This is a genomic window from Nitrospinota bacterium, from assembly GCA_016217735.1.
In the GTDB taxonomy this organism is placed as follows: domain Bacteria; phylum Nitrospinota_A; class UBA7883; order JACRGQ01; family JACRGQ01; genus JACRGQ01.
In genome coordinates, this window is the sequence record JACRGQ010000013.1 from 1 (window position 1) to 84,134 (window position 84,134).

81 protein-coding genes and 1 pseudogene are annotated in these 84,134 nt (G+C 58.5%); 39 read left to right on the forward strand and 43 right to left on the reverse strand.

All coding sequences use genetic code 11. The features are described 5' to 3' along the window. Positions 1 to 253 precede the first annotated feature (253 nt). The 7 genes from HZA03_01810 to HZA03_01840 all read left to right on the forward strand — a co-directional run bounded on the left by HZA03_01810 (position 254) and on the right by HZA03_01840 (position 8,789). The gene (locus HZA03_01810; protein ID MBI5636685.1) at positions 254 to 1,249 is read left to right on the forward strand and encodes an NAD-dependent epimerase/dehydratase family protein; all 996 of its coding nucleotides are present in this window, start codon (positions 254 to 256) and stop codon (positions 1,247 to 1,249) included. Positions 1,250 to 1,302: 53 nt separating this feature from the next. Beyond that, on the forward strand, positions 1,303 to 2,286 hold the full coding sequence (galE, locus tag HZA03_01815) for a UDP-glucose 4-epimerase GalE (GenBank protein ID MBI5636686.1): 984 nt from the start codon (positions 1,303 to 1,305) through the stop codon (positions 2,284 to 2,286). 341 nt (positions 2,287 to 2,627) lie between these two features. After that, positions 2,628 to 4,157: a hypothetical protein gene (locus tag HZA03_01820; GenBank protein ID MBI5636687.1), complete on the forward strand. Its 1,530-nt coding sequence runs from the start codon at positions 2,628 to 2,630 to the stop codon at positions 4,155 to 4,157. A gap of 637 nt (positions 4,158 to 4,794) precedes the next feature. Further along, entirely contained in the window at positions 4,795 to 5,220 is a 426-nt protein-coding gene (locus HZA03_01825) for a hypothetical protein (protein ID MBI5636688.1), read from the forward strand. 14 nt (positions 5,221 to 5,234) lie between these two features. Then, entirely contained in the window at positions 5,235 to 7,061 is a 1,827-nt protein-coding gene (locus HZA03_01830; protein MBI5636689.1) for an APC family permease, read from the forward strand. Between the two features lie 120 nt (positions 7,062 to 7,181). Then, entirely contained in the window at positions 7,182 to 8,243 is a 1,062-nt protein-coding gene (locus HZA03_01835; protein ID MBI5636690.1) for a hypothetical protein, read from the forward strand. Positions 8,244 to 8,333: 90 nt separating this feature from the next. Continuing rightward, entirely contained in the window at positions 8,334 to 8,789 is a 456-nt protein-coding gene (locus HZA03_01840) for a hemerythrin family protein (protein ID MBI5636691.1), read from the forward strand. Between the two features lie 182 nt (positions 8,790 to 8,971). Here HZA03_01840 and HZA03_01845 read toward each other — a convergent pair whose 3' ends face one another. The 5 genes from HZA03_01845 to HZA03_01865 all read right to left on the reverse strand — a co-directional run bounded on the left by HZA03_01845 (position 8,972) and on the right by HZA03_01865 (position 14,104). Continuing rightward, complete coding sequence (locus HZA03_01845; GenBank protein MBI5636692.1) at positions 8,972 to 9,448, reverse strand: DinB family protein; 477 nt, start codon at positions 9,446 to 9,448, stop codon at positions 8,972 to 8,974. A 35-nt stretch (positions 9,449 to 9,483) separates the two neighbouring features. Next, entirely contained in the window at positions 9,484 to 10,533 is a 1,050-nt protein-coding gene (locus HZA03_01850) for a glycosyltransferase family 4 protein (GenBank protein ID MBI5636693.1), read from the reverse strand. 49 nt (positions 10,534 to 10,582) lie between these two features. Next, complete coding sequence (gene dnaN, locus HZA03_01855; GenBank protein ID MBI5636694.1) at positions 10,583 to 11,677, reverse strand: DNA polymerase III subunit beta; 1,095 nt, start codon at positions 11,675 to 11,677, stop codon at positions 10,583 to 10,585. Between the two features lie 157 nt (positions 11,678 to 11,834). Then, positions 11,835 to 12,914 carry a phosphatidylserine/phosphatidylglycerophosphate/cardiolipin synthase family protein gene (locus tag HZA03_01860; GenBank protein MBI5636695.1) on the reverse strand — a complete coding sequence of 360 codons (1,080 nt, stop codon included), beginning with the start codon at positions 12,912 to 12,914 and terminating at the stop codon, positions 11,835 to 11,837. A gap of 272 nt (positions 12,915 to 13,186) precedes the next feature. Next, the gene (locus tag HZA03_01865) at positions 13,187 to 14,104 is read right to left on the reverse strand and encodes a hypothetical protein (GenBank protein ID MBI5636696.1); all 918 of its coding nucleotides are present in this window, start codon (positions 14,102 to 14,104) and stop codon (positions 13,187 to 13,189) included. On the opposite strand from HZA03_01865, the gene HZA03_01870 reads away from it, so the two are divergent. Further along, positions 14,027 to 14,443, forward strand: a complete 417-nt coding sequence (locus HZA03_01870; protein MBI5636697.1) for a nucleotidyltransferase domain-containing protein — start codon at positions 14,027 to 14,029, stop codon at positions 14,441 to 14,443. The genes HZA03_01865 and HZA03_01870 overlap by 78 nt on opposite strands. A 24-nt stretch (positions 14,444 to 14,467) precedes the next feature. Here HZA03_01870 and HZA03_01875 read toward each other — a convergent pair whose 3' ends face one another. Next, entirely contained in the window at positions 14,468 to 14,842 is a 375-nt protein-coding gene (locus tag HZA03_01875) for a hypothetical protein (GenBank protein ID MBI5636698.1), read from the reverse strand. A gap of 220 nt (positions 14,843 to 15,062) precedes the next feature. Between HZA03_01875 and HZA03_01880 the strand changes: the two genes are divergently transcribed. The 11 genes from HZA03_01880 (at position 15,063) to HZA03_01930 (ending at position 25,825) form a co-directional block, all read left to right on the forward strand. Then, positions 15,063 to 15,233, forward strand: coding sequence for a hypothetical protein (locus HZA03_01880; GenBank protein MBI5636699.1), 171 nt, complete (start codon positions 15,063 to 15,065; stop codon positions 15,231 to 15,233). 106 nt (positions 15,234 to 15,339) lie between these two features. Further along, on the forward strand, positions 15,340 to 16,251 hold the full coding sequence (locus HZA03_01885) for an ATP-binding cassette domain-containing protein (GenBank protein MBI5636700.1): 912 nt from the start codon (positions 15,340 to 15,342) through the stop codon (positions 16,249 to 16,251). Between the two features lie 4 nt (positions 16,252 to 16,255). Then, complete coding sequence (locus HZA03_01890; protein MBI5636701.1) at positions 16,256 to 17,023, forward strand: ABC transporter permease; 768 nt, start codon at positions 16,256 to 16,258, stop codon at positions 17,021 to 17,023. Beyond that, entirely contained in the window at positions 17,023 to 17,463 is a 441-nt protein-coding gene (locus HZA03_01895; GenBank protein ID MBI5636702.1) for a DUF420 domain-containing protein, read from the forward strand. The genes HZA03_01890 and HZA03_01895 overlap by 1 nt, the downstream gene beginning before the upstream one ends. Positions 17,464 to 17,476: 13 nt before the next feature. Beyond that, positions 17,477 to 18,808, forward strand: coding sequence for a tRNA (N6-isopentenyl adenosine(37)-C2)-methylthiotransferase MiaB (gene miaB / locus HZA03_01900; protein ID MBI5636703.1), 1,332 nt, complete (start codon positions 17,477 to 17,479; stop codon positions 18,806 to 18,808). Positions 18,809 to 18,814: 6 nt separating this feature from the next. Continuing rightward, positions 18,815 to 19,321 (forward strand): bifunctional nuclease family protein, encoded by a 507-nt coding sequence (locus HZA03_01905; protein MBI5636704.1) that lies wholly within the window; start codon positions 18,815 to 18,817, stop codon positions 19,319 to 19,321. Positions 19,322 to 19,367: 46 nt separating this feature from the next. After that, positions 19,368 to 19,718, forward strand: coding sequence for a hypothetical protein (locus tag HZA03_01910; GenBank protein MBI5636705.1), 351 nt, complete (start codon positions 19,368 to 19,370; stop codon positions 19,716 to 19,718). 28 nt (positions 19,719 to 19,746) lie between these two features. Further along, complete coding sequence (dnaE, locus tag HZA03_01915; protein MBI5636706.1) at positions 19,747 to 23,223, forward strand: DNA polymerase III subunit alpha; 3,477 nt, start codon at positions 19,747 to 19,749, stop codon at positions 23,221 to 23,223. Positions 23,224 to 23,383: 160 nt separating this feature from the next. After that, positions 23,384 to 23,815 (forward strand): hypothetical protein, encoded by a 432-nt coding sequence (locus HZA03_01920; GenBank protein ID MBI5636707.1) that lies wholly within the window; start codon positions 23,384 to 23,386, stop codon positions 23,813 to 23,815. Then, positions 23,799 to 24,656 (forward strand): serine/threonine protein kinase, encoded by an 858-nt coding sequence (locus HZA03_01925; GenBank protein ID MBI5636708.1) that lies wholly within the window; start codon positions 23,799 to 23,801, stop codon positions 24,654 to 24,656. Before HZA03_01920 ends, HZA03_01925 begins: the two co-directional genes overlap by 17 nt. Further along, positions 24,653 to 25,825 (forward strand): hypothetical protein, encoded by a 1,173-nt coding sequence (locus tag HZA03_01930; GenBank protein MBI5636709.1) that lies wholly within the window; start codon positions 24,653 to 24,655, stop codon positions 25,823 to 25,825. Before HZA03_01925 ends, HZA03_01930 begins: the two co-directional genes overlap by 4 nt. Before the next feature lie 50 nt (positions 25,826 to 25,875). Here the strand turns inward: HZA03_01930 and HZA03_01935 are convergent, their stop codons facing one another. The 8 genes from HZA03_01935 to HZA03_01970 form a co-directional block, all read right to left on the reverse strand. After that, complete coding sequence (locus tag HZA03_01935; GenBank protein MBI5636710.1) at positions 25,876 to 26,100, reverse strand: helix-turn-helix transcriptional regulator; 225 nt, start codon at positions 26,098 to 26,100, stop codon at positions 25,876 to 25,878. Positions 26,101 to 26,146: 46 nt separating this feature from the next. Beyond that, on the reverse strand, positions 26,147 to 26,425 hold the full coding sequence (locus HZA03_01940; GenBank protein ID MBI5636711.1) for a type II toxin-antitoxin system mRNA interferase toxin, RelE/StbE family: 279 nt from the start codon (positions 26,423 to 26,425) through the stop codon (positions 26,147 to 26,149). A gap of 273 nt (positions 26,426 to 26,698) precedes the next feature. Beyond that, positions 26,699 to 28,240: a DHA2 family efflux MFS transporter permease subunit gene (locus HZA03_01945; protein MBI5636712.1), complete on the reverse strand. Its 1,542-nt coding sequence runs from the start codon at positions 28,238 to 28,240 to the stop codon at positions 26,699 to 26,701. Then, complete coding sequence (locus HZA03_01950) at positions 28,237 to 29,406, reverse strand: efflux RND transporter periplasmic adaptor subunit (protein MBI5636713.1); 1,170 nt, start codon at positions 29,404 to 29,406, stop codon at positions 28,237 to 28,239. The genes HZA03_01945 and HZA03_01950 overlap by 4 nt, the downstream gene beginning before the upstream one ends. 40 nt (positions 29,407 to 29,446) lie before the next feature. Beyond that, positions 29,447 to 30,214 (reverse strand): hypothetical protein, encoded by a 768-nt coding sequence (locus HZA03_01955; GenBank protein ID MBI5636714.1) that lies wholly within the window; start codon positions 30,212 to 30,214, stop codon positions 29,447 to 29,449. A gap of 96 nt (positions 30,215 to 30,310) precedes the next feature. Further along, complete coding sequence (locus HZA03_01960) at positions 30,311 to 32,065, reverse strand: type II/IV secretion system protein (protein MBI5636715.1); 1,755 nt, start codon at positions 32,063 to 32,065, stop codon at positions 30,311 to 30,313. Between the two features lie 145 nt (positions 32,066 to 32,210). Further along, positions 32,211 to 32,879, reverse strand: coding sequence for a hypothetical protein (locus HZA03_01965; protein ID MBI5636716.1), 669 nt, complete (start codon positions 32,877 to 32,879; stop codon positions 32,211 to 32,213). Positions 32,880 to 32,886: 7 nt separating this feature from the next. Continuing rightward, complete coding sequence (locus HZA03_01970; protein MBI5636717.1) at positions 32,887 to 33,261, reverse strand: hypothetical protein; 375 nt, start codon at positions 33,259 to 33,261, stop codon at positions 32,887 to 32,889. A gap of 103 nt (positions 33,262 to 33,364) precedes the next feature. Here HZA03_01970 and HZA03_01975 point away from each other — a divergent pair, with 103 nt between their 5' ends. The 7 genes from HZA03_01975 to HZA03_02005 all read left to right on the forward strand — a co-directional run bounded on the left by HZA03_01975 (position 33,365) and on the right by HZA03_02005 (position 41,070). Further along, complete coding sequence (locus HZA03_01975) at positions 33,365 to 35,800, forward strand: DUF3536 domain-containing protein (GenBank protein ID MBI5636718.1); 2,436 nt, start codon at positions 33,365 to 33,367, stop codon at positions 35,798 to 35,800. A gap of 109 nt (positions 35,801 to 35,909) precedes the next feature. Continuing rightward, positions 35,910 to 37,034 carry a hydrogenase small subunit gene (locus HZA03_01980; protein ID MBI5636719.1) on the forward strand — a complete coding sequence of 375 codons (1,125 nt, stop codon included), beginning with the start codon at positions 35,910 to 35,912 and terminating at the stop codon, positions 37,032 to 37,034. Then, positions 37,035 to 38,693 carry a nickel-dependent hydrogenase large subunit gene (locus HZA03_01985; GenBank protein ID MBI5636720.1) on the forward strand — a complete coding sequence of 553 codons (1,659 nt, stop codon included), beginning with the start codon at positions 37,035 to 37,037 and terminating at the stop codon, positions 38,691 to 38,693. Between the two features lie 25 nt (positions 38,694 to 38,718). Then, a complete protein-coding gene (gene cybH, locus HZA03_01990) occupies positions 38,719 to 39,417 on the forward strand; it encodes a Ni/Fe-hydrogenase, b-type cytochrome subunit (protein ID MBI5636721.1) in 699 nt (232 codons plus the stop codon). Then, a complete protein-coding gene (locus HZA03_01995) occupies positions 39,407 to 39,922 on the forward strand; it encodes a HyaD/HybD family hydrogenase maturation endopeptidase (protein ID MBI5636722.1) in 516 nt (171 codons plus the stop codon). Before cybH ends, HZA03_01995 begins: the two co-directional genes overlap by 11 nt. A gap of 24 nt (positions 39,923 to 39,946) precedes the next feature. Beyond that, the gene (locus HZA03_02000; protein ID MBI5636723.1) at positions 39,947 to 40,144 is read left to right on the forward strand and encodes a hypothetical protein; all 198 of its coding nucleotides are present in this window, start codon (positions 39,947 to 39,949) and stop codon (positions 40,142 to 40,144) included. Further along, positions 40,144 to 41,070 (forward strand): ATP-dependent Clp protease proteolytic subunit, encoded by a 927-nt coding sequence (locus tag HZA03_02005; GenBank protein ID MBI5636724.1) that lies wholly within the window; start codon positions 40,144 to 40,146, stop codon positions 41,068 to 41,070. The genes HZA03_02000 and HZA03_02005 overlap by 1 nt, the downstream gene beginning before the upstream one ends. Positions 41,071 to 41,089: 19 nt before the next feature. On the opposite strand, the gene HZA03_02010 is transcribed toward HZA03_02005, so the two are convergent. From HZA03_02010 to HZA03_02025, 4 genes are all read right to left on the reverse strand, one after another. Continuing rightward, positions 41,090 to 41,494 carry an acyl-CoA thioesterase gene (locus HZA03_02010; GenBank protein MBI5636725.1) on the reverse strand — a complete coding sequence of 135 codons (405 nt, stop codon included), beginning with the start codon at positions 41,492 to 41,494 and terminating at the stop codon, positions 41,090 to 41,092. A gap of 70 nt (positions 41,495 to 41,564) precedes the next feature. Continuing rightward, positions 41,565 to 42,416 carry a 2-oxoacid ferredoxin oxidoreductase gene (locus HZA03_02015; GenBank protein ID MBI5636726.1) on the reverse strand — a complete coding sequence of 284 codons (852 nt, stop codon included), beginning with the start codon at positions 42,414 to 42,416 and terminating at the stop codon, positions 41,565 to 41,567. Continuing rightward, complete coding sequence (locus HZA03_02020; protein ID MBI5636727.1) at positions 42,388 to 44,121, reverse strand: 2-oxoacid:acceptor oxidoreductase subunit alpha; 1,734 nt, start codon at positions 44,119 to 44,121, stop codon at positions 42,388 to 42,390. The genes HZA03_02015 and HZA03_02020 overlap by 29 nt, the downstream gene beginning before the upstream one ends. A gap of 88 nt (positions 44,122 to 44,209) precedes the next feature. After that, complete coding sequence (locus tag HZA03_02025; protein MBI5636728.1) at positions 44,210 to 44,812, reverse strand: superoxide dismutase; 603 nt, start codon at positions 44,810 to 44,812, stop codon at positions 44,210 to 44,212. A gap of 370 nt (positions 44,813 to 45,182) precedes the next feature. On the opposite strand from HZA03_02025, the gene HZA03_02030 reads away from it, so the two are divergent. After that, the gene (locus tag HZA03_02030) at positions 45,183 to 45,716 is read left to right on the forward strand and encodes a hypothetical protein (protein ID MBI5636729.1); all 534 of its coding nucleotides are present in this window, start codon (positions 45,183 to 45,185) and stop codon (positions 45,714 to 45,716) included. 130 nt (positions 45,717 to 45,846) lie between these two features. Here the strand turns inward: HZA03_02030 and htpX are convergent, their stop codons facing one another. The 6 genes from htpX to HZA03_02060 all read right to left on the reverse strand — a co-directional run bounded on the left by htpX (position 45,847) and on the right by HZA03_02060 (position 50,667). Continuing rightward, positions 45,847 to 46,704: a zinc metalloprotease HtpX gene (htpX, locus tag HZA03_02035; GenBank protein MBI5636730.1), complete on the reverse strand. Its 858-nt coding sequence runs from the start codon at positions 46,702 to 46,704 to the stop codon at positions 45,847 to 45,849. A 266-nt stretch (positions 46,705 to 46,970) separates the two neighbouring features. Continuing rightward, positions 46,971 to 47,318 (reverse strand): cupin domain-containing protein, encoded by a 348-nt coding sequence (locus HZA03_02040; GenBank protein ID MBI5636731.1) that lies wholly within the window; start codon positions 47,316 to 47,318, stop codon positions 46,971 to 46,973. Positions 47,319 to 47,427: 109 nt separating this feature from the next. After that, the gene (locus HZA03_02045; GenBank protein MBI5636732.1) at positions 47,428 to 48,309 is read right to left on the reverse strand and encodes an OmpA family protein; all 882 of its coding nucleotides are present in this window, start codon (positions 48,307 to 48,309) and stop codon (positions 47,428 to 47,430) included. A gap of 3 nt (positions 48,310 to 48,312) precedes the next feature. Next, the gene (gene motA, locus HZA03_02050) at positions 48,313 to 49,170 is read right to left on the reverse strand and encodes a flagellar motor stator protein MotA (GenBank protein ID MBI5636733.1); all 858 of its coding nucleotides are present in this window, start codon (positions 49,168 to 49,170) and stop codon (positions 48,313 to 48,315) included. Continuing rightward, a complete protein-coding gene (locus HZA03_02055; protein ID MBI5636734.1) occupies positions 49,171 to 49,764 on the reverse strand; it encodes a PilZ domain-containing protein in 594 nt (197 codons plus the stop codon). It abuts the gene before it with no gap. A gap of 129 nt (positions 49,765 to 49,893) precedes the next feature. Beyond that, positions 49,894 to 50,667, reverse strand: a complete 774-nt coding sequence (locus HZA03_02060; GenBank protein ID MBI5636735.1) for a polyprenol monophosphomannose synthase — start codon at positions 50,665 to 50,667, stop codon at positions 49,894 to 49,896. 153 nt (positions 50,668 to 50,820) lie between these two features. Here HZA03_02060 and HZA03_02065 point away from each other — a divergent pair, with 153 nt between their 5' ends. Together HZA03_02065 and HZA03_02070 are read left to right on the forward strand one after the other, a co-directional pair. Further along, on the forward strand, positions 50,821 to 51,111 hold the full coding sequence (locus HZA03_02065; protein MBI5636736.1) for a nucleotidyltransferase family protein: 291 nt from the start codon (positions 50,821 to 50,823) through the stop codon (positions 51,109 to 51,111). Then, positions 51,108 to 51,440 (forward strand): DUF86 domain-containing protein, encoded by a 333-nt coding sequence (locus HZA03_02070; protein ID MBI5636737.1) that lies wholly within the window; start codon positions 51,108 to 51,110, stop codon positions 51,438 to 51,440. Before HZA03_02065 ends, HZA03_02070 begins: the two co-directional genes overlap by 4 nt. On the opposite strand, the gene HZA03_02075 is transcribed toward HZA03_02070, so the two are convergent. The 7 genes from HZA03_02075 to HZA03_02105 all read right to left on the reverse strand — a co-directional run bounded on the left by HZA03_02075 (position 51,435) and on the right by HZA03_02105 (position 57,200). Then, positions 51,435 to 52,019 (reverse strand): hypothetical protein, encoded by a 585-nt coding sequence (locus HZA03_02075; protein ID MBI5636738.1) that lies wholly within the window; start codon positions 52,017 to 52,019, stop codon positions 51,435 to 51,437. The genes HZA03_02070 and HZA03_02075 overlap by 6 nt on opposite strands. 95 nt (positions 52,020 to 52,114) lie before the next feature. Beyond that, positions 52,115 to 52,840 carry an SDR family oxidoreductase gene (locus HZA03_02080; protein ID MBI5636739.1) on the reverse strand — a complete coding sequence of 242 codons (726 nt, stop codon included), beginning with the start codon at positions 52,838 to 52,840 and terminating at the stop codon, positions 52,115 to 52,117. A gap of 106 nt (positions 52,841 to 52,946) precedes the next feature. Then, a complete protein-coding gene (locus HZA03_02085) occupies positions 52,947 to 54,026 on the reverse strand; it encodes a glycosyltransferase family 4 protein (protein ID MBI5636740.1) in 1,080 nt (359 codons plus the stop codon). A 14-nt stretch (positions 54,027 to 54,040) separates the two neighbouring features. Next, the gene (locus HZA03_02090; protein ID MBI5636741.1) at positions 54,041 to 54,604 is read right to left on the reverse strand and encodes a TlpA family protein disulfide reductase; all 564 of its coding nucleotides are present in this window, start codon (positions 54,602 to 54,604) and stop codon (positions 54,041 to 54,043) included. Continuing rightward, entirely contained in the window at positions 54,601 to 54,828 is a 228-nt protein-coding gene (locus tag HZA03_02095) for a NifU family protein (protein MBI5636742.1), read from the reverse strand. Before HZA03_02095 ends, HZA03_02090 begins: the two co-directional genes overlap by 4 nt. Positions 54,829 to 55,042: 214 nt before the next feature. Next, a complete protein-coding gene (locus HZA03_02100) occupies positions 55,043 to 56,323 on the reverse strand; it encodes a class I SAM-dependent RNA methyltransferase (protein ID MBI5636743.1) in 1,281 nt (426 codons plus the stop codon). 40 nt (positions 56,324 to 56,363) lie between these two features. Continuing rightward, positions 56,364 to 57,200: a pirin family protein gene (locus HZA03_02105; protein ID MBI5636744.1), complete on the reverse strand. Its 837-nt coding sequence runs from the start codon at positions 57,198 to 57,200 to the stop codon at positions 56,364 to 56,366. 202 nt (positions 57,201 to 57,402) lie between these two features. Between HZA03_02105 and thiC the strand changes: the two genes are divergently transcribed. The 4 genes from thiC to HZA03_02125 all read left to right on the forward strand — a co-directional run bounded on the left by thiC (position 57,403) and on the right by HZA03_02125 (position 62,556). After that, positions 57,403 to 58,710: a phosphomethylpyrimidine synthase ThiC gene (gene thiC / locus HZA03_02110; protein MBI5636745.1), complete on the forward strand. Its 1,308-nt coding sequence runs from the start codon at positions 57,403 to 57,405 to the stop codon at positions 58,708 to 58,710. Between the two features lie 188 nt (positions 58,711 to 58,898). Further along, a complete protein-coding gene (locus HZA03_02115; GenBank protein ID MBI5636746.1) occupies positions 58,899 to 59,618 on the forward strand; it encodes a 16S rRNA (uracil(1498)-N(3))-methyltransferase in 720 nt (239 codons plus the stop codon). A 6-nt stretch (positions 59,619 to 59,624) separates the two neighbouring features. Further along, the gene (locus HZA03_02120) at positions 59,625 to 60,827 is read left to right on the forward strand and encodes a pyridoxal phosphate-dependent aminotransferase (protein ID MBI5636747.1); all 1,203 of its coding nucleotides are present in this window, start codon (positions 59,625 to 59,627) and stop codon (positions 60,825 to 60,827) included. Positions 60,828 to 60,837: 10 nt separating this feature from the next. Next, positions 60,838 to 62,556: a M3 family oligoendopeptidase gene (locus tag HZA03_02125; GenBank protein ID MBI5636748.1), complete on the forward strand. Its 1,719-nt coding sequence runs from the start codon at positions 60,838 to 60,840 to the stop codon at positions 62,554 to 62,556. 171 nt (positions 62,557 to 62,727) lie between these two features. Here the strand turns inward: HZA03_02125 and HZA03_02130 are convergent, their stop codons facing one another. The 10 genes from HZA03_02130 to HZA03_02175 form a co-directional block, all read right to left on the reverse strand. Next, positions 62,728 to 62,970 (reverse strand): (2Fe-2S)-binding protein, encoded by a 243-nt coding sequence (locus HZA03_02130; GenBank protein MBI5636749.1) that lies wholly within the window; start codon positions 62,968 to 62,970, stop codon positions 62,728 to 62,730. A gap of 45 nt (positions 62,971 to 63,015) precedes the next feature. Next, positions 63,016 to 63,834, reverse strand: a complete 819-nt coding sequence (locus tag HZA03_02135; GenBank protein ID MBI5636750.1) for an SPFH domain-containing protein — start codon at positions 63,832 to 63,834, stop codon at positions 63,016 to 63,018. An 88-nt stretch (positions 63,835 to 63,922) separates the two neighbouring features. Continuing rightward, positions 63,923 to 65,716 carry a lipid A export permease/ATP-binding protein MsbA gene (msbA, locus tag HZA03_02140; protein ID MBI5636751.1) on the reverse strand — a complete coding sequence of 598 codons (1,794 nt, stop codon included), beginning with the start codon at positions 65,714 to 65,716 and terminating at the stop codon, positions 63,923 to 63,925. Continuing rightward, positions 65,713 to 66,729, reverse strand: a complete 1,017-nt coding sequence (locus HZA03_02145) for a glycosyltransferase family 9 protein (protein MBI5636752.1) — start codon at positions 66,727 to 66,729, stop codon at positions 65,713 to 65,715. Before HZA03_02145 ends, msbA begins: the two co-directional genes overlap by 4 nt. Before the next feature lie 104 nt (positions 66,730 to 66,833). After that, positions 66,834 to 67,394 carry a hypothetical protein gene (locus tag HZA03_02150; protein ID MBI5636753.1) on the reverse strand — a complete coding sequence of 187 codons (561 nt, stop codon included), beginning with the start codon at positions 67,392 to 67,394 and terminating at the stop codon, positions 66,834 to 66,836. A 176-nt stretch (positions 67,395 to 67,570) separates the two neighbouring features. Next, complete coding sequence (locus tag HZA03_02155) at positions 67,571 to 69,118, reverse strand: SPASM domain-containing protein (GenBank protein MBI5636754.1); 1,548 nt, start codon at positions 69,116 to 69,118, stop codon at positions 67,571 to 67,573. After that, complete coding sequence (locus tag HZA03_02160; GenBank protein MBI5636755.1) at positions 69,115 to 70,491, reverse strand: glycosyltransferase; 1,377 nt, start codon at positions 70,489 to 70,491, stop codon at positions 69,115 to 69,117. Before HZA03_02160 ends, HZA03_02155 begins: the two co-directional genes overlap by 4 nt. A 2-nt stretch (positions 70,492 to 70,493) precedes the next feature. Beyond that, on the reverse strand, positions 70,494 to 73,148 hold the full coding sequence (locus tag HZA03_02165; GenBank protein ID MBI5636756.1) for a methyltransferase domain-containing protein: 2,655 nt from the start codon (positions 73,146 to 73,148) through the stop codon (positions 70,494 to 70,496). Positions 73,149 to 73,405: 257 nt separating this feature from the next. Next, the gene (locus HZA03_02170; GenBank protein MBI5636757.1) at positions 73,406 to 75,046 is read right to left on the reverse strand and encodes a glycosyltransferase family 4 protein; all 1,641 of its coding nucleotides are present in this window, start codon (positions 75,044 to 75,046) and stop codon (positions 73,406 to 73,408) included. After that, positions 75,047 to 77,374 carry a hypothetical protein gene (locus HZA03_02175; GenBank protein MBI5636758.1) on the reverse strand — a complete coding sequence of 776 codons (2,328 nt, stop codon included), beginning with the start codon at positions 77,372 to 77,374 and terminating at the stop codon, positions 75,047 to 75,049. A 110-nt stretch (positions 77,375 to 77,484) separates the two neighbouring features. On the opposite strand from HZA03_02175, the gene HZA03_02180 reads away from it, so the two are divergent. Both HZA03_02180 and HZA03_02185 read left to right on the forward strand, forming a co-directional pair. Continuing rightward, positions 77,485 to 77,787: a hypothetical protein gene (locus HZA03_02180; GenBank protein MBI5636759.1), complete on the forward strand. Its 303-nt coding sequence runs from the start codon at positions 77,485 to 77,487 to the stop codon at positions 77,785 to 77,787. Continuing rightward, positions 77,781 to 78,104, forward strand: a complete 324-nt coding sequence (locus HZA03_02185; GenBank protein MBI5636760.1) for an XRE family transcriptional regulator — start codon at positions 77,781 to 77,783, stop codon at positions 78,102 to 78,104. Before HZA03_02180 ends, HZA03_02185 begins: the two co-directional genes overlap by 7 nt. Here the strand turns inward: HZA03_02185 and HZA03_02190 are convergent. Beyond that, positions 78,085 to 78,966 (reverse strand): PhzF family phenazine biosynthesis protein, encoded by an 882-nt coding sequence (locus HZA03_02190; protein ID MBI5636761.1) that lies wholly within the window; start codon positions 78,964 to 78,966, stop codon positions 78,085 to 78,087. The two genes, HZA03_02185 and HZA03_02190, sit on opposite strands and share 20 nt — an antisense overlap. 344 nt (positions 78,967 to 79,310) lie before the next feature. Here HZA03_02190 and HZA03_02195 point away from each other — a divergent pair. The 4 genes and pseudogenes from HZA03_02195 (at position 79,311) to HZA03_02210 (ending at position 83,943) form a co-directional block, all read left to right on the forward strand. Continuing rightward, positions 79,311 to 79,650, forward strand: a pseudogene (locus tag HZA03_02195) (DUF4258 domain-containing protein). Beyond that, positions 79,650 to 79,871: a YgiT-type zinc finger protein gene (locus HZA03_02200; GenBank protein ID MBI5636762.1), complete on the forward strand. Its 222-nt coding sequence runs from the start codon at positions 79,650 to 79,652 to the stop codon at positions 79,869 to 79,871. Before HZA03_02195 ends, HZA03_02200 begins: the two are co-directional and overlap by 1 nt. A 405-nt stretch (positions 79,872 to 80,276) precedes the next feature. Continuing rightward, entirely contained in the window at positions 80,277 to 83,171 is a 2,895-nt protein-coding gene (locus tag HZA03_02205) for an N-6 DNA methylase (GenBank protein MBI5636763.1), read from the forward strand. A gap of 82 nt (positions 83,172 to 83,253) precedes the next feature. Next, positions 83,254 to 83,943, forward strand: a complete 690-nt coding sequence (locus HZA03_02210) for a hypothetical protein (protein ID MBI5636764.1) — start codon at positions 83,254 to 83,256, stop codon at positions 83,941 to 83,943. A gap of 71 nt (positions 83,944 to 84,014) precedes the next feature. On the opposite strand, the gene HZA03_02215 is transcribed toward HZA03_02210, so the two are convergent. Beyond that, on the reverse strand, positions 84,015 to 84,134 hold a 120-nt coding region (locus HZA03_02215; GenBank protein MBI5636765.1), incomplete at its 5' end, for an IS110 family transposase.

Below are 84,134 nucleotides of genomic sequence, written 5' to 3' on the forward strand. Positions count from 1 at the left end.
GACGCTTTGCGGGGGCTGGCCGAACAACTGGCGGACGACCACGCCGGGCGCAAGCAAATGTCCGCGCGCGGGTGTGCGTTGGCCCGGCGCATGTTTTCTCCCGCTGCGGCGGTCAAGCAGATTGTTGCGGCCCTTTCCGGTACTGTCTAAGCAGTGCGCATAAGCCCCGCCTCGCCTGCCTTTTGAATGACAAAAGGCGCGCGCCATCTGCTTTTCCGTTGTATCGAGGGGCGGATGGTTTACAATGTGCGGCATGAAACCGGACACGATAAACGTTTATATTTCGGGATCTGGCGGTTTTTTGGGGTCGGTTCTAAAAACGGCCGCCCCTACGGGAATGCGCATTATCCCCATCCCAACCAACGATCTCTTGAGCGAAGATGTCCCATTGCGTTTTGAGCCCGGCTCGGTGGTGCTGCATCTGGGCGCGCGTGTACACGTTATGCATGAAACCGCCGCAAATCCGCTGGAAGAATTCAGAACAGCAAACGTGCGCGCCACCACGCGGCTGGCAAAGGCCGCCATCGAGAGCGGTGTTGCAACCTTTATTTTCGCCAGTTCCGTGTTTGTATTTGGCCGAGGCCGTTTCAGCAAAGGCATCATTCCTGACGACTCACCGCCATTCCCCGGAGATGCTTACGGCCAAAGCAAATGGGAAGCGGAGCAGGCATTAGCCGCCCTTTTTTCTTCACAGTGGGGGTCAAGGTGCGTGATCCTTCGGCTTCCCATGGTTTATGGGCCGGGGAACAAGGGGAACATGCTGCTGTTGCTGAAAATGGCCTCTAAGGGAATACCGATGCCGTTGGGCGCGGCCCGCGGTAAACGGAGCATGCTTTATTCGGGCAACTTTACGGATGCAATCTTTGCCGTCATCCGGGCACCCCATATGAAGCCGCCGACGGTGCGCACCTATTTCCTGAACGATGGCGCGGATCTCACCAGCGCCGAGCTCTATGCCGCCATTAGCCGCTGCTACTCCGGGAAACAAGGCATATTTTTCTTTCCCCGGTGGCTGTTGGATTCGATTGCGCTCATCTTCGCCGCTGTCGGCCGGATAACGGGATGGCGGATGATGCTTACCCCCGAAACCGTTTCACGGCTTTTTGACGAATACCGCTTTTCCGCCCAACAGTTCATGAACGATTATGGTTGGCGGCCCCCTTTCACTCCTGAAGAAGGGATACGGCAAACCGTTGCATGGCACAAAACCGGAAAAGGCGGAAATCCAAAAAATGGATTATGCGCTTGAATGCATGGCATGGCCCCGCCATGCCAACTGTGTAATCGGTTATCATGCATAGAATGAAGACGATACTTGTTGCTGGTGGTGCCGGATATATCGGTTCGTTCACGGTCCACAGCCTTTTGGAAGCGGGATACCAGCCGGTTGTGCTGGACAACCTTTCCACCGGAAAGCGGGAGGCGGTTCCGCCCGGGGTGCCGCTTCACGAAGGGGATATCGCCGACCACCAGTTGCTCGATGCCGTTTTTCGCCGCTATCAGATCGGCGCCGTCATGCATTTTGCCGCCAAAATAAAAGTGGGGGAATCGGTGGAGCGCCCCGACCTTTATTACACCAACAACCTCGCAAAGTCACTCACTCTGCTGGATGCGATGCGCGCCCACGGCTGCAGCCGGTTTATTTTCTCCTCCACGGCCGCGGTATACGGCGAACCGCAATACCTGCCGGTGGACGAAAAGCACCCGGTCAATCCGATCAACCCTTACGGCAGGTCAAAGCTGATGCTCGAAACCGTTTTACGGGATTACAGCGCGGCCTTTCCGTTCAAGGCGATTGTCCTGCGCTACTTTAACGCGGCGGGGGCGGATCCCGCCGGCCGCGGCGGCGAATCCCAGGAGGTAAAACAGAACCTCATTCCAATCGTCCTCAACAATCTTGAAAAAGGGATTACCACCGATGTGTTCGGCGGGGATTGGGAAACGCCGGACGGCACGCCAATACGCGATTATGTTCATGTAGCCGATATTGCGGCGGGACATTTGCTGGCGCTGAAAGCCATTATGGCCGATACGGCAAAGCCGTTTGATGTTTTCAATCTCGGCGCGGGCGTTGGCTCCAGCGTGAAAGATGCGTTTGCCATTCTCGCTGAAGTGGCGGGAAAACCCGTTCCCCACCGTATCGTGGGACGTCGCGCGGGCGACCCCGGCAGCCTTGTCGCCTCAAACGAAAAGGCAGCCATGGAATTAGGCTGGAAACCGAAATACTCGGACTTGAAAACGATTATTTCCACGGCCTGCCAATGGCACTTCAACCGGAAATTCTGACCCCATCCGCCTAAATAAGCGGCAACCACGATTAACGATGAGTTCGGTTTTATCCTCTGTCACGCATCATGAACGGGAATACATCCATAACGCGGCTGATAAGCAGTGTTTATGGATGCAGGACAATGTTACGCGATGGGGGGCGGGCGGAATGCCGGGATCAAGTAATGCATTGAATAATAAAACGATGGAAATAATTTGATGTCGGTGTTACATTTAACCCTAATGATAAATTTGAATATTCCGATATATCTGGTTGAAGTGATACGCGGAATTGATCCGGAGTTTATGGCGTCCATTATCGGCGGCAACTTTCATATCGGTAATCAGGTGGAGTTGAAATGAAAAGAGACAGAGGGTTTAGCGCTCCTGAAGAAATTGATATTCTCTCCTACCTTATGAAGCTGAAACAATACTGGCGGAGCTTTCTGCTGGCATTCGTTGTGGGTGTTTGCGGCGGCTATTATTATCTTCTAAAGACTCTTCCGTTACCCTCAACGCAGGCTGTTCTGGAAATAGGTTTTCCTGAGATCAACAGCGGTAAATACCCGAATGGCCGGCGGTTTGATAAAAATGATTTGGTATCCAACAATATTGTTCGCAAGGCGGCTGATGCCATTCCCGAATTGGGGCAAAATGGCCGCTGGTCTTCCGAATCCCTTTCCAGCGCGCTTTCCGTGTCCGAGGTTTATCCCTTGGACATTCAACTCGCGATTGCGGCGCTTTCCAAGCCTAAGCTGTCTCCGCAGGAGGTGGTTTCCAATTACGAGAAAATCAACGGCTATTTTCCTTCGAAGTTCACGATTTCTTTTCAGCCGTTGCCGTTAATGCCCATGTCCCTCCAGAAAAAGTTCGTGGAAGAACTCGTCAGGCAATATTCCACGTTTGTTTTGGAATCCTGCCTTCCGCTTGCCGCGCAGTACAACCCAAAAGGGGTGATGCCAACCGAAACGGACAATGTGGCCACATACAGCTATATAACGGCGGTTCTGGACGAAATCGACGATCAGGCCGCCGCCAGCCATGCAAAGAAAACATCCAGCACCGTTAACGCCGGCAATCCCGAAAGCGCTAAACAGCAAAACCGCTCTATCGGTAACGATGAGGAGTTTGCGCTGTTATCCCAAGCGTCTAATTCGATAACACGGCAAAAGCTCAAGATGGAGATGGCGTCCATTGAACACCTTATTTTTAATGAAAAAACGGTGCCCAACGTCGATGAATACCGGAACAAATTGGCAAACGATATTTCATTGCTCTCCAGTACTATAGACATAAAGAAAAAACAGGCTGAGTACAAGATGAACTTGGCGCGCATCCCGAACGAAAGCGCCCCGAAGACGAGCGCGAATTTATCCGATAACAGCCCTCAGGGCGTCGATAAAACGGTTATGGGGATGCTCCTCAGCTATAACTCCCAGTATTATTCATTGATAAACGAAACGAACGCCATTTTCGACGACATCTCCAGGATGGAAGGCAAGCTGATAAAACTGAAAGAGCGCCTGAAATTGCTTGATACCGTCGGTCCCGTGCCAGGCGGCACCTATGAGGCGCGCAACAAGGCTTTGGGCGAGCATATCAAATTGGCGCAAAGCCATCTCGCGGCCTTTATCAATGAGCTTGCCGACAATACGAAAGCCGCTTATGCCGGGCATCGCCCGCCGGTCGCCAATTCCGCTATTTTTAGCGTGATGGCAAGCATATCCCTGCTCAAGGCCATTTTGGCGGGGTGTGCCGCAGTATTGTTCTTGGCGGTTTTCCGCCTGCTGAAAATCGTAGTCAGCGAAGCGGAAGCGCAGCGGCGGCGGGCCGCCTTTCCGGCGCCGCAGGAAATCGGCGGCGCTGGACAGGTTAACATCAAGAAATAGGGCCGGTCCCGGTATCCAAACGGCCACCCGAAGAAGAGTTGCTCTTCGCATGGCGCTGGGGTAGTGTAAACGGGATGTACCGGTCATCATGGGGATGCGCGGCCTTCGCGCCCGGCGCGGCGAACCGCGGCTTTTGAAAATGTCCCGCATTGCCCGTTTCGCCGTTGCCGCGCTGTTTTTTATGGCGGTTTCCGCGTTTTTTGTTCCAGCCGCCCACGCCACCTTCGGCCACGCCCGAAAAACCGGCCAGCCCTGTATCGCCTGCCATACCGATCCCAATGGCGGCGAGCTGAACGTCACCGGCTTTTCGTTCAAAGCCAACGGGCATCAGTGGCCCGTCGCCCCCGCGCCGCCGCTGTTGCCGATGGGAAACGCCCTGCGCGCGGTCATCGGCTTTTTGCATGTGACGGCGGCTTTTTTCTGGTTTGGCACCATCCTGTATGTGCATATCATTCTCCGTCCCCGCTACGCCGAGAAGGGGCTTCCCCCCGCTGAGGTGCGGTTGGGGGCTGTGTCGATGGCGGTGGTGGGCCTCTCCGGACTGTTGCTCACTCTTGCGCGGGTGAACGGCTGGCACACATTTATCGATGGCCGGTGGGGCATGCTGCTCGGTGTGAAGATTTTCATCTATCTGCTGATGATCGGCACCGCCCTTTTTGTGGTCAAGGTTGTGGGGCCGAAGCTGAAGGAGGGGCTGCTTGAAGCGGAGCATCCGCCGGACGGCGTTTTTGCCCCCGATGTTTTGGCGGCCTTCGACGGCACGGAGGAACGCCCCGCGTTTATCGCGTATCACGGCAAAGTGTACGATGTGAGCAATCTCTTCCGCTGGAAGGATGGCAAGCATTTCCGCCATCAGGCGGGAATGGACCTCACCGCCGCGCTGGCAAAAGCCCCCCACGGGGCGGAAAAGCTGGCCGGCCTGCCGGTGTCCGGCGCTTACGATGAAACGCGCACTCCCCCAAAAACCGCGCCGCAAAAGGCATTTTACTTCTTGGCGTACATGAACCTTGCGCTGGTCTTTGTGGTGCTGTTGGTCATCGCCTTCTGGCGGTGGTGGGCATAAATTAAGGAGAGCCGATGTCCTGGAAAACGATTCTTATTGGGCAACCGCTCGATTCCGCGCGTGAAAAACACGAGCGGCTTGGCGCCGCGATGGGGTTGGCGGTTTTTTCGTCCGATGCGCTGTCGTCGGTCGCATACGCCACCGAGGAGATGCTGTTGCCGCTCGTTCTGGGGGGGATAGCCCTTACCCGCTTTTCGCTGCCGGTCGCGCTGGCCATCGCCCTGCTGATCGCGGTGGTGGCGGTCTCGTATATGCAGACCATTCGGGCCTATCCTATGGGCGGCGGCGCCTTCATCGTGGCGCAGGAAAATCTGGGGGAGGGCTTCGGCCTCACGGCGGGGGCGGCGTTGATGATCGACTATGTGATGACGGTGACGGTTTCCATTTCCGCCGGTGTGGCGGCCATAACCTCGGCTTTTCCGGGACTTTTTCCGTACACCGTGGAGATATGCCTTGCCGCGCTGGCGCTCATCGCCGTGGTGAACCTGCGCGGCGTGCGGGAATCGGGATTTCTTTTTTCCTTCCCTGTGTTTTTCTTTATCGGCTCGCTTGGCCTGTTGATCGTTTTCGGCCTGTTCCATAATGTTTCCGGCGAACTGGCGCCGGAGGCCGCGGTCTCCCCCGCGCTGGAGGCCCTGCCGCTGCTGCTCATCCTGCGCGCATTTTCCTCCGGCTGCACGGCCCTCACCGGCATAGAGGCGGTGGCCAACGGCGTGCGTTCGTTCAAGCAACCCGAAGCGAAGAACGCCTCGCTCACGCTTGTTTGGATGGCCGCGCTGCTGGCGTTCTTTTTCATCGGCATCACCTACCTCGTGCATCAGGCCGAAATATTGCCGAAACCCGAAGTGACCGTGCTGTCCCAGCTTGCGGCAAGGGTGTTCGGCGGCGGGGTGATGTTTTACGCGCTCCAGTTCGCCACCTTCATGATTTTGGTGCTGGCGGCGAACACCGCCTTCGCCGGTTTCCCAAGCCTCAGCTCCATCATGGCGCGGGACTACTACCTGCCGCGCCAGTTGATGAGCCAGGGGGACCGGCTGGTCTTTTCCAACGGCATCCTGCTGCTGTCGCTGTTCGCCGGGGCGTTGATCGTCCTCTTTCATGGCCGGACCCATGCCATGATCCCGCTTTATACCGTGGGGGTATTCGTGGCGTTCACGCTTTCGCAGGCCGGCATGGTGGTTCACTGGATGCGGAAGCGCGGGCGCGGCTGGCGGTGGGCGGCGGCGTTGAACGGCGTCGGAGCGGCGATCACGGGGGTGGTATTGGCGGTGGTCGCTTCGACCAAATTCATGCATGGCGCGTGGCTCGTGCTGATCGCCATTCCGGTGCATATCTACTTGATGCTTTCCATCAAGAAACATTACCTCCGCGTCGCCTCCCAGCTGGTGCTGGAGGAGAGCGAGGCGGCGGTGGCCCAAAACAATGGCGATACCCAGTACGGCCACCACTCGGTCATCATCCCGGTCAGCGGCATGAACCGCCCGGTGCTGAACGCCATCCGCTACGCCCGCGCGATATCCAACGATGTGGTGGCGGTTTATGTGCGCCTTGACGAGCGGCAGACATCGATGACGCGGGAAGGGTGGAGTAAATACGGCATGGGCGTGCCGATACTCGTGCTCGATTCGCCGTATCGCTCGGTGATTGAGCCGCTGCTGGATTATATCGACGAGGTGCGGAAGGTCTACAAGGATGGCGTGATAACGGTGATCCTGCCGGAATTCGTGCCGTCGCGGTGGTGGGAGCACCTGCTGCACAACCATACGGCGTTCCTTATCAAGACGCGGCTGCTCTTCAGGTCGGGCGTGGTCTCCACCAGCGTGCCGTTGCACCTGAAATGAGCCGCGGGCCGGCCAATGCCGGCTGGTATCGATGGAGGGGGCGGTTATGAAAACCGGCGCGCCGGCGCGCCCCTTCTTTTCTCCTTGCGCCGCAACGCGCTTTCCCGTGTAATACCCACGATGGAACGGTTTAATCCGCTCAATGTGCTGGTCTCGTTCCCCTACGGGGTGGCGGTATTCGCCCAGAATCTCGAGCCGGTGTTCATGAACCCCGCCTTCCGCGAAACCTTTGGCGTGCCGGCCGGCGGCACGCCCGCCGCGCCGGAGCTTTTCGCCAGCCGGGCGCCGGAGGTGACCATCCATATCGAACGGCTGTTCCGGGAGGGAATGAGCTATCTCAACCACGATTTTGCGCTGATGGGCGAGGCCGAAAAGCGGACCATCGCCCTTGCCGTCCACACCATCGACTACGGGCAATCCGCCACCGGCGCATGCGTGGTGGCGCAGGACACGCCGGGCAAAAAGGAACTGCACAGCGAGTTCGAGAAGGAAGAAAAGATGGCGATGCTCTCCATGATCACCGCCGGGCTGGCCCACGAGATCAAGAACCCCCTGAGCGGCATCCGCGGCGCGGCGCAGCTCATCGGCAAGGAGCACGGCGCGCTGGCCGAATACTGCTCGCTCATCATTAACGAAACCGACCGGATCAACAGCCTCGTGACCGAGCTGATGGACATGGGGCGCGGGCGGAAGCTGACGATGGAAACGACCAACATCCACCGGCTGCTCGACGACGTTATTCTGCTGCAACAGGCGGTTTTCAAGCGAAAAAAAATCGATCTTGTGCGCGACTACGATCCCTCGTTGCCGCCCATAAACATCGATCCCGGCAGAATAACGCAGACCATCCTCAATCTCGTGAAAAACGCGGTGGAAGCGACCAGCGGCGGCGGTGTCATGCGGATACGCACCCGCACGGCGCTCGACCCGACCGCAACCATCAACCCCCGCCAGAAGAAGGGGATGATGATGGCGGTGGAGATCGTCGACAGCGGCAAGGGAATATCCCCGGAAGCGGCGAAGAACCTTTTTACCCCGTTCAACACCACCAAAACGCACGGCACCGGGCTGGGGCTGGTGCTCTCGCTGAAAATCGCGCGCGACCATGGCGGGGCGCTGACCCTGCACAATAACCCCGGCGGGCGGGGCGCCACCGCCCGGCTTCTCCTCCCCCTCGGCTGAGGCTCGCGCATTCTCCCTTTACCCCCGAAGGGGAAATGCGATAAAGTGTATTAACGAAATGACAACCACGAAGGAACGGGGTAATACGTGATGGATCCGCGCAGCGCCGCGATGATGCCGAAGCTGGAGTGGGACGAGATTTTTTCCACCGGCATCGAGCGGTTCGACAGCCAGCACAAGGTGCTGTTCGGCTTTTTGAACGTCCTGCGCGCCAACGCGCTGGGCAAGAGGGATAAAGAGGTTGTCAACGAGGTGACCGATTCCCTGCTGACCTACACCATGACCCACTTCCTGGAAGAGGAAATCACGCTCTGCCGGCTGGAATATCCCGGATACGCCGATCACAAAGCCGAGCACGACCAGTTCCTGATAGCGGCGCGCGACCTCTATATCCGCTTCAAGGCCGGGAAAAGCGAAAGCAGGATCATCGCCGCCGAGATCATCACGGTGGTTTCAGAGTGGCTGCAAGGGCATATCCTGGTGAAGGACAAGGCGTACGGCGAGTTTCTGCTCCAAAAAGGCTTCACGCCCGACATGGTGAAATAACCGCCGCGAAGAATCTCTCCCGCTTGTCATCTGAGTGAAACGAAGAATCCCTTTCAGCGTTAACCACGAATAACGCGAAGGACACGAATAAATAAGGAGTGGGAAGAGGGAAGGAAATACATTTTCACCCCCTTCTTTTACTTTCCATTCGTGACATTCGTGGTTGATGCCATTCCCGGCGCTTATTTCTTCTTCAGCTCTTTCGTGAGCCACAGCTCCTCGATGCGGTACATATGCACGTTGTCGTGCAGCAGCAGATGGCGCGCCATGATGTACGGGGTGTAATTATCATATTCAGGATGTTTCGCCTTCTTGTGCCACTCCTTTTTCGCCAGTTGCCGCAGCATTCCGACGAACTTCTTCCGCTCCGCCGCGAACTTTTTCAGCGATTCCTTCAGGTCGAGTTTCAACAATTCATCCGGCGGCGTCGATGTGCCGGGGAAGTACGGCACGAACTCCGGGGTTTCCTCCGTCATGAAGCGGCGGAGCCGTCCGTTTATCATCACTTGCACCTTCCACAGGTGGACGGCGTGCTCGTGGATGCACCACTTGCCCGCGATGCGGTGTTCCTTCAGCAGCTCGGCCGGCACTGATGCCACCAGTTCGCGCAGCAGCGCTGGGGAGCATTCAAGGCCGTTCAGGACTTTTTTGATCTCCATCGTGCCACCTCAAAATATGGGAATCAAAGGGGCCATTAACGGCCGGGGGGAAACATCGGGCGGCGCTTTTCCACGAGGAAATAGGCGAGGCTTAATACGGCCACCGCCGCGGCAAAGCAGGCCAAGAGCCAACCCCTGTTGAAAAATGCCGCAGTTGCCAATGCGATTAAAACAATATTTACCGTGGCGGTCAGGCCCGAAACCGTGGCGTGGCTGAATCCCGCCTGTTGCAACCGCTGGTACGCGTGGCTCCGGTGTCCGGCATACCACCGTTCCCCCGCCGCGGCCCTGCGCAACAGCGTGGCGGTGGCATCGAACCAGAAGACGCCGTAGAGGATTACCCAGAGCAGCAGCGGCACATTAAAGAACCGCTCCCCCAGCAGGGCGAGCGCCGCGATGAAAAAACCGAGGAAGTACGAGCCGGCGTCTCCCATGAATATCCTGGCTTTGGAGAGGTTCCAAACCAGAAAGCCGGTAACGGCGGTGGCCGCCCAAAATGCCGCCGCGCCATACATGGCGCCGCCGCCGGCGGCAAGGAAAAAACCGCCGGCGGCCAGCACCATCATCGCCTCCACCGAGGCGATGCCGTCGACCCCATCCATGAAATTAAAAAGGTTTATGGACCAGACGATCCACAGGACGGCGAAGATGCCACCGGCGATCCCCACGTCCAGATGCCAGGGGCCCATCTGTATTGCCGGATAGCCGCCGATCCCCTGGAGGAACAGCAGCGCCGCCGCGATCTGGAGGACGAAGCGCATGGTGGCGGGCAGCGTGAGGAGGTCGTCGGCAAAACCGATGGCGGCGGCAAACAGGGCCGGGGGAAGCAGCGTCAGCGCCACACCGGACGGGATAAGGCCGCCGCCCGCGAGAGCCGCCATCAGCGCGGCCCACACCGCCACGAAGACGATGCCCCCGCCGCGCGGCGTGGAAACGGTGTGCGAACTGCGGTCGTTCGGAATATCCATCAGGACTGATTTTGCAACCGCGTTGCGGCGGTAAAGCCCCGTTCCGGCCAATGTCAGCAGGAAACAGAGCGCCGCGATGGCGGCGGGGAAAAAACCGGGTGACGGGCTGGCGGACATAGGCGGATTTACAACGCTCCACGCCCGGTCATGCCATCCGCCCGCCGGATCAGATGCGCATCGGCATGATGATGGAGAGATAATCGTCGTCGTCCGTCGGCTTCACCAGCACGGCGTCGAGCTGCCCCTCCATCCTGAATATCACGTTCTCGCTGGCGACATGCGCCAGCGTATCGATCACATAGGCGCTGTTGAGGCCGATGCGCAGCGGCTCGGCCTTGTATTCCACCTCTATCTCTTCGTGCGCTTCGCCCACGTCCGAGACTTCGCAGAAAATCTCCAGCTTCCCTTTTTTGAAGCTGAAGTTCACCAGCCGGGATTTTTCGTCCGCCACGGTCGCCACGCGCTTGATCGCCTGGCGGGCCTTTTCGATGTTGATGACCGCCTCTTTGGTGTTTTTCCGGGGAATGACCTGCTCGTAGTTCGGGAACGCCCCCTCCACCTCGCGGGTGAAGAAAACAAGCCCGCCCTTTTTGAAGAAGACGCGGTTGTCGGACCGCACGATCTGCAGGGCGCCTTCCTCCTCGTCCAGCAGCTTCACGATTTCCATGACCGCTTTGCGGGCGATGATGACGGCGGTGGTATCCTTCACCGGCAGTTCGACCGCGCGGTTGACGTAGGAGAGGCGGTGGCCGTCGGTGGCCACCACGCGGACGGCGTTCGGGAACAGCTCCAGGTGAATGCCGTTGAGCGTCATCCGGCTTTCGTTTTGGCTGACGGCGTAGACCGTCTTTTTCAGCATGTCCTTGAACATCTCCGTGTCGAGGGAGATGAGCTTGTCCATCGGGAGCTTCGGTTCTTCGGGGAATTCATCGGCGTCGATGGTGGCGAGCTTGAAGGCCGACTTGCCGCAGGTGACTTCGCAGCGGCCGGGGCCGGCAAAGCGGAAGGTCACATCCTCGTCGGGAAGCTGACGGACGATATCGAACAGGCGGCGTCCCTGCAAGGCGACGGCTCCCGGCTCGGCGATGGCGGCGATGTATGAGCCTTTGAGGCCGATGTCGAAATCGGTGGCGAACGCCTCGATCCCCTCTTTGGTGGTTCTGAAAAGAACGTGGCTCAAAATCTGGTTTTTGGGGCTTAGGAAACCTTGCACTCTCTGTAAACAGCGCAGCAGTTCGCTCTGCTTGATCCTGAATTCCATCCTTATGGCACCTTTCCCTGAGAGAGTTGTTCGCCCTTGCGTTTCAACCGAATGCGATTATATGTATGTAAGCCTATGAAAATTAGCATAGATATGTTTCTATGTCAATAACTATGCGGAAAAGCGTATTTTTCGCCAAGGGGGGGCGTAATCCAAGCTACAGCCAGCGCCTGAACAGCAAAAACAGCTTGGAGGCGATGGCCTGAAACCAAGGCGTCTCCTTAAGCGATTCCACCGTCACGGCTTTAGAGCTGTCAAAGCCGCGTAGCAGTTCCGCTTCCAGCAGGCGGCGGTTTTCCGGATGGGTGACGACGACATCCGCCTCCAGATCGTGCAGCAGCGAGCGGTAGTTCAGGTTGGTCGATCCCAGGCTTGCCCAATCGTCTATCACCTGCACTTTGGCGTGATAGAAGGAGGGGAGGTACTCGTAAATCTTCACCCCCGCGTTCAGCAGGCCCAGAAAATAGGTCGAGGCGAGCCACGGCATGAAAAACACGTCGGAGTTTTTGGGCACCATGATCCGCACGTCCACCCCGCGCCGCGCCGCATCGCACAGCGCGCGCACCAGGCCCAGCCGCGGCACGAAGTAGGCGCTGGCCAGCCATATCCGCTGCGTGGCGTTGCGCGATTGCTGAAGCAGGAGTTTGTAATTCCGCCGCCGTTTCAGCAGCGTGTCGTTCAGGCGTATCCATTTTCCCTTTTGGTACGGCATCCGCCGGCGAAGCGCGGACGGCCGCGCAAGCTGCCTCCAGCGGGCGGCCCCCAGCCAGCATTTTGCAAAAGCCTGATCGAGGAGCGCGATCCATTTCCCCTCCACGCGGATGCCGTAATCCGTCCAATCGTTGTGCGCGATGTTCATGCTTCCCACATACGCCGTGCGCGAATCGAAGACCCAGCTCTTCCGGTGATTGCGCCGGTTGAGGCTGCGCGCGAACGCGAAAACGCTCCACCAGCGCACCGGATGGTACACCTTTACGCCGACCGCCGTGCCGCTGAACCGGGCCGTCAACCCTTCCGCCGTTTGGAGGCAGCCGACGCCGTCCAGCAACACCCGCACCGCCACGCCCCGTTCCGCCGCCCGGCGCAGCTCTTCCGCGATGCGGTTGCCGAGTTCGTCCATCTCGAAGATGTACGCCTCAACGTCGATGGTTTTTTCGGCCAGCGGTATCTCGCGGATGATGTCGGCGTAAAAGTCGCGGCTGCTGAAATAGATTTTTTCCGAATCCCAATGCGCCATCACCGCATTCTATCCCGGATTACTCCCCGCGTCGCCGTTCCCTTCCCGGTGGGTACACAATTGGGGAGGCGCGGAAAGATTTTTCACTCCGCGCCGGATATGGCCTATAGGCCACATTGTGTACATCATGCCGCAAGGCATGAGCCCTCCATTGGCGCCAATGCGCCAACGTACCCATTAAAATGGGTACCCACCGGGAACGGCTTAGGTGGGTATGGACTTCGTTTGGCGTATCGGCGTGCGCCGCCGGTATCGGGCGTTTGGCGCGGGCCTTACTTCCAGACTGCGGTGATCGGGAAGGATTTTGCGTCCTCGCGCCCCATATCCCCCAGTTGAAAATTGTCTTCCACCGTGCGGAGCAGGTTGTAGTGGTCATAGACCGTGTCATCCGTCGTTCCCGCCCGGATCATGGAGCCGAGGAAAACGGTATAGACCGGGCTGTTGCCGGTTTTGCTTTCATCGAACGTCACCACCACCAGCGTCTTTGCCAACTCCGGCCGGGCGAGAAGCGGCTCCAAAAAACCTTTCAGCCAATTCGACGCATACGCTATGGAGGTGTCGTGTCCGTCGTTATCCATGTTGGGCACGAACAGCGAATAGCTGGGCAGGGGAAAAGGCAGGTTCGAGGCATCGGCTACATGTTGCAAGCAGCGCGGCCCGCGCGTGATGGGAGTGTAGGAGAGGAACGGGGCGTGTTTCCGCCCGTAGCGGCCCCGGTAGTCGCCAGTGAAGCAATTCGCCGGACCGCCCGGATAGTCTTCGGCGAATTGAGCCCAGCCAAGGCCCTTTGCCTCCAGGAGGTCGGCGATGGAGGAGACGTCCAGATTTTTTTGTGCGTTGCTGGTCGCGCCGAACGTCGATCCGCCCGTCAACGCAAGATAGTTTGGATAGGAGGGATGCCCCACGCCGTGATAGTTGGCGAGGTATGCGCCCCGCCGCGCCAACTCCTTCATGTAGGGGTCTTGCAGGACGTCCGCGGCGTCCTGATTTTCAAGAATAATGATAAACACCTGGTCGAATTTGCGGCCACCGGGCCAATCAGCCGCGGCTTGGGCCGGAGTGGCGCTCGATGATTGTCCGGCGTTGGCCGCGCCGTTCGCCGGTTTGCCGGCATGGCTTTGGGGCGCGGCGGTCAAAAGCGCGGCCACGAACGCCGCGCCGAAGAGCGAAGCGGAAACGGTTTTATTCATAGATGCCCTCCACGCCGTCCAGAATCGTGGAAGGGGGATGAAAAGTCAAACCGGTTGCGAGCACCGCGCAGGTTTCCGTTTTATATAATTTCTCTAAAGCCCGAATTTCAATATAGTTTAGTCGTGGATGCGCTGGTTGAAAGAGTAACGAACAGGATTGCCGAGGCGATACACCCGGATAAAATTATCCTGTTCGGCTCCCGCGCCAATGGCACGGCCACCGAGGAAAGTGACATCGACCTTGTGGTGGTCTATTCGGGGCCGAAAACCACGCGGGAAGTTCACCGCCTGTTCTTGCGGCGTGATTTCAGGCGTGCTGGAGCTTGCCTTTCGGCTTAAATGCGGTCTTGCCTATCGAGCCTTTTAAACCGCGATTTCCAGGCTGATGCGCGTATAGCCCACTTGGGGCGCCGCTTCCCGTCGTCCTTTCTTTGCCCGATGCATTTCAACAAGGCCGAGGTTTTCCAGCAAGGAAACGTCCGTCATCACGTTTTTCATATTTCGCCCGGAAAACCGCGAAAGCTCCTGCAAACTCTTCGGCTGTTTTTCCCGGATAAGATGGAGCAGTTCCAGGCGTTTCGGCGTTAACGCCTTGCGAAAACCGGCAAGGCTTTCAAAGTAAACCCCTTTTTCGGATTTCACCTTTTCGCCCCGCTCGGCCGCCTCACCGGCTTTCACGAAATCATCCAGCGCCGCTTTCGCGCCCTTGATCCCGATGCGCACCTTCTTCACTTTCATAAAAGCCCCTTTTTGTACTTCTCGATGTCCTTATAAAAATCGTCCGCCAGTTTACGAAGCCCTTTGAATTCGTCCCGCGCTTTCACTAATGGTATATTATGCCACCAATACAATCAATTCAAGTCATCTATGTACCGCGATATTGTCAATCATGGTTAGAAGCCGTCCCGCGCGAAAAGCTGTCGATATTTTGGGGAATAGTGTTAAAATCCTATTCTTTATGAGTGCGAAAGGCTTAAACGGCGATTGCATATTTGGAGGATTTATGGCGGATAACGAACAGTCAGGAAAGCCGGGCTCGGGCAAGTGGATATTTGCCGCCATTCTCATCGCGATAGCCATTTTCATTGGCGTCAGCGTTGGCTACAAGATCATCACACGGGGTCCGTGATTTCCCGAAAACAATAGACTAAAACACCGGAGAGAGCATCATGAAGGCGGTAGAGACCCATTCCCTGCGCCACACCTATCCCGCCCGCAGCGATGCAAAAGCGGGGATGGCGCTCAAGGGGATTGATTTTTCAGTCGATCCGGGGGATATCTTCGGCTTTCTGGGGCCGAACGGTTCCGGCAAGACGACCCTCTTTAAAATCTTTTCCACCCTCATCGAGCCGTCCGAAGGCTCCGTTTTTATCTTCGGCCACGATGCGGTGAAGGGCGTGGACGAGGCCCGCAAGATGATGGGGGTTGTTTTTCAGCACCCGAGCCTCGACAAAATGTTGACCGTCGAGGAAAACCTGACCTTTCACGGCCACTTGTACGGACTCTCCGGCGCTCCGCTGAAAAAGCGGGTGGAGGAAATGATGGATCGCTTCGGGCTTACCCCGCGGCGCGGCGAATCCGTCCAGCACCTTTCCGGCGGCTACCGGCGGCGCGTGGAACTTGCCAAGGGGCTGATTCACAGTCCCACGCTGCTCATCCTGGACGAGCCGTCCACCGGGCTGGACCCGGCGGCGCGGCGCGAGTTCTGGGAAACCATTACCGCGCTCAAAAAGAAAAACGGGATGACCGTGCTGGTGACAACCCACCTCGGCGAAGAGGGGGATCGGTGCGACCGGCTGGCTATCATGTACGAAGGCGAGGTCATCGCCGCCGGCACGCCCGACCAATTGAAGGCCGGCATCGGCGGCGACGTGGTAACAATCCACAGCGCCGAGCCGGATATGCTGCTCGATACGCTTGATGCCAAATTCGGCGTCCGTCCGGTGCTGCTGGACGGCGTTATACGGATGGAACTGCCGCGCGGGCACGAAATGATCCCAAAAATAGTGGAGGCGTTCCCCGGCAAGATCACCGCCATCAGCGTGGGCAAGCCGACGCTGGAAGACGTATTCGTCCACAAAACCGGCCGGATGCTCTGGCTGGAAGGGGAGGGGACCGCCGCCCCGAAGGAGGCCAAAGGTGAATAATCTGATGCTCGCGGTATGGTCGCTGTGGCGGCGCGAGATGATCCGTTTCTACCGCGACCGGAGCCGCGTTATCGGCGGGCTGGTGCCCCCCGTTATTTTCTGGTTTTTCATCGGCAGCGGCCTTTCCGGCAGCTTCAGCGTGGGGAGCGGCGAGACGGTTCTCAACTACCGCCAGTATTTTTTCCCCGGCACACTGGTGCTGATTTTCCTTTTCACCGCCGTGTTTTCCACCATTTCCATCATCGAAGACCGGCGCGAGGGATTCTTGCAGTCGGTGCTGGTGGCGCCGGTGCCGCGGCTGGCAATCGTGCTGGGCAAGCTGTTCGGCAGCGCTTCGCTCGCCTTTCTGCAGGGGATGCCGTTCCTTATCGCCGCGCCGTTCATTGGACTTAACCTTACCGCCTCGTCGCTCCTCATCTCGCTCTTTATCCTGTTCGGCGTGGCTTTTTCGCTGGCGGGCGTCGGCTTCCTCATCGCGTGGCGGCTGGACAGCACACAGGGGTTCCACGCCATCATGAACATGGGGCTAATCCCGCTCTGGCTGCTTTCCGGCGCGCTCTTCCCGATCCACAACATTCCCGGTTGGCTCTCCACGGTGGTGCGCCTGAATCCGCTCACCTATTGCATCGCGGCGCTGCAGCACGAGCTGTTCGTTCCCGGGGCGATACCCGATCTCCCTCCGCTCTGGTTCTGCGTGTCGGTCATCGCCGCTTTTTCATCGGCCACCCTTTTTGCGGCCGTATTCATCACCCGCAGGGGAAGGGATCGATAATGGATAACGGCATTATTCACCTGTTGCCGCATTTTCAGGCGTTCTGCAACAGCGCGTCCACCGCGTTGCTGCTCTGCGGCGGTTATTTCATCGCTAAAAAGAAGGATAAAGAAACCCACAAGAAATGCATGGCGGGGGCGTTTCTCGCCTCGACGCTGTTTCTTGTTTCCTACCTCACGTATCACTCCGTCGCCGGCGGCTTGAAGTTCGGCGGCCAGGGAACCGTGCGCGGCATTTATTTCTTTATTCTCGGCACACACACCATCTTGGCGGCGGTCGCGCTGCCGATGATACTGGTGACGTTTTACCGGGCGCTGAAAGAGAACTTCGAGAAGCACAAGAAAATAGCTCCCTGGACGCTTGGGGTTTGGCTGTATGTTTCCGTCACCGGCGTGGTGATTTACGTGATGCTCTATCACCTCTATCCGGGAACCCGTTAGCGGTAATCCGGCGATGCGGGAAAATGGCGGGCGCTACCATCTGCTCACCTTCGGGTGCCAGATGAACAAATACGATTCGGAAAAAATCGAGGGGCTGCTCGCCCGCGAAGGGTTGACCGCCACGGCCAACCCGGAAGAAGCCGACCTCATTCTGCTCAACACCTGCTCCATCCGCGACAAGGCGGAGCACAAGGTTTTTTCGAAGCTCGGCATTTTGAGCGCCGCAAAGCGGCCGGATCAGCTTATCGCGCTTGGCGGCTGCATGGCATCCCTCCGCAAGGAGGATATTTTCCGCCGCGCCCCGATGGTCGACATGGTCTTCGGGCCGGACGCCATCGAGCGGCTGCCGCAGATGATAGGCGATTTCCGGGCCACCCGCGCGCGGCAGATCGATGTCGCCTTCAACGATACCGCCACATGGGACCGTCCGGAAGACGGCGCGGTGCGTGAAAGCGCCACGGTGGCGTGGGTCGGCATCATGAAGGGGTGCGATAACCGCTGCACTTATTGCGTGGTGCCGGATACCCGCGGGCCGGAGGTGAGCCGTCCGGCCGGTTCCATCCTTGCTGAGGTCAAAGGGCTGGCCGCCAAGGGGTATAAGGGGATCAATCTGCTGGGGCAGAATGTGAACAGCTACGGCAAAGGGCTGCCGTCATCCGCCGGTTTTCCCGGCCTGCTCCGGATGGTGAACAAGGTGGAGGGGGTGGAGCGGATACGATTCATGACCTCCCATCCGAAAGACCTCAACGACGGGCTTATCGCCGCGATGATGGAATGCAAAAAGGTCTCTCCTTCGTTCCACCTGCCGTTGCAGGCGGGGAGCGACCGCATCCTCGGCCTGATGCGCCGCGGCTATACCGCCGCCGAATATATGGAAAAAATCCGCCGTCTGAAAAATGCGGCGCCGCACATCACCATCTCCGCCGACATCATGATCGGTTTTCCCGGCGAAACGGAAGCGGAGTTTTTGGATACCATCCGGGTGATGGAGGAGGTGGCGTTCGACTCGCTTTTCCTCTTCAACTATTCGCCGCGCCCCGGCACTCCCTCCGCCGAATGCACGGATATGGTGCCGCGCGCCGTCTCGCGGGAGCGTTTTGACCGGGCGATGCTGCTGCAAAGAAAAATCGTCGCGCAAAAGAACATGTTATTGGTGGGCACGACGCAGCAGGTGCTTTGCGAAGGGGCGGCCGAACGGCCGGGCGCGGTCTATGGACGGACGCCGGGGAACCATCTGGTCGTTTTCGAGGGGGAGCCGTTGCTGGCGGGGCGGACATTGCCGGTAACAATCACCTCTTTTTCGGGGTACAATTTGTCTGGTACATTGGCGCAGGGAGGATTGTAGAAGGCGATGGACAAGGACGGCACACGCATTGAAATGAAGGTCGAGGGACTCACGCTCGACCCGGTGACCAATATGCCGATCATCATCCTCAAGGATATCGAGGGGCGGCGCACGCTCCCCATCTGGGTCGGCATTTTCGAGGCGAACGCCATCGCCCTCGAAATGGAGAAGATCAACACGCCGCGTCCCATGACGCACGACCTCATCCGGAACATCCTCGACGGCATCGACGCCAAGGTGAAATACGTCTGCGTGAACGACCTGCGCGATAACACCTTTTACGCCGAAATAGGCCTGATCCTGCACGGTATGGACGTGAAGATCGATTCCCGCCCGTCCGACGCGATAGCCGTGGCGCTGCGGATGAAAGCGCCGATCATGGTGGCGCTGAAAGTGGTGGAGGAGGCCCGCAGCTTCGATGTGCGGCCCGAAAACCAGATAGGCGAAAACGATCAGTGGAAGGGATGGCTGGACAACATCAAGCCGTCCGATTTTGGCAACATCGACCAGTAGCGTCGGCGGCCCGCCGCATGATAACCGGTGTAAAAGGATGGCGGGAGTGAAAACGTTATTAGCCATTGCCGTTGCTCTGTCTTGCATTGGGGGGGATGCGGCGGCCGGCGTGATGGCGCAATGCGTCGACGACGCATCCCGTTTTTGCTCGAATGTGAAACAGAAAAATGTGTATACCTGTTTGCGAAAACATGCGTCCCAGCTCTCCTTCGGCTGTGCTGATGCGATGGGGCAGGGGGCCGGCGGTCCATCCGGCGCTTCCTGTCAAAATGATGCGTTGCGGCTCTGCAAATCCGGCAAACTGAATAAGGGGACACGGCGGTGCCTTGAGCGGAATTTCGACCAACTCACCCCCAATTGCCAGGCCTATTTTTACCATCTGGGATGGGTTCGCTGAATCGGATGGTTTCGGGAAGGGTTGAACTTTGAAACACGAGGACTTCGTACACCTCCACCTGCACAGCGAATACTCGCTGCTGGACGGGGCGATACGCTTCGACAACCTCCTTAAAAAAGCCGAGGAGTTCAAGATGCCCGCCGTGGCCGTCACCGACCACGGCAACCTCTTCGGGGCCATCGAGTTTTACCAAAAAGGGATGAAAAGCCCCGTCAAGCCGATCGTCGGCTGTGAAATCTACATCACCGGCGGCAGCCGGCACGACCGCGGCGGCGTGGCGGGGGGCGACGGTGAAAACGATCCCAACACCTATCACCTCATTCTGCTCATCCAAAACCTCAAGGGTTACCGCAACCTCTGCAAGATAGCCTCCGCCGCCTACACGGAAGGGTTCTACTACAAGCCGCGCATCGACAAGGAGTACCTGGCGCAACACAACGAGGGGCTGATCGCCCTCACCGCCTGCATTAAAGGCGAAGTGCCGCGCAAGATACTCAAAGGGGACGACGCCGCCACGGAAAAGGCGCTCGGCTTTTACAAAGACGTTTTCGGCGACCGGCTTTATCTGGAACTGCAAAACCACGGCATCCCCGAACAGCGCAAGGTGAACACCGCGCTCATCGAGATGTCGAAAAAGCACAGCCTGAAGCTGGTGGCCACCAACGACTGCCACTACATGGAGCAGAGCCACTGGGAGGCGCACGACGCCATGCTCTGCATCGGCACCGGCAAGATGATCAGCGATACCAACCGGATGCGCTACAGCGCCCACGAGTTCTACTTCAAATCGCCCGACGAGATGCGGATGCTTTTCAAGGAAGTGCCGGAGGCGATCACCAACACCCGCGAAGTGGCCGACCGTTGCAACCTCGATCTCAAGCTGGGGGAATATCACCTGCCGGCCTATACCGTCCCCTCCGAGGAACCGCCGCAGCAGTTCATGGAAAGTCTCGTGGACCACAACCTCACCCTGCGGCTGGAGGAAAGCCGTAAGCGGGGGGACGTCATCGGCGAAGAACAGGAAAAAGAGTACCGCGAACGGATGCGGATGGAGCTGGCGGTCATCAAGAAAATGAACTTCGCCGGCTACTTCCTCATCGTCTGGGATTTCGTGAACTACGCGAAGACCCAGAACATCCCCGTCGGGCCCGGCCGCGGTTCCGCCGCCGGCTCGCTGGTGGCCTGGACGCTTGGCATCACCGACCTCGACCCCATCAAGTACGGCCTTCTCTTTGAACGGTTCCTGAATCCCGACCGCATATCGATGCCGGATATCGATATCGACTTCTGCATGAACCGGCGGGGCGAGGTGATCAAATACGTCACCGACAAATACGGCGCGAAAAACGTGGGGCAGATCATCACCTTCGGCACCATGAAGGCCCGCGCCGTCATCCGCGATGTGGGGCGCGTGATGGGCGTCCCCTACGGCGAGGTGGACGGCATCGCCAAGCTGGTGCCGGAAGAGCTGAAAATGACGCTCGCCAAGGCCATCGAGATGGAGCCGAAGCTGGCCGACATGGAAAAGAAAGACCCGCAGGTGAAAAAGCTGCTGGAGATCGCCAAGGTGCTGGAAGGCATCTCGCGCCACGCCAGCGTACACGCCGCGGGCGTGGTTATCGCGCCGGGCGATCTCACCGACTTTGTCCCGCTTTACAAAACGAACAAGGACGAAGTGGTGACCCAGTTCACCATGAAATATATCGAGGAACTGGGGCTGCTCAAGATGGACTTTCTCGGCCTGCGCACGCTCACCGTCATCGATTGGACGGTGAAAAGCATACGGAAGGGCAAGGCCGCCGCGTTCGATATCAGAGCGATACCGATGGATGACCCGGCGACGTTTAAACTGCTGCAGGATGCGCGCACGCTGGGGGTCTTCCAGCTCGAATCGAGCGGCATGCGCGACCTGATGCGCAAGCTCAAGCCCGAGCACTTCACCGACATTATCGCGCTTGTCGCCCTTTTCCGTCCCGGCCCGCTCAACTCCGGCATGGCCGACAGCTTTATCCACCGCAGGCACGGCACCGAGAAGGTGGAGAACATCGTGCCGCAACTGGGCGAAATACTGAAAGAAACCCACGGCGTCATGGTTTATCAGGAACAGGTCATGAAGATCGCCAACGAACTGGCCGGCTTCACCATGGCGCAGGCCGATACGCTGCGCAAGGCAATGGGGAAAAAAGACGCCAAAACGATGGAGAAGCTGCGCCACGATTTCGTGGATGGGTGCAAGAAAAACAAAATCGCCGAGGAGAAGGCCGCCACCATCTTCGGGCAGATACAGGAATTCGCCGAATACGCCTTCAATAAATCCCATTCCGCGGCCTACGCGCTGGTGAGCTATCAGACCGCGTACCTCAAGACGAACTACCCCGAGGAGTACATGGCCTCGCTGCTCACCTCCGAACGGGACAGCACCGACAAAGTGGTGCTCTACCTCAACGAGTGCCGCGATCTCGGCATACCGGTACTCCCGCCCGACATCAATGAATCGGAGGTGGACTTCGGCGCGCTCGCGGGAAAAATCGTTTTCGGCCTGGCCGCCGTGAAGGGGGTCGGCGTCGGCGCCGTATCCGAGATCATCCGCGCGCGGCAGGAGGGAGCGCCGTTCGCGTCGCTTACCGAGTTCGCCCGGCGCATCGACGGCAAGCAGGTGAACCGGCGCGTGTTCGAGGCGCTCATCAAGTGCGGCGCGTTCGACCGGCTGAACAAAAACCGCGCCGCGCTTTTCGATTCGCTGGACAGCGTGACGGCGGAGGCCGCCAAAGACCGCGAAGAGACCCAGATGGGACAATCCAACATGTTCGCCGCCATCGAGACCGCCGCCGACCGCGAGAAGCGGCTCATCAGGGATTTGCCGGACTGGCCGCAGGCCGAACGGTTGCAGCACGAAAAAGAGGCGCTCGGCTTTTATATAACCGGCCATCCGATGGAGCGCTACCTGCAAGACCAGAAGCGGCTTGCCACCCATCAGGCGGGACAGTTGGCCGACACCGTCAATAAACAGGAAGTGCGGTTATGCGGCGTGGTGAGCGCCCTGCGCACCCAATTGACCAAGAAAAAAGAGAAGATGGCCTACGTTACGCTGGAAGACATGAGCGGCAGCGCGACCATGCTCGTCTGGCCCAATACGCTGGCCGAGACGTTCCAGTACCTCGAATCGAACGAGGCGCTTTTCATCAAGGGGAAAATCGACCGTGACGAGAACGATGTCAAGGTCATCGCGGACGAGATCATGCCGATAAAGGCCGCCAAGGAAAAATTCACCAATGCCATCCACCTTAATCTGCAAGTGGTGGGGTTGGAAGACACCGTGCTGAATGACCTCAAGCAGCTCGCCGCGCGCCACCGGGGGAACAGCAAGCTGGTGCTGCACTTCACCTTTCCGGATAGGAAACGGATGCAGGTGAACGCCTCCGACCGTTACAAGGTCGCAGCCAACGAATCGCTGCTGGCGGAATTTGAAAAGATCCTCGGCCCCTCCTCCGTCTACTGCTCCTAACCCGCCCGCTCCCGTGCTCGTCCCCGTTCTTGTCCTTGTCCTTGTCCCCGCTCCCCCTTCTTCTCTTTATTTCCCGATGCAATATTTGACAACATCTTTCTAATTAACGCATAATTAATCAGTAACATTATTTGTTGCTAGGCTTGGAAGGGGAAGATTGATGTTTCAAACGGAAGTCAAGTTAGTTGACGTGTTTATTTCCTGCTTTCAGTCATGTTCTTCACTGAGGGCGACTCACAATATAGTCCGGGAGTTTGACTATGTTTCAGGGCGAACGGATATTTTATCTCTAAATACAGAAAATGAAATAATCGCATTTGAGGCTAAGTTGACCAATTGGCGGAAAGCAATTCATCAAGCTTGGCGGAATACCAGCTTTGCCAATCAGGTGTATGTTGTGTTGCCTCGCACACGTTCTAGTGGTGCAATGAAAAACAAAGCTGAGTTTGATGAGCGTGGTGTGGGACTCTGTGTGGTTGATGATGGTGGTGGTGTGGAGGTTGTCATACCTTGTTCACGCAACAAACCATTAATTCCGTGGCTTAACCGCAAAGCGATGGACGCACTGGTTGGTAATGCCTGTTTCCACTAACACCCCCGCCCAATTAGCAAAAAGTATTTGCGCCGATAAAGGCCTGACTTTCATTGGCGAGAAGGGGACGGGTGCTTTTAAGAATACGTTTCTCGTAAAAAAAAATAATGATGAGCTGGCATTAAAGCTCATCATTCGCGGTGCAGATAATGCACGAATTGAACGTGAAATTGCGGCACTGAAGGTGTGTAATCACCCTAACATCTGTCGTTTGTTAGAAACGGGCATGATTAATGACGGTATGAAGCCAGTAATCTATCTGATTGAGGAGTTTCTGCCAGGAGGAACGCTAACGGATCATCTCTCAAACGGCTGTCTCCAACCGCCTGAAATTATTCAACTCGCGATTAGCCTCACTGAAGCTATTGCGCATTTAGCTGGACACCGTATTACTCACCGCGATATAAAGCCTGATAACATTATGTTTCGCGCTGATGGGATGCCGGTGCTTGTCGACCTCGGGATTGCTAGGCATCTTGAAGCAAGCTCTCTAACCATGACATTTCTTATGCATGGGCCAGGCACACCTCTTTATGCTCCACCTGAGCAACTGTTGAATGACAAGCCCTTGATTGACTGGCGAAGCGATCAGTTTTCATTAGGCGTTACCCTGTCCTATGCCGCATTTGGCAGGCACCCTTTTGCCGAGAATGACTCTTTAGAGCGTACCGTGGAGCGTGTTGCCAACCGATTATCATCCTCGGCTGATTTTAAAAAATTAGCACAAGTGCATGGGCTTGATGCATTAATAAAAATGGTCGAACCTTGGCCTGTGAAACGTTTTGCACGGCCGGAAATATTGATGCAGGCATGGCGCGATAGCGGAGGGGGGAGGACATGAGCACTTACCATCAGATGGGGCACAACTCAGAGGGTATGATCGTTGAGCCACAGTTGGGGCAATTTGCGGGCGCAATTCTTAGCCCGGTAAATTATTCGCTCGATAATACGGTTGCACAATGCGCTAGATTTCGAGACGTCAAGGCGGACATCGATATAATATTCGACCCACAGCTTTACGTTCCCTCTGCTGACCGCGGTAAACTTCAGTATTGGCCTCATAAGCCCAACGATATTGATACTGCCGATCAGAGTTCTCTTGAATGGTGGAGAGTTGCAATAGCCAAGATCATTGATGTCTGCAAATTCTTCAAGCCCGCTGGGTTGTGTAGCCCGGCTTTTTTACCCAGAACTTTTGATGATGTGTACTACAATTTGCTTGTTGATATAGGTGATGTTACATCGCAACAAATAGATGCTGATGAAGAGCTTAAATTAGGAACTCGTTCCTTTCTTACGGCACTGGTCAATTTAAATGACCTAGGAAGGAGTCAACGCTACTTGCAAGTCGGTTCAATTCTTTCGCGTTACAAAGGAGGGGATATTTATCTCGTATTTGTTGATGAAGAAATTCCCCGCAACGAACGATCCGACTCAGGTGCCCTTGAAGGTGCGGCGCGACTGATACGGGTGTTAACTCAATCCGGGTTCCGCGTTACTGTTGGGTTTACTTCCTCAGAAATGGTGCTGTGGAAAGCTGCTGGTGCAACAAATGTTGCGACCGGAAAATATTTTAATCTGCGCCGTTTTACAAGGGAGCGCTGGGAGGACGAAGAATCAAGTGGCGGCAGAAATATCGGCTACTGGTTTGAACCCGCACTACTGGCATTTCTCAGAGAAGCCGACATACGCCGTTATAGGCAGGAATTTGCGATTGACCCGTCTCATGCTGCAAACCCATTTAGCAATTCAATTATTGGAAAATTAGATGCTGCCGAGCGGGAAGCGTGGGTAGCGGATTCATGGCGGCAATTCTTGCATTGGTTTGCCCATTGCGAGACCGTCATTGGAAATGATTTTGCTAAATGTTCCGAGATGGTTTCGAATGCCGCTGACACATGGCATGCTGTAAAAGGTGCCAAGCTGATATTTGAAGAAGAGCGGAACAATGGAGATTGGGTCAGAGCTTGGAAGATTGTTCTTAATGAATTAGAGCGACGCCCCGATTAGACCAAATTGTCATTTGCGAGGATCAGGGCTTGCTTTGTGGCATTTCATCATCAAGCGGCACTTTCCCGCTCCACGTTCCAGCCGGGGAACAGGATCACGGCTGGATGGCATTTCAGCGCACGCGCAATCGTCTTTGCCCGCTCCACTCCCAGCTTTATCCTTCCGTTCTCGATGCCGGAAATGGTGGATTGCGGTATGCCGGTGGCCTTTGCCAAGTCGGCTTGGCTCATCTCCTGAAGCTCGCGCAATACGCGCACCGATTCCCCGGCGCTCATTTCCACGCGCGCTTTGGCCGGGGCAAATCCTTTTTTCGCCATGACATCACCTCCTGTAATCGTGGGGCGTAACCGTAACTACATACACCGACACTTCGGCTTCCTTTACTTCGTACACAACGCGGTATTGCAGATTAAGCCTGCTGGAGCGGCAACCGCGCCACTCACCGCGTAACGCCTCATCGTGAAAGCCCTTAATGAGCCGCAAGCCATGAATACCTGAGTAGCGGACAACGTCTTTCCATTTTTCGTAACGTTTCAGCAGCTCATCGGGAAGCCGGTCAAGCTGTTTTTGCGCCTCGCGGCTTTCGTAAATACGCCACATACCAAATATATACTATATTAATTAGGGTATGTCTAGTTTGGAATTTCCAATTCCTCCACCCCCGTTTACCGCGGGGGAATCAAGAGCTGTTGGGCAAATTGGAAGAAATGGAGCGCTGGTCGCATTTGGAGGTTTTGGCGGAGGTGAAGGTATTGGCGTTTTTGGACGAAATGGAGGAAGTTTTTTCGCGAAAACGAAAAAACCGATATTCCGTAACATTAAGATGCAGATTGCCAGATAGTTTCGCCCCGGGTGGATGGCTGCGCGGCGGTGTTATTTTTTGGCGGGCATCCGCACACGCTGGCTGAACCAGGTAAGGCCGATGAGGAAGAGGAAGATGACGCCGGTGAGGAAGAAGACGTCGTCCGTCGCCAGCATCACCGCCTGTCTATCCACTATGCGCGAGACCGTCTGGAGGGCCGCCTCGAATCCCATCCCCATCTCCTCCATTTTATCCCGCATGAAGTTCCACGCCGGGTTGTAGGGGGAGGTGTTCTCGGCCAGCATCGTCCGGTGGTGGCCGATACGGCCATCCCACAGTGTTATCACCAGCGAGGTGCCGAAGCTGCCGCCGAGTATCCTTACGAAGTTCGTCATTCCGGCGGCGCTGGCTACCTTGTCGTGCGGTATGTGGGAGAGCGAGATGGTGGTCATCGGCACGAAGAAGCAGGCCATTCCCAGCCCTTGCATCAGGCGGGGAAGCGCAACGCCGCCGAAGGTGATGTCGGTGTTGAACGACGCCTGCCAAAAGCTGGTGAGCGCGAAAACGGAGAAGGCGAAAGTTGCCACCCACCGCAGGTCGGCGCGGTGGAGGTTGGCCGCCACGATGGGGGTGAGGATGAGCGTAAAGACGCCGATGGGGGCGCTGGCGAGTCCCGCCCACAGGGCGGTGTAGCCCATCTGCGTCTGCAGCCAGAGCGGTATCAGCACCGCGTTGCCGAAAAAGGCCATGTAGCCGAGGCTGAGGGCGGCGGTCGCCACGGTGTAGTTCCGGTTCCTGAAAAGCGTGAGGTCGACGATCGGGTGTTCCTCCATCAGTTCCCATGCGATGAAAAAGACGAAGCCCACGAACGCCGTCACCGCCAGCGCGGTGATCTTGGGGGAATCGAACCAGTCCTCCTGCTGCCCCATGTCGAAGCAGAGCTGAAGGCTTCCCACCCAGATGGCCAGCAGCGCCAGCCCCACCTTGTCCACTGGCTGTTTCACGATGGCGGTTTCGCGCTCCTTCAGCACGTTCCATGTGATGTAGGCGCAAGCGAAGCCGACCGGCACGTTGATGTAGAAAATCCACTCCCAGCCGTGGTTGTCGGTGATCCACCCCCCCATGATCGGGCCGATGATCGGCGCGACGACGGTGGTGATGGACCAAAAGCCGAGCGCCATCCCTTTTTTCTCGGGGGGGTAACATTTCAGCAGCAGCGCCTGCGAGATGGGGATCATCGGCCCCGCCACGGCCCCTTGCAGGGCGCGGAAGTTCACCAGCGTTTCAAAGGTGGGGGCCAGCCCGCAGAGTATCGAGGCGAAGCTGAAAAGGAGCGTACAGGTGACGAAAAGCCGCACCTCGCCGAACCGGCGCGCCAGCCAGCCGGAGAGCGGCACCACGATGGCGGTGGCCACGGCGTAGGAGGTGATGATCCACGTTCCCTGATTGGGGCTGACCGAAAGATCGCCCGCGATGTGCGGGATGGAAACGTTGGCGATGGTTGTGTCCAGCACGTTCATGAATGTCGCCAGCGCCAGCGATACGGTGGCGATGGCAAGCGGCGCGCCGGTGAGGTAGGGGTGTCGCGGAGCCGCCTGCGGCCGCACGGTCAGCGCGCCTCCGCCACCGGGGCCATTTTCAGGTTTTTGGCGATGATCGCGGAGATGAGTTCGTCGGCGCCCGCATCCTCGGCGTCATACACGGTGGTGGCGAGTTCGTGCTTGGCGGTTCCGGGCTGAAGCGGGCCGCCGTTGCCGTGAATATCGACGGTGGCGGCGAGCGAAAGCCCCACCACGAGGGGATGCTGCTTAAGCTCTTCCGGCATGAGCGATATTTTCACCGGTACGCGCTGCACCACCTTGATCCAGTTGCCGGTGGCGTTTTGCGCCGGAAGGACTGAAAAAACGGAGCCGGTTCCGGCGCCGATCCCCACCACCGTGCCGTGGAAGCGGACGCCGCGGCCGTACATGTCCGAAACGATTTCCACCGGCTGGCCGGCGCGCATCCGTTTGAGCTGGTTCTCCTTGAAGTTCGCCTCCACGCTCAGCGCGTCGACCGGCACCACCGCCATGAGCGGCTTGCCGGGGACGGCCCGTTCCCCCAGTTGCACGGCGCGCCGCGCCACATAGCCGCTCACCGGCGCCGCCAGATTCATCCGTTGCAAGGCCACATACGCTTCGCGCACCTTTGTCTTCGCCGTCGCCACATGCGGGTTGTCCTCGGCGCGGTTCCCCGCGGCGGTGATTTGTGCTTCGGCCAGCTCGTGCCGCGCGAGGCGGACGGCGTTTTGGGCATTCTCGTATTCCAGGCGGGCGTGGTCGTACGCCTCCTGCGTGACGGCGCGGTCGCCGAACAGTTTTTCGCGCCGTTCAAAATCGGTTTTCGTTTTTTGCAGGTCGGCCTCCCGCATGGCAAGGCGCGCCAGCCGGGTTTTCACCCCTTCCAGCGTATTTCCCGCCTGGCGCACCGCCACCGCCAGTTCGCTCTCCGCTTTTTCCAGGGCGATTTTCGCGTCGGTGCCGTCCATCCGCACCAGCGTATCCCCCTGTTTCACGAAGTCGGTGTTATCGGCCATGATGGCCACCACCGTGCCGCCGGCCTGGGGGGTGATGGAGACGAGGTTGCCGGCGACGTAGGCGTTGTCGGTATATTCGTAAAACCGTCCGCTCGTCCACCACCAGCCGCCCCATGCCGCGCCGGCGATGGCGAAGACCGCGGCGATCCTGAGCATGACCGTTATCCGTCCGCCGTTGGCGGGCCGCTGTTTGGTTTCTTCCATGTGCGCCGTTTTTCTTATCAGCGTGGAGCGGTGCCGGCGGTCAGCCGTTCATGAAGCCGAGACCCACAACGACCTGCAGGTAGGGGCCGGTGAAAGAAGGGGAGGGGCCGCCGCTCGCGCCCCCTTCGGTGCTTTGCCAGTCGCCGATGGGGGCGGAGAAAAGGTATCCCGCGCGGAACCCGAAGGTGAACGGCACATGGGTGCCGGCTCCCGTCTCGGTGAGCGGCGTGAATCCGTCCGCCGCGATGGCGATGTTGAAGACGGCCGAATTGTAGGCGAGTTGCGCGCCGCGCTTGGGATCCGCCAGCGTCTGGTCGAAAGTGGGGGAGCCGGTGGATTGTATGTTGAGCGCGAGGGTGCCGATGCCGATTCCCGCCATCGGGTAGATCATGTAGCTGTCGGAGCGCCGCACCACGTAGCCCGCGTTCACCACGAGGTAGCCGCCGGTTACATAGAGGCTATACGCGCCGCTGGAGATTTTTTGCTGGTTCATCCAGTGCAGCTCGCCGCCGGCGATCCAGTCATCTATCACGGCGTGGGCGCCGATGCCGAGCATGACGAAGTTTTTATCGATGGTGGAGTAGCCGTTGGCTTTCAAGCGGTTGTTGAGCGCGTCGAGGTCGAGGGAATTGTTCCCCAGCATCAGGTAAACTGCCGCGCCGTGCCGGTTTTTCACGAAGCGGATATCGGTGTTCGGTTTTTGATCTTCGCCGGATTCGGCTTCGGCCCCGGCGGAAAAATCCCCCGCCCACGCGGGGGTGGCGATCAGCAGCGTCAGGAGACAAAGGGCGGCAATGCGTGTTTTCAAAGTGTACCTCCAACTGTTATGCATTCATTGTACCTCAATGAGCGGCGAAGGGAAGGTGTCACGCCGGGATTGCGGCGGGAGGGGTTCAGCCGGGGATCACACGGCGGTGAGGCGCAGCACTTCCTCGAAGGTGGTTATCCCTTCGGCCATTTTCCGCGCGGCGTTCTCCTTCAGCGTTCTCATGCCGCTTTTGCGGGCCATCTCCTTGATCGCCGTGTCGGGGGTTTTGCCGTCGATCAGTTGGCGGATGTCGTTGCTCACCTCCAGCACCTCGTGGACGCCGGTGCGCCCGTGGTAGCCGGTGGAGCGGCAGTGGTCGCACCCCGTCCCTTTTTTGAGGCGCACCGGTCCACTGGCGGAAAGGCCGAAGCTTTTAAGTTCGTCCGCGGTATGCTCGATATCGGCGATGCAGCGGGGGCAGATCATCCGCACCAAACGTTGCGCCACCACGCCGATGAGCGAGCTTTTGACCAGATACGGCTCGATGCCGATGTCGTACAGGCGCGTCAGGGACGATACGGTGTCGTTGGTGTGCAGGGTGGAAAGGACAAGGTGCCCGGTGAGCGCCGCCTGCACGGCGTTCTGGGCCGTTTCGTGGTCGCGGATCTCGCCGATCATGATGACGTCCGGGTCTTGGCGCAGGATGGCGCGCAGGGCGGCGGCGAAGGTGAACTCGATGACCGGCTGCACCGCCACCTGATTGAACTCCGGCACCACCATTTCCACCGGGTCTTCGATGGTGACGATGTTGCGGTCGGGCGACTCGATGTATTTGAGGGACGAGTAGAGCGTGTTCGTCTTTCCCGATCCGGTGGGGCCGGTGACGAGGATGATGCCGTGGGGCCGCGCCAGGAAGCGTTGATAGCGTTCCAGTTCCTCGGGATAGAGGCCGAGCGCGCCGAGTCCGCGCAAGGCCATCTCGGCGTCGAAAATGCGGATGACCGCCTTCTCCCCGAAGACGGTGGGGAGGATGGAAACGCGCATCTCGCTTTCCTTTCCCTCCTTTTGCACCTTGATGCGGCCGTCCTGCGGGCGGCGCTTTTCCGATACGTCGAGCCGGGCCAATATCTTGATGCGCGAGAGCACCGCGCCATGCACGGCGCGGGGGATGCGCTGCGTTTCGTTCAGCGCGCCGTCGATGCGCATCCGCACCACGGTCTCCTCCCGCTTTGGCTCAATGTGGATGTCGCTGGCGCGGTTGGCCAGCGCATAGTGCAGGATCAGTTCCACCGCGTTTTGGATATGCTTGTCGGAGGAACTGATCTCTTCTTCCGATTTGAGGCGGCTCAGTTGCTCCAGATCGGAAAGCGCGGCGCCGGCGGAGACCCCCTTCTCCGCCTCGCGCATGGTGGCGCGGAAGCCGTAGAACTGGTTGATGATCCGCTCAATATCGCTCCGCGCCGCGATCACCCGGTTGATGTCGAGACCGGAAAGTTTTTTTATCTGCTCCAACGCCTCGCCCGTTTCCGGGTCGGCCACGGCGACGGTCAGCGCTCCCTCCGTTTTTTCCAGCGGCACCACCATATGCCACAGGGCGAACGGGCGGGTGATGGTGCCGGCCACGATATTGCCGTCCAGTTCCAGCGGATCGATGCGGCGGAACGGCAGGCCGAATTCCCGCGCCACGGCGCGTGTGATCGCCTCTTCGTCCAGCGGTTTGCCGCCGGCGGTGAAATTGAGGGCGGCGATGAAGGGAATCGGCAGTTTAGGTATTTTTTCTTTTTCGCTCCGGCGGCGGTGACGGCCCCGCTGCTCCCACGCGCGGCGGATATGCTCGCTTTGCGTGGCGGTAATCGCTTTCTGGCGTAGCAACAGGTCGGTGAGTTTTTCAATGTTATTGATGACGGTCATGGGGGCTATTCTACCGCACGGCGGTACTGATTGTGAAAACGGAGGTAGGTACACAATTCATTGTGTACGTTGGCGCGTAGCGCCAACCTGTCGGCCACTTGGGCCGATGTACAGGCTGAAAGCCTGTACCCACCGGGGAGGGGAATCAGAATTTCTCTTTCACCGATTCTTCGGCGCCGCGCAGGCGGGCGCGCCACGCTTTGTACGCCTCGGTGAACACCGCGTTATCGGCCACGCCGATCTCCAGCGCCGCCACGTTTCCTTCCTTCACCGGCCGCACCCGCACCTCGTACCGGCCTTGCACGCCGTAGTAGATGTGCTGGTTCCGGTCAAAATCCTTCACGTCGTACAAGCCGTACTTCTCCATATACTTGTCGAGAAAGCGGGCGGGGGAAACCAGCGGGTCGGCGGCGCAGGCGAGGTAACGGTAGCTGTAAAGGATGCGGCGCTCGCCTTCTTTGCGCGGAATGGCCAGAAACACGGCTTCCACCGGCTTGCCGCATCGATCCGCGCCGCCCAACGCGGCGATGGTTGCCGGTATGCGGCGGATAAAGCGGTCGAATCCATCGAATCCGCGGGGGCGCTGTATCGTGAGGGTGAAATCGGTTTTTCCCTTTTGCTCCAGATCGAAAAAAACGCCGGCCGTTTTTTCGGCGAATCCGGCGTAGGCGGCGTTGAACCGTTCCCACTCCGCGCCGGTGGGGAGCGAAAGGTAATCCACCTTGTTTTCGTGGGGCGGCGGGGCGGGTTTCTCCGCGGCGGCCGCGGCCAGCGGCATCGCGCAAATCAGGAACAGGAAAAGAACGCGCCGCATCGTGCCGCTACCGTTCAAAGCTGACCGATGCGTCGTAGACCACCACGCCGAAGTTTTTCATCTTCAGATGATACGCCGGCACCTCGAACCAGTAAAGGGCGGTTTTTCCCGGCGTGTGCGGACCGGGCGTGACGCGCATCGCGGGCTTATGGGGGTTCGCCGCCAACTGGAACTTGTACGGGCGGTTGTCATCGTATCCGTAGACCCATCCGAAAATCTGGGCGATGTTCCGGCCGCTTTGGTTGAGCACCGGGAAAATAACCCCATTTTTGCGGATACGCCCCTCTTTTTTCACCTCCGGCGCGATGGTCAGGTAGGCGGCGCGCGCCTCCCCGGCCGTCAGCAGGGCAAGACACAGAACCGGCGCAAAAAGACTTCTCATTATTATACGTATCGGCGGGGGCGGATTTTTTCTAAAGACCCGTTTATTCAATGTTTATTCAATGAAATTGCCATGCCCTCCGCAACGGTATACAATCGCGGGTATGGTGGAAAAGTTCATTTGCATCCACGCCCATTTTTACCAGCCGCCGCGTGAAAATCCCTGGCTGGAAGAGGTGGAGGCGGAGGAATCGGCCGCGCCGTTTCACGATTGGAACCAGCGGATCACCAAGGAATGCTACGCTCCCAACACCGCCGCCCGCGTCCTCGGCAAAGGGGGGAAAATCGCCGGCATCGTCAGCAACTACGAAAAGGTGAGTTTCAACTTCGGCCCCACCCTCCTTTCATGGATGGAGCGGCACGACCCGGATACCTACCACCAAATACTGGAGGCGGACCGGGCAAGCATCCGCACCCGCAACGGCCACGGCAACGCCATCGCGCAGGTGTACAACCATTCCATCATGCCGCTCAACAGCCGCCGCGACAAGGAGACCCAGATTATCTGGGGGATAAAGGATTTTGAATTCCGGTTCGGCCGCAAGCCGGAAGGGCTCTGGTTCGCCGAAACGGCGGTGGACGCCGAAAGCCTCGCCATCGCCGCGGCGCACGGCATCAAATACACCATCCTTTCCCCCCGTCAGGCGCGGTGCGTCCGTCCGCTGAAAGGAACCGGCGCCGTGCCGTGGACCGACGTGAACGGCAATCCCGACACGTGCCGCCCCTATCTGTACCGGCCCGACGAGAAGCACGAGATTGCGCTGTTCTTTTACGATGGCGACGCCGCGCACAGCATCGCCTTTGAAGGGGCCTTGTTCGATGGCGTGAAGATGGCGGAAATGCTGCTGGGCCGTTTCAGGCCGGAGGCGGAAAAAGAGCCGCAACTGGTGCATGTGGCCACCGACGGCGAGTCCTACGGCCACCACCACAAGTTCGGCGAAATGGCGCTGGTCTCCGCCTTGGCGGAACTGGAGAAACGCGCCGACGTGGCCATCACCAACTACGGCCAGTACCTCGAAAGAAATCCCCCGCGATGGGAGGCCGACATCTTCCCGAACAGCTCGTGGAGCTGCATGCACGGCGTGGAGCGGTGGAAAAGCGACTGCGGGTGCAACACCGGCGGCGAAGCGGGCTGGAACCAGAAGTGGCGCGCGCCGCTGCGCGAGGCGTTGAACAGCCTGAAGAAAACGGTGGACGCCGTTTACGAAGAGGGGCTGGGGCGCTTTCTCCTCGACCCGTGGGAGGCGCGCAACGATTACATCGAAGTGAACCTCAAGCGGAGCGAAGACCGCGTCAAGGGCTTCTTCACCCGCCACCAGAAAACCCCGCTCTCCGACGAACAGACGGTGACGGCCCTCAAGCACCTCGAAATGCAGAAAATGGCGATGCGGATGTTCACCTCCTGCGGCTGGTTCTTCAGCGACATAGCGGGCCTCGAATCGATGCAGATACTCAAATACGCCGCCCGCGCCATCGATCTGGCGCAGGAGCTTTCGCTCAAGCCGGTGGAAGGGGAGTTCATTAAAATATTGGAGCAGGCCAAAAGCAACATACGGAAGAACGGCACCGGGGGCGAGATATACCGCCGCCACATAATCCCGATGCGGTTGAATCCGATGCGGATGGCGGCGCACGCCATCATCACCGATTCGCTCGGCTCCCCCCGGGAGGGGCTGATGGAGGTCTATTGCTACCGGGTGGAAATGCATGACCGCGCGCACGAGACCTATCTGGAATCGGCGCTGACGACCGGCATGCTGGACATCCGCAACGCATACACCCTCGAATCGCGCAAGCTCACCTTCTGCCTGCTCCATTTCGGCATGCACGATTTCAACTGCTTCATCCATCCGTTTTTTGAAACCGCGGATTACCAGGCCGCCAAGGAAGAAGTGATCGAGGCGTACCACCGCCGCTCCATCCCCGAGTTGATCCGCACGGTGGAAAAATACTTCGGCCAGACCTATTACACGGTCACCGCGCTTTTCAACGACCAGCGCCGCCGCGTGATGGAGCAGCTCATCGCCCCGCATCTCAGCCAGTTCGCCGAGACCTACGAATCGCTGTTCAACGCGAACCGCGCACTGATGGATTTCCACGCCAGCATCAACGTGCCGGTGCCGGCCGAATTCAGGATCGCCGCGCGGTACGTTTTTGAAAAACAGCTTGGCAGGCTTTTTGTCAGCACATCGACAAGCGTCGACCATGCGGCGATGGCCTCCATCATTTCCGAGGCGGCCCGGTGGGGCCTTACCCTGGATCACCAGCGTCTCGCCGAAAATATGACCGCCTGGCTTGAGTATCATGCCGCGCACACCTGCGCCGACCGCGAGCACAGCACCGCAACGCTGGTGTCCGCCGTCATGGAAGAAGCTGCGGCGAACGGCGTAACGCTGGACGTAAGGAAAATGCAAAACCTTCTTTATCCCCATTACCTCGCGTTCATAACCCCGGCCCATCCCCAGCATAAAACGCTCCACGGCATCAAGGATTTCGGCCGCGTCCTGGAACTTTTTGATTTCCTCCTCCCCCCCGCCTGATCTTTTTTATCATGTGTCCGTGCGTCATTTGACAGGATGGCGGTACGGGCATAGCATGGAGATGAAGGGGCGTATGGGCTTTCTCTCTAATAAAAAGGAGGGTTTTCACATGTCCGGGGTCAAAGATCAGGTAAAACTTCTCACCAGCGTCGACCGGCGCGAATTCATGGGTCTATGCGCGCAAATCTCCGTCGTCCTCGGGCTTGGCAACGATATGGTGCCGAAGATCGCGGAAGCCCTCGAAGCGGCCGCCCGCAAGCCCTCCATCATCTGGCTCCACTTCCAGGAGTGTACCGGCGACTCGGAGGCGTTTCTCCGCACCACCAGTCCGTCGGTGGCGGAACTGGTGCTTGACGTCCTTTCCATCGACTACCACGAAACGATCATGGCCGCATCGGGTGACCAGGCGGAGCAGAACCTCGCCAAGGCGATAAAAGAGAACAAGGGGAAATATCTTGTCGTCTGTGAAGGGGCGATTCCGCTGGCCACCCCGCCAGGTCCCGCCGGTCTCAAAGGAGGGTATCTCACCATCGGCAACAAGACCGGCCTCCAAATTGCCGAAGAGGTTTGCCGCGACGCGGCCGCCGTCATCTGCGTGGGGAACTGCTCCAGCTACGGCGGCGTACAGGCCCAGCGCCCCAATCCCACCGGCGCGGTGGGGGTGGGGGAAGCGCTTGGAATCAAAACCGTCAACATCCCGGCCTGCCCCCACAACCCGGTCAACTCCATCGCCACCATCGTGAATTACCTGCTCCTCGGCACCTTGCCGCCGACCGACCGCTTCGGCCGCCCGCTCTTCGCCTATGAAGAGCGGATACACGACCAGTGTACCCGCCGCTCGCACTTCGACGCGGGCCAGTTCGTGACCGAGTGGGGGAGCGAGGAGGCCAAGAAAGGCTTCTGCCTTTACAAGATGGGGTGCAAAGGGCCGCAGACCTATAACAACTGCAACAAGGCCCGCTATAACGACCACACCGGCTGGCCCATCGGCGCCGGGCATGGCTGCGTCGGTTGCTCCGAGCCGAAGTTCTGGGACACCATGTCCCCCTTCTACAAGCGGCTCGATAATATAGAGGTTCCCTTTGGCGGCGTGGAAGCCACCGCCGACAAGGTGGGGCTGGTCCTTACCGGGGCGGCGGTCGCGGGGGCGGCGGTGCACGCGGTCTACACGTTCAACAAGAAAAAAGAGCATGAAGAGCGCATCATCGATCGGGAAAAGAAGGAGGGTAAGTAAATGGGAACCCGCGTAGTCATCGACCCGATCACCAGAATCGAAGGCCACCTCCGCATCGAAGTGGAAATTGAAAACGGCAAGGTCAAGGATGCGTGGAGCAGCGGCACCATGTTCCGCGGCTTCGAAATCTTCATGCGCGACCGCGATCCGCGCGACGCGTGGTACATTACCCAGCGCGTCTGCGGCGTCTGCACCACCGTGCACGCGCTCACCTCGGTGCTCTGCGTGGAAAACGCCATCGGCATCGAGGTGCCGGATAACGCGCGCCTTATCCGCAACCTCATCATGGGAAGCCAGTATCTGCACGATCACATCGTCCACTTCTATCACCTCCACGCGCTGGATTGGGTGGACGTGGTCAACGCCCTGAAAGCCGACCCGAAGAAGACAGCCGAACTTGCCCACGCCATCAATCCGCATTCGCAACGGAGCGGGGAGGGGGACTTTCAAGCGGTGCAGGACAGGGTCAAGGCGTTTGTGAACGCGGGCCAGCTCGGCCCCTTTGATAACGCCTACTGGGGGCACCCGGCCTACAGGCTGCCGCCGGAAGCGGATCTGATGGCGGTGAGCCACTACCTCGACGCCCTGACGCTGCAGGCGAAGGCGGCCCGGATGCACGCCGTCTTCGGCGGAAAAAACCCGCACCCGCAAAGCTATGTGGTGGGCGGGATGACCTGCGTACAGGATCTGACCCCGGATCGGCTGGCCGAATTCATCTATCTCATGAAAGAGACTGTGGATTTCGCCCAGAACGTCTACATCCCCGACCTGCTGGCGGTGGCGCCCTTCTACAAGGAATGGGCCGGTATCGGCGGCGGGGTGGGGAACTACCTTGCCTACGGCATGCTGCCCGAAAACACCAAGGACGACCCGAACAACCTTTTCTTCCCGCGCGGCGTGGTGATGAACAGGGATTTGGGAAATCCCCAAAAGCTGGATCAGGCGAAGATCATGGAGCATGTGGCGCACTCTTTCTACGAAGGGGCTGCGCCGCGCCACCCCTCGGTGGGGGAAACCAAGCCGTACTTCACCGGCATCAACACCGCCGACAAGGACGGCAAGTACAGTTGGCTCAAGAGTCCGCGCTACGACGGCAAGGCGATGGAGGTCGGCCCGCTGGCCCGGCTGGTCGTCGGCTACGCCGCCGGCCACAAGCAGATCAAGGCGGCCGTGGACGGCACGCTGAAACAGCTCGGCCTTCCCGCCACGATCCTTTTCTCAACGCTTGGACGGACCGCCGCCCGCGGCATCGAGACCAAGGTGATGGCGGACAAGATGCAGCAGTGGGTGGACGAACTGCTGGCGAATATCAAGCGGGGCGATCTCAGCACCTTCGCCAGCTATAAGATGCCCGACAGGGCGAGCGGCTTTGGCATGACCGAAGCGCCCCGCGGCGCCCTCGGCCACTGGATCGATATCAGGGGGGGGCTGATACACAACTACCAGCTTGTGGTGCCGACCACATGGAACGGTTCGCCGCGCGACGCCACGGGTCAGCGCGGGGCCTTCGAGGAAGCTCTCGTCGGCACGCCGGTGCATGATCCGAAGAAACCGCTGGAGATACTCCGCACCATCCATTCGTTCGATCCGTGCCTGGCCTGCTCGGTGCATGTGATAGACCCGAAGACCAACGAAGTGCATGTAACAAAGGCGGCGTAACCGCCAAAGCCGATACGGGGGCCATATGGTCATTTTGCTGGAAATGGTAAAGGTAAAGACCGCCGGTGTGCGCGCGTTGCACTGGGTGATCTTCTTAGCCACCGTCTCGCTCGTGCTGACCGGCCTGTATATAGCCGATCCGTTCTGGCTTTCCGGCACGGGCGAGGCGTACCAAACGTTCGTCATGGCGAAGATACGGTTGATACACTTCCTCTCGGCAATCGCGCTGGATGTGGCCTTCCTCGTGCGGCTCTACATCGCGTTTTTCTCGCTCTTCCATACCGACTGGCGCGAAGTGCTCCCGACCCCCGGCAACCTGAAAGAGGCATGGAAGTCATTCCGCTTCTACTGGACGCTGGAAGGGGAGCAGAAGGACTACCGCTGGATCGACCCGTTCGACGGGATCACCTTCCACCTGTTGCACCTTATTCTGATACTCCAACTGTTCACCGGATTCGCGCTCTACGTCTCCGGCATCGAACTCACCGCCGGCATCTATGGCATCTGGGCCAAAACCCTGCATTTTGCAACCGACTGGACCCTCGTGGTCTTTGGCGGGCTGCCGGGAGTGCGCCTGATGCACCATTTCACGCTCTGGCTGGTGGTGAGCGGCGCGTTTTTGCACATCTACCATCAGGTCTGGAAAACCATAAAACTGCAACGTGCCGACATCAGCGCCATCGTCAACGGCTACAAGCTGATGGCCGTGAAGCGTGGGAAATAACATCGCAACCCCCATCACGGTGCTCGGCATCGGCAACATCCTGATGCGGGACGATGGCCTCGGCATACGGGCGCTGGAAGCCCTGCGGCGGGATTTTTCGTTTCCGGGCAATGTAACGCTCATCGACGGCGGCACCACCATCTTTCACAACATGGAGATATTCACCGCCGCGGAAAAAATGATCGTGTTCGACGCCGTGAAGCTGGACGGCCCGCCGGGAACCGTCTACGCCTTCAACTCGGATGAATACCGGGTGAAGCTCCCGCGCAAAGCCACCTCGCACGACGTGGGTGTGCTCAATACCCTTTCGATAATGGAACTGGTGGGCAAAAAGCCGCCGGAAGTGATTATCATCGGCGTGCAGCCGAAGGAATACGACACATGGAGCGAGGAACTTACCCCCGAAGTGGCCGCCGCCATTCCCGAAATGGTCCGCCGCGCCGTCGAACAGCTTGCGAAGTGGGGGATGAATATCATGCAAAACAAGGGTAAATTTGCATTGTAAAATTATTGCGGTATAATGAAAATTATGGAAAAGGATGTTCTTCAAAAAGAAAACGTTGAGTGTTTGGAAACTCTTTATTTTGAGATTATGAATCCCCAAAACCCATTTTTTAACAAGGAAATCGCTCCATCTCCTCCATCGCTGTCGCTTAACCAACCTTCATTGCTTACAACAGTTGAAAGCATTACAACTTATAGCGCTTACGAAAATCAGCACACCTAATGCCCAACTGGAATGATGTCCTCTCAGAGATCGGGAAATATAAACAAGAATTCATACAAAACGCAAACCAATCTGTAGATATTGTCCGAAGAAAATATTTAAAGCTTCTTTTCGAAGAAACCGACCGAAACATCATCGCTTACTATTCAGGATTTCTTTCAAAGCCCGGCATTGAACAATCGCAAATATCTGATGAAGATAAGAATGCATTTATGATGGCTATACATAAACTTGACCGGTCGAAAGGGCTGGACCTCATTATTCACAGCGAGGGTGGAAGCATAGCCGCCACGGAATCTATTGTTGACTATCTTCATCGGATGTTTGGAAGTGACATCAGAGCTATCGTCCCTCAAATTGCCATGTCGGCTGGTACAATGCTGGCTTGTTCTTGCAAAGAAATCATTATGGCAAAGCACTCCAACATCGGCCCAATTGATCCTTGGTTACGTGGCGTTCCGGCCCAAGGAGTAAAGGGGGAATTTAAACGTGCATTTGAGGAAATAAAAGCAGACCCGGCAAAGCTTGCCGTTTGGCAACCGATATTGATGAAATACCAGCCTACATTTCTCAGCCAATGTGAAAATGCAATTGATTGGGCCCACACTTTCGTTAAAAATCAGCTAACTGAAATTATGTTTAGCGGAAAGGATGATGCCGTTTTACTTGCCACCAATGTTGTTACTGCGCTTAGTAATTATGATGAAAACAAATCTCATGGCCGACATATTCATTTTGATGAGGCATTTGCGATTGGGCTAAATGTTAAGCTGATTGAAAATGATTGCAGTGATAAATACCAAGACCTTTTATTGACGGTACATCACTGTTTTATGCACAGTCTTACCAACACGCCGTCATATAAAATGATCGAAAATCATAACGGCGTGGCCTTCGTTAAGCAACTTGTAACAGGACAATCTTAGGAAGTTGTTGGGCTAAAATCTATCCTTTCGGGACGGGGCGGGGAGTGCCGTGTTCGTCCACGGCGACGTAGACCACTTTCGCCTCCGTCACCTTCACGCATTTGCCGTTGTTTACCCGCTCGGCGTAGACGGTTATATCCATCGTGATGGAGGTGGTGCCGATGGCGATGCAGTCGGCGTAGCAACTGACGAGATCGCCCACATAGACCGGCTTTTTGAAGACGACCTCTTTCACCGCCACGGTGGCGACCCGGCCTTGCGCGATTCGCATCGCGTCAATCGAGCCGGCGATGTCGACCTGCCCCAATATCCAGCCGCCGAAGATGTCCCCCTTGAAGTTGGTGTCCTTCGGCATGGCCGCCACGCGCAGCGCCGGCTGTTTCCCGGGCGGGAGTTCGCAATAATCCTCTTTGAGGTTGTTCATATTTCCCAAGTATATCATTATCACCGTTCCTAAAAACCGATAGCGCCAACCATTCCCTTCCACGGGGCCGTCAGTAAAGCCGGGCCATCAGTCCTTTGATCTTTTCCATGTCGACGTCGCGCTCCACCAGCGGTTTTGCATCCCCGATGACGGTGGCCACATATCCGGGCCGCGGGTTTTTATAGATGACCCCCAGCGGTATTTTTTCATCCCACTCGAACGCTTTCGCCAGCGCCTTCATCCGGTCCGCGGGATCGTGTTCCGGTCCCAGCCGGTAGGCGCGTTGCTGGTACCACTGGTAGGTGTTCACCTTGTTAAAGGAGACGCAGGGCTGCAACACGTCGATCAGCGCGAAGCCGCCGCACTCCATCGCCTGCCCGATGAGTTCCGCCGTGAGGTCGATTTCTTTGGAAAAACTTCGGGCCACGAACGGCGCGCCGAGCGCGATGGCCACCGCCAGCGGATTGAACGGCGTAAGTATCACCCCGTCCGGTTGCAGCTTCGTTTTCATCCCTTTGTCCGAAGTGGGGGAGGCCTGTCCCTTGGTGAGGCCGTACACCTGATTGTTATGCACGATGAGCGTCATCTCGGTGTTGCGGCGTATGGCGTGGATGAAATGGTTCCCCCCTTCGCCGTACACGTCGCCGTCGCCGCTGGTGACGATGACCGTCAGCCGGTGGTTGGCCGTTTTCGCGCCGAAGGCGGGCGGAAGCGCCCTGCCGTGCAGCCCGTTAAAGCCGTTGGTCTTGAGATAGTGCGGCAGCTTCGCCGCCTGCCCGATGCCGGATACGGTGAGCACCTCTTCCGGTTTTTTGCCGGCGCGCGTCAGCGCCTTTTCCACCGAGCTAAGGATGGCGAAATCGCCGCAGCCGGGGCACCACGCTTTTTCCCCTTCATAGCGAAACGCGTTTGAATTTTCCATTGCCATGCACCTCTTTCAGCCTGTCTATGATAAAGCGGGCGGTAATGGGCCGTCCGTCATACCGCGTTACTGGCACGCCGGTTCGTATCCCGGTTTCGCGCGCCAGCAGCCGCGCCAGTTGTCCGGTAAAGTTTCCCTCCACCGTGTGAAGCGTTTCCTTCTTTGCCAGCAGAGCGCGGGCTTCGCCGGACGGGAACGGCGCCAGCCGGTTGAAGTGCGCCATGCCCGCTTTAATGCCAGCCCCATTCAGCGCGTCCACCGCCTCGCGCGCCGCGCCATAGGCGGTTCCCCAGCAGGCGAGCGTGATAAGCGGCTTTTTGGCGCCGTACCATGTCGGCGCGCCCGGCTCTTTGGCCATCCCTTTCAGCTTGCGGAACCGCTTTTCCACCATCGCGCGGACGATGCCGGGGTCTTCGGTGATGTGGCCGTCCTCCTCATGCAAGTGGCTGTCGTACATCACCCGTGCGCCCGGTGTGCCATACGGCAGACGGGGTGAAACGCCGTTGGGCGTGAGGCTGTACCGTTTGTAGGGATCGGGAAGTTTCGCGGGATCGGCCAGGTAATTTTTAAAGCGCACCCTTGCGGCATTGAACCGGTCAAGCGTCACATAGCTGTCCACCAACTGTTGATCTCCCAGCAGAAATACCGGCACCTGATACTTGTCCGCCAGATTCATGGCATGGATGGCGGTGTAAAACGCCTCTTCCGCCGTGCCGGGGGCGAAGACGAAACGGGGGAATTCACCGTGGCCGATGTTCAGCGCAAGGTCGAGATCCTCCTGCCCCGTGCGTGTGGGCAGTCCCGTGGCGGGGCCGGGACGCATGATGTTGGCGATCACCACCGGCGTTTCGGCTATTCCGGCGAGGCTGATTCCCTCCGCCATGAGATCCAGCCCGCCACCCGATGTGGTAACGGCGGTACGCACCCCCGCGGCGGAAGCTCCCAGCGCCATGTTCACGGCGGCGATCTCGTCTTCGGCCTGCTCGGAAAGAATGCCCAGCTCCGCCGCGTTGGCGGTAACGTAGTTGAAGATGGAGGTGGAGGGGGACATCGGATACGCGCTGACGAAGCGGAGTCCGCCGGCCATCATGCCGAGGCCGATGGCTTGGGCTCCGTTTATCAGCATGCGCGTTTTTTGCTTTACCGGTTGAAGCGGGCGCGTGGTCTCGGCATAGTACCGCGCAATATGGCGGTGGCCCGCTTGCGCGGCGGCAATATTTTTTTCAACGGCCTCGTTCCCCTTTTTGCCGAAATGTTCCCGCAGCAGCGCATCCACCCCCGCCATGCCGATTTCGAGGAGGGCGGCGATGGCCCCCAAGGCCACGGCGTTGGCATACACCGGGTTTCCCGCCTCATTGGCGAAGCGGTTCATCGGCACTCCGGCGAACCGGACGCCGTTGACGGTGGGCGGTGTGTGGTCGCTGTCATGCAGCACGATGCCCCCGGCGGTCAGCTCGCGCAGGTGTTCGTCCATGCTCCGGCGGTCAAGCGCGGCGAGGATGTCCGCCGCGGGCTGGGGCGCGAAGACCGGGTCGGCGTCGATGCATATCTGGATGAAGTTATGGCCGCCCCGGACGCGCGACATGTAGTCCTGCGTGGCCAGCAGGCGGTAGCCCGCGCGGGCGAGCAGCTTCAGCAACAGATCGGATACGGTGACGAGTCCCTGTCCGGCCATGCCGCCGAGCGTGAGCGTTGTCTGTGGCATAATCGCCTCCCGATAAAGGAATCCATGACAAATGCCGCCGAACACAACGCGGCCGCCCCGCGCCGTGGCGGGGCCGGCCGGAACGTTGTTATTTCAACAGGCGGTTTTCCACGGTCTTCCAGTTGATGTTCGTGAAGAAATCGTCGATGTAGCGCCCCCGTTCGGTCGGTTTCAGGTAGGCGGTCCACGCGTGTTCCCACACGTCCATCACGAGGAGAGGCGCGAAGCCGGCGGGATGCCCTTCTTCATGCAGGCCTATCCAGTGGTTGCTCAAAAAGCCGGTATCGGGATCCTTGTACAGGATTGCCCAGCCGACGCCGCGCATTGCCGCGATCTTGCGGAATTCGATTTCCCAGTTTTCCCAGCAACCGAAGGCTTCATCAAAGGCGGCCTTCACCGCGGAGCCGGGTTCGCCGCGGCCGCCGAGGTTATCGAAATACAGCTCGTGCAATCTCATGCCGTTGTATTCGAAGCCGAGGCGGCGGACAAGCTCGCAGAACTCCGTCGAGCCGGCCTCGCCTTTTTCCACGATGCCGGCGATCTTTTCGCGCAGCAGGTTCGTGTTCGTCACGTAGCCGTTGTAGAGTTTCAGGTGCTCGTCGATCTCGGTTTGCGTTATCCCGCGCAGCTTGTCAAGCCCCGGAAATGTTTTGGGTGCATATTTGGTCAGTGTTTCTAATAGCGGAGACATAAAATTCCTCCAGCGGCGGCGCGCGGAATGCGCGCGCCGTCAAAAGGGGTTTTGTTCTTGAGTGGTTCCGTTTTGGAAAGCGGCCGGCCGTGAGCCGTCCGCCGTATTTGCGCAAAAAATGCCCCCCTGCCCGATTTGCGAAATTGATTCGCCCGAAACTCCCGCTGCCATTGGGCAGGAGCATATACTTCTCCTTCTTTACTTGCCTCCATTTTACACCCGTTTCGTGAAATGGTGTGGGAGCAGGGGGATTTGATCCGGCGTTTGGCGCCCCATAAAACGGGAAATATGGGATAATAAATGCATTATCAGGCGCGCGAAGAGGCGCGCCCAAACTGCATCAACGATATCTACCTGAAAGGAGCATCCAATGAAAAAATGGAAATGCCAAGTTTGCGGATACATTCACACCGGCAACGAAGCGCCGGACAGCTGCCCCGTTTGCTACTCTCCCAAATCGAAGTTCGTGGAAGCGACCGGTGCCGAGCAGATGAATCTTGCGGGCTACCTCGACGCGAACATCAAAGGGGAAACCTGGGAAGTGACCCACTATATGGCGATGGCGCTGAAGGCGCAGACGCTCGGCATGCCGGAAGTGGCGGAAACGCTCTTGCGGATAGCCGGGGAAGAGGCCTATCACGGCAGCAACTTCATCCTGCGCGGGCACAAGGCGGCGGGTCTCAAGGGCAAGATAGACACCAGCAGCCAGCTTGCCGACGACCTGAAGAAAGATATGGAAATGATGCTCAAAGGCGAGTACGGCGCGCACAAGGGAAAGAACGAGGCGGCCGCGATGGCGCGGGCGGAAGGGTTTGACGAGTTGGCCGGCTTTTTCAAGATAGCGGCGGAAGACGAATCACGCCACGCCAAGATGCTGGAAGGGCTTTTGAAAAAGTACTTTTAATTGATGTTTTGTCATTCTGAGCCAACGGTGAAGAATCCCTTTCCGGAAAGAGATCCTTCGCTACGCTCAGGATGACAAAAAAAACGGCGCGGCTTTTTGGGCCGCGCCGGGTATGTGCGTGGAATGCGACTTAGATTTCGTACGGGGGGCGCATGGCGCGCAGGGCCGCCACCCGCTTTTCCATCGGCGGATGCGTGCTGAAAAGGCTCAGCAGGCCGCCGCCCGTGAGCGGGCTGACGATGAACATGTGGGCCGTCGCCGGTTCCGCGTCCATCGGGATGACCTGTGCGCCGCGGCTGATCTTTTCCAGCGCCGAGGCGAGCGCCTCGGGGTTCCGCACCAGCGCCGCGCCGGTCCGGTCCGCGCCGTATTCGCGCGTGCGGCTGATGGCCATCTGCACCAGCATTGCCGCGATCGGGGCAAGGATCATCATCAGTATCATCACCGCCGGGTGCGAGCCGCCTTCGCGGTCATTGCCGCGTCCGCCGCCGAAGATCATCGCCCACTGCGCCATGTTCGCCAGCATGCTGATGGCGCCGGCGATGGTGGCCGCTATGGTGCCGATGAGAATGTCGCGGTTTTTAACGTGCGCGATTTCGTGCGCCAGCACGCCCGCCAACTCGTCCTTCGACAGCATCCGCATGATGCCGTCGGTGACCGCCACCGCCGCATGCTCCGGATTGCGTCCGGTGGCGAAGGCGTTGGGCTGCTCCGACGGAATGATATAAATCTTGGGCATCGGGATGCCGGCCGCCTGCGTGATCTGCCGTACCGTGGTGTGCAGTCCCGGCGCATCGGCCTCGGAAACCTCACGCGCGTTGTACATCCTGAGAACGATCTTGTCGCTCCAGTAGTATGAAACGAAGTTCATTATAACGGCGAAGGCAAAGGCCATCACCATGCCGCTCTGCCCTCCCAAGGCGCTTCCCGCCGCCACAAGGATGACGGACATTGCCGCAAGAAGAAAGGTCGTCTTAAGAATGTTCATCGCTGTACTGGATCCTCCAATATGGTTATTTATGGATTGATAAGACCTCCCGGAAAGGAAGTCAATGCTGACTGATACCCCACATGATTGAACCAATAATAACACATTTTAGTCAGATATTAACCTGTGCGGCACGAAAATAAACCGAATATTAAGGGCGGGGTTGCCAGAAGCATTGGGGAATATGGTTCGGAGTTTGAGGGCTATAAAAAAAGACCCGGAACAGCGGACTGTTCCGGGCCGTGCGTATATGCGGGAAAAACCGATTAGCGTTTTTCCATGCCAGCCGGCTGCTTGGTTACCTGCTGGGCGATCAGGTCGCCCTTGCCGTTGTCAATGAGGTCATGCCACACATTGGCGGGGGCGACCACAACGGAACCGGGGCCCACTTGGATGACTTCTTCCTTGCCATCGTCCAGCTTGAATGTGCCGGTGCCCGCAATCACGGTGAATATCTGGTCACCGGTGGGGTGTTTGTGATAGCCGATGCCCTGCTTGGCCTTGTAGTAGTACACATCAAGGGTCAGCACATCGGTCTTCACCAAGGTGACTTTGCTCACCGTCCCGTCAGTAAATACTTTGCTCTTATTGATATCGTTCTGTTGTATGGCCATAGTGTATCTCCTGTTGAAAAAACTGTTTACAACCCAATACGCAAATTAAACCACGGGAATATCGTATCCCGATAATGTAACAGGGTCAATTGACCCCGGTTGTTGTTTATCAGCGGGCGCCGCCCGGACTTTGGGCGGGGGGCGTTTCGTTAACCTCCGGGCTGTTGCCGGAAAGTTCGGGTACCCGCATCACGCCCGCTTTTTCATGTTTTTTCTCGTAGAGCAGGATGAGGCTGATGCGCCGGTTCCGCTCGTCGCGCGGGTTGTATTTAATCAGCGGTTCGGTGTCGGCGTAGCCCACCACCCGCGCGATGCGGTAGGGGTCGATGCCGTTTTCCTCCAGCAGCTTGCGCGCGGACAGGGCGCGGTTGGCGGATATTTCCCAGTTGGTGACGCCGTTGACGTTATACGGAGTGGCGTCGGTGTGCCCTTCCAGCGCCACGCGGTTGGTGGTCTCCTTGATGTTGTCCGAGATCATCTTCATCACTCTTTTGCATTTTTCGGTGGGGACGACGCTGCCCGGCTCGAACATCCGGCTTCCCTCCTTGTCCACCAGCTGGATGCGGACGCCCCCTTCGAAGATGTCGATCATCACCTGGTCCTTGAGTTCGTCGAACTTCTCGGTGACCGCGCCGGTGATCTTGTCTTTCATCTGCTCGGCGGTCACTTCGGATGCGGCCCCCTTGGTAAGATCCATGTTTTGGGGCGTTTGCTGGTTGCCGCCGGGTTGCGCCACGATCCCTTTGGTTCCCTCGAAGAAGGATGAGCCGGATTCCTTGAAGACGGAGAACTGCTTGAAGTACTCCGCCATAACGATCCGTTTTTCCGGCGAGACCATGGCAAGCAGCCAAAGCAGCAGGAAGAAGGCCATCATGGCGGTCACGAAGTCGGCGTACGCCACTTTCCACGATCCGCCGTGGGCGCCTCCGTGCCCCTTCTTCACTTTTTTGATGATGATGGGCTGTTTGCCGTCTTTTTTCGGATCGGCCATTAATTATTTCTTAACCTTTGAAATGGCGGTTTCCACTTCCGCGAAGGATGGACGCACCTGATGCGGGATGACACGGCGGCCGAATTCCACGGCCACCTGCGGCGCCTCGCCCCGGACGAACGCCACGAGGATCACTTTGAGCATCATCAGGTATTGGTGGTCTTCGGTGGCGAGCGCCTCGAGGTTTTTGGACATCGGCCCGACGTAGCCGTAGCAGAGCAGCACGCCGAGGAAGGTGCCGACCAGGGCCGCGCCAACGTGGTGTCCCAGCACGGAGGGCGGCTCGTCGATCTTGCCCATGGTGATAACGACGCCGAGCACCGCCGCCACGATACCGAGGCCGGGCAGCGCGTCCGCCACGTTGCCGATAACCTTCGACGGGGTGAGCGCCTCTTCGTGGTGGGCTTCCAGTTCGGCGTCCAGCAGCGCGTCCAGATCGTGGGCCGCGATGGAGGTGCTCATCACCGTGCGGAGCGTATCGGTGACGAAATCGAGAAAGCCGTGATTGGCGCTGAACTTCTTGTACTTTTTAAAGATGGGGCTGTTTTTCGGTTTTTCCACGTCTTCTTCGATGGAGATCAGCCCTTCGCGGCGTATCTTGAAAAATATCTCGCTCATCAGGCTCAGCGCTTCCAGGTAATCGGCCTTTCCGTAGGTTTTGCCGCTGAGTATCCGCTTTATGTCGGCGAACACCAGCTTGATGATCTTGGGCGGAGCCTGGATGATGAAGCCGCCGAGGGCCGCGCCGCCGATGATGAGCAGTTCCGCCGGCTGCAAAAGAACCGAGAAGTTGCCGTGTTCGAGGGCATACCCCCCCAGCACACATCCGAGAACGACGATGGCGCCGATTACCGCAAACATCTATTCGACACTCCTTCGGTTTTCCCGGAGTTCCCGGAAGATTTCACGCTGGCGCAAAAATACATAGTGAATAAGTCTATCCCGGATTTCCTCGTCCATGGGGGAAAAGTTCACCCACAGCCGCCCCTGTTCCGCCTTTACCGCCTTGCCGTAAATGTAGAGCGCCACCGGCGGGGCAACCGGGAGCATCATCTTCATCTCCACCCTGTCGCCCGGCGCGGCCGGCGCGGCAAACGGAAGGCAGATGCCGCCGCCGCTCAATTCCACCGAAAGGTGTGGCATGTGGCAAAACTCCTCCCGTTCCTTTTCCAGCAGGCTGAGGATGGCGTCAAGTTTCGCGTTGAGCATCCGCAGCCACGCCGAAAGTAATCTATCGTCATGTTCCGGCAAATCCTTGAACTCCGCCTGGAGCAGGTCGGTGGAAACGCGGGATTTAAGTTCCTCCGCGTCGGCCGGGAGCACCCGCGCCTCAATCGGAATGAACGCGTCCACCTTGGAGTAATCCCCGTGGACGGAACTTTCCCATTGCTCTTTTTTTTGTTCTTCCATATCGCCGATGTTGATTACTTTACCATACGGCTGAACGGCTGCCACCAATCGTTTTACCCCGATGCACTCTAATGAAACGTTTCACTTTATCCGTTTGCGCCGCAAATACCCCGGCGGCGCAAACGCATTTGTAAACAGTCAATTATTGGGCCTTGCGGCCCCTATAAGAGAATATCAAACCAGACGGAGGAGTAGCAACCCTAAAAGAGCCGCCAGCCCGGCGGGAACGATCACCTCGCCCGTGGCGCTTCCGAGCAGCAGCAGGTGGTAGATGAAGAGAAAATCCTGCTTCAGCGACATTTTGCTGCTTCCCTCCGTCCGCTGGTTGAAGACGTAGGGTACCTCGATGCTTTTTGTAAATTTCCCCCGCACCAGCACTTCGAGGAAAATCTTGAAGCCGGTCGGCGAGAGTTTTTTCAGGTTTACCCGGTCCGCCTTGAAGAGGAAACAGCCAGTGGTGGTGTCGTGAATCCCCCAGAGCGTTTTGGGGAGCAGTATTTTGGCTATGATGTTCGCCACGTTCGATATGACCACGCGGTACCACGCCCAGTCCTGGGTGCCGCCCCCCTCCACCTTGCGGCTGGCGATGGCCATGTCGGCGTTTTCCCGCACCGCCGCTTCGTACAGGCGGCGGATGATGTCGGGCGGATGCTGCAGGTCGGAATCGATGACGGCGAAATGCGCGCCGCCCGCCGCTTCCCAGCCGCGCACCACGGCGGTGGCAAGCCCCCGCTCGGTGGTGCGGCATATCACCTTGAGGCCGGGATAGCGTTCTTTGAGAGCTTCGGCGGTCTTGGCGGTGCCGTCCGGCGAGTTGTCGTCCACCACGATCATCTCCACGGTCACGCCGCTCCCGGCAAAGCTGCCGTGCACGCGGCGGAGCAGTTCGGCGATGTTCTTCGCCTCGTTGTAGGTGGGCATTACCAGTGAAATTGCGGGGGCCGTCATGCGGGGAAGTCTACCAGAAACCGCGCGCCGCGCGAAACGCCATTCCGTTTTTAACCACGAATAACACGAATAGCACGAAGAGGGAAGAATTTCGCCGGATATTTGGGCAATATAGCGGTATGCGGTAGAATAATTCAGGCGAGGATATAGAAAATGACCATGGAAACATTGCTCAAAGAGAAGCGGCGGGAAATCCTGCGCATTGCCCGTGAGTATGGTGCGAGCAGAATCCGTATATTTGGTTCCGTCGCGCGGGGTGAAGACCGGCCCGATAGCGATGTCGATTTTCTTGTCGAAATGGAAGATGGGCGCAGCCTTCTCGACATCGGCGGCATGCAAATGGACCTTCAAGACCTGTTGGGAAGGAAGGTGGATGTTGTTACCGAAAAAGGGATGCGCCCTCGGATAAAAGACAGGGTATCAAAAGAAGCCGTTTCCCTATGAGGGATGACCGCCAGCGCATTCTGGATATTCTGGAAGCGATAGAGAAGATCGAAAAGCATACCTGTGGCGGCAAAACGGCATTTGAAGAAGACGAACTGATCCAAACATGGGTTGTCTACCACCTTCAGATCATCGGCGAAGCGGCCAGCAAGATTTCCGACGCCGGCAAAGAAAAATATTCCGCGGTTCCCTGGCGCAAAATAATCGGCATGAGGAATACCCTTGTTCACGGATATTTTGGGGTGGATGCCGATGTCGTGTGGGCGGCTGTGAAGAATGACTTGCCAGCCCTCAAGGAATCGCTTGGGAATCCCCCATTACCGCTATAGTTTCCTGATATATGAAGAAGTATCGGCCTTGCCCGTGCTTGTAACCACACCATTAAAGTTGTGAAGTTGTGAATTTGCTTTTTCTGAATAGGTGGTTAACTCTTTTTTGAGATCTTCATAAAGCCGTTTTGCTTCCTCATTGTTATACGTTGCACACACCTTGTCACAGAATTCAATAAGGTGTTTATTAAGTACTGGGGTTATTTTAGAATATTTCTTGAGCCAGTCAATATTTCCCTCAAAGCGCGATTCCGTGAGGTGGACAAGCCTTTGACTAGAATTTGTGTAAAAATCACCAAATCGTGTTTCTATTTTCCAGTTTAAATCAAACTTGCCTAACCAAACGTCATTTTCAAAATGCCTCTTGTCCATGGTGAAGAATTCAACTAAGCATCGGCAATGGGCTATGTAGCTGTCCAATGTGGCCTGCCACTCAACTCTTTCCCTATCACTTCCACTTCTCTTTTTCCCAAAGGAACTGTCTGTAAGAAGCAACAAGGTCTCGTTCATCATCCACGCTTCAAATTGGATGTGTTTGTGGCGATCTATAAGGTAGTTTCCATCTTTATTGCTATTCATGGCAAAACATTATACATGAAAGGCTATGTGGCTGTTGCTGTCGTGTCGGGAGGGTGGTGTTTGGGGGTAGGGGCAACGTTTTACTTGTTGGGTTATCAGCCTTTCTGGAGGTCGCTGGGGAGTTGCAAGGTGATGCCGTTGACGGCGGAGGAGCGCGGGCCGGCGAGGAAGAGGATCGCGTCGGCCACCTGCTCCGGTTTCAGCTTCGGGCCGTCGAAGCCGGGGAAGGCGTCGCGCAGCATGCCGGTGTCCACCGCGCCGGGGGCCACCGCGTTCACGCGGATGCCGTATTGTTTTCCTTCTTCCGCCAAGGCTTCGGTGATGCCGATCACGGCAAACTTCGACGCGCAGTAGACCGAGAACCCCGGAAACTTCTTCGCCCCCTGCACACCCGAAAGGGACGATACGCTGACGATGCTGCCTCCCTTGGCCTTCATCAGCCCAAACGCCTCGCGGCAGCAGAGGAAGACAGCGGCGGCGTTCACCTGCATCACGCGGTGGTACTCCGCCATCGAAACATCCTCGACGTACGCGCCGGAAAAAACCCCGGCGTTGTTCACCAAAATATCGAGCGTTCCATACATGGTTTGGATATGCGCGAAAAGGGCGATGACCGCTTTTTCGTCCGCCATGTCGCATTCAACCGTTTCGGCTTCGCCGCCGGCATCGGCAATCAGCCGCGCGGTTTCGTTCAACTCGTTCTCCGAGCGCGCGCAGACGATCACCCGCGCCCCCTCTTTGGCCAGCAACAGCGCCACGGCCCGGCCTATGCCGCGCCCCGCGCCGGTCACCAGCGCCGTTTTTCCGTCAAGCGGTCCCATGCCGCTTATTTTACCCCCTTCTTGTCATTCTGAGCATTGCGAAGAATCCCTTTCCGGGAAAAGATTAAGAAAGAGATACTTCCCCTACGGCTCAGGATGACCGGGATTACGCCCGGTCGAGCCATTCCGTCAGCGGCGCGATTACCCGCTCCCAGCGGTAATGCCGCTCCACCCGCTCCACCCCCGCCGCGCCGAGCCGCCGCCTCTCGCCGGCATTTTGCAGCAGATGTGCGATACGTTCGGCCAGCGCGGGAAAATCGTCCTCCTCCGCCAGCAGCGCCTCCGACCCGTCGCGCGATACCTCCGGCACCGCCCCGGCGCGGAAGGCGGCGATGGGAAGACCCGCGGCCATCGCCTCCAACAGCACCACCCCAAAATTCTCCTGCATGCTCGGCAGGCAGAACACATCGGCGGCGCGGTATAGCGGAGCCAGCGCGGGGCCGGGGGGGATATGCCCCAACATTTCAACCGACGGCGTTAGCCCGCGCTCACGCACCAGCATGCACAGCCGCTCGAACTCCAGCCCATCACCGGCCACCATCAGCCGCGCCTCCGGGACTTTTTTCAACACCAGCGGCCAAGCGTCGGCGATGAGGCGGTCAACGCTTTTGCGCCGGTAAAGGCGCGCCACGCAGAGCAGGGTGGGGCGCGCGTCCGTCCGGGGGGGCGCGGCGCTCAGCCACGCGCGCCAATCGTCCAGAAAAAGCCCGTTGTTCATCACCCGTATTTTCGCGGCGGGGAGGCCATAGAGCGCCGCCGCCTTGCGGGCGGTGTACTCGCTCGACACGAAAACCGCCGCCGCTTTTTCCGCGGTGCGCCGCTCCATCCGCGCCAGAAGCCGCACGGCCCCGCCGATCAAGCCGCGCTCGAAGCGGATGATATCGGCGTACAGCGCCTGCAGCATGCAGGCGTACGGCACATTGTGGGGAAAGAAAAATCCGTCCTGGTCGAATGCCACGTTCGGCATCCGCTCACGGCGGCCCATGCCGTCCCCGATGCGATAACCGAACGCCAGCCGCTGAAAAGTCGTGAGGAGATAGTTTTCGGAGGATGCGGTGAAATCGAGCGTTTCCACCCCAACGCCGCGTTGCCGCAACGCGGCGATGACGCCGTTCGCCACCGCCGAGGTGCCGCTGCCGAATCCCCCTTCGAGGGGCCATGAAGTGACGATGCGGCAGCGTTTCATGGCGCCGCCGCCGGCTATTTCTTGCGCTTCATCAAGTCGTCGAAATAGGCGACGATTTCGGGATCGTTCCACTCCCGCATTCCATCCGCCTGTGAAACGATCTCCCCCTTGGGATTGATGACGAAGGTGGACGGCAACGAACTGACCCCGTACCTGTTGGATGCATCGCTGTCGGGATCGTGGAATATCTCGAAGGTGAGTCCGTATTGTTTAACGAATCTTTTCACCTTGTCGGGGCCGCCGCGGTCCACCGACACCGCCAGCACCACCATGTTCTTCGCCTTGAATTTTTTCGAGAATTCCTCCATCGAGGGCATCTCCGCCACGCAGGGGGAGCACCAGGTGGCCCAGAAATTCAGCAGCACCCATTTTCCCCGGTAGTCGCTTAATCGCGCATTGCCGCCCCCTAAACGGTTGAGCGTCAGATCCGGGGCCGGAGCACTTTCCTTGGCCGAAGCCTCCGCGTCGAAGTGGTCATGGGGATAGAAGGTGAACGAGGCCCCGTATCCCAATGCCACCGCCAGCGCCGCCAACAGCAGGCGGCGCGGCTTACGCAGCAGCAAAAGGGCGGATTTCAAAACACCTGCTCGACGGATGTGATTCCCGCGACCTTTTCCACGAGCGCCCGCTCAATGCCGAGCTTCAGCGTGTAGGTGGAAGAAGGGCACGCGCCGCACGCGCCGACCAAGCGGACGGAAACGACGCCTTCCTGTACATCCACCAGTTCCACATCGCCGCCATCGGCATTCAGCGCCGGGCGTATCGATTCCAAGACTTTTTCAACCTGCTCTTTCACTTCCATGATTTTTCCTTTCCCGCATAAATGCGGACTGTTGTTACTCTTATCATTTCATTTTATCCACTGTATCCCGATTATTCAAGTAGAGCCGGGAAATCGGGGAAATGTTCAATTGATTGTATTTGCAGGGCTAAATTTTAGGCTTCGGCGTTATTTCTTTGTAATACAATGGCTTGCTGATAAGCGCAATTTGCAGAATTGGCATCGTGTGGAACGGTTACCGGCGTTCGAAGAGGGCGAGGGTCTCCACATGGAAGGTGTTGGGGAACATGTCGAGCGGCTGGGCCGAGATCAGCTGAAATCCGTTTTCGCAGATGTCTTTAGCGTCGCGCGCCAGCGACGGCGGGTCGCACGACACATAGACGACCCGTTCTTTCGCCAGCAGCTTCAGCCACCGGCCTATCCCTTTCGCGCCGGCGCGGGGCGGGTCGAGCAGCACCGTGTCGAACATCCGCTTTTCCCGCGTCATCCGCTGAACGTTGCGGACGGCGTCCCCCGGTATAAACTCCGCCGGAAGATTCAGGCGCGCCGCGTTCCTCTCGGCGTCTTCCACGGCGAAGCGGGAGTGCTCCACGCCGGTTACTTTCAGTCCCGCGGCCGCCAGCGGGAAGGCGAGGTTCCCCATGCCGCAGTAGAGGTCGAGCGCCGTTTTCCCTTTTGCCGGGGCGGCCAGTTTTTTGGCCTTCTCGACCAACAGCCGGTTGCCGCCGGGATTCACCTGCGAAAAAACGGTGGGGCCGTATTCCAGCGCGATGCCGCCGCCGATATTGACCGAAAGAATGTCTTCGCCGTAGACCGCCAAGTCGTGTCCCGACGCGATGGAAAGTCCCGCCGCGCCGGGTATCGCATCCAGCATCGCCTCGGCGAACGCATGCTCCGGCATTTTGCGCATCGCCAGCCGCAGCCGGGCGAGAGCGGCCGGGTAGCCGGTCTCTATGACGATATCTTCGATGGCGGGAACGTCCGCGTGATGCGCGTCCAGAAAAACGCGCAGCTCGCCGATCACTTTGTTGATGCCGTCATTCGCCACCGCGCAGCGGCTGATGTTCACGATGTCGTTTGTCCGCGCCCGGTGATAGCCGAGCAGCAGGCTGCCGCCGCCGATGCCGCAGTGGAGTTTTATCCGGCTGCGGTAGCCGAGTTCCGCCAGCGACGGGGCGCAGGGGGAGACGTCGGCCTTCAGTTTGGCGATGTGCATGAACTGTTCCCCCACGATGGACTGCTTGGCGGCAAGCTGCGCTTCATAGCCGAGCGCCATCCAGGGGCAGCCGCCGCAATCGTCCACATAGGGGCAGACGGGCGCGCGCCGCAGCGGCGAGGGGCTTTCCACCTTTGCCACCGACGCTTCGATGAAGCGGGGCTGTTCTTTCGTCACGCGGGCCAGCACACGATCGCCGGGAAAGGCGCCCGTCACAAAAACAATCTTCCCCTCGTGGCGGCCCACGCCGGCGCCGCCGAAGGCAAGCTTCTCTATTTCAATGGAAAACACGCTGTTCATCCGCGGCACTATACCCCGCGCGGCCCCGTTTTCGGCGTTTTTAAAAATTGCCGGAGCGGTAGTCCTCGAACGCTTGTTTCAATTCCTTCTGTGTGTTCATCACGAAGGGGCCGTACCGCGCCACCGGCTCGTTCAGCTTTTTCGCCGCCAGCAGCAGGAAACGCGCACCCTCCGGCCCCGCCGTGATGCGTACCCCATCGCCGTCGTCGCCGAGCGCCGCCAGCGCCGTCTGTTGCACGGCCGTGCCGCCCATCTTCGCGCTTCCTTGAAAAAGATAGGCAAACGCGGAGTGAGTGTCCGGCAACCCGTGCTCGTAAACGCCGCCCGGCGGCAGCGTTACATCCAGATAGAGCGGCGCGGTGACCACCCCCCGCACCGGCCCCGTTGCGCCGTCCGCTTCGCCGGCGATCACGCGCACCAACGCGCCGTCGGCGCGTTTCACCAGCGGCACATCCTCCGGCTCGATGTTCTGGTAACGCGGCGGCATCATTTTATCCGCGGCGGGGAGGTTTACCCAGAGTTGGAATCCCCAGATGAGGCCGTCTTTCTGTTTGGGCATTTCGGAATGGATGATGCCGCGCCCGGCGGTCATCCACTGCACGCCGCCGCCCCCGCGCAGAACGCCCCGGTTGCCGTGGTTGTCGGCGTGCTCCATCAGCCCCGCCAGCATATAGGTAACGGTTTCGAATCCCCGGTGCGGGTGATCGGGAAAACCGGCGATGTAGTCGCCGGGAGTGTCGCTGCGGAATTCGTCCAGCATGAGGAACGGGTCGAGCTGCTCCAGTCCCTCCGTGCCGAGGCTGCGCACCAGTTGCACTCCCGCCCCGTCGGTCACCCGCTTTCCCCGTATCACTTTATCCACGGTTCGTGTTTTCATGGCATGCTCCTTTGATATATCTTCACGATGCGCCTTTTCGCCGATTTTGGCAATGTACCCCGGTGCGTGGCGCGCCGCCGCAAGGTGGTGTATCATAAAAAAATGGCGCGGGGCGTTTGCACCCGCTTTATCACGATAAAACGGGTTCCGCGTTTTTTGCGCCGACGCTTTGGATGAGAGAGCACTACGGAAAGGAAATCAGATGTCCACCCAATTGATATATGCAAATAACGGACAGATCACCCCGCAGATGGAGCAGGTGGCCGCCGACGAGGGGCTGCATCCGGAAGAGGTGCGCCAGCTTGTGAAAGACGGCGTGGCGGTTATCCCCCAAAACAACGCCCGCGCCTTCCACGCCAAGGGCATCGGTCAAAAAATGCGCGTCAAGACCAACGCCAACCTCGGTACCAGCGCCGACGAGATGCATGTGGCGGAGGAACTGGAAAAGCTCCGCGCCGCCATCGAGGCGGGGGCCGACGCGGTGATGGATCTCTCCACCGGCGGCGACATCCACGCCATCCGCCGCGAGATCATCAAAAATTCCTCCGTGATGGTCGGCACCGTGCCGATCTACCAGGCAGCCTGTGAAAACATCGCCGGCGAAAAAACGCTGGCCGAAATAAACGCGGAGGACATTTTCAAAACCGTCGAGCAGCACGCGAAGGACGGGGTGGATTTCATCACCGTCCACTGCGGCGTGACCAAAGAGGTGGTGAAGCGGATCGAGAACGAAGGGCGGCTGCTCGATATCGTCAGCCGCGGCGGCGCGTTGCACGCCAAATGGATACGCTACACCAAACAGGAAAATCCGCTTTACGAGCAGTATGACCGCCTGCTGGAGATCGCCCGCGCGCACGACATGACGCTGTCGCTGGGCGACGGGCTGCGTCCCGGCTGCCTGGCCGACGCCACCGACCGCGCGCAGGTGCAGGAGACCATCATCCTGGGCGAGTTGGCCGACAGGGCGCGCCGCGCCGGGGTGCAGGTGATGATCGAAGGGCCGGGCCATATGCCGCTGGACCAGATAGAGGCCAACATCATCCTGATGAAGCGGCTTACGCACAATACCCCGTTCTATGTGCTGGGGCCGCTGGTCACCGACGTGGCCCCCGGCTACGATCACATCACCGCCGCCATCGGCGGGGCGATTGCCGCCCGCGCGGGGGCCGATTTCCTCTGCGTGGTGACCCCCGCCGAGCACCTCCGCCTGCCGTCCGTCGACGACATCCGGGAAGGGGTGATCGCCGCCCGCATCGCCGGGCACGCCGCCGACATCTGCAAGGGGATCAAGGGGGCGATGGATTGGGATAACAAGATGGCCCGCGCCCGCAAGACGTTCGATTGGGATTACCAGGTAAAAGGCTCCATCTATCCGCCGAAGGCGGCGGCCTACCGCGCCAGCAGCAAGCCGGAAGACGATTCCGTCTGCACCATGTGCAGCGCCCTCTGCGCGTACAAGCATGGCGACATGGGCGGCGCCGGCAACGGCAATGGCAACGGCCCGCACTAACCGCGGGATGGATCGACGGTGCCGGTTGGATGTCATGGAATGGAAATGACAATGTTTCCGGTTTTCATTTCCTTCCCCTCCTTCGCAAGGAGGGGATACAGGGGAGGTTCTGCAACCCCTCCTGCACCTCCCCTTGGAAAGGGGAGGAATTATTTTTTCCCGAACTCCATGTTTAACGTCCGTCCGCGATGAGAATCTGGCCCGTCGCGGGAACCCTCGGCGTTGGCGCGCAATTCGCCATCACCGGCGCGGATGCAAAGCATATTCACGACGTTTTGCGTTACCGTCCCGGCGACCGGCTGAAGGTTTGCGATGACGATTGCAAAAGTTTTTGGGCCGAGATCACGGCGATAACGCGCGGCGAAGTATCGCTCATCGCCCGCGAGGAACTGCCAGAGGAAAAAAAACGGCTTCCCGAAGTGGTTCTGGCAATGTCGCTGAACAAGGCGGCCGTGTTGGAGATAGCGGTGCAAAAAGCGGTGGAGCTAGGCTGTACCTGGTTTCTGCCGGTGGTCACCCGCTATTCGATGGGGGTGGATATTTCTCCCGCCAAGCTGGAACGGCTCCGCAAAATAGCGCACGAGGCGGGCAAACAGTGCGGGCGGAGCTCATTGATGCCGGTGGCGGAGCCGGTGCAACTGGACGAGATGCCGGAGGCCGATCTCCGCATCGTCCTGTGGGAAGAGGAAAAAAGCCGCCCGCTGAAAGAGGCGTTGGCCGCCGCGAAAAATCCAAAAAGCGTGCTGGTGCTTATCGGCCCCCAGTCGGGCTTCGCCGAAGACGAGGTGGCGTTCCTCAAGGAACTCGGCTTTATTTCGGCGGGACTGGGACCGCTGATACTGCGCGCCGAGACGGCCGCCATCGCCGCCGCCGCCGTTGTGGCCTACCACTTCGGCAAACTTGATTAACCTCAGATGAAAATTCCCCATTCCGAAGCCTCCAGAAAATCGCGCGGCATCACGTCGTTCATGGCGATGGACGTGGCGGAGCACGCGAAAGAACTCCAACGCTCCGGGCGGAGCATTATCCGCTTCGAGCTGGGCGAGCCGGACTTCGAGACTCCCAAAGTGGCGGCGGACGCGGGCATTCGCGCCATACAGGAGGGGAAGACCAAGTACACCCCGTCGCTCGGCACGATGGAATTGCGCGGGGAGATTTGCCGCTTCCACAAAGAACAGTATGGCGTGTCGGTGGAAACGGAGCGGGTGGTGGTGGCGAACGGTTCGTCCGCCGCGCTCTTTCTCACCTTCGCCGCGCTGCTCAACAAAGGGGACGAGGTGATAATGGGCGACCCGCATTACGCCTGCTACCCAAACTATGTATCGTTCCTCGACGGCAGGCCGGTCTTTGTCCCGCTGTTCGAGAAGGAAGGATTCAAGCTGACCGCCGCGAAAATAAAAAAGGCGCTGACGAAAAAAACAAAGGCGGCGCTCATCAATTCGCCGGGCAACCCGACCGGCGTGGTGCTGCCGCCGGTGGAACTGCGGCGGATAGCCCAGCTCGGCGTCACCATTGTGTCGGACGAGGTGTATCACGGCCTGTCGTATGTGGGGCGCGACCGCTCGATACTGGAATTTACCGATAACGCGTTCGTCATCGGCGGTTTTTCCAAACGGTGGGCCATGACCGGCTGGCGCATCGGTTACGTCATCGCCCCGCCGGAATACATCCGCGCGATCCAGAAGGTGCAGCAGAATTTTCAGATTTCGCCCGGCGCGATATCGCAGGAGGCGGCGCTGGCGGCGTTGCGTTACGGCTTGAAGGATGCCGAGAGGATGCGGAAGGAGTACGCCAAACGCCGCACGGTGATGGTGGAGGGGCTGCGCGGCATCGGCTTTCCGGTGAAGGCCGAGCCGCAGGGGGCGTTTTATGTGCTTACCTCCTGCGCGTTTTTGGATGGCGATTCAAAGCGGCTGGCGTTCAGGATTTTGGACGAGGCGGGGGTGGCGGTCACTCCCGGCGCCGATTTCGGCCGCCTGGGGGAGGGGCACCTGCGCTTCAGCTACGCCACCGGCGTGAAAGACATCCGCGAGGGGCTGCGGCGGCTGGGCGCGTTCATCAAAAAAGAGCGGGCATCCGGCAAAAGCGGCCTTGCCTTATCGCGCGGGAAAGGGTAAATACAATCCCATGAATTACACAAGAGAAGAACTGTTAAAACCGTTTACACGAAAATTCCTCCCGCCCGAATTCGCCGTCACCGGCACGGACGCCATCAAGCCGTGGGTGGATCACCTGCTGGAGCGCCCGCTGCATTCCGCCGGCGAACTGCAGGATTGGCTGGAGGATTACTCCGAACTGGAGGCGGCGCTGGGGGAGGACTCCAATCTCCGCTACGTCGCCATGACCTGCGACACGAAGGACAAGGCCAAGACGGACGCGTATCTCCAGTTCGTGCGCGAGATACAGCCGAAGCTGACCGAATGGAGCGACGCGCTCAATAAAAAGTTCTACGGTTCGCCGCACCGCGTAAAACTTGATACTTCCCGCTACGGACGGCTGACGCTCATGATCGGCGTCAGCATCGAGCTGTTCATCGAAAAGAACATTCCGCTCGACGTGAAGCTTGCGGAGATGTCGCAGCAGTACCAGTCCATCACCGGCTCGTGGAGCGTGGAGTTCGACGGCGAAAAGCGGACGATGCCGCAGATGAGCCGCTACCAGCTCAAAACCGACCGCGCGGTGCGTGAAAGCGCCTGGCGTGCCACCGCCGCCCGGCGGCTGGAGGACGCCGAAAAACTGGACGTCCTTTTCGACGAGATGGTGAAAACGCGCCACGAATACGCCCTGAATCTGGGCCTGGCCGATTACCGCGCCTACTCATTCAAGGCGAAGCTGCGCGATTACACCCCGGACGATTGCCTCCGCTTCCACGACGCAATAGAAAAATCGGCCGTGCCGGTGGCGCGCCGCATCATGGAAAAACGCAAGGCCGAGATGAAGCTCGATTCGCCGCGGCCCTGGGATACCGCCGTCGATCCGCTGGGAAGGCCGCCGCTGGAGCCGTTCAAGGAGGTGTCGCACCTGCAACGGGGCGTCGGCCAAATGTTCGACAAAATCGACGGACGCCTGGGGGCGATGTTCAACGCCATCGGCGAGACGATGGACCTCGACAGCCGCGACGGGAAGGCTCCCGGTGGCTACCAGACGACGTTCGAGGAGCGGCGCATACCGTTCATCTTCACCAACGCGGCGGGCGTTCACGGTGATGTGACCACCCTGCTGCACGAGGGGGGGCACGCCTTCCACACGTTGCAAAGCCGCCGCGATCCGCTGATCTGGTACCGCCATGCCGCGATGGAGTTTTCCGAAGTCGCCAGCATGACGCAGGAGCTTTTGGGCAACGGCCATGTGACGGTGTTCTACGATGATCCCGCCGCCGCCAAACGCGCCATGTACGAGCAGCTTGAGCGGACGGCGGATATTTTTCCGTGGGTCGCCACGGTGGACGCCTTCCAGCACTGGATTTATACGAACCCCGCGCACACCCGCGAGGAACGCGCCGCGAAATGGCTGGAGATTTCCAAACGGTTCGAGACGGGGGTGGACTGGAGCGGCCTTGATCCCAACATCCGCAAGTTCGCGTGGCACCGGCAGCTTCACATCTTTGAGGTGCCGTTCTACTACATTGAATATGCCATCGCGCAGCTTGGCGCGTTGCAGATTTACCGCGAGTACAAAAAGGACCCGCGAAAAGCGGTGGACGCCTACCTGAAGGCGCTGGCGCTCGGCGGCGGCAAGGGGCCGAAGGAACTGTTCGCGGCGGCGGGGGTGAAGTTCGATTTCTCGCTCGACATGCTGGGGCGGCTCATGGCGATGGTGGAAGAGGAAATGGCCGCCCTCAAATAGTTTTTTTGAGGTGAACTCGGCCCTCTGTGGTTGCTTGCTCTCGGTAGGGTCGACATTCTTGTCGGCCATTGCCCCCGGAGGGGGCAAGCATTTTTAAAAAGTCGGCCTTAACGGGCCGATGACACGCAGGAACGCGTGTCCTACCGGGAAAAAAGCCGAATCGATCTTTGGCTACCTTGTATGTTTATGCGGGGGCGGGGCGTGATGCCCCTTCTCCGCCGTTTCTTCGATAAGGCCGAGTATGCGCGGGGTGCAGCGCTTGCCGCCGCAGCTGCCGCTTCCCGCGCCGGTCGCTTTACGCAGCCCCGCCAGCGTGTGGATACCGGCGGCGAGGTGTTTCATGAAGACTTTTTTCTTGATTCCCTTGCACAGGCAGACCGGCTTCAGCCCCTCGATGATTTCCTTTTCGTCCATGCGGCGAGTATAGCAGACGGGGAACCGCACCGATGCGCCATTGGGCTATTTCCCCGCGCGGAGGTTCGTTCCCACGTTGGGCGGCACGATCATCAATGTGCAGTTGGCCGACTTGGAGCAATTTTCCACCGCGCCGGAAAACGCTTTTACCCCTTCAAGCTGCACAAAGAGATCGGGTGAAAGCCCCATCGCCATCCGGTAGGCGTTGTCCGCCTCCGCGCGCTTGATCTCGGCGGCCTTCCGTATCTCCTGCGCCAGCGCCCGTTGCCGCTCGGTGTTTTGAAGCTGCTGCTGGGTCGCCGTGGCGGTGATCGCGGTCATCACTTCGTCGGTCGGGATAATGCGTCCCACCGTCACCGACATCACATCCACCGGGATTTGGCTGGCGGTGACGATGGCGATAATTTCCTTTTTCGCCTCCAGCGCCATCGCCTCGTTCGCTTCGGTGGAAGAGACCAGCTGGTTCATGTCGTATTTCTTGCAGAGATTGCGGACGACCGTGCGGAACGGCTCCTTCACGTTCATGCTGTACCAGTTGTCGCCGAACTTTTCCACCAGTTGCGGCGCGTTGCGGATCTGGGTCTTGATGTAGACGTTGAAGTGAACCGGCACGTTATCCTTTGACATCATATCGCTGAACAGTTCGTCGTACTGCACCGGCTTGACATCAACCAGCGTGGCGTCGGTGCTCCACCATGCCCAGGTGAGGCCGGTTCCCACCGGTTCCGGGCGTACGCCGCCATGGCCGAAGAAATAGGGGCGGTCCGTCAGCACCGCGTTTTCGCCCGGGCCGATGGAGACCGCATGACAGGCGGCGAAAAATGGCAATAAAAACAGAACAAGGATTACTTTATGCGATTTCATTTTTAAAACCTCTTGGATGTTTAGCGGCGCTTCATGATGAAAATACTATGCTTCGAGATAGAACGTGTCAAGTTCCCGTTTTTGTCCTTCATTCCCGCTTGACCGATTGCTCAGCTGTTCCCCCATCCGCGGCGGGCGCGCCGCCGTGGCGGGTGAACTGCATTTCGTAAACCCGCTTGTAAGCCCCCCCCGCGTTCAGCAGTTCGTCGTGCGTTCCCTGTTCCACGATGCTTCCCTTGTCCAGCACGATGATGGTGCGGGCGTTCTTGATGGTGGAGAGGCGGTGGGCGATGACGAAGGTGGTGCGGTTCTGTATCAGGTTGTTAAGCGCCTTCTGCACTTCGATTTCCGATTTGGTGTCCAGCGCGGAGGTGGCTTCGTCCAAAATGAGGATGGCCGGGTTTTTCAGCAGGGCGCGGGCGATGGATATCCGCTGGCGCTGGCCGCCGGAAAGGCGCGCGCCGCGCTCGCCGATGACGGTATCGTACCCCATCGGCATTTCCATGATGAAATCGTGCGCGTAGGCGGCGCGGGCGGCGGCCTCTATCCGTTCACGCGGAATATCGCTGTGGCCGTAGGCGATGTTGTTGCGCACCGTGTCGTTAAAAAGGAACACCTCCTGCGTGACGATGCCGATCTGTCCGCGCAGCGAGGCCAGCGTGGCGTGGCGGATGTCGGCCCCGTCGAACAGAATCCGCCCTTCCACCGGGTCGTAAAAGCGGGGGATGAGGTCGACCAGCGTCGATTTTCCCGCGCCGCTGGTGCCGACGATGGCGAGGACGGCCCCGGCGGGAACGGCGAGTTCCACCCGGCGCAGCACCGGTTCGTTGTGGTAGGCGAATGAAACGTTTTCGAACCGTACTTCGCGCGCCACCGGGGCTATCGGCTTCGCGTCCGGCGCATCGGCGATCTCGGAGGGCGTATCGAGGATTTCAAACACGCGGGAGGCGGCCCCCATCGCCTGCTGGATTTTGTTGTACACCCGGCTCAGCTTGTTTATGGGCGCGAAGACCATGAACATCGCGGTGAGGAAGGAGAAGAAGTTCCCCACGGTGCTGTGCCCGTCGATCACCTGCATGCCGCCGTACCAGATGATGGCCCCCACGCCGAACGCGCCGAGAAACTCCAGCAGCGGCGAGGAAAGCTCGTTTATCTTTATCGTCTTGAGCATGGTGCGGAAAAAGCCCTCGTTGTGCTCCTTGAACCGCGTCACCTCGTACCGTTCCATGCCGAAGGCCTTCACCACCCGCACGCCGGAAAACGCCTCGTGCATCAGCGAGGTGAGGTCGGCCATCCGCTCCTGCGTGTTGCGGCTGATGGCGCGGAGTTTCCGCCCCAGCTTGCCGATCAGCAGCGCGGCGAAGGGAAAGGTGACCAGCACGAACAGCGAAAGCTTCGGGTCGCGGTAGACCAGCACCCCCAGCAGCGCGGCGGCGGTGAAACTTTCGCGGAAGAGATCGTACACCACGATGGAGATGGTGTCCTGTATCACGTTCACGTCGTTCACGATGCGCGAGACCAGCTTGCCGGTGGTGTGCCGGTGGTAGAAGGAGAGGGAAAGCCCCTGCATGTGGCCGTACAGATCGTTGCGTATGTCGCGCACCGTCATCTGGCCGATCTTCTGCATCAGCATGCTGGCGTAATACCGCCCGATGCCGCGCAGCAGGTAGATGCCGACGATGGCGGCCGGCAGCAGCATCAGCAGGTTGCGGTCCTTCTTGATGAAGATGTCGTCCATCAGCGGCTGGATGAGGAACGCCGCGCCCCCCGCGGTGGAAGAGATCACCGCCATGCCGATGGCCGCCAGCACGAACGATCCCATGTACGGGCGGAGGTAGCGCAACAGCCGCCGGTAGTCGCGCATCGTGTTTTCAGCCGTCATAATCTCTCTTTCACGGCGGCGGCCGCTTCGTCGGCGGTCAGCCGGTCCATGCAATCCCAATACGGGCATTGTTCTTTAACGCACACGTCGCACATTGGCACGTCGGGGCGCAGGGCGGCGTCGCGCGTTCCTATCGGGCCCCACCGCCGCGGCAGGCAAACCCGGATAGGGCAGTATATCCCAACGGCGGGAGTGCCGACAGCCCCGGCGATGTGCAACGGCCCGGTGCTGGGGGCGACGAAAACGTCGAGCCTGTGTATGAAAGCGGCCAGTTCCTTGAGGTGCGCCCCCGCAAACCGTTTTGGCGTTGTGGCGCAGGCCGCCGCCACCGCGTCGACGATTCCGGCATCCGCCGCGCCTCCCATAAGGATGACGTTGTTTCCCTCGGCGCCCAGGATGTCGATCAGCCGGGCGTACTGCTCCGGCTTCCAGTTGCGCGCGCTTCCCCCCATGCCGGGGAATACGCCGATGTTTTTCCGTGACGGATCGAGCAACGCCGCCGCCGCGCCGATGGCGTCCGGCGTAACGGGAAGCATGCTTCTCCGCAGCGGCGGAACGCCGAGCGGCGCGAGGAGATCGAGATTGTAATCCGCTTCGTGCCTCTCCCCCCGGCTGCGGCGCTGGGGGATGGCGGTGTTGTAAAAGATGCGCGCCAGCTTGCTGGCGGGGCCGATGCGCACCGGCACCCCCGCGCGCCACACGGCGAGCGATACCCAAAAATCGGAGTACAGGTGCAGCGCCGCGTCGAATTTTTTGAGGCGCAGGATGCCAGCCAGCGGCGCGGTGTTATTCCACGACGGCTTCTCGTCGGTATCCAGCGTGAGCAGTTCGTCGATGGCGGGGTGCCCCTCCAATAGCGGCGCGACCGTCGGCCGCACCAGCATGGCGATTTTCCAGCCCGGTTTTTCCATGCGCAGCGACACCAGCACCGGGGTGGATAGGATCACGTCGCCGATGCGGTCGGGACGGATGACAAGGATGCGCGCGTTATCGGGCAGAACTATCGGCCCCATGTCATCCTGAGCCGCAGGCGAAGGATCTCTTTCCGGAACGGGATTCTTCGCTACGCTCAGAATGACAGGCATAACTGGTTTTTTACCACCTAGCTGGCATCCTGCTAGTGCGGCATCTGCCCGGCGCCGTGGCCGAGGCGGGAGTAGAAGCGGCTCAACACCGGGTCGGGGAAGAAGAGGTCGCTTTCATCGAGGTATTTCAAAACGGAAAGCGCCCAGTACGCCTCGTCCGGCGTTTCGATGATGGCGGTTTCGTTTCCCTTGTAGCGTTCCATCGCCTCGGCCACCGCTTCGTTCATCGGCGGGCCTTGCCGCCGGGCGGTGATGGAAAGGGGCCGCAGCGGGCTGAGATGGAAAATCTTGAGCCCCGCCAGTTCCGCCGGCAGATCGCCGCTTGCAAATTCCTCTATCGGTATGCCGTCGGCGTCGGGGATGTGCGGGCCGCCCAGCGTGGCGATGTATATCGGCGCGGCCTGGATGCGCGCCTGCTCGGCGGTGCCGGTGCGCACGGAACTCATGCCGTTGGCGTGCGGCCCCACCACCACGAAATGCCAGATGCCGTCCTCCACGTTGAAGGGGCGGCGGTGGACGATAGTCCCCTCCAGCACCTCTTGCGCCTTGTCCATTTTTTTGCGGTCGCTGTGCCGCAACGATACCCGTTTCATATGGCTTTAGTTTAGAGTTATTCCCCGCGCGGGGCAAGGCGGGAACTTCGGGAAAAGATTTAACCACGAAGAACACAAAAGACACGAATAAAGAAAAAAGAGCGGTTTAAAAGGAAAATGTATTTTTATCCCCTTCTTCTGTAACTTTATATTCGTGTTATTCGCGGCCTTCGTGGTCAAAACTTCAGGAAGCGGCCGTCGGGGCGGACGCCGACGCGGTAGCCCGCATCGAGCGAGGCGAGGATAAGCTCCACCCGTTCATAGCCGCGCCGCTCGTTGTTGTTATACAGCGCCACGGCGAGGTGGTGATGTTTTCCGCCGCTCCACCAGCGGGCAAAAGCTTCCGGCTCGAAGTGCGCGCCGGGATAGACCGCCACCTCGACGGGCAGCCCCCACCGCCGCACGGCCTCCGCCCCCGCCCCGTTGGTAACGACGGTGATGGCCGCATGCGGAAAATATTTCGCCAGCGTGCGGGCGGCGAGATGGCTTTGATAATCGGGGGCGGAACGGAACAGCAGGATGGAGGTTATTTTATCCGGCTGCGTGAAGGTGCGCTTAAGCGTGGCCAGCATGTCGCCCGCATATGCGTCCGGCCGCACGGTGAAGTATTCGTGCAGCGATGGACAGCCGCTTTGGATGCATCCTTTCATTTCGCCCCGTATGAACGATGCGCGCAAATCTTGCGCCGCCGGGCCGTTCCAGATTTCGTCGAAAGATTGCTCCCGCACGTTGCCCAATATGGTGGAGTTGGCGCAGCAGCAGAGCACGTTGCCGTTTTCGTGAATGTCTCCCGTCACCCACGGCGCGGGGCAAACCGCTTCCGCGTCGGTTGGCGCAACCTTTCGCGCGGCGGTCTCCAGGAAGCAGGCCTGATCCTCCACCTCAATGCCGTGTTCGGCGTAAATCTTTTCCAGCGCGGCGCGGATGCCCGCCAGTTCAGCCGCGCCGAATTTGTTGGCATCAAAGACCTCCAGCGCCATTTCACCCTGAAACGAGCGGACGATTTTTTCCACTTCGGTGATGTCGCTGGGCGTTGTTTGCCCCTCCTTCGCCGCCATCTCCTGTTCCAGCACCTGCTGGTAATCGAAGCCGAGCACGTTGTTGAGCTTTACGATGCACTGCTTGTGGCCGCCCACCGCCGCCAGTTTTTCCGCCACGGCGGGAAGGCCGCGCACGGTGGCGTTCATCAGGATGGTGTTGAAGTTGATGCGGGGCGCATCGTCTTTGCCGAGGCCGCGTTCGCGTTTCATCCGGGCGAGGCGTTCCACGTTCTCCAGCACCGTCGGCAGCAGCGGCTTGCCCCGGATTTTTTCGTAGATGGCGGGATCGACGGTATCGATGGAGAAGTGGATGCTCTCGAACCGCTCCAGCGCCAGCTTCGCCATAGCCCCGTTCATCAGCGTGCCGTTGGTGTAGGCGTTTATCTTGAGGTGCGTGTGGTGCTTGATGAGCGCGTCGAATATTTGGGCCGCTTCGGGGTTGGCGTTTTCGCCCATCCAGAGCGGTTCGCCCCCGGCCAGGAACACGCGCTGCGCTTTTTCCAGCCACCGGTCGATGGCATTAGGGTCGATGGTCACCGGCAAGCCGTCCACCAGCGAGTGGCCGCACATGAAGCAGGCGAGGTTGCACCTGCCGGTGGAAAGGATCGTCAGGTGCGTCGGCCCGCTTTGGGGGGCGATGACCCGTTTCTCCCAGTCGCCGTATGCGGGGTGATCGTATCTCAAGATTTGTCCTCTGCCTCGCGCGCCGCTTCATCGCAGCCCAGCCAGTTTACATATTCGCAGTACGGCGCGTACAGTATCGCTTTCAGCGGGGCCATTCCGCGCTGTTCGGCGAGGAAGCGGCGGAACGACGCGGCGCGTCCGGGAAGTTTCTTGTAAAAGGCGCGGCAGACTTCGCATTCCTTCCCTCTTAGATAAGTGGAAAAAAGCGTGCGGTGGTGCTTCAGGCAGCGGGCAAAGTTGTCGAACATCGACGTGTTGTGCGAATGGTGGACCGCCGCATCGGGCCGGTAAGCGATGGCAAGGCCGCGCCGTTGCATCTCGCGCGCCCAAAGTCCGTCTTCCCCCCAGCCGACGTGTTCGTCGAACGGCAGATCAAGTACCAGCTTGCGCGGCATTGCGGCGTTGGCGTTGCTGAAGAAGGGATTGTCCCGGCTCCGCATCGGCTTTGGGCCGAAGGCGTCGCTTAAAATCTTGGCCTCGAAGTGTCCGTTCCACCCTTCTATCGGGAGTTCGCGCCCGTAAACGCCCGCCACCGTGTCATCCGCGAGCGGAGCGGTGAGCGCGGTCAGCCACTCGCGGTGCGCCGGGACGGCGTGGGCGCTGAGGTTCACGACGATGCGCCCGCGCGCCAGCCGCGCGCCGAGGTTCAGCGCCGCGCCATAACTGAACGCGCGTTTGCCCACGCTGAAGAGGCGCACCGGGTGGCGCAGCGCGATCTCCCGCGTGGCGTCGGTCGATTCGGAATCGATGACGATCACCTCGCCGGAAAAACCGATTTGGGAAAAGACCATCTCCAGCGTTTTGCCGATATGGGATTCTTCGTTGTAGCTGCGGATGACGACGGATACGCCGACCACGCCGCCGGCGGAATCATCCCTGATCGTCCGGTAGTCCAACGTGCCGGGAAAAACGGGGCGCGGCACCTTATCGCCGGTGAAGCCGAGGAAGGGGCGCGCAACGCCGAGCAGCGCGATGACCGCCGCGTGCCACCGTTCCTCCGGGCTGAGCAAAAGCGAAAATGCGCCGCGTTCCAGCGTCCGCAACGTGCCGTCCGGCAGGTGTTCAATAATTTCGCCGTCGAATATCCAGCGGACAAAAAGCCGGAGAAGGCCGTACCCTTCGCCGTCCGGGTTGTTGAGCGGCAGCACGATGGTTGCCGCATCGATGGCGCGTACGGCGTTCCATATGTTCGCCCCGCTTTGAATGGAGAAGGGGCCGTTCCCCCAGCTTATGTAGTTTTTTTCGGCGGCGAACGGCGAAGCGTCAGGCCCGGCAAACCAGATATGTTCTTTGGAAAATCCGGCGAGCGCCGCATCGGCGGCCGCCCGCGTTTGCGCGGCGGGGGCCGTGCAGAAAACCACCGCCCGCTTCATCGCTACCGGGTTTCGGCCTCGATGTAGATGTATTCGCCGCGCGTGAGTTTTTGGGCGATCATCGCTTCTTCCGTTTTTTTCAGGTCGGCCAGCAGCGCGATATCCGCTTTGGAGAAGTCGATGGCGGCGGCGACAAGGCCGGTGAAGGCGATGTGCGAGCTGTGCGCCACCACATCCATGTGGCGGCGGATGGTCTCTTCCAGCAGAAAGCTCCCCACGTCTTCGTAGGGGGAGAGCGCTTCGTCAAGGTGCGGGCCGTTTCCGTTTCCATTTGCGTTGCGCGGCAGGTGGACCAGCCGCGCGGTGCCGAGGAACGAATTCGCCAATTCACCGTGCTCTTTCGTGTTGCCCCCCCCGTGGTCGAAGGCGACCAGCCGTCCGCCCGGATTCAGCGCTTTTTTCACGGCGCGCATCAGGCGCGCGAGGTCGGCGATGTGGTGGAGCGAATCCCACGCCACGATGCGGTCGAAGGTGCGCCCGCTTTCTTCCAAAAATTTTAGCGCGTCCCCTTGCAGGTATTCGATCTTCACGCCGTTTTTGGCGGCGTATTGTTTCGCGGTCTCTATCCGGTCGCGGCTCACGTCGATGCCGGTCACTTTCTTGCCGCGCCGCGCCAGTTCAAGGGCCAGCCACCCCGCACCGCAGCCGATCTCCAGCACGGTTTCCACCTCCGGCTTCGCCACGGCGTCTATCAGCCGCTGTTTTTCGGCACCGCGCAAGACGGCTTCCACCTTCGGGTCGGCCCAAAAGTCGTTCAATTGCGCCACTTTGGTGGCATGTTGCAGGTCGACCCACGGGGCGGTCACCGCGCCGTTGCCGGAGAAATCTTTTTCAAACTTGTCCCAGAACGCCGATTCGATGTCCAGCGTCGCGCCCTGGTCGAGCAGTATCCAGTAAAATCGCCGCGCCATCAGGTGGTTGGGGTTGAGGTGCATGCAGTGTTCAAAGTGGCGGCGGGCCGTGGCGGTATCGCCGTCCTGATACGCCATCCAGCCGAGGTGGAAGTGCGCCGCCGCGCCGTGCTGTATGGCGTCGTCGTAATCGGCGGCGGTGGCAACGATGTACTGGAATATCTCGCGCGCTTTCTCGAAAAAGCCGAGCCGCTCGTGAACGGAGGCGACGACGTGGCGCGCGCGCAGCACCTGCGGGTGGGCGTTTATGATGCCGTCCGCCATTGCCAGCGTCGCTTCGTTATCGCCGGTGTTAAAGAGGGCGGTGAGGTGTTGCAGTTTTTTGCGCACTTCGTCCCGCTGTCCGGGCGGCAGCCACGTTTTTTCCGCCGCGATGCAGCGGGTGGCGACCGCCGCCTTGCCGTGCGTGGCCTTCTCGAAGCGCTTCCACATGATCTCGACGGTCCCCTTTATCTCCTCGGCGGAGTAATTGGGGTACGAGAGCACCGAGCCGTTGATGCCGTTGAACTCTTCCGGGTCGTCGGTGGTGAGCCAGCCGTGCTCTTTCGCTTTTTCGTGGAACGGGGTGCCGGGGTGCGGCACGGCGATGGATGCCTGCCAACTGGATAGAAGCCCCTGCTCCAGCAGCTTCGCGCCGTATTCGATGGTCGCCACGTCCCCCGCGCGGGTGCTGCCGGACGCGCCGATGATGAACGTGCCGTACATCTCGATGTCCAGCTTCTTCGCCTCGCGCAAAATCTCCTGCAGGCGGTCGGCCTTCGTTTTGCGGCCGATGCTTTCGCTGGTGGCGGGGTCGATGGTCTCGATGCCGATGCGCAGCTTGTAGTAGCCGGCCTTTTTCAGCTTTTCCAGAATCTCTTCGTCCAGCCGCTGGTGGTTCGCCATCGCCTCGTAGTGCAGATCGCTGTTGCCGCTTTGGATGATGGCGTCGCACAGTTCCAGCGCCGCGCTCTTCTTTACGATGTGCGTCTCCTCGTCGAAGAACACCCCCTCGATGGACGGGTACTTGCGGCGCAGCGTGGTTATTTCGTTGATGATGCGCGCGGGACTGCGGGGCCGCCAGTTCGGTTTCTCGTAGTAGACGGTTCCCGCCACGCAGAAATCGCAGCTATAGGGGCAGCCGCGGCTGCCGTGTATCTCGATGGATGTGTACTTGGTCCAGCGGCAGCCGCCGGGGTATGCGTAATCGATGCGGCGGATGTCGTCGTCTTCCGGGTCGGGGAGGGAATCGATGTCCAGCACCTTGCGGTACCCGTTGGGATGGAGGCCCGGTATGGTTTTGGGATCGCCGCCGCGCAGGATGTCGCGCACCGTCTCTTCGTACTCGCCCACGCAGGCGTAATCGCAACCGTCGGCCAGCACCTGCGCCGGGAAGACGGTGGAGTACTGCCCGGTCATGATGATGGTGGCGCCGAATTTCTGCTTGATCGCGCGGGCCACTTTCATCGTCTCGTGGTAAGTGACGGTGTCGGTCTCGAATATCACCACGTCCGGCTTCTGCCACTCCAGCCAGCGGATGTACTCCTCGGCGGTGAAGCGCAGCCATGTGCCGTCGATCATCTTGATGGCGTGTTGCGGAAAATCGCGCTTGAGCAGGCTGCTGAGGTAGGCGAGTTGGTACGGGAAGAAGATGAAAACCGGGTAGTTATGGAAAATGGAGGTCCACCGGCTGGGAAAGGGGCAGGGATAGCGGTTGCCCGGAAATTTCCCCGGCGGGTTGGCGATAATGATTTTTTTCTGTTTCAAGGTTGCCTCAATATAGCTTTTTCGGCATCAAGAGGCAAAAACCTTACTTGAAACCGTGTTTTATTCCTTTGACGGATTTTTGCGGAAGATCGCCGCTATGGCGTTCTTGCCGACTCGCGCCCGGGTACAACAGGTTTAAGGAGCCGCAGGATTGGCAATTCAATCTGCGGCGGAAATGGTCGAAAGACCGCAACCTGTTGTTGGCCCACAAGGGTCAAGGTTTCTTGTTTCCTGCGGAAACAACCACAGGATAAATCCTATGGTACCCGGCAAAGGCCTTTGATATCGACGAAGCGGTAGTCGACGTTGAAGGCCCAGAACGCTTTGGCGTTCGCGCGGGCGGCGAAGGCGGTGACGTTCTTGTAAAAAAGAAGGTCGTTGGTATTGAAGCAGCAGACCAGCAGATCGTATACATCTTTTATCTTTTGCGCGTCGGCATCGGCAAAGCCGTTTTGCCCCAGCCGGATTACGTTTGCCGCGCCGTTGAAGGGGGCGGCATCCACCCCCGGCTGCAAAACGATGTCGATGGCGGCGTCGGGATAGAGTCGGCGCAGGGCGGAGAAACCGTCGGCGGCGTGCTCCATCGGCGAACTGCGGAGGAAGAGTATCCTCTTCGGCGCGGCGCGGTTCAGTTCGTAGAAGGAGAGGTGCGGCAGCGCGTCGCTGAATATCGACGGCCTCTTCACCGGATTTTTGCAAAAATCGAGCAGCGGTTTTAATGCTCGTTCCCAATGGAACGCCTTTTTTGCTTCTTTGATCCGTTTTCGCATCGCCTTGTTTTCCGCCGGGTGCGAGGCCATGTGGGCGATACGCTGGGCCAGCGCTTTGTCGTCGCCGAACGGGAAGATATGCCCCAGTTTGTTGTCCTCGATAAAGCCGCTTAATGTGTTGCCGGGATTGGTGAGCACCGGCAGGTTGCCCCAGAGGTAGTCCGCCACCCGGATGCGGAATGAGAAGCGGTTCTCGATGTGATCGCGGAACGTGGCGATGCCGGCGTCGGCTTCGGTTAGGTAGTGCTCGTGCTCTTCATAGGGCACCCAATCGGCGTGGAAGAAAACATTCTTGCCCAGCAGCTTTTCGCGCGTGACGTAGCGCATCACTTCGGCGTACGCCTCGGTCGGCTTGCTGGTGGCGGGGTGCTTGTGCCCGGCGAATACCAGCTTCGCGCGCGGGCAGGTTTTCAAAAGCCGTTTCATCGCTTTCACCGGCGTGAGGCAGTCGTACCAGTTCCAGAGCGACCCGCCCCACACGATGATGAAATCTTTTTTTCCCACGCCGGGGATTTTTCCCCGGAACATATCCGTGCCGCGCTTCGGCTCACGCGAGGGGATGCCGAAAGGGGCCACGCCGATCACTGATTCGAAGAGCGGGTCTTTGTGATAGAGGTCGGGCCGCAGTTTGCCGAGCTGCGTCAGGATGCCGAGGTAGTAATCGCGCTCGCGCTCGCTGGCGCAGAGGAAGAAATCGCCCATCTCCATTTGCGAGGTGATGCGCGAAATGCGCCCCGCGAAGTGCTCGGCCTGTTGCGCGGCGTTCATCTTCTGGACGGGGAAGTGCTCCAGTTCCTCGAAGTAGAGGAGCGCCAGCAGGTCCACCACCACCGGCACGCCGCGCGCGGCGCACTTCTGCGCGAAGACGGGGGAGGGCTGGCTGGCGTATACGGCGTCGGCCCAGCCGAGCGGTTCATCGGCCAGCGACGGGTCGCGGAATATGTGGCGGTGTTCCACCGTGAACGGTTCGTTGTGCGCGGTGACGGGGTAGGGGGTGATGAGCCGCACGGCGAATCCGCGCCGGTGCAGCAGGCGCGCCGCCTCAAGCTGGCGTATGCCCAGGCCGCCGATGTTGCCGGTCACCGGCTCGGTGGCGAAGACGGCGATCTTTTTTCCTTTGCGCGTCATTTACATTTCTTCCAAAAGTTTTTTGGCCGCGCGGTGATCCGGCACGTATGTCAGGCACTCGGCCAGCAGCCGCTTGCGCTCTTCCCCCCATGTCGCCAGCGCCAGCCGGTACAGCGCCCCGCCGCGCACGGCGGCCACCCGCGCGGTATGCGCCAGTTCGCGGAAAAGCCCTTCGGCTTTTTCTTTTTCCCCTTCACGGTCGTAGGCGGAGGCCAGCGCATAGCGGATCGTCTCGTCCCCGCCCGCATCGGGCAGCCGTTCCGCCAGCAGGCGCGATAGCGGCGCGTTATCCAGCCGCGCCAGCCCCTCGGCGGCCTTCAGCCGTATCCAGCCCTGTCCCGCGTGGCGGGCCAAAGCCCACGTTTCATTGTAGACGGTGCGGGCGTTCTCCGCTTCCCCCGCTTTTTCCATATTCACCGCCAGATGCAGGGCGAACTCGGGGTTCTCCGGCTCGCGCTCAACCAGTTTCCAGAATATTTCCCCGGCATAGGCGTATTCCCCCTTTTGTTCGTACCAGCAGGCTTTCATAAATTCCGTGTCGCGGCTGGGGCTGAAGGCGGCCGCCTCCTCGGCGATGAGGTCCGAGGCTTTTTCCATATTCCCTTCGGCCATCGCGCGGCGCGCCAGTATCAGCCGCACATGGCGCGTCCGCCGGTTCCGCGCCAGCAGTTTTTCAAAATACGCGCGTCCCTCCGCCGCCATCGCCGCCGCATCGTACAGCGTGTCGAGGCAGTGCAGCGCCTGCGTATCGCCACTGTTAATTCGGATCGCCTTGCGGCATTCTTTAATGGCGCGGCGGGTTGCTCCGGCTTCCATGTCGGTTTTGTCCACCCCCGGCATGTTCTCCCCCGCCGTCAGCTTTTCAAAGTGCCGCAGCTTTGTTTCCCACGGCAACGCCAGCGGATCGGCCTCCGGCGTACGCGAGCTTTCAAGCCGGTAGACCGGAAAGCGGGCGAAGGCGGTGGTGATGAGCCGGTATTTCAGGCCGGTCATTTCTTCCAGCAATTCCATGTCGAGGTTGGGGAACGTTTTTACCAGATAGAGCGGCTTGTGATGCAGAAGGCCGCCGATGACCGTGTCGTAATATCCGGCCAGGCGTTCATCGTCCCACGGCCCCACGGCGTAGTGGATGTACGCGTCGGCGGCGGGCAGGCCGGCGTGGTGGTAGATCTGCGTGTAGTTCCCCCACACGAACATCCGTCCCCGCTCGCCGCGCATCCGTATCAGCCTCCCCAGCGCGCGCCCCAGCCGGGGGATGTAGAGGTACTGGTCGTATTTGTCGTATTGCGCCAGCGTGGAGGGGGCCAGCGGTTTCAGGTAGAACGCCTTCATCCGGTCGAATTGCAGCAGCGCGGCGATGATGATGAGCGATACCGCGCCGGGAAAAAATATCCCGGCGTTGACGAGGCCGAAGCCGGTGGCGCAGGCCATGACCGCCACGAACGGCAGGTAGTGGTAGCGCGAGTAGCCCTGCTGGAACAAAGTCATGAGGAGCGTTGTGGACAAAAAGGCCGCCAGCAGCGCCGCCTGCGGATGCAGCGGCAGGAAGGCCAGCGCCGGAAGGCCGATCAGCCACGCCGGCATCGTTTCGCGCAGGACGGTTTTGATGTCCGCCGCGATGTCGCCGTAGCGCCGCTTCAGTGCGCCCAGCCGCACCGCCACGGCGTAGCGGGTGGCGTATTGCCGTTTCGCCTCGGCGTCGAGGTAGCCGAGCTGCCTGTCCAGCGCGCGCGAGCCGAAGCCGGCGATGGCCCCCGCCGCCGCGAACCAGAGCGCCGCCTCAAGATTGAATTGCCACCACGCCGCCAGCGCCATCAGCGGTATGTACAGCCCCGCCGCTATCTTGGGTATGGCCGCCAGCCCGAAGAAGAGGCCTGCCAGCGCGAATTCCCGCCGCATCAGCAGGTACATCCCGATGAGGAGGAAGGGGAGGTAGAGCTGCTCCATGTTCACCGTGTTCGGCGTGAGGGAAGGGGCCGTGGCGAAGAGCGCGTAGAGGATGCCGGCCACCGCTCCGGCGAAGAGCACGCCGGTGAGCTTCGCGGTGATGAAGCAGACCGCCAGCGAGGTGGCGGCGTGCATCAGTGAAAGGAAAATGCGGATGCGCGTAACGCCGTTCGCCGGATTGCCGTAGATGGCGTCCAGCAGCGGCATCTTCCACGCCGGATAGATGAGGAAGACGTCTTTTTTCCACCGTATCCCCTCGGCGGCGAAACGCGCCCGGTAGGCGTAGAAGGCGAAATCCTCGTCCATCGGAAAACGCAGAAAGGGGAGGCGCGCCGCCAGCGCCGCGGCGGCCACGATCACGGCGGTGATATAGGGTGCCATCGGGGGTGATATTACCATTTCCCGGCGGCTCCCACGCCCTCTTATTGCGGTGCGATGCCCGCGATTTTTACGTTGACAAATATGTCAACTAATGGCACAATGCGCTTGGAATGAAAAGGCCGGAATACCCCTTAAAACTGGTCATTAACGAGAAACAGATTGATCGGGTAATCATCGACCAGCATTACAGGGAAAAACATGCTTATCTGAACGACAGGACGATCATGGAAATGGTGGGGCAGTTGAACGGGCAGAACTTCCCGATCGAGGAAACGCATGGGGCATTCCAATATTTTCGGGTCGAGCCTGTGTACCATGATGATAAACCGCACCGGCTCATCCTGCTTTTATGCGTCGCGGATGATTTTCTTGGCGTGGTGAATGCCTTTCGTGTGGCAAGGAGGAAATGGTGAAGAAAACGCAAAAATTCCCCGGCAAAAAAGAACTGGCTGAAGTAAGGGAGCGGCTTTCCAAGGGGCCCGCCGCAAAGCCCCTGCCCGAAAACGCCGGCCCCGTCGAACGGCTCAAGCACGGCCTTTGCGCGGAGTTCGTGAAATATAAGAATCGAAAGGGGCTGACCCAAAAACAGTTGGCTAAAAAACTGGATATTGACGAAGCCCTTGTCAGCAAGATTGTGAATTATGCATACGATGAATTCACGGTGGACCGCCTTGTAAAATATCTGTCGGCGCTGTATCCGAACATCGACATCACCCTCTTGGTGGCGTGAAAGGGACTTCGATTCGCCGGGGCCGCTCCATCGCACAATATCCGCCGACGGCGGCGCTTTTCACTTTACCGCGGGTGAGGGATACGGATGCAAGGAGTTCCGATTTCGCGCGGCCTCCCTGCAACACGGTAAATTCCAGTTTTGTTTCATTGTGGGCGATCATGCCGCGATGCGCGATATAGGCGGCGAGCGGGCCGGTGGCGCCGCCGGTGGCGGGGTCTTCAGCTATGCCAAAGCCGGGGACGAACGAACGGGAATAGACCTGGCCCTTGTCAACGGCGAACGGCATGATGCAGGGCGTGCGGTACTTTTTAAAAACGCTTTGGTAGACCGGATCGAGTATGCGGGCGGCGCCAAGGGCGCGCCGCGAGGCCAGCGGTATGACTAAAACAGGTATGCCGGTGCTGACGGCCATCGGGTCGTCTATCACGTCGCTTTCTTTCGCGCCGACAAGCCTGGCGGCGAGATTCCGTGTGCAGGCGGGGGAGAAGGAGGGTTTTCCCTGGTCCATCCAGATCGCGCCGTTCGGCAGAACCTCAAGCGGTATGCGGCGGGGGCCGATCACCTGCACATAGTTTTTCTTCTTTTTCACCAGTCCCAGTTCGCGCAGGGTGAAGAGTGTGCCGATGGTCGGATGCCCGGCGAAGGGTATCTCTTTTTCGGGGGTGAAGAAGCGTACCCGGTAATCCCCCTTGCGCGTGTCGAAGAAGACGAAGGATGTTTCGGAATAGCCGAGCGTGCGGGCGATCCGCTGCATCTGCCCATCGGTGAGGCCGGCTATGCCGGTCACCACGCCCAGAAGATTGCCGTTCTTTCCCTTATTGGTGAAAACGCGCGCCACGGCGCATTGCACTGTCGTCATCGAGCAACTATAGCCGCCGCGGGCGTTTAGTGGCAAGCGGGACGGGGGTTGGGGTCTTGCTTTATAGCATTGCGGGATGGCGGATGCCCGCTCACCCTTGCATGGATCGGGTGGGTACAGGCTCTCAGCCTGTACATCGGCCCTCGGGCCGACCCTCCCCCGTATCATCCCTCGCTGTCATCCCCGCGCAGGCGGGAATCCAGTCACACTATCCAAACTCTCTTTATTCCCCTCTCCTGGCAGGGTAGGCAATCTTGTCTGCCATTGCCCCCCATCGGGGACAATCATTCTCCCCGTTTTTCAATTCCCGGTGATGGAGGCTGGCTTTAAGGTAATATATTGAAATGACCGAAGGACGCTTGCCAAAGGAACCTCTCCAATTTATCAAGCGTTGTGTCGCAGAGGGGAATATGCTCTGGACATATCATGTAAACATGCGGATGAAATGGACTGCGTTTTATTTCGCGTGAGATGCTGATTGATTCAATTGGGAGCTATGAGATCATCGAGGAATATCCACAGGATAAATATTATCCCAGCTATCTTGTCTTGGGACGGCATGGAAAAAGCGTTTTTCATGTGCTATTCGGGGTGGATGTGTATAATGAAAACGTGCGGGTAATTACCGCCTATCACCCCAACGCGGAGCAATGGGGTGAAGATTTAAAAAGGAGAAAAGGATGATGAAATGCCATCTTTGCGGGGCGGATATGTACGCCATGAAAACCGATTTGCCGTTTAAGGTGAGCGAGCGCGCCATTGTCATTATTAAAGCCTTGCCAGTTCTTCAATGCGGCGGTTGCCATGAATATTTGATTGAAGACCACGCCATGCAAAAGGTGGAAAGCATTTTGCGGAAGGCGGGCCAAGAAGCGGAATTGGAAGTGGTAACCTTCGCCGCGTGACTTGGTTCCTTCATCGTTAGGTATCAGCGTTCGGCCATCCCCGAAATGTCCTTCGCGCCACCGCGTCATCACACTGCGGAATGGAAATATTTCATCCGCTCTGGAGATGGCCTACAGGCCACTGTCTGCCATTGCCCCCCATCGGGGACAATCATTCCCCCCATTTTTTCCCGCCCGGTGGGTACCCATTTTAATGGGTACATCGGCGCGCCAGCGCCGACCCTCGCGGCAGGCGCGGCTTCAGTCGCACGGGAGCGGCGGAAACATTTTTTCAATCCGCCGCGGAAATACCCTTTAAGGGTACAATCGGCCCGCCGGGCCGACCTGATCCGGTAAGCAGGAAGCAATAATTGATTTCATGTCGGCTTCCGCCTAAACTACTCACTATCATAAAAAGGGGGCTGCATGGCGGGGTGTCCACCGAAAATACGGGAACTGGTCGAGCGGTTTCACCAGAATATCGAGCAGTACAAATCCGGCAAATACAACGAAGCCCAGGTCCGCCAGGAATTCATCGATCCGATGTTCAAGGAACTCGGGTGGGACATGGACAATGCGGAAGGAAACGCCGAAGCCTACAAGGACGTTATCCACGAAGACGCCATAAAGATCGGCGATGCCACCAAAGCCCCCGACTATGCCTTCCGCATCGGCGGTCAGCGCAAGTTCTTCCTCGAAGCAAAAAAGCCTTCCGTGCTCATCAAAGAGGAAATCGACCCCGCCTACCAGATACGCCGCTATGCGTGGTCGGCCAAGCTGCCGCTCTCCGTCCTCACCGATTTTGAAGAGTTCGCCGTGTACGATTGCCGCATAAAGCCGGACAAGAACGACAAGGCCTCTACCGCCCGCGTGATGTATTTCAGGTACACCGAGTACGAGGAAAAGTGGGACGAGATAGCGGGCATCTTCTCGAAAGAGGCGATACTGAAAGGCTCCTTCGACCGCTTCGCCGAATCGACCAAAAAGAAAAAAGGGACGGCGGAGGTGGACGACGCCTTCCTCGCCGAGATCGAGAACTGGCGCGACGTGCTGGCGAAGAACATCGCCCTGCGGAACGCAAACATCTCGCAACGCGAGCTGAACTTCGCCGTGCAAAACAGCATCGACCGTATCATCTTCCTCCGCATCTGCGAAGACCGGGGGATAGAGACATACGGCAGGCTGATGGCCGCCGGCAACGGCGATGGAATTTACAACCGGCTGATGCATATTTTTTACGAGGCGGACGACAAGTACAACTCCGGCCTGTTCCACTTCAAAAAGGAAAAAGGGCGCGAATCGCCGGACGAGCTTTCCACCGCACTGAAAATAGACGACAAGGTTTTGAGGGATATCCTCGCCTCGCTCTATTACCCCGCTAGCCCGTACGTCTTCGCCGTGCTCCCGGCGGACATCCTGGGGCAGGTCTATGAGCAGTTCCTCGGCAAGGTCATCCGCCTCACCGCCGGGCATCAGGCAAAGGTGGAGGATAAGCCGGAGGTAAAAAAAGCGGGCGGCGTTTTTTACACCCCCACCTTCATCGTCGATTACATCGTGCAAAACACCGTGGGAAAACTGCTGGAGGCGAGCACGCCGAAAAAAGCATCCGCCATAAAGATATGCGATCCAGCCTGCGGTTCCGGCTCATTCCTGCTGGGGGCATATCAATACCTGTTGGATTGGCACCGCGATTTTTATGTAAGCGGCGGGCCGGAAAAATACAAGAAGGAACTCTACAAAGCGGCCAGCGGCGAATGGCGGCTCGCCATTCAGGAGCGCAAGCGGATACTGCTGAACAACATTTACGGGGTGGATATAGACCCGCAGGCGGTGGAAACCACCAAGCTGTCGCTGCTGCTAAAGGTGCTGGAACAGGAAACCGAAGAGAGCTTGCGAACAAACATGAAGCTCTTTCACGAGCGCGCCCTCCCCGACCTCGGCAACAACATCAAATGCGGCAACTCGCTGATAGGCGCGGATTACTTTGAGGGGAAACTTGCGCTGATGGCGGAAGATGAACGCTACTCGATTAACCCCTTCGACTGGAAAGCGGCCTTCCCTTCCATCTTCAACGGCAAAGCCGGTGGTTTCAGCGCAATCATCGGTAACCCGCCATATGGTGCCTCAATTAATTCAGAAGTCAAAACCTATGTAATAAATAAGTACGCGCATCAATCGTATCAACTTGATAGCTATCTATTATTTCTAGAGCGTGCCATTGCAAGCCTACTGTCACACGATGGATCCCTAGGCATGATTATCCCGAATACATGGGCTACAAATTTAATGTTGACTGAAATCCGAAAATTTATTTTAAGTAGCGTTTCAATACGTGAAATAGTACATTTTAAGTTCAAGGTATTCCCCAAAGTAACAGTAGACACAGAAATCATTTTATTGGAAAAACCATATGTAGAGCAAAACAGAGCTGAGGCTTTGGTTTTTCATTTGAGAGAAGACTTGGCGGGTGAAGCAAAAAAACGACCTTCGAGGATAATTCATGATCAAAGAAAATGGGTTGCCCTAGAAGGTCAACCTATAAACATATTTCTAACTAAGAAAGAAGAGGCTTTAGCCAAGAAGTGCGTTTCGCAAGCCAAGCCAATTAGTAATTTTTTCACAATAAATGTAGGGATTAAGCCATACCAGGCAGGAAAAGGCACTCCACCTCAATCAGAAAAAACTGTAAAAGAAAGGCCTTTCGATAGCAATAAACAGCTAACGCTTTCATATCGACCATTGCTTCGGGGTGCAGATATAAATCGTTATAGTATTAAACCGTTAGAGAAGCGGTATCTAAAATTCGGGAAGTGGCTGGCAGAACCACGACCTGCAATAAATTTTGACGCCCCATATAAAATAGTGATTCGGCAAACGGGCGACAGTCTTGTTGCGGCACTTGATGATCAGAAATACCTTTGCTTGAATAATATGCATGTGCTGGTACCGCATAGCCATTCGCCAGAGAGCACTCTATATTATTTAGGAACAATTAACTCCAAACTGCTGAATTGGTATTACCAATCGTTGAATCCAGAGGCCGGGGAAGCATTGGCGGAAGTTAAGAAAACTAACGTCGCAAAACTGCCCATCCTTGAATTCGGCAACAACAAATTACTTCAAGGGAAAATAGCATCTTCAGCAAAACTATTCATTACTCTCCTAACAAAGAGCCATTTAACTAAAACCCCTCACGAGCGAGATGTGTTGGGGCGGCAAATCGATGCGGCCGACCGGCAGATCGACAAGCTGGTCTATGACCTCTACGGCCTCACCGAAGAGGAAATCGCCATTGTTGAAAAATCGACCGGCGAACCATGAACAAAGGTCGTTACCTTCAATGACTAGAATCATTAAAGATACTCCATACAATATCGAGGCGACAGCTAAACTTCATCGATATATGAACTTTAGCCAATTTCTTTTCATGGTCGAGCATCAATTGCTTTATTTCACGAGAATTTCATTGTGGGATGATCCCTTTGAAGGCAATGATGTTGTAAATCTAAAAAAAGCACTTCGCCAAGAAGAGAAAAGAATTATTTCTCAAGGCGGCCAGATCATTTCTAGTCCAGTAGGCTACATGTCTAAAATCAAAAATGATCGATTTGCTTCATCGTGGTCATTGCTAGGTGAATCCGATGCGATGTGGAGGATATATTCACGTGATAGGCTTGGAGTAAAAATACAAACTACAGCTTCTAAACTTGATGCACACACTCAATATGACATTAATATCAAAATGTCTGATAAAGACATAAATGAAAGACCTATGATTCATCAAGAGGGCAGCTTAGGGAAAATTGTATATGGGAAAGAACATGTTCTTTCACGAAATAGTGATATCACCTCATTTCTCCATAAGCGAAAGCCTTTTGAACATGAACAAGAGGTTAGGTCAATTGTTCGCCTTATGGATTCAAAGTCTCCATATTTGTACGAACCCATTAACCCTGTTGAGGAATTTGTAGAAAAGGTCGTCATTGATCCAAGAGCTCCAGCATGGCATGTCAAGTCAGTAAAAAAATACTGCGAAAGGTTCAATTTGCATTGCGAGCAGTCGAATTTGTACCTTTTCTTAGAAGATGTTTGATTGAATTATGGGATCCCGGGGACACCGGATTTAACTCGCCGTCTTTCTCACGGTAGATACGGTCTTGCACGTCAAGCGGTTTTCATGTGCAATTTCGGGTTAAAGGCGGTTTTGTTTTTAAGTATGCCGTAGGCGATGTGCAGCAGTTTCCGCATGACGGCGATAAGGGCCACTTTTTTCGGTTTTCCCGC

Bases quoted from the DNA above. Each gene is read 5' to 3' on its own strand.
- HZA03_01810 (MBI5636685.1), top strand. From the start codon at position 254: ATGAAACCGGACACGATAAACGTTTATATTTCGGGATCTGGCGGTTTT.
- galE (MBI5636686.1), top strand. From the start codon at position 1,303: ATGAAGACGATACTTGTTGCTGGTGGTGCCGGATATATCGGTTCGTTC.
- HZA03_01820 (MBI5636687.1), top strand. From the start codon at position 2,628: ATGAAAAGAGACAGAGGGTTTAGCGCTCCTGAAGAAATTGATATTCTC.
- HZA03_01825 (MBI5636688.1), top strand. From the start codon at position 4,795: ATGATCGGCACCGCCCTTTTTGTGGTCAAGGTTGTGGGGCCGAAGCTG.
- HZA03_01830 (MBI5636689.1), top strand. From the start codon at position 5,235: ATGTCCTGGAAAACGATTCTTATTGGGCAACCGCTCGATTCCGCGCGT.
- HZA03_01835 (MBI5636690.1), top strand. From the start codon at position 7,182: ATGGAACGGTTTAATCCGCTCAATGTGCTGGTCTCGTTCCCCTACGGG.
- HZA03_01840 (MBI5636691.1), top strand. From the start codon at position 8,334: ATGGATCCGCGCAGCGCCGCGATGATGCCGAAGCTGGAGTGGGACGAG.
- HZA03_01845 (MBI5636692.1), bottom strand. From the start codon at position 9,448: ATGGAGATCAAAAAAGTCCTGAACGGCCTTGAATGCTCCCCAGCGCTG.
- HZA03_01850 (MBI5636693.1), bottom strand. From the start codon at position 10,533: ATGTCCGCCAGCCCGTCACCCGGTTTTTTCCCCGCCGCCATCGCGGCG.
- dnaN (MBI5636694.1), bottom strand. From the start codon at position 11,677: ATGGAATTCAGGATCAAGCAGAGCGAACTGCTGCGCTGTTTACAGAGA.
- HZA03_01860 (MBI5636695.1), bottom strand. From the start codon at position 12,914: ATGGCGCATTGGGATTCGGAAAAAATCTATTTCAGCAGCCGCGACTTT.
- HZA03_01870 (MBI5636697.1), top strand. From the start codon at position 14,027: ATGGCTTTGGGGCGCGGCGGTCAAAAGCGCGGCCACGAACGCCGCGCC.
- HZA03_01865 (MBI5636696.1), bottom strand. From the start codon at position 14,104: ATGAATAAAACCGTTTCCGCTTCGCTCTTCGGCGCGGCGTTCGTGGCC.
- HZA03_01875 (MBI5636698.1), bottom strand. From the start codon at position 14,842: ATGAAAGTGAAGAAGGTGCGCATCGGGATCAAGGGCGCGAAAGCGGCG.
- HZA03_01880 (MBI5636699.1), top strand. From the start codon at position 15,063: ATGAGTGCGAAAGGCTTAAACGGCGATTGCATATTTGGAGGATTTATG.
- HZA03_01885 (MBI5636700.1), top strand. From the start codon at position 15,340: ATGGCGCTCAAGGGGATTGATTTTTCAGTCGATCCGGGGGATATCTTC.
- HZA03_01890 (MBI5636701.1), top strand. From the start codon at position 16,256: ATGCTCGCGGTATGGTCGCTGTGGCGGCGCGAGATGATCCGTTTCTAC.
- HZA03_01895 (MBI5636702.1), top strand. From the start codon at position 17,023: ATGGATAACGGCATTATTCACCTGTTGCCGCATTTTCAGGCGTTCTGC.
- miaB (MBI5636703.1), top strand. From the start codon at position 17,477: ATGCGGGAAAATGGCGGGCGCTACCATCTGCTCACCTTCGGGTGCCAG.
- HZA03_01905 (MBI5636704.1), top strand. From the start codon at position 18,815: ATGGACAAGGACGGCACACGCATTGAAATGAAGGTCGAGGGACTCACG.
- HZA03_01920 (MBI5636707.1), top strand. From the start codon at position 23,384: ATGTTTCAAACGGAAGTCAAGTTAGTTGACGTGTTTATTTCCTGCTTT.
- HZA03_01925 (MBI5636708.1), top strand. From the start codon at position 23,799: ATGCCTGTTTCCACTAACACCCCCGCCCAATTAGCAAAAAGTATTTGC.
- HZA03_01930 (MBI5636709.1), top strand. From the start codon at position 24,653: ATGAGCACTTACCATCAGATGGGGCACAACTCAGAGGGTATGATCGTT.
- HZA03_01935 (MBI5636710.1), bottom strand. From the start codon at position 26,100: ATGAGCGCCGGGGAATCGGTGCGCGTATTGCGCGAGCTTCAGGAGATG.
- HZA03_01940 (MBI5636711.1), bottom strand. From the start codon at position 26,425: ATGTGGCGTATTTACGAAAGCCGCGAGGCGCAAAAACAGCTTGACCGG.
- HZA03_01950 (MBI5636713.1), bottom strand. From the start codon at position 29,406: ATGGAAGAAACCAAACAGCGGCCCGCCAACGGCGGACGGATAACGGTC.
- HZA03_01960 (MBI5636715.1), bottom strand. From the start codon at position 32,065: ATGACCGTCATCAATAACATTGAAAAACTCACCGACCTGTTGCTACGC.
- HZA03_01965 (MBI5636716.1), bottom strand. From the start codon at position 32,879: ATGCGGCGCGTTCTTTTCCTGTTCCTGATTTGCGCGATGCCGCTGGCC.
- HZA03_01970 (MBI5636717.1), bottom strand. From the start codon at position 33,261: ATGAGAAGTCTTTTTGCGCCGGTTCTGTGTCTTGCCCTGCTGACGGCC.
- HZA03_01975 (MBI5636718.1), top strand. From the start codon at position 33,365: ATGGTGGAAAAGTTCATTTGCATCCACGCCCATTTTTACCAGCCGCCG.
- HZA03_01980 (MBI5636719.1), top strand. From the start codon at position 35,910: ATGTCCGGGGTCAAAGATCAGGTAAAACTTCTCACCAGCGTCGACCGG.
- HZA03_01985 (MBI5636720.1), top strand. From the start codon at position 37,035: ATGGGAACCCGCGTAGTCATCGACCCGATCACCAGAATCGAAGGCCAC.
- cybH (MBI5636721.1), top strand. From the start codon at position 38,719: ATGGTCATTTTGCTGGAAATGGTAAAGGTAAAGACCGCCGGTGTGCGC.
- HZA03_02000 (MBI5636723.1), top strand. From the start codon at position 39,947: ATGGAAAAGGATGTTCTTCAAAAAGAAAACGTTGAGTGTTTGGAAACT.
- HZA03_02005 (MBI5636724.1), top strand. From the start codon at position 40,144: ATGCCCAACTGGAATGATGTCCTCTCAGAGATCGGGAAATATAAACAA.
- HZA03_02010 (MBI5636725.1), bottom strand. From the start codon at position 41,494: ATGAACAACCTCAAAGAGGATTATTGCGAACTCCCGCCCGGGAAACAG.
- HZA03_02015 (MBI5636726.1), bottom strand. From the start codon at position 42,416: ATGGAAAATTCAAACGCGTTTCGCTATGAAGGGGAAAAAGCGTGGTGC.
- HZA03_02020 (MBI5636727.1), bottom strand. From the start codon at position 44,121: ATGCCACAGACAACGCTCACGCTCGGCGGCATGGCCGGACAGGGACTC.
- HZA03_02025 (MBI5636728.1), bottom strand. From the start codon at position 44,812: ATGTCTCCGCTATTAGAAACACTGACCAAATATGCACCCAAAACATTT.
- HZA03_02030 (MBI5636729.1), top strand. From the start codon at position 45,183: ATGAAAAAATGGAAATGCCAAGTTTGCGGATACATTCACACCGGCAAC.
- htpX (MBI5636730.1), bottom strand. From the start codon at position 46,704: ATGAACATTCTTAAGACGACCTTTCTTCTTGCGGCAATGTCCGTCATC.
- HZA03_02040 (MBI5636731.1), bottom strand. From the start codon at position 47,318: ATGGCCATACAACAGAACGATATCAATAAGAGCAAAGTATTTACTGAC.
- HZA03_02045 (MBI5636732.1), bottom strand. From the start codon at position 48,309: ATGGCCGATCCGAAAAAAGACGGCAAACAGCCCATCATCATCAAAAAA.
- motA (MBI5636733.1), bottom strand. From the start codon at position 49,170: ATGTTTGCGGTAATCGGCGCCATCGTCGTTCTCGGATGTGTGCTGGGG.
- HZA03_02060 (MBI5636735.1), bottom strand. From the start codon at position 50,667: ATGACGGCCCCCGCAATTTCACTGGTAATGCCCACCTACAACGAGGCG.
- HZA03_02065 (MBI5636736.1), top strand. From the start codon at position 50,821: ATGACCATGGAAACATTGCTCAAAGAGAAGCGGCGGGAAATCCTGCGC.
- HZA03_02070 (MBI5636737.1), top strand. From the start codon at position 51,108: ATGAGGGATGACCGCCAGCGCATTCTGGATATTCTGGAAGCGATAGAG.
- HZA03_02075 (MBI5636738.1), bottom strand. From the start codon at position 52,019: ATGAATAGCAATAAAGATGGAAACTACCTTATAGATCGCCACAAACAC.
- HZA03_02080 (MBI5636739.1), bottom strand. From the start codon at position 52,840: ATGGGACCGCTTGACGGAAAAACGGCGCTGGTGACCGGCGCGGGGCGC.
- HZA03_02085 (MBI5636740.1), bottom strand. From the start codon at position 54,026: ATGAAACGCTGCCGCATCGTCACTTCATGGCCCCTCGAAGGGGGATTC.
- HZA03_02095 (MBI5636742.1), bottom strand. From the start codon at position 54,828: ATGGAAGTGAAAGAGCAGGTTGAAAAAGTCTTGGAATCGATACGCCCG.
- HZA03_02100 (MBI5636743.1), bottom strand. From the start codon at position 56,323: ATGAACAGCGTGTTTTCCATTGAAATAGAGAAGCTTGCCTTCGGCGGC.
- HZA03_02105 (MBI5636744.1), bottom strand. From the start codon at position 57,200: ATGAAAACACGAACCGTGGATAAAGTGATACGGGGAAAGCGGGTGACC.
- thiC (MBI5636745.1), top strand. From the start codon at position 57,403: ATGTCCACCCAATTGATATATGCAAATAACGGACAGATCACCCCGCAG.
- HZA03_02115 (MBI5636746.1), top strand. From the start codon at position 58,899: ATGAGAATCTGGCCCGTCGCGGGAACCCTCGGCGTTGGCGCGCAATTC.
- HZA03_02120 (MBI5636747.1), top strand. From the start codon at position 59,625: ATGAAAATTCCCCATTCCGAAGCCTCCAGAAAATCGCGCGGCATCACG.
- HZA03_02125 (MBI5636748.1), top strand. From the start codon at position 60,838: ATGAATTACACAAGAGAAGAACTGTTAAAACCGTTTACACGAAAATTC.
- HZA03_02130 (MBI5636749.1), bottom strand. From the start codon at position 62,970: ATGGACGAAAAGGAAATCATCGAGGGGCTGAAGCCGGTCTGCCTGTGC.
- HZA03_02135 (MBI5636750.1), bottom strand. From the start codon at position 63,834: ATGAAATCGCATAAAGTAATCCTTGTTCTGTTTTTATTGCCATTTTTC.
- msbA (MBI5636751.1), bottom strand. From the start codon at position 65,716: ATGACGGCTGAAAACACGATGCGCGACTACCGGCGGCTGTTGCGCTAC.
- HZA03_02145 (MBI5636752.1), bottom strand. From the start codon at position 66,729: ATGGGGCCGATAGTTCTGCCCGATAACGCGCGCATCCTTGTCATCCGT.
- HZA03_02150 (MBI5636753.1), bottom strand. From the start codon at position 67,394: ATGAAACGGGTATCGTTGCGGCACAGCGACCGCAAAAAAATGGACAAG.
- HZA03_02160 (MBI5636755.1), bottom strand. From the start codon at position 70,491: ATGAAGCGGGCGGTGGTTTTCTGCACGGCCCCCGCCGCGCAAACGCGG.
- HZA03_02170 (MBI5636757.1), bottom strand. From the start codon at position 75,046: ATGACGCGCAAAGGAAAAAAGATCGCCGTCTTCGCCACCGAGCCGGTG.
- HZA03_02175 (MBI5636758.1), bottom strand. From the start codon at position 77,374: ATGGCACCCTATATCACCGCCGTGATCGTGGCCGCCGCGGCGCTGGCG.
- HZA03_02180 (MBI5636759.1), top strand. From the start codon at position 77,485: ATGAAAAGGCCGGAATACCCCTTAAAACTGGTCATTAACGAGAAACAG.
- HZA03_02185 (MBI5636760.1), top strand. From the start codon at position 77,781: ATGGTGAAGAAAACGCAAAAATTCCCCGGCAAAAAAGAACTGGCTGAA.
- HZA03_02190 (MBI5636761.1), bottom strand. From the start codon at position 78,966: ATGACGACAGTGCAATGCGCCGTGGCGCGCGTTTTCACCAATAAGGGA.
- HZA03_02200 (MBI5636762.1), top strand. From the start codon at position 79,650: ATGAAATGCCATCTTTGCGGGGCGGATATGTACGCCATGAAAACCGAT.
- HZA03_02205 (MBI5636763.1), top strand. From the start codon at position 80,277: ATGGCGGGGTGTCCACCGAAAATACGGGAACTGGTCGAGCGGTTTCAC.
- HZA03_02210 (MBI5636764.1), top strand. From the start codon at position 83,254: ATGAACTTTAGCCAATTTCTTTTCATGGTCGAGCATCAATTGCTTTAT.